General features: G+C 64.4%; 94 protein-coding genes, 1 tRNA gene and 2 pseudogenes (2 of these 97 running past the window's edge). 36 read left to right on the top strand and 61 right to left on the bottom strand.

The annotated features are described in order from the left end of the window. The 18 genes and pseudogenes from NP552_RS17860 to NP552_RS17775 all read right to left on the bottom strand — a co-directional run. On the bottom strand, positions 1-816 hold the 5' portion of the coding sequence (locus tag NP552_RS17860) for a hypothetical protein (protein WP_274096977.1). The gene continues 1,077 nt to the left of window position 1, outside the view; only the first 816 of its 1,893 coding nucleotides appear in the window; the start codon lies at positions 814-816; its stop codon lies beyond the left edge, outside the window. After that, complete coding sequence (locus NP552_RS17855) at positions 813-2,180, bottom strand: hypothetical protein (protein ID WP_274096976.1); 1,368 nt, start codon at positions 2,178-2,180, stop codon at positions 813-815. The genes NP552_RS17860 and NP552_RS17855 overlap by 4 nt, the downstream gene beginning before the upstream one ends. 365 nt (positions 2,181-2,545) lie before the next feature. Then, positions 2,546-2,644, bottom strand: a pseudogene (locus tag NP552_RS17850) (molybdenum ABC transporter ATP-binding protein); the annotation flags it as partial. Between the two features lie 102 nt (positions 2,645-2,746). Further along, on the bottom strand, positions 2,747-4,273 hold the full coding sequence (locus NP552_RS17845; RefSeq protein WP_274096975.1) for a sigma-54 interaction domain-containing protein: 1,527 nt from the start codon (positions 4,271-4,273) through the stop codon (positions 2,747-2,749). Next, positions 4,260-8,021: a DUF2357 domain-containing protein gene (locus tag NP552_RS17840; RefSeq protein ID WP_274096974.1), complete on the bottom strand. Its 3,762-nt coding sequence runs from the start codon at positions 8,019-8,021 to the stop codon at positions 4,260-4,262. Before NP552_RS17840 ends, NP552_RS17845 begins: the two co-directional genes overlap by 14 nt. Before the next feature lie 31 nt (positions 8,022-8,052). After that, complete coding sequence (locus tag NP552_RS17835) at positions 8,053-10,407, bottom strand: chromosome partitioning protein ParA (RefSeq protein WP_274096973.1); 2,355 nt, start codon at positions 10,405-10,407, stop codon at positions 8,053-8,055. A 1-nt stretch (position 10,408) separates the two neighbouring features. Beyond that, positions 10,409-12,511, bottom strand: a complete 2,103-nt coding sequence (locus NP552_RS17830; protein ID WP_274096972.1) for a hypothetical protein — start codon at positions 12,509-12,511, stop codon at positions 10,409-10,411. Continuing rightward, entirely contained in the window at positions 12,508-15,849 is a 3,342-nt protein-coding gene (locus tag NP552_RS17825; RefSeq protein WP_274096971.1) for a DEAD/DEAH box helicase, read from the bottom strand. The genes NP552_RS17830 and NP552_RS17825 overlap by 4 nt, the downstream gene beginning before the upstream one ends. Next, positions 15,846-17,312: a protein kinase domain-containing protein gene (locus tag NP552_RS17820; RefSeq protein ID WP_274096970.1), complete on the bottom strand. Its 1,467-nt coding sequence runs from the start codon at positions 17,310-17,312 to the stop codon at positions 15,846-15,848. Before NP552_RS17820 ends, NP552_RS17825 begins: the two co-directional genes overlap by 4 nt. A gap of 3 nt (positions 17,313-17,315) precedes the next feature. Then, complete coding sequence (locus tag NP552_RS17815) at positions 17,316-17,909, bottom strand: hypothetical protein (RefSeq protein ID WP_274096969.1); 594 nt, start codon at positions 17,907-17,909, stop codon at positions 17,316-17,318. Then, the gene (locus NP552_RS17810; protein WP_274096968.1) at positions 17,906-20,626 is read right to left on the bottom strand and encodes an FtsK/SpoIIIE domain-containing protein; all 2,721 of its coding nucleotides are present in this window, start codon (positions 20,624-20,626) and stop codon (positions 17,906-17,908) included. Before NP552_RS17810 ends, NP552_RS17815 begins: the two co-directional genes overlap by 4 nt. Positions 20,627-20,636: 10 nt before the next feature. Further along, positions 20,637-20,867: a hypothetical protein gene (locus NP552_RS17805; RefSeq protein WP_274096967.1), complete on the bottom strand. Its 231-nt coding sequence runs from the start codon at positions 20,865-20,867 to the stop codon at positions 20,637-20,639. Further along, positions 20,864-21,244 (bottom strand): hypothetical protein, encoded by a 381-nt coding sequence (locus NP552_RS17800; protein WP_274096966.1) that lies wholly within the window; start codon positions 21,242-21,244, stop codon positions 20,864-20,866. The genes NP552_RS17805 and NP552_RS17800 overlap by 4 nt, the downstream gene beginning before the upstream one ends. Next, positions 21,237-22,520 carry a hypothetical protein gene (locus tag NP552_RS17795; RefSeq protein ID WP_274096965.1) on the bottom strand — a complete coding sequence of 428 codons (1,284 nt, stop codon included), beginning with the start codon at positions 22,518-22,520 and terminating at the stop codon, positions 21,237-21,239. Before NP552_RS17795 ends, NP552_RS17800 begins: the two co-directional genes overlap by 8 nt. Positions 22,521-22,551: 31 nt before the next feature. Next, positions 22,552-22,821 carry a hypothetical protein gene (locus tag NP552_RS17790; RefSeq protein WP_274096964.1) on the bottom strand — a complete coding sequence of 90 codons (270 nt, stop codon included), beginning with the start codon at positions 22,819-22,821 and terminating at the stop codon, positions 22,552-22,554. A gap of 12 nt (positions 22,822-22,833) precedes the next feature. Beyond that, positions 22,834-23,514, bottom strand: coding sequence for a vWA domain-containing protein (locus NP552_RS17785; RefSeq protein WP_274096963.1), 681 nt, complete (start codon positions 23,512-23,514; stop codon positions 22,834-22,836). A 127-nt stretch (positions 23,515-23,641) separates the two neighbouring features. Further along, a complete protein-coding gene (locus NP552_RS17780; protein ID WP_274096962.1) occupies positions 23,642-23,953 on the bottom strand; it encodes a DUF4258 domain-containing protein in 312 nt (103 codons plus the stop codon). Between the two features lie 171 nt (positions 23,954-24,124). Beyond that, positions 24,125-25,027: a LysR substrate-binding domain-containing protein gene (locus NP552_RS17775; RefSeq protein WP_274096961.1), complete on the bottom strand. Its 903-nt coding sequence runs from the start codon at positions 25,025-25,027 to the stop codon at positions 24,125-24,127. A 663-nt stretch (positions 25,028-25,690) separates the two neighbouring features. Here NP552_RS17775 and NP552_RS17770 point away from each other — a divergent pair. From NP552_RS17770 to NP552_RS17740, 7 genes are all read left to right on the top strand, one after another. After that, positions 25,691-26,563, top strand: coding sequence for a helix-turn-helix transcriptional regulator (locus NP552_RS17770; RefSeq protein WP_043863996.1), 873 nt, complete (start codon positions 25,691-25,693; stop codon positions 26,561-26,563). Positions 26,564-26,580: 17 nt separating this feature from the next. Next, positions 26,581-28,161 (top strand): hypothetical protein, encoded by a 1,581-nt coding sequence (locus NP552_RS17765; protein WP_100632663.1) that lies wholly within the window; start codon positions 26,581-26,583, stop codon positions 28,159-28,161. Between the two features lie 5 nt (positions 28,162-28,166). Then, complete coding sequence (locus NP552_RS17760; protein WP_274096960.1) at positions 28,167-32,486, top strand: AAA family ATPase; 4,320 nt, start codon at positions 28,167-28,169, stop codon at positions 32,484-32,486. Between the two features lie 169 nt (positions 32,487-32,655). Next, positions 32,656-32,826, top strand: a complete 171-nt coding sequence (locus tag NP552_RS17755; RefSeq protein WP_157811395.1) for a hypothetical protein — start codon at positions 32,656-32,658, stop codon at positions 32,824-32,826. A gap of 20 nt (positions 32,827-32,846) precedes the next feature. Beyond that, a complete protein-coding gene (locus NP552_RS17750; protein WP_157811394.1) occupies positions 32,847-34,067 on the top strand; it encodes a hypothetical protein in 1,221 nt (406 codons plus the stop codon). 11 nt (positions 34,068-34,078) lie between these two features. Continuing rightward, positions 34,079-34,969, top strand: a complete 891-nt coding sequence (locus tag NP552_RS17745; protein WP_274096959.1) for a JmjC domain-containing protein — start codon at positions 34,079-34,081, stop codon at positions 34,967-34,969. Continuing rightward, positions 34,966-35,988, top strand: a complete 1,023-nt coding sequence (locus NP552_RS17740; protein ID WP_274096958.1) for a radical SAM/SPASM domain-containing protein — start codon at positions 34,966-34,968, stop codon at positions 35,986-35,988. The genes NP552_RS17745 and NP552_RS17740 overlap by 4 nt, the downstream gene beginning before the upstream one ends. Before the next feature lie 45 nt (positions 35,989-36,033). Here the strand turns inward: NP552_RS17740 and NP552_RS17735 are convergent, their stop codons facing one another. The 10 genes from NP552_RS17735 to NP552_RS17690 all read right to left on the bottom strand — a co-directional run bounded on the left by NP552_RS17735 (position 36,034) and on the right by NP552_RS17690 (position 48,119). After that, positions 36,034-37,494: an aldehyde dehydrogenase family protein gene (locus NP552_RS17735; protein ID WP_274096957.1), complete on the bottom strand. Its 1,461-nt coding sequence runs from the start codon at positions 37,492-37,494 to the stop codon at positions 36,034-36,036. A 21-nt stretch (positions 37,495-37,515) separates the two neighbouring features. Further along, on the bottom strand, positions 37,516-38,697 hold the full coding sequence (locus tag NP552_RS17730; protein WP_043864003.1) for a pyridoxal phosphate-dependent aminotransferase: 1,182 nt from the start codon (positions 38,695-38,697) through the stop codon (positions 37,516-37,518). 44 nt (positions 38,698-38,741) lie between these two features. Further along, on the bottom strand, positions 38,742-39,431 hold the full coding sequence (locus NP552_RS17725; protein WP_043864004.1) for an ABC transporter permease: 690 nt from the start codon (positions 39,429-39,431) through the stop codon (positions 38,742-38,744). Positions 39,432-39,441: 10 nt separating this feature from the next. Continuing rightward, positions 39,442-40,155: an ABC transporter permease gene (locus tag NP552_RS17720; protein ID WP_043864005.1), complete on the bottom strand. Its 714-nt coding sequence runs from the start codon at positions 40,153-40,155 to the stop codon at positions 39,442-39,444. A 36-nt stretch (positions 40,156-40,191) separates the two neighbouring features. Further along, entirely contained in the window at positions 40,192-40,968 is a 777-nt protein-coding gene (locus NP552_RS17715; protein WP_210014137.1) for a transporter substrate-binding domain-containing protein, read from the bottom strand. A gap of 80 nt (positions 40,969-41,048) precedes the next feature. Beyond that, positions 41,049-41,828, bottom strand: a complete 780-nt coding sequence (locus NP552_RS17710; protein ID WP_043864096.1) for an ABC transporter ATP-binding protein — start codon at positions 41,826-41,828, stop codon at positions 41,049-41,051. A 73-nt stretch (positions 41,829-41,901) separates the two neighbouring features. Then, on the bottom strand, positions 41,902-43,503 hold the full coding sequence (locus NP552_RS17705) for a 5-guanidino-2-oxopentanoate decarboxylase (protein WP_043864007.1): 1,602 nt from the start codon (positions 43,501-43,503) through the stop codon (positions 41,902-41,904). A 186-nt stretch (positions 43,504-43,689) separates the two neighbouring features. Next, positions 43,690-44,691, bottom strand: a complete 1,002-nt coding sequence (locus NP552_RS17700; protein ID WP_100632656.1) for a CobW family GTP-binding protein — start codon at positions 44,689-44,691, stop codon at positions 43,690-43,692. 14 nt (positions 44,692-44,705) lie between these two features. Further along, positions 44,706-46,442, bottom strand: a complete 1,737-nt coding sequence (locus NP552_RS17695; protein ID WP_254999878.1) for an amidohydrolase — start codon at positions 46,440-46,442, stop codon at positions 44,706-44,708. Between the two features lie 93 nt (positions 46,443-46,535). Beyond that, positions 46,536-48,119: an amidohydrolase gene (locus tag NP552_RS17690; protein ID WP_210014135.1), complete on the bottom strand. Its 1,584-nt coding sequence runs from the start codon at positions 48,117-48,119 to the stop codon at positions 46,536-46,538. Between the two features lie 148 nt (positions 48,120-48,267). On the opposite strand from NP552_RS17690, the gene NP552_RS17685 reads away from it, so the two are divergent. Then, the gene (locus tag NP552_RS17685) at positions 48,268-49,170 is read left to right on the top strand and encodes a LysR substrate-binding domain-containing protein (protein WP_058540305.1); all 903 of its coding nucleotides are present in this window, start codon (positions 48,268-48,270) and stop codon (positions 49,168-49,170) included. A 39-nt stretch (positions 49,171-49,209) separates the two neighbouring features. On the opposite strand, the gene NP552_RS17680 is transcribed toward NP552_RS17685, so the two are convergent. The 7 genes from NP552_RS17680 to NP552_RS17650 form a co-directional block, all read right to left on the bottom strand. Next, the gene (locus NP552_RS17680) at positions 49,210-49,539 is read right to left on the bottom strand and encodes a hypothetical protein (protein ID WP_078481115.1); all 330 of its coding nucleotides are present in this window, start codon (positions 49,537-49,539) and stop codon (positions 49,210-49,212) included. Positions 49,540-49,565: 26 nt separating this feature from the next. After that, positions 49,566-50,924 (bottom strand): dihydroorotase, encoded by a 1,359-nt coding sequence (locus tag NP552_RS17675; protein WP_210014134.1) that lies wholly within the window; start codon positions 50,922-50,924, stop codon positions 49,566-49,568. Continuing rightward, positions 50,921-52,177 (bottom strand): Zn-dependent hydrolase, encoded by a 1,257-nt coding sequence (locus NP552_RS17670; protein WP_210014133.1) that lies wholly within the window; start codon positions 52,175-52,177, stop codon positions 50,921-50,923. Before NP552_RS17670 ends, NP552_RS17675 begins: the two co-directional genes overlap by 4 nt. Then, positions 52,174-53,109, bottom strand: coding sequence for a dihydroorotate dehydrogenase (locus tag NP552_RS17665; RefSeq protein ID WP_043864015.1), 936 nt, complete (start codon positions 53,107-53,109; stop codon positions 52,174-52,176). Before NP552_RS17665 ends, NP552_RS17670 begins: the two co-directional genes overlap by 4 nt. Continuing rightward, a complete protein-coding gene (locus tag NP552_RS17660; protein WP_043864016.1) occupies positions 53,109-53,939 on the bottom strand; it encodes a dihydroorotate dehydrogenase electron transfer subunit in 831 nt (276 codons plus the stop codon). The genes NP552_RS17665 and NP552_RS17660 overlap by 1 nt, the downstream gene beginning before the upstream one ends. 186 nt (positions 53,940-54,125) lie before the next feature. Then, positions 54,126-55,361 carry an MFS transporter gene (locus tag NP552_RS17655; RefSeq protein ID WP_210014132.1) on the bottom strand — a complete coding sequence of 412 codons (1,236 nt, stop codon included), beginning with the start codon at positions 55,359-55,361 and terminating at the stop codon, positions 54,126-54,128. Between the two features lie 162 nt (positions 55,362-55,523). Continuing rightward, on the bottom strand, positions 55,524-56,378 hold the full coding sequence (locus tag NP552_RS17650) for a hypothetical protein (RefSeq protein ID WP_210014131.1): 855 nt from the start codon (positions 56,376-56,378) through the stop codon (positions 55,524-55,526). A gap of 220 nt (positions 56,379-56,598) precedes the next feature. On the opposite strand from NP552_RS17650, the gene NP552_RS17645 reads away from it, so the two are divergent. Continuing rightward, a complete protein-coding gene (locus tag NP552_RS17645; protein WP_052504313.1) occupies positions 56,599-57,474 on the top strand; it encodes a helix-turn-helix domain-containing protein in 876 nt (291 codons plus the stop codon). Positions 57,475-57,519: 45 nt separating this feature from the next. Here NP552_RS17645 and NP552_RS17640 read toward each other — a convergent pair whose 3' ends face one another. Both NP552_RS17640 and NP552_RS17635 read right to left on the bottom strand, forming a co-directional pair. Next, positions 57,520-57,738: a hypothetical protein gene (locus NP552_RS17640; protein ID WP_078481122.1), complete on the bottom strand. Its 219-nt coding sequence runs from the start codon at positions 57,736-57,738 to the stop codon at positions 57,520-57,522. Between the two features lie 81 nt (positions 57,739-57,819). Continuing rightward, positions 57,820-58,605, bottom strand: coding sequence for a PhzF family phenazine biosynthesis protein (locus NP552_RS17635; RefSeq protein ID WP_210014130.1), 786 nt, complete (start codon positions 58,603-58,605; stop codon positions 57,820-57,822). Between the two features lie 220 nt (positions 58,606-58,825). Here NP552_RS17635 and NP552_RS17630 point away from each other — a divergent pair, with 220 nt between their 5' ends. The 7 genes and pseudogenes from NP552_RS17630 (at position 58,826) to NP552_RS17600 (ending at position 66,596) form a co-directional block, all read left to right on the top strand. Continuing rightward, complete coding sequence (locus NP552_RS17630) at positions 58,826-60,685, top strand: ABC transporter ATP-binding protein (RefSeq protein WP_210014129.1); 1,860 nt, start codon at positions 58,826-58,828, stop codon at positions 60,683-60,685. Positions 60,686-60,831: 146 nt separating this feature from the next. Further along, positions 60,832-61,662 (top strand): alpha/beta fold hydrolase, encoded by an 831-nt coding sequence (locus NP552_RS17625; RefSeq protein ID WP_058540313.1) that lies wholly within the window; start codon positions 60,832-60,834, stop codon positions 61,660-61,662. Positions 61,663-61,754: 92 nt separating this feature from the next. Then, the gene (locus NP552_RS17620; RefSeq protein WP_274096956.1) at positions 61,755-62,285 is read left to right on the top strand and encodes a cupin; all 531 of its coding nucleotides are present in this window, start codon (positions 61,755-61,757) and stop codon (positions 62,283-62,285) included. Between the two features lie 147 nt (positions 62,286-62,432). Next, entirely contained in the window at positions 62,433-62,930 is a 498-nt protein-coding gene (locus tag NP552_RS17615) for an RNA polymerase sigma factor (protein ID WP_043864025.1), read from the top strand. 55 nt (positions 62,931-62,985) lie between these two features. Then, positions 62,986-63,966: a FecR family protein gene (locus tag NP552_RS17610; protein ID WP_213607372.1), complete on the top strand. Its 981-nt coding sequence runs from the start codon at positions 62,986-62,988 to the stop codon at positions 63,964-63,966. Positions 63,967-64,041: 75 nt separating this feature from the next. Further along, positions 64,042-64,893 (top strand): annotated as a pseudogene (locus NP552_RS25945) (TonB-dependent receptor plug domain-containing protein); the annotation flags it as partial. A 440-nt stretch (positions 64,894-65,333) separates the two neighbouring features. Next, positions 65,334-66,596 (top strand): TonB-dependent siderophore receptor, encoded by a 1,263-nt coding sequence (locus NP552_RS17600; RefSeq protein ID WP_274096955.1) that lies wholly within the window; start codon positions 65,334-65,336, stop codon positions 66,594-66,596. 18 nt (positions 66,597-66,614) lie between these two features. On the opposite strand, the gene NP552_RS17595 is transcribed toward NP552_RS17600, so the two are convergent. Next, the gene (locus NP552_RS17595) at positions 66,615-67,340 is read right to left on the bottom strand and encodes an SDR family oxidoreductase (protein ID WP_043864027.1); all 726 of its coding nucleotides are present in this window, start codon (positions 67,338-67,340) and stop codon (positions 66,615-66,617) included. A gap of 101 nt (positions 67,341-67,441) precedes the next feature. Here NP552_RS17595 and NP552_RS17590 point away from each other — a divergent pair, with 101 nt between their 5' ends. The 8 genes from NP552_RS17590 to NP552_RS17555 all read left to right on the top strand — a co-directional run bounded on the left by NP552_RS17590 (position 67,442) and on the right by NP552_RS17555 (position 74,671). Then, positions 67,442-68,260: a LysR family transcriptional regulator gene (locus NP552_RS17590; protein ID WP_054914362.1), complete on the top strand. Its 819-nt coding sequence runs from the start codon at positions 67,442-67,444 to the stop codon at positions 68,258-68,260. Positions 68,261-68,379: 119 nt separating this feature from the next. Next, the gene (locus tag NP552_RS17585) at positions 68,380-69,057 is read left to right on the top strand and encodes a thermostable hemolysin (RefSeq protein ID WP_100632645.1); all 678 of its coding nucleotides are present in this window, start codon (positions 68,380-68,382) and stop codon (positions 69,055-69,057) included. After that, positions 69,047-70,528 carry an AMP-binding protein gene (locus NP552_RS17580; RefSeq protein ID WP_058540319.1) on the top strand — a complete coding sequence of 494 codons (1,482 nt, stop codon included), beginning with the start codon at positions 69,047-69,049 and terminating at the stop codon, positions 70,526-70,528. Before NP552_RS17585 ends, NP552_RS17580 begins: the two co-directional genes overlap by 11 nt. Continuing rightward, entirely contained in the window at positions 70,525-71,196 is a 672-nt protein-coding gene (locus tag NP552_RS17575) for a TenA family transcriptional regulator (protein WP_210014125.1), read from the top strand. Before NP552_RS17580 ends, NP552_RS17575 begins: the two co-directional genes overlap by 4 nt. Then, complete coding sequence (locus NP552_RS17570; RefSeq protein WP_054914358.1) at positions 71,183-71,992, top strand: SDR family oxidoreductase; 810 nt, start codon at positions 71,183-71,185, stop codon at positions 71,990-71,992. The genes NP552_RS17575 and NP552_RS17570 overlap by 14 nt, the downstream gene beginning before the upstream one ends. After that, a complete protein-coding gene (locus NP552_RS17565; RefSeq protein ID WP_078481133.1) occupies positions 71,989-72,633 on the top strand; it encodes a tetratricopeptide repeat protein in 645 nt (214 codons plus the stop codon). The genes NP552_RS17570 and NP552_RS17565 overlap by 4 nt, the downstream gene beginning before the upstream one ends. An 11-nt stretch (positions 72,634-72,644) precedes the next feature. After that, positions 72,645-73,307, top strand: coding sequence for a response regulator (locus tag NP552_RS17560; protein ID WP_054914356.1), 663 nt, complete (start codon positions 72,645-72,647; stop codon positions 73,305-73,307). Next, positions 73,304-74,671, top strand: coding sequence for a sensor histidine kinase (locus NP552_RS17555; RefSeq protein ID WP_104572556.1), 1,368 nt, complete (start codon positions 73,304-73,306; stop codon positions 74,669-74,671). The genes NP552_RS17560 and NP552_RS17555 overlap by 4 nt, the downstream gene beginning before the upstream one ends. Before the next feature lie 34 nt (positions 74,672-74,705). Here NP552_RS17555 and mqo read toward each other — a convergent pair whose 3' ends face one another. Beyond that, positions 74,706-76,352 (bottom strand): malate dehydrogenase (quinone), encoded by a 1,647-nt coding sequence (gene mqo, locus NP552_RS17550; RefSeq protein ID WP_058540324.1) that lies wholly within the window; start codon positions 76,350-76,352, stop codon positions 74,706-74,708. A gap of 295 nt (positions 76,353-76,647) precedes the next feature. Between mqo and NP552_RS17545 the strand changes: the two genes are divergently transcribed. From NP552_RS17545 to NP552_RS17530, 4 genes are all read left to right on the top strand, one after another. Then, on the top strand, positions 76,648-78,903 hold the full coding sequence (locus tag NP552_RS17545) for an ATP-binding protein (protein WP_254999888.1): 2,256 nt from the start codon (positions 76,648-76,650) through the stop codon (positions 78,901-78,903). An 18-nt stretch (positions 78,904-78,921) separates the two neighbouring features. Continuing rightward, on the top strand, positions 78,922-79,383 hold the full coding sequence (locus NP552_RS17540; protein ID WP_043864031.1) for a response regulator: 462 nt from the start codon (positions 78,922-78,924) through the stop codon (positions 79,381-79,383). A 9-nt stretch (positions 79,384-79,392) separates the two neighbouring features. After that, the gene (locus tag NP552_RS17535; protein WP_043864032.1) at positions 79,393-81,792 is read left to right on the top strand and encodes a hybrid sensor histidine kinase/response regulator; all 2,400 of its coding nucleotides are present in this window, start codon (positions 79,393-79,395) and stop codon (positions 81,790-81,792) included. 89 nt (positions 81,793-81,881) lie between these two features. Then, on the top strand, positions 81,882-82,772 hold the full coding sequence (locus NP552_RS17530; protein ID WP_054914352.1) for a LysR family transcriptional regulator: 891 nt from the start codon (positions 81,882-81,884) through the stop codon (positions 82,770-82,772). A 39-nt stretch (positions 82,773-82,811) separates the two neighbouring features. On the opposite strand, the gene NP552_RS17525 is transcribed toward NP552_RS17530, so the two are convergent. The 4 genes from NP552_RS17525 to NP552_RS17510 form a co-directional block, all read right to left on the bottom strand. Beyond that, the gene (locus tag NP552_RS17525; RefSeq protein ID WP_054914351.1) at positions 82,812-83,786 is read right to left on the bottom strand and encodes a Bug family tripartite tricarboxylate transporter substrate binding protein; all 975 of its coding nucleotides are present in this window, start codon (positions 83,784-83,786) and stop codon (positions 82,812-82,814) included. 36 nt (positions 83,787-83,822) lie between these two features. Beyond that, complete coding sequence (locus tag NP552_RS17520; protein WP_043864035.1) at positions 83,823-85,325, bottom strand: tripartite tricarboxylate transporter permease; 1,503 nt, start codon at positions 85,323-85,325, stop codon at positions 83,823-83,825. Positions 85,326-85,335: 10 nt separating this feature from the next. After that, entirely contained in the window at positions 85,336-85,836 is a 501-nt protein-coding gene (locus tag NP552_RS17515) for a tripartite tricarboxylate transporter TctB family protein (RefSeq protein ID WP_235593657.1), read from the bottom strand. Between the two features lie 83 nt (positions 85,837-85,919). Further along, entirely contained in the window at positions 85,920-87,002 is a 1,083-nt protein-coding gene (locus NP552_RS17510) for an LLM class flavin-dependent oxidoreductase (protein ID WP_210014123.1), read from the bottom strand. A 253-nt stretch (positions 87,003-87,255) separates the two neighbouring features. On the opposite strand from NP552_RS17510, the gene NP552_RS17505 reads away from it, so the two are divergent. Together NP552_RS17505 and NP552_RS17500 are read left to right on the top strand one after the other, a co-directional pair. Then, the gene (locus NP552_RS17505) at positions 87,256-87,864 is read left to right on the top strand and encodes a cysteine dioxygenase (protein ID WP_088514431.1); all 609 of its coding nucleotides are present in this window, start codon (positions 87,256-87,258) and stop codon (positions 87,862-87,864) included. Beyond that, positions 87,861-89,444 (top strand): rhodanese-related sulfurtransferase, encoded by a 1,584-nt coding sequence (locus NP552_RS17500; protein ID WP_229590199.1) that lies wholly within the window; start codon positions 87,861-87,863, stop codon positions 89,442-89,444. Before NP552_RS17505 ends, NP552_RS17500 begins: the two co-directional genes overlap by 4 nt. A 191-nt stretch (positions 89,445-89,635) precedes the next feature. On the opposite strand, the gene NP552_RS17495 is transcribed toward NP552_RS17500, so the two are convergent. Both NP552_RS17495 and NP552_RS17490 read right to left on the bottom strand, forming a co-directional pair. Further along, the gene (locus NP552_RS17495; RefSeq protein ID WP_043864039.1) at positions 89,636-90,598 is read right to left on the bottom strand and encodes an aliphatic sulfonate ABC transporter substrate-binding protein; all 963 of its coding nucleotides are present in this window, start codon (positions 90,596-90,598) and stop codon (positions 89,636-89,638) included. A gap of 14 nt (positions 90,599-90,612) precedes the next feature. Then, positions 90,613-91,578, bottom strand: coding sequence for an ABC transporter substrate-binding protein (locus NP552_RS17490; protein WP_267498604.1), 966 nt, complete (start codon positions 91,576-91,578; stop codon positions 90,613-90,615). 246 nt (positions 91,579-91,824) lie between these two features. On the opposite strand from NP552_RS17490, the gene NP552_RS17485 reads away from it, so the two are divergent. Together NP552_RS17485 and NP552_RS17480 are read left to right on the top strand one after the other, a co-directional pair. Further along, on the top strand, positions 91,825-93,009 hold the full coding sequence (locus NP552_RS17485; RefSeq protein WP_054914345.1) for an acyl-CoA dehydrogenase family protein: 1,185 nt from the start codon (positions 91,825-91,827) through the stop codon (positions 93,007-93,009). Positions 93,010-93,101: 92 nt separating this feature from the next. Beyond that, complete coding sequence (locus NP552_RS17480) at positions 93,102-93,776, top strand: SOS response-associated peptidase (protein WP_078481144.1); 675 nt, start codon at positions 93,102-93,104, stop codon at positions 93,774-93,776. A 7-nt stretch (positions 93,777-93,783) separates the two neighbouring features. On the opposite strand, the gene NP552_RS17475 is transcribed toward NP552_RS17480, so the two are convergent. From NP552_RS17475 to NP552_RS17455, 5 genes are all read right to left on the bottom strand, one after another. Beyond that, positions 93,784-94,500 carry an ABC transporter ATP-binding protein gene (locus NP552_RS17475; protein ID WP_043864043.1) on the bottom strand — a complete coding sequence of 239 codons (717 nt, stop codon included), beginning with the start codon at positions 94,498-94,500 and terminating at the stop codon, positions 93,784-93,786. A gap of 2 nt (positions 94,501-94,502) precedes the next feature. Continuing rightward, complete coding sequence (locus NP552_RS17470) at positions 94,503-95,276, bottom strand: ABC transporter ATP-binding protein (protein ID WP_054914344.1); 774 nt, start codon at positions 95,274-95,276, stop codon at positions 94,503-94,505. Then, entirely contained in the window at positions 95,273-96,514 is a 1,242-nt protein-coding gene (locus NP552_RS17465; protein ID WP_043864045.1) for an ABC transporter permease subunit, read from the bottom strand. The genes NP552_RS17470 and NP552_RS17465 overlap by 4 nt, the downstream gene beginning before the upstream one ends. Positions 96,515-96,526: 12 nt before the next feature. Further along, positions 96,527-97,465, bottom strand: a complete 939-nt coding sequence (locus NP552_RS17460; protein ID WP_043864046.1) for a branched-chain amino acid ABC transporter permease — start codon at positions 97,463-97,465, stop codon at positions 96,527-96,529. Positions 97,466-97,608: 143 nt separating this feature from the next. Beyond that, a complete protein-coding gene (locus NP552_RS17455) occupies positions 97,609-98,757 on the bottom strand; it encodes a branched-chain amino acid ABC transporter substrate-binding protein (protein ID WP_052504315.1) in 1,149 nt (382 codons plus the stop codon). A gap of 363 nt (positions 98,758-99,120) precedes the next feature. Between NP552_RS17455 and NP552_RS17450 the strand changes: the two genes are divergently transcribed. Then, on the top strand, positions 99,121-99,846 hold the full coding sequence (locus NP552_RS17450; protein ID WP_043864047.1) for a FadR/GntR family transcriptional regulator: 726 nt from the start codon (positions 99,121-99,123) through the stop codon (positions 99,844-99,846). 27 nt (positions 99,847-99,873) lie between these two features. On the opposite strand, the gene NP552_RS17445 is transcribed toward NP552_RS17450, so the two are convergent. From NP552_RS17445 to NP552_RS17405, 9 genes are all read right to left on the bottom strand, one after another. Further along, on the bottom strand, positions 99,874-101,325 hold the full coding sequence (locus NP552_RS17445; RefSeq protein ID WP_043864048.1) for an NAD-dependent succinate-semialdehyde dehydrogenase: 1,452 nt from the start codon (positions 101,323-101,325) through the stop codon (positions 99,874-99,876). Between the two features lie 65 nt (positions 101,326-101,390). Then, on the bottom strand, positions 101,391-103,076 hold the full coding sequence (locus NP552_RS17440) for a thiamine pyrophosphate-binding protein (RefSeq protein WP_274096954.1): 1,686 nt from the start codon (positions 103,074-103,076) through the stop codon (positions 101,391-101,393). A 27-nt stretch (positions 103,077-103,103) separates the two neighbouring features. Next, positions 103,104-104,300 (bottom strand): NAD(P)/FAD-dependent oxidoreductase, encoded by a 1,197-nt coding sequence (locus NP552_RS17435; protein ID WP_116053703.1) that lies wholly within the window; start codon positions 104,298-104,300, stop codon positions 103,104-103,106. A 33-nt stretch (positions 104,301-104,333) separates the two neighbouring features. Then, positions 104,334-105,146 (bottom strand): NAD-dependent epimerase/dehydratase family protein, encoded by an 813-nt coding sequence (locus NP552_RS17430; protein ID WP_043864051.1) that lies wholly within the window; start codon positions 105,144-105,146, stop codon positions 104,334-104,336. A gap of 33 nt (positions 105,147-105,179) precedes the next feature. Then, complete coding sequence (locus tag NP552_RS17425) at positions 105,180-106,382, bottom strand: aminotransferase class I/II-fold pyridoxal phosphate-dependent enzyme (RefSeq protein WP_043864052.1); 1,203 nt, start codon at positions 106,380-106,382, stop codon at positions 105,180-105,182. 3 nt (positions 106,383-106,385) lie between these two features. After that, positions 106,386-108,038, bottom strand: a complete 1,653-nt coding sequence (locus NP552_RS17420; RefSeq protein WP_231390778.1) for a hydantoinase B/oxoprolinase family protein — start codon at positions 108,036-108,038, stop codon at positions 106,386-106,388. Positions 108,039-108,078: 40 nt separating this feature from the next. Then, the gene (locus tag NP552_RS17415) at positions 108,079-110,154 is read right to left on the bottom strand and encodes a hydantoinase/oxoprolinase family protein (protein ID WP_196932842.1); all 2,076 of its coding nucleotides are present in this window, start codon (positions 110,152-110,154) and stop codon (positions 108,079-108,081) included. 160 nt (positions 110,155-110,314) lie between these two features. After that, the gene (locus NP552_RS17410) at positions 110,315-111,073 is read right to left on the bottom strand and encodes an SDR family oxidoreductase (protein ID WP_078481155.1); all 759 of its coding nucleotides are present in this window, start codon (positions 111,071-111,073) and stop codon (positions 110,315-110,317) included. Beyond that, the gene (locus tag NP552_RS17405; protein WP_043864056.1) at positions 111,066-111,815 is read right to left on the bottom strand and encodes an SDR family NAD(P)-dependent oxidoreductase; all 750 of its coding nucleotides are present in this window, start codon (positions 111,813-111,815) and stop codon (positions 111,066-111,068) included. Before NP552_RS17405 ends, NP552_RS17410 begins: the two co-directional genes overlap by 8 nt. Positions 111,816-111,912: 97 nt before the next feature. On the opposite strand from NP552_RS17405, the gene NP552_RS17400 reads away from it, so the two are divergent. Both NP552_RS17400 and NP552_RS17395 read left to right on the top strand, forming a co-directional pair. Further along, positions 111,913-112,515 carry a TetR/AcrR family transcriptional regulator gene (locus NP552_RS17400; protein ID WP_054914335.1) on the top strand — a complete coding sequence of 201 codons (603 nt, stop codon included), beginning with the start codon at positions 111,913-111,915 and terminating at the stop codon, positions 112,513-112,515. A gap of 5 nt (positions 112,516-112,520) precedes the next feature. Then, positions 112,521-113,750, top strand: coding sequence for a DUF3422 domain-containing protein (locus NP552_RS17395; RefSeq protein ID WP_054914334.1), 1,230 nt, complete (start codon positions 112,521-112,523; stop codon positions 113,748-113,750). Between the two features lie 153 nt (positions 113,751-113,903). On the opposite strand, the gene NP552_RS17390 is transcribed toward NP552_RS17395, so the two are convergent. Together NP552_RS17390 and NP552_RS17385 are read right to left on the bottom strand one after the other, a co-directional pair. After that, positions 113,904-113,978 (bottom strand) — tRNA-Gln (locus NP552_RS17390). Between the two features lie 124 nt (positions 113,979-114,102). Then, complete coding sequence (locus NP552_RS17385; protein WP_229590272.1) at positions 114,103-115,143, bottom strand: GlxA family transcriptional regulator; 1,041 nt, start codon at positions 115,141-115,143, stop codon at positions 114,103-114,105. Positions 115,144-115,319: 176 nt separating this feature from the next. Between NP552_RS17385 and NP552_RS17380 the strand changes: the two genes are divergently transcribed. Continuing rightward, a protein-coding gene (locus NP552_RS17380) for a thiamine pyrophosphate-requiring protein (RefSeq protein WP_274096953.1) crosses the window boundary here: on the top strand, positions 115,320-115,343 show its 5' portion. Its footprint extends 1,767 nt past the window's final position; 24 of the gene's 1,791 nt are visible here — the first part of the coding sequence; it begins with the start codon at positions 115,320-115,322; its stop codon lies off the right edge, out of view.

The raw sequence follows: 115,343 nt of genomic DNA, 5'->3' as shown, positions 1-115,343 counted from the left end.
GTTCTCGTGGAACGCCAGCGCACCCGTCTCGATGCAGGCCGCCAAGGCCTTGCTCCAGGGCGTGCGGAAATACCGCCCCTCTAGCCGGTCCGCGACCAGTGCAACCTTCAACTCGGGGTTACGCGACTCCCTTTGGAGCTGCCCCAGCAAGTCGGGCACGTCGGCCGCCAGGTAGGGGGACCAGACCTGCAGCGAGGTGATGTGGACCTGCGTCATGAGCTGCTGTAGGAAGGTATATTTGTTGAAGCTGTGTACGAACTGCCAATCAGAGTCGTTGGCCTTGAAGCGCCTATCGGGCAAATCAAGCCCCAACTCGAGCGTTTCGGACAAAGCCAGGAAGAACGCCTTGACCTGCCGGTATTGCTCGTTATTGCAGACACGCTGGAAGGTAAACACCTCCTGATTGCGCCCCCAGCCGCCGATAGTCAGGTTCGCGCTGCCTGCACCCAATACCATCTCTCCCTCCTTGCTCTCCAGGAAGATGACCTTGGGGTGGAACAACGTCTGGTCGGTGAAGCCTTGTTGAACATCCAAGGTCCGTGCAGACAGACAATGAACGTTGATGGCCGTGCGCTTGTACTGGTCGGCACCCAGCATGCGCTTGTCGCAGAACACCCGGAAGTCGATGTCTTTCTCCACCAGGTGTGCCTGGAAGCCTTCGAAGTCCAGGCGGTTGCGCGGCGGGTCCGTGTTCAGCACGGCCGGAAGCAGGTGGGTCTCGACGAAACCGAGGTTGACGTTGAACGTGGTCAGCCAGACCCGTTTGAGCTCGCCCAGTTCTTTCAGTTGCTGCCTGAAGGCCTCGATCAGCTTCATGCGGCCACCCCATGCAAGCCCGCGAGCAAATGCCGGAACTGGGGAATATAGTACTGGTTTACCCAACTACCCGGCGGCCGGTCGGCCAGGGTCGGTTCACCGCGGGGCCGTACATGGGTCTTCAGTTGCTGGCGATCGGCCCGGGTCACCCAGGGTGACTGGCCACGGCTTTCCATGGTGAGCGCGTGATAGCTCAACAGCGCGTCCATCTGTGCGTCGGCGTTGTCCTCCATTGCCACGCTCAACAAACCCTTGAGCCGTGTTAGCCCTGTGCTGGAAAGCACGGTCATCATGGAGGTGTCGGCCTGGATGGCCGCGGCGCAGGCGGCCAGAGTCGAGGCATTACGCCCCAGGGCTTTCCAGCGCTGTCGGACCGTGTGGACGGGTTGGGACTTCTCGGCCAGCATCAGGTGGAACAGCAGGTCCAGTTCGCTTAGCAAAGGCTCCAGCAAGCGCACGTGCTCAAGCTTTTGCAGCGCGTCCTTGGGCAGCGGCTGCTTCATTGCCTTTTCGAAAACAACCGCAGCCGCCGCGCCTTCGTGTTCGGGCGAAGACAACACCTTGTAGAGGGCGCCTGAAGCGCCCTGATTCAGGCCGGTGGTGGACAACCAGAAGGTGCGTGTTCGGCCCCCCACTGCCGCCGATGACGGGAAGGCCTCGACCAGCGCCTTGGTAAGCGTTGCCGGTATGTCCTGGAAGCTAATTTTCGGCCGGACGCGACTGGCCAGCAGGCCTTCCAGGTGAGGGCGCAGGAGGTTGTAAAGGCGGGAAAGCGTCGGGGTGTTGCTGATCAACGTGTCTGCTTTTTGCCACAGTTCCGTCGCCGTAGGCAGGTTGTAGCGATAGTGGCGGTCGAAGTAACCCATTTCCAGCAGCGGCGTCTTGTAACGGCCGCTCACGCCCAGCAGGGTTTGCCGAACCAGTACTTGCGCTTCGACGCCATGGCTGAAGGTCAGCGAAGGGTTTGCGTTACTGTCGTACCACCTTCTTCGCGCCTTGCTGATCCCCAGCACGCCGGTGCTTTCCAGCCCTTCGGCATCTTCATGGGCGATGACGCTATAGACGTAGAGGTTTTCCAGGTACATCAGGCAGGCATGCTTGAAGCTGAGGTCGTGCTTGCCGTCGTAGACTTTCCTCAACCCGCTGCCTAGCGCGATCGAGTCGTCCTCGACCAAGCTCTTGATCAGGAAGTGGTTGAACAGGTTCATGGTGAAATTGCGGATATCGTTGGAAATGGAGCTGATCCGGTTCTGGAAGATCTGCTGGCCGAAGCCGGACCAGATCACCTGCAAGCCCAAGGGGTCGATATTCAGTTCGTTACCGAGATTTTCGTCGTACTCGGTCAGAAACGCATTCAACAACACGGCCGTACACCTCTAAAACGTACAATTCCCTTGTATCCGCCCTTGCAGCTGGTGGGATCCAACCCGGCCCCGGAAAATTGCATTTCGCCACTATCACTGTCAAGTCGGGGCCGTCGTCGAATTAGGTATTCTTCAAGCCAGGATGCCCTGCTCCGGGATAGTTAAAAAGGTGTGACATGTCTTAGGGTGAAGCGGCAATTTCAGGCCAACCATCCACGAAGTTCAATTAATGATGGCCACACTCACGCCGTTGAGGTCAAGCCAACATAGCGGCGCAGGGGTTGCCTGCTTACGCAATAATCGAGCACCACTCCATGGCGGCTCCGCGCTACCACGTTTTCTCTCTGTCAGCTCTGGGTATCTGCGCTTTGGGCGCCATCGGCAACGATGCGCCCATGATCGAGCAGCACCACACGAACGATCTCCGGGATGATTTCGTCGATGTGGTGGGTGGTGATCATTACCTGGTCGCGATGAAGCTGGTCAGGGTCAACTACTTGATCTCGCTTTACCCTGTAAGGATCGCCCCCATAAAGCTGCTCAACAGCTGATCTTGCAGACATCGCTTAACCATCCTCCAGGCCATCCTCAGGTACAGACTTCAACCCCAAGCGCCTGATCCAGTTTCCTAGCGTCTGATGACTAGCAAAGCCCAAAAGTCTCGCCGTTTCGCGTTTGCTTCCACGGGCGTGGTCAACCGCACGGTTTATGTAATGAGCCGACACCTCGTTCAGTATCGACTTCAATTCAATCCCATCATGCAGTGGACGACCCAAAACAGGCAGTTCCTCTGCCGTCGCCTCCATAAGGGCTTCGCGTATGTCTTCTTTGGTCACTGTAGTGCCCTTGCCCCATAAATATGCCCGGACAAGGGTATGGGACAACTCGCGAATATTACCGGGCCATGTGTACCCCAACAGCATTTGCCTGGCATCGTCCGTCAACGTGCGACGCACCTCATGACCAAGCGAACATTCCACATGTGCTTTATCCAGGAAGTGGTCAATCAACAGCTCCAGATCCGCCCCTCGCGCTCGTAATGGAGGCAGGTTCAATATGCCAACCGCAATCCGGTGATACAGGTCTTCACGAAAGCGTCCGGCCTGGACGTCTTTTGCAAGATTCCGGTGGGTGGCCGCAATAATACGTACATCGACCTTGACCGCCTTGGAAGACCCCAGCGGCGTGATCTCTTTCTCCTGTAGGACCCGCAGTAGACGAACCTGGGCGTCGAGGGGCAAATCGCCGACTTCATCTAGGAACAATGTGCCGCCGGCCGCCTCGCGAAAATGCCCGTCACGAGATTCGACCGCCCCCGTGAATGCACCTTTGACGTGGCCGAACAGCTCGGAGTTGGCCATTTCCACGGAAATGGCGCCACAGTTCACGGCAACGAACGGCTTGCCCTTGCGCGCGCTTTGCTCATGGATCGACTTGGCAAACAGCTCCTTTCCCGTCCCGGTTTCACCCAACACCAGCACCGGAACGTCGAAGGCAGCGACGCGTTGCGCGCGCTGCTTCTGGCGTTTCAACTCCTCGCATTCACCAATGATTCCCGTGTGACCGGTGAAGCGGTCGACTCCGGAACTCGTCTGTTGCATGAAGTCGATCAGAAACGCGCTGCTCAGCTCAATGGGAAAGTGGACAGCTGTCAGGCCTTGGTGCAGCGAAGTCTGGATCAGGCTCGCCGGAAACCGGGTCTTTGCGAGAATGATCCATATCGCCGTCATGGCCGGTGTACCGGGGCTCAAGTGATAAGTCAGGCTAACGTCCGGACGAGGTAGCCGTTGCGCTTCAAGCACCTGACACACGTGCTCGAAAATACCGGTGTAGTCGATCGGGCTTGCCAGTTCGACCGTACGCAACTCCACAGGCGGACAGCCCTCCAGCTTCTCCAGCCACGCCTGATAATCGCGTCCTTCCTGCTCCGTATAATCATTGAGCAACAGCACCCGGTCATAGCGTTCTGCCCCCTCGACGGCCATGGCGATCGGCCCGGTCGTGGCTTCATCCCGAACGCACTTGAGGTCAGTGTTGCCGATCCAGCACACCAGCCAGGACTGCTTGCTTGCAGACTGTTCAGTCTTCTTCATCACTTACCTCGGTTACGCAAATGCTGCCAGCGCCCGAGTCGCCAGTCAGGTACAGCCCCAGCGAATAGAGCAGGTCCGGTGTTTTGTGCAGGTTGTCGGGCTTGCGGGTTTGAAGTGTGATACGCGACTTCATGACAATGGCCGAACCCGCAATCAGCAGGGTCATTTCATCGATCAGAAAGGCAAACCGCCGGCACCGTTCAGCCCCTGGTGCCAGCAGGCTGGATAGGCGCATGTCGGCATGACTGCGTGTGCGCAGCAAGGCCAGCAGCAGTTCGCTGTCCCGCGTTACCGCACTCACCAGAGACTCACTGATGCCGCTCGCACCCGCAAGCGTCAGTCGACGAGACAACCCGAGCATCGAAGCATGCAGAAGATCGAGCAACGCCTCCAGGTCCTCGATAGCCAGGAGCTCCAGCAGCGTGGGTGAATACCACAACGCCACCCGGAACACTTCAATCAATTCCGTGCGGCTTTTTGCGTCATCGCCTACGACAGGCAACTCCGAGCGCCAGGTGTTCAGCAGCCCTTTCTGCCAAGGCTGGCGTGCATCACCCACCGCGTGAGCGAAAGCCTTGCCGAGCTTCTTCGCACCCTTTTTGCCCCAATCGAGATCGAACTGCCGGACAACTTCAGTGCTGAGAAAGTCGGGCAAATCACCCTGCAAAGTACACACCACCGACAGTACCTCACGGTACAGCCGTTGTGTTTCGTGCCCTGAATCAGCACGCCCCTGCCAAGCCAGCAGACACGCGTACAGTGCAGGCAAGCGCTGGGTCAGATCTGCTCGCAAAGCGGCATCGCAAGTTGACTCGTGCAAGGAGCGACCCTGCGCCCAGATCTTCGAAGCAAGGTAGCGTGCAGTGCGCACAGATCGACTGAGCTGCTTGATGTGCAACCCGCTCGCAGGTCCTGCAGCCAGCAACCGATCGAGTGCCTCCAGCAACCGCTGCACAACCGACGTCCCGCCAGGGCTATCGTTTTTCATCCAGTACGACCAGTCCCTGGGCGGTGGCACATCAGGGATGCCGAGTTGCTCTGCAGGCCTTGTCGGCTGCCAGCGTGTCTTGATCCTCTCGAATCCCGCTTTTTCACGGTCTTGCTCTATCGGCATGAAAACCAGTTCGTAGGGATCGTCGTTACCGTAAGTGAAGGTCATGGCCAGCTTCACCCGCACATCCATCGACAGGGGCAGCAACGGATGACTGAGTACAGCCTCTTGCTGCAAACGGCTGCTTTCCCCACCCTGATGGAGGGCAAAGCGGTACTGCGCAACACCGGCCGGCAAGGTAAAGCCTTCAGGGACCGGGATGGCGATCGGCACACCACGTTGGGGTGTGATTGCTTGACCTCTGACCAGATACAGCCGTTTCAGGTAGCCGCTTTCCACAACCCTGATCGACAGTTCGGGCAGGTAGTCGCGCCACCGGGTGAGCTCAGGCGCCTGCTGCTGGAGATCCGCCAGGACCTTGGCGCCCTCCAGCACAGCCGCGCAGTGTGAGAACACTTTGTTCTCCTGCCCTTTGAGCACCTGTCGCGCCGGCTCGAAAGCCGCGCCGATCACCAGATGGGTGTTCTTGCTGCTCCACCTGACCTTGTCAGGCAATGCATTGATCGCCATCTGCAGATTGCGCTGGAAGGCCGGGCTCCACCCATTGTCCGAATGTGCCGTCGATGCCGAAGTGAACCAACTGCCGTCCGCCAACTGCCAACTACGGGCCGGGTCAAGTGCTGCGCTGCCGAACAAACGGGCCAGCGAGGTCGACTGCGTGACGTTCAGCGTCTGCAGCCTGCTCACCACGCGCTGCACTTGCGAACCTTCATGGCCGACTAGCACCGGAGGGTGCCGCTCCCATACCAGGCCGCGACCACCCTCCCGCGGTACGGCGATCAACGGTGTGAGGCTAACGGTGTCTCCTGCGCAATCGAGCACCAGCACCGCATCTGCGGCGCGAAGCGTCTGTGAAGCGCCATCGCCAGACAACCAGGAAAACAACAGCGCAATGCTGCGCGGCAGCGGCTCGGGACGTTCGAAGCAGGCATTGAGCGCGCTACGCAATGCTTCGCTGGCGAAGTCGTCCACCGCATCATGCACCAGGTAGGTCAGCCGGGTCGGGCCCAGTTGCTGGCGCAAGCCCGATGCCAGTTGCCGGGCTGCACTGCGGTGCAAGGGTGACCCTGAATCATTGTCCATCAGGCCGAGCACGCTGACTGTACTGACCTGCGCCCCTAAAGTCAGTGCATGCATCGGCCCGGCGCCGAGGGCGATCCGTTCACCCTCCGCCTGCCAGAACTGCACCGCAAGCGTCTCGTTCAGTCTGCGCGTGCCCTGCTCATCCAGTATCTGCGGGCAGACCTCGCTCAGGTCGAGCAGGGTAAAACACGATGAACCGGGGTTGCGCTGCGCCGTCGGGACTGCAGGCGTCCGTGGGAACAGGTTGGAAATGATTCGCTCGGCAGCCGCCGCCGCTTCACCTGGCGTCAGTCGCAACGGGGTTTGAGTGCCGTCGAAACTCAACTGGCCTTGGCCACCCTGCGCCTGCAAGGTCAATTGCAAGGTCCGTGGGCCGACGTCCAGGCGCAAGCAGGTCGGCGACTCGAACACCAGCCCCAGCGTCCAGGGCAGCGGCTCCAGCGCCAAGCGCACCGCCTTGTCGCCCCTGGAGGACGCCTTGACCTCGTAGGCCAATCGGGTACCACTCTTGACCAAGGCAAACTCCTCGGCACGCACGAAATCCGAGGAGTGGAAAAACAGGTCGCGACCGTCATCTGTTCGCAGAAAACCGATGCTCTGGTCGTTGCGGTCCTTGCCAGTGGTCTTGACCCGTCCCACGCACACTGTCGGTACATGCAAGCCTTCGAGCCGACCGCCGAGCACCGAGAGTCCAAACGCGTAATAGTCAAAGTGACAAGGCTGCTGCGTAAATCGCACAAGCCCACGGGCATGCAAGCGCGCTACCAGCTCCCAGTGCAGGATGGTCATCCAGTGTCCGCCCAGGTTGGCGAGGTCTGCGCAGATGTCATCGTCAAGGCTTTGCAGGCGTCGCCAGCTATCCCACACAGGTCGATACAGCCGGTCCTGCAGCAGCGTATTGTTCGGCGGCACATGCCCCCAGGCCCCAATCGCCTGCACCTGCGGGCTAGCAAGCCAGTGCTGCAGATCGTTGTACAGGGCCTGGAGCCCCTCGTCATCACTGCCCCAAACCAGAAAACGCGCCTCAAGCCGCGCACACAGTTGCCTGGCGACGACGACCAGCAGGCGATTTTCAGCCGTATCGAGGCTGTGCGTGCGCTTGACCGCCAGTAGGCTGTTTCGCCCGGCGAGCTTTTCCCGCACGTTGCCGCCCGGTTGACGGCTGATCCAGTCGATACAGGTACTGTCGAGCTCCCGCGCACTGCCGATCGACACCATCTGGTGGTCACGCACGATCCGGCTGCGCGGCTGTGCGACAAGGTGCACCAGGGCATCACGCACGTGCTCGACAATCCGGGCAAACAAGTCGCATGGCCCGGCGTCGTTGTTGTCCGCAGGCTCCAGCAATACCTGGCAGACATCGCTCAGCCCACGCATCAGCGGCAACCCCGAGCGCGGGTCGAAACGGGCGAGACGGTCAAACCAGCCACGCTGCTCAATCAGGCACACAGCCTCCAAGGCATGTGGGCCATCCCCGGCGACTTCGGTATACAGCGAGAAACTGTCGAGCCTCAACGCCGCAGCGCTTTTTTCGGCGTCAGCACTCGATGTCATGGCGCAAACCCGACAAAACCCTGAAAGCACATCATGACGCGTCCCCTCCCGACTTCAGGTAATCGGCACTGCTCCAGATGAACTGGCCATAACCCACCGCACAGGCCCGACGGAAGTCGTCCACCAGCGCGAAGCCCTTGTCTTCCAGCAAGACCTGAATGACATCCAGGCACTCAGTGCGGCTTCTGCCGCGCGTTTCGATACCGCGCAATTTTGGCATCACCTTCAGTGCCAACTGGTCTTCGAACGCCATGTCCATCGACCGACGCAACGCATCCGGGTCGGCATTCACAGACGTGAGGGCCTGGCGTACATCCGGATAGTTGGCCATGTAGTACTCGATCGACTGCCAGACCCGATGGCCCATCGAGCGCCCCGCTACACTCAGGCACGCATTGATGCGCTCCAGCAACTCCAGGTACGGAGTGATCTGCAACTCATTGAAAGGACTGGCTTTGGCACACCACGTGCCCCAGGTCGCGCGCGGCAGAAGTGCAGCAGCCTCCGGCAGGGGTTTGAGTTCACTGCGCCGCTCGAAGCGTTCCGGGCTTGGGAAGTGGATCATAAAGCCACGGTCAATCACCTTGTCCGACAGCGACTTGGTGGTTTCATCCTGGTTCATGGTGCCCGCCCAGAGCACGTTACGTCCTAGCGGCACCTCGTAAGCCTTGACCTTCGCCCCCAGCGACACACTGATCGACGGCACTTCAACTGCGCTGATTCCGCGACGATCTTCCAGACGGGACAGGAACTCGGCAAAGTACAGCTCGACATGGGCCAGGTTCATCTCATCGAGCAACACCAGGCTCATGGCGTTTTTCATGGCCGGCTGACTCATCTGTACCAGCAGACGCAGCAGTGGCTGGGCATCAAAACTGTTGTCCAGGGTATTGAAGAACCCGAGCAACGATTGCGAACTGTCCCAGGTGGGCTGCACCGGCAGGCTCATGAAATGAATGCCACCAAAATGCGCATACAGCTTGGGCAACTGCGACTTGCCTGTGCCACTCGCCCCGGCCAGGACGGTCAGGGGTGACCACTCCGACGTTTTCAGGCACGTATGGAACGCATGCAGAATCCTTCGGGAGAAACGCAGGCCCTGTTGCTCGGTGGCCCTGGCAATTTCCTCCAGCCATTGCAGCTCATTGACGGGGCCCGTCCTGAGCGCCAGGTCCTTAAACACTGGCACCTTGATCACCTCGATCCGCTTGTCCCGGTCCTCACCGGACAGCAAACCACCCTTGAGGCGTATCAGCTCTTCATGCTGCTGCCGAGCCTCGGCCTCGCGATCCTCGATGCGTCGTTGCAAGGCGACATTCATGGCATCGAGGCTCTGTACCTGGAACAACAGATCACTGCGACTGCGCTCTCCAGTGCGCAAGGCATCGCGTTCCTGTACAAGTTGCTCGTTTTCCTTGAGCAGTGTCTCCTTGTGATCCTGCAGCGACCGCAGGCGCCCAAGCACCTCTTCACCTGGCCTGTCATTCAGGGCCTGTAGCAACCTGCGGTTCTCGTTGGTCAATTGCGCCAAGCGTCCCGACAGCAAACTTGGGTCGTCATCACAGGCGAGCTTGAGGTCTTCGAAGGCAGACAACTGTTCCAGCGTACTTTCAAGCGCCACCCGCAGTCGATCGCACTCTGCGTCCAGCTGCTTTTCGCGGGCTTCGAAACTTTTCCGGCGCTCACCGATACAGGCTTCGACTTCATCGTCCAGTTGTGAGCGCTCCTCTGCCAGGGCGTCGGCACGTGCCTCCTGTTCCAGGCCCTGACGCCGCGCCAGCTGCTGCTCGTTGCGCAGCCTGACTTCCCGCTCGTCCAGAGATCGTGCTTGCCCGGCCAGAAACTGCCGCTGCTCCTCGCACTGCGCCTCCCAGCGCTCTCGCGACGCATCCAGGCGCCGTTGCTCTTGCTCACGTAGTTGCGCCAGTTCCCTTTCAAGGGCCTGCAGCCGAACATCGCGCTCCTGCGCGAGCTTCGCTTCAAGTTGCGTGTAGGCCACCACGCGCTTGCCGCTCAGTTCGGCCTCCAGGCTGGCTTGACGTTCGTGCTGTTCGTCGAGCTGTTGTTGGCGCTCCTGCACAAAGCCACCGTCACGTGCGATCTGTGCCAGACGCAGTTGCTCCTGCAACGTCTGAAGGGCGGCTGCACGCAGGTCATGATCGCGACAGTCGCTCTCCAACTGTGCGCGCCGCGCTGACAGCAGCTGATCCTGCTCTCGGGTACGCGCTTGCAGGCGCGCTTCGCGCTCGTCAAGCTCGGCTTGCAATAGCGTCAGGCGTGCATCGCGCGCCTCCCATTCACGCTGTTGTGAAAGCTCGGCGGCGGACGGCTCGACCGCGGCTACGGAAGGATGGCTGGGTGTATCGAAATGTTCGGAATGGGTCACATCAAAACTCCATGAAATACCTGACGAGCGCATACATGCGATCCATCATTTGTTCTGATTGGGCAACGGTAAGCGGAACTTCATCGTTGCCATGGCGCCGCAACTCACAGAGTTCGGCGGTGAATACCAGCAGCCAAGGCAGCGTCAAGGCGCAGCGCTGCAACTGCGCAGGCGGAAGGCGCAGCAGGAACGAGAGCATTTGCGCACCCAATGTCGCTGCCCGCCCTGCGGCCGCATGCCGGTACTGACGCCAGGCAACGCTGGCCAATGCGCGAGGCAGGCCTGCAGCAGGCATCTCGAAGCCCGCCTGCTTGGCGTTTGCGCCAAGGCCAGGGCGTTTTTCGTCGGCCTCCTGCGGCTCGTACACCGGAGCGCCGACCTGGGCGTCCTGCAGCTGTATCTGAAACAAACTGGCCATATGGGTGACCATGGCGCTGCAATCCTGAACCTCTCCAGCATTTGTCGGGCCTTCGCTGACCGGCCGCTCGCGCTCTAGGCTGATCAGGATCTCCCGTGAGGCCAGTGACAAGGCGCCCAGCCGACTGGGCCCCAGGCGCCTGACAACGTCAACGTATGCCTGGGTACGGTCGTCGAGCCGATCCGCACGAGGGTTTTGGGCCTGTTTGCCCAGTGTCAGGTGAGGCAGCAGACAGGCCAGCGAGGTGCGTATCCGGCTGTCCATGTCCGGCAAAGCCGAACTGCTGAGGCTGTTGTCCAGGCTTGCACCATGCTGGGCACGATCACGTTGGCGTTTGAAGTCGGCAAGAAAATCGATCCAGCCCGGGTCACTCGCCGCCAGCCGTCGCAACGGATGGTTGGGGTCGGCATTGGTGCTCATCAGGCACAAGGCAAGCAATGGTTGCAGTTCGAGGGTGGCATCCAGGCGCCCAGCGTGGAATTTGCCGCCTGCGACCTCCAGCAAAATCTCGGCAGCCTTGCTGTTCAAACTGAACCCTAGCTTGCGTGCCACGCCCGCCAGCAAGAGGGCATTGCTACGGTAGTCACCTTCAATCAGCAGGTCGAGGAGCCCTTTTTGCGGTCTGAAGCCTTGCACGACCAGGTGCAAGCCATGCTCCACAGCGCCATACAGGGACGCGGCACACGTAGCCAGCGCACGCTGCAGCTTGCGTTCGTCCTCGGTGGAGCGCACCTCCAACTGAGTCTTGTGCAAAGCCCTGTGCGCAGCGTCCAGGTACCGGGCCAAGCGATCGTCGAGCGGCGGTGCGCACGGGCTCACCCGGCCTGCCATCTTGACGTTGGCATCCTTGAACCGCTCACCCAGCCAAGTATCGATATCAGGGTCCTGTCGGCAGAGCTGCTTGAAGCTTTCATCAAACAGGTTGGAAAATCCGTGACCGAAGGGATCGCTCAGCAAGGGTTCGAGGTTGCCGCGTTGCAGCACGCACTCAAGGCTCAGCCAGACCGACTGCGGTTCGCTGGAAAAGACCAGTCCGGCCGCCCTGGACGAGACACAAGCCGCCCCTGGCGCGCCCGCGCCAGCCTGGCGATAACGCTGGTGACGCAGGTGCACGCCGATCAGCGCCTGTAACTCCTGGGCGCCTGGAACCTGGCCCTGGTGCCCCGGTTGCAGAGGGCGCCCGATGTAGTTCCTGGCGGTGCCCGCTGAGCCGACGGAAAAGCCGACATTGAATCGATCGATTCGCCGCGGGTCCTGAGCGAACCTCGGCGCGCCCTGCAGGATGAACGGCAACAGCCGGCCAGTGATCAGTTCGACGAAAACGGTACACAACTCCTCTTCGACAACCTCATCTTCCTCCCACGACACCCCCTTGACCTGGCGGCGCGGCACCAGTGCCTCGTCCAGGTAATCCAGCTGCACCAACCGACTCTGGATGGCACTGACGATTTGCTCGGGCATGGCGGTCAACGCCGCCACTGCCGCACTGTCGCAATGTCCTGCCGCGGCCAGGCGCAGCACGGTGCGCTCGAACAGGTTCAAGCGGTCCTGGCGACTGACAGGTATCGACAGGGAAAACGCATTGCAGGGCCATAGCAAGGTTTTGCGGGCAGCCACCTCGAGCCCTTCCAGGTCTGGCCGATAGCGGATGATTTTCATGTCTGGCAACGGTTTATGGCCGCTCACAGTTCCACTCCTTCGTTACGACACAGATCACGCAGTGCAATCAGGTCCGGCAACGCCGTCCCGGCGAGCGGCCCCTCCAGCAATTGAGGGTCACCCACCATCACCAACAGGCGCTTCTGTCGGCTCAGTGCCACACAACGCAGGTTTTCCAGCACCAGTCGCCCGAAGCTGGCGGCATGGCGTTCTTCGAGGCTGGCCTCGGGCTTGATCTTGCGGGTGGACGGTGTGCGTACCATTGACAGGAACACGACATCGAACTCCATGCCCTGGAACGCGTCCACCGTCCCGACCCGCAAGCGCTCCTCGCGCTTGACCGGGTCATCCTCGTGCAGGTAGCGATACCCGTCGGCGATCCCCCATTCGCCACCAGGCCCTCGTTGACTGAGCCCCTGTGCGGCCAGAGCGTTATGCAACTCATTGACCTGCGCCTTGTAGAAACTAATGACGCCAAAACTCAATCCCTGGCCTGCGGTGCTGTCTATCCAGCGCTTCAGTTGGTAGGCAATCGCTTTCGCCTCGCTGGTGCGGTACAAGCTTTTCGAGCCGTCAGGGCACTCGCGGCCTTCACTTGTCGGCACCTGAAGCCAGGCCAGCGGCGCAGTCGGGCGCAAGGTACCGGCCAGCAACTCGTGCTTGAAGTCCGCCGCTGGCCGGGGCGAGCCGAACGATTCGCCATGAGGCTTGTAGAAGTGATCGCTGACGAACTCCCCCAGCAATGGATGCATCCGGTACTGGGCATCCAGTGTGATGGTGCGGTCAAAGCCATCGCTTTGCTTCAGCTTCTTCAAGCGGGCAAGCAGGTAGTCGAACAGGCTCCGGCGATAATCACCTGCATTGTCCGGCTCAGTCGCGACCAGACCTTGATCCAGCTTGCGCACCAGCTGCTCATCAATCAGATGGGGTAGCTGGCGCTGGTCGCCGACCAGAATGATTCGTCGCTGGGCTAGCACCATAGGGATGAGCAGGTCCCGAGGTGAGCAACGGGCTGCTTCGTCGATGATGACCGTGGAGTAGAGATTGTCGAGTTCACTGCCTGCGTTGCCTTTCTTTTTCCGGACAATATCCTTGCCCACTGCCCCCTGACAGGTCGCGGCATACACATAGCTGTAGTCCGCCAGGGCTTCGTCCAAGGCAGCCGGATTCCACTCCAGCTCGTGTACAAACCCGGCCAGCACGGTCAGGGTCGGGTCCTCGAAGCGGCGTTCGGCGCCAGCCACCTGACGTTGAACTGTGGCCAGCAGTTCGAGGATATCGCTGCGAGGTTTCTCAACCTGGAACACCGGGGCCGGGACGGCGCGGTCCAGCAGTTGAGCTTTGAGGGATCGCAAGCCCGGCAGGAACTCCAGCGGGTCAGGCTCCCGCCAACACATAGCGCGGTCCAGCAAGGGCAGATCCGCTTCGTCGATGTCGTCTTCGAAGGCCTGCAGCAACCTTGCCACGCTCGCCGGACCGTCATCACGAAAACCTGCCTCGCTCACCCGCAACGCGTACAGAACCCGCAAGCGCGCCGGCAGTTGAACCGACGCGCTCGCGTCCTGGGGCTCATCCAGGCTGGCCAACAGGCGCTGTGCCTGAGCAACCGATTCACTGCCCAGCAGGTGCGCTGGCAGTGCAGTGATATTGCGCAGCAACGCTCTGGCGGCGCTCCTGGACGGTTCGAGCAAATAGTTGCGGCCACGCTGACGAAGCGCCAGCAACTGCTCCGACTGACGCATCGCAGGCGTTTGCTTGCGAATACGGTCGATCATCGAAAGGCTCCAGTTGCGGCGGTTTTCGGCACTGGCATCGTTGTCCTGGCCGGCACGTCTGCCGAACTTCACCGCTGGCAAGGCATTGACACTCAAGCGCGAGACGATGTTTTCCACTGCATCATGCTGAAAGCCGGAGACCAGGATCGCACCACGAGCCGCCTCGCTGCGCTCCTGCTCTTCATTCAGGCGCTCGATGATGGCCGTGATCACTGTGGTCTTGCCAGTCCCCGGCGGCCCCTGGATAACAGCGATATCAGGGGTGTTCAAGGCAATGCGGATGGCTTCTTCCTGTACCTCGGTAGGAGGTTTGCGGAAAACCTTGTCACGTACGAAAGGCGTCAACGCTGCCAGTTTTTTGGGTTCCACGGGGCGGGGCGGGCGGCCGTTCTCTTCGATGATCATGCCCAGGTACGGCATGCCGCCCGTGCCTTGCAAAACTTTTTCCCGCGCCAGCTCGCGCCGGTCGATCTGGGCTTCATCGCCTCCCAGCGAAAGCACCACCAACAGGCCCGGCTGCTGGGTGGGGGCGTGCTGCAAGGTGATACCGTGTTCGGTCACTTCCAATACTTTCAAGGGGGCGCCCTGCTCGGTATGGGGGCCTCCTCGCTCGCGCTGGTGGTGCAGCCGGCTGGTGACATCTGCCCGGTACGCCTCCCAATCCATGTTCGGGTCCTCCAGGTACACCGGCAGTTGATCGACCAGGTGCACCAGGTCTCCTGCAACCAGCCCGGGTTTTGCAGCCGGCTCGTCGAAGTAGAAACGCATCCCGCCACTGACCGCTTCGCCACCCGGCTTCAGGCGCAACGCCCCCACCTCTCGAGCGTGCTCGAGCAGTTGCCGTCCCTCTTGGTGGCCATAACGGTCCCACATTCGCAGATAGCCACTGCCATCCTGCGCCAACTTTTGCATTGCCAGGGCTGCGCAGCGCTGGGCGACTGCTGCGTTACTGCGGTCAGTAAATCGCAACTGCCCGCTGGCAAGGCGAATCGCCCGGGGATTTCGCGTGCCCGGATCGACAAGAAAACGCCTGGCGCGCCAGATCTGCCCCTCCTCCGTGTGTTGAGCGACGATCATGATTTTCCGTCCAGGTGCCAGCAGGTAGAACCCACTTTCCCAGGTGTGCTGCTGACCACCTGCGCCTTCCAGGGCCATGAGCATAAAGCGCGGACCGTCCGCCTCCACGGTGCATGCCTTGCTCAGCATGCTTCCCAGCCCCTGGGGCGTGCCTACCACGCCCTGGCCTTTGGCCGCCTGGAGGCTGTCATCGTCGAGCACGATATCCAGCTCACCCATCTCCAGTTCCTCACCGAAGAAGAAATGCGCGCGGCCATGCATACGGTCCGGCTGGCTGGTCGTGCTGATGAACACCAGGCGCGCGCCACCCCTTTCCAGATGCCTGAGCAACTCGTGACAGGCCTTGCGGTTGGCGATCCGCGCACGCACCGAACGCCCCGCCTGTGCCAGGTACACCTCATCGGCCACACGGGAATGGAACATCTGCGCGGCCCCGGCGACCAGGCCATGATCGTCGGGCAACTGGGCGTAGAACTCGACGGAAAATGATGCGCATATCTCGAGCGGCTTCATGCCTGGGGCTCCTGGAGGGTACAGTGGACCAGCCTGGCCAACGGGCCCGGTACAAAGAGGAAGAAGCCTTCAGTCAGTTCGGCGCGGGTGAATCGGCAAGCGACGAAGGGCCGAAAAGCACCTTTGTGTCGATGCGGCAACGCGAGCTCGAGCGGGAACTCCAGCGCCTGCGCTGGCTCCAGCAGATAGTCCTCTCCTGTTCGGACAAGATTCAGCCAGGGCTCGGCGTGAGTGTCGAACGTAAAAGGCTGGAACAGTCGCGTCGGCATGCCCAGAACCTCTTCTCGCTCCGGCAATTCGTGGTGCAGGGTCCAGAGTGGTTGTTCGCCGGGCTCGCCCGGCCACTGCCAGGCGCGGCAACTGAACACCGTAGGCAGTGGTGCAGTGCAGTAAGGACACGTGGACCAGGCGCCCGCGAAATGATCCATCCCGCATGACCTGCAGTGCACACATGCGTCCTGCGCCCGGGTCAAGGCCTGCGCCCAGTGCAGGCTTGCCGGGCGCCGTCGCGGATCGATGCGACCGGCACCGAATGTTCCCTGGCACAGCCACTGCAGCACAGGTGTCAGCACCAACTGACGCGGCAAACCATTTCGCGTGGCGTTTCGCGAATCAAACAGGTCATCGATCCAGGGTAGCTCTCCAGCCAACGCCCTGGCCTCCACATCCTCTTCGCTGTCATCGACAGCCCAGTCGCAGCCCTCGACCAGCTCACCAATGAACGGGTGCTGCAGGCTCAACAGGTAGAACACCAGTGTCGCCAAGGCATGACTGTCGGTGCTGAAGTCACTGCCGGTGCGCCCCTGCACCACTTCCGGAGCGCCGTAGCGTGGCGTGTAGCAGGCATCGGTGGCATGACGGGAGACAAAGCGCAGGTTGTCGGCATCGATCAACCAGACATGCTCGTTATCCGGCTGAGTCGAGAGAAACACGTTACCAGGCGACAGGTCACCATAGACCAGCCCACTGGCATGCAAGCGGGCAAGCACTGCGGCGCACCGCCCCAACACGGCCAGCCGCCTGCGCAGGGCACCGCTTTGGCGGTAGTGCACCAGCCGGGCAGCCGCGACCGGGTCCTTGACATAGAGGTCCTGCAGCCAGGGCGGCACTTGGCTTTCACACATTCCGGCGCTTCGCGCGGCATCCGGCAACAGGCGTTGAAACGGCTGCATGTCTTCCAGCAGGTTCATGGCATAGCCCGCCACGCTGGTGAGCTGGGCGGCAGGCCCAGCCAGCGGCAAGCCCGCCGGAACAGGCAAGCTGCGCAACCGGCGGATCTTGCGGGCATAAACCTCGCGAAGCTGGGGGTCTGTTACCGGCTGCTCGCCCACGAGCAGCACCTTGATTGCCACATCCTTGTCGCGGGTACGCCATACCTGCCCCTGCGCCCCGCGGCCCAGTTCAATGGTCAGATGGTGAACATTGTGAAACTCGTCGTGTTGCTCGTCGTCCAGGGTCTTCATTCGTCAGTTCCACTCATCATCTGGACAAACCGCCGTCTCGGCGGATGCGCTGGCAGCCGTGACGAATGCCAGGGCTGCAGCAAAGGAGGATGGGGGGCTGATCACGCGCTCGCCTTGCGTTGGCCAGTAGCGCCAGGCCTGGTCAATCGCCTCGCCCTGGAAAACGCACGCCTTGCCAAACAGTTGCCGCAGCGGGCCCTCCTGCGCGTCGGCACCGATCATCACCACATGCACCGGTACCGGGCAGTCCCTCAACCAGCGGCGCCAGGGTTCGCTGGCGAAACCACCATCACTGAGCAACAGGATCGCAGCGCACCCTTGGGTGTCTATTTCCTGTTGCAGACGCTCGAACAGCGCGCAAGAAAATCCTTGGCCTTCGGGCGTAAACAGGGGAGCGAGCATCGAGGCCTGCCATTCACCAGGGATTTGCGGACGACTACCATCCAGCCAGCGCAAGCGTGCAAACGGCGGCGCAGGGTCGGCGAGCGCCATACTCTCGAACAGAAAGCCCAGCAGATACCCGGCAGTCTCGATCTTGCCCATCTCCATCATGCTGCCACTGGTGTCGAGCACCACGCAGACACTTTGTCTGTTCATCGCATGTCCTTATCCAGCTCGAAATCATCGTGAGAGCCACCGTAAGGGTTTAACCACGCCCTTTCACCGCGGCCCAGGTCGACATAGAGCGCACGATGAGCGGCGTCCAGCCCCTGAACACGTGGCGACCCGATACCCGGAGAGAGCAATGTGGTGGCGTCCTCATCGCTGAGGGTAAAGCCCAGGCGACGTTCGAAAGCGCTCAGCGCTTGGGATATGCCCCGGTGTTGGGCGGTAATGAGGATCAGGTGGATACCCTCACGCCCGCGGTCGGTGATCAGTGACTTCAACGAGTCGTGGGCAAAGCGGCTGCAATCAAGCGTGTCGATCAGCAACACCTTGCGTCGACCCTTGGCTGGCGTGGTGAAAAAGTCGCTGGTCTTCCAGTCCCAATCACCTTGCTCGACCCGCCATGATCGCCCTGCCGGGAATTCTCTGCACAAGGCGGGGCCGTACCCACGGTCCGCCGCATCAAAGTACAGCAGCGAGTCCAGGCTCGGGTTCGCAGCAAGACTGCGCAACACCGCGCGCAACAGTTGGGCACGCACCTGGTCATCGCGCCCGGCGAGCAACAGGTTGGCGCCGGCACGCGCGTACAGCCGGCAACGCCAGGGCGAGGCTTCAAAGGCTGCGTGCTCACCGAGCATCAGTTCCAGGTCACCTTCGTCGTTGAGCACCTGCACGTCCCGGGCGGCGGGCAATGGCGGTCGCTGCATGCCGTCGAACACCCGAGTAGTCAGGGCAAAGGCGCTGCCTGCGCTTTGTGCGGCGAACCTTGCCAACTGCTCGCGACGTACATCCGGGTCGGCCAGTGGTACCTGCACTTGGCAGTTGGCCGAACGCTCGCCCTGATTCGGGTTGAGAATGGCCAGCGGGGGGCCGCTCAACAGTGAACCGGCCAGGTTGGAGCTGCTGAGAATGATGCGCGAGTCGTCCTCGGTGCAGGCCAGGCAGACCCGCATGACAATCTGCGAGACGAACTCCTGCTTCTGCAGGGCATCGATCCCTTTGAGCGTCTGCGTCGCCAGGATCAGATGAATGCCGAAACTGCGCCCCTGGCGCAACAAACGGTTGAGGATCGGCTCCACTTCAGCGAGATGATGACGATCCCCGGCGAACAACCCCTGAAACTCGTCGACAATCATCACCAGGCGCGGCATGGGCGTCGCGCCTACCCGACGATAGCCTTCAAGGTCAGTGACACCCAGCGCCTTGAAGCCCTCACTGCGGCGGCTGATCTCATCGTTCAAGTGTCGCAACACACTCAAGCCATATTCAGCACTGGCCTGGGTCGCCACCAGTGCGGCGTGCGGCAAAGGCGGATCGGCGTAAATGCTGAACTCGATACCTTCCTTGTAATCGAGCAGGAACAGGCGCACCTCGTCCGGCGAATACCGGTGGCACAGCGAATGGATCAAGACATGGAGAAAGTTGCTCTTCCCTGACCCGGTGCGCCCGGCAATCAAGGCGTGGTAAGCATGGTTGGCGCTGCCCAGTGCGAACTCGGCAGGCTGACCATCGGCCGTCCAGCCGACCGGCACGGCGATACCCTTCTCGCTACTGGCATGCCAGCCATCATGGATAGCGAACAGATCGGCAAAGTCTCTGGCGCCAGACGCCCGGTAGCGCTCACCCAATGCCCTGATCGCCTGCTGCAGCGCCTGTGCCTGGGGCCAGGCTTCGACGGTCTCGACACGGCTCAACGCATGCACCGTTCCATCCGCTGGCGCAGCAGCGCCCATGAGCGGCACAGCCTCGCAAGACAGCACGTGCTGTAAACGATTGTGTGGCTCCTTGAGCTCTTCCTCACGCACGGAGATCAGTACGCAGACTCCACAGCGTGGGCCTTCGGCAAGTATCCGCTCCAGGTACCACAGGCTGGGGGCGGACAATTGTGCCGGTACGTCCTGAACGATGAGTACTGTATAGGGCAACGGCGCCTGCGGGTGACGGCGATTGTAGTCAGCCCAATTGTCGTGAGCGTCGCCAAGGCGATACTGGATGATGCTTTCCAGGCGCTCGAACTCACGAGACAGCGCGCTCTCGATATCGGCGGCCCGGCTGAGGATTCGGGCATCAGGGAAAAGCGTTGGATGCTCCAGCAACGGCAGAAAGTCAGACAGCGCGGCGCCGAGCCGAAGTGGGTCGCAGGCCACGATACGCAAACCGCCAGTCGGCAAGCTGATGAGCAGCCGCATCAGGAGCTGGCGCACGACGACCAATGATGCCTCCTCCCCGGCTACGAAGCTCAGGGCATGGCTGAACGGAAACACCACCAGCCGGGGCACCGTCCTGTGCCAGTTGCCATAGCCAAGGCGCAGCCCGCCAAAGGCCAGTGAAGACGGCACTTCCACTACCGGAGGCGGCAACACCGCGCTCAGGTCAGCCAATGCCGGCTGCTGAGCCGTCACCTGGAAGCACAGCCGGTCCAGCGCCTGGAGGGCCTCGTTCCAGTGTTCACGGAACAATGCCTCGCTGGCCTGCGCGCGGGCCTGGATCGATGCCTGCTCTTCGTCCAGGCGCTGGCGCAATGCCTGAGCCTGCGCACCGATGGTGGCCGAATGGTTGTAGCTGCGCACCCAGCGCTGCTCCTCGCTGCGAAGGTCTGCATGGCGCGCCACACGGGCGGCAATGGCGCTTTCCAGCGCTGCACAAGCCTGCAGCAACGTCTGCGGCGAAAGCATTGCCTGAGCGTGTGACAGGGACATCTGAGTCATGACCGGCGCCTCATTCTTTGATCCGGTAAATGTGTCGATCCACGATTTCTTCCAGGCTTCGCGCTGCCGCCTGCAGCTGTTGCTCTGCCGTCTCGCCCAACATCAGCAATCCCTGCGCCTCACTCAGGAACGGCGTCAGTAACTCAGCATGCAAGGTAGCCTGGAAGGTATCGCCTTCTGCTCCGGGGAACGACGCCAAAGCACGCAGAAGGTCCTGGTGGCTATCACGAAACGGCGTCATGGTCGTTGCACCTCTTCCTGCGGGTCTTGACCATCGAGCGGCAGTTGCAGCACCCACAGGTTTTGCGCCGCAGCACACGCTAGCAAAGCCGGCAATGCAGAAGGTATCCCTGCCGACATCAGGCACTCACGCAGCGTGCTGGCCACCGAAGGGGGAATCAGGTAGTTCGACATGTAGTCGACCCTGCACTGTTCAATCGCCTGCCAGTCCGCTTCATCCAGGCACGCCCGTGGCTGCCCCAGCAACAATGAACGCAAGTGATCAACCAGTTCGTCGCTACGCTCGAAACTGGCCTGGATCACGGCATCTTCCAATTCAGAAATCAGTGCACGAACGTTTTCCAGTGCAGGTTGCGCAACCAGCGTGAACTCAATCATCGTCTACTCCTTCTTGCGCCTGTGGGGCGCAGACACTGCTCCAGCACAGGTCATCGATCTCTTGCTTGTAGGGCAACATGCCGATCAGCGGTGATCCACTCTCACGCAGCGACTGTCGCAGCGCTCGCTGCTGATCGGCCGGTAAATGACGAATGTCCCGCGAGCAGACCGTCATCGAGGCCGAAGCTTGCTGATGGCCGCCTGCCTGGAACTGCATGTGCTCGCGCTGAGCCCTCAAGTACGCGGCCTTGCCGCACTTGACCTCTATGGCGATAGAGCCACCGGCGGGGGCGCCCATTCCCTGGCCACGCCCCAGGATCACCGGCACCGTCAACTCACTGAAGACCAGGTCGGTGCGGGTATGACGACCGCCCAGATCGGTACGTTGCTGAGTACGTACCACCCGGGCTATCGGCCGCAGCGCGTATTCCACGAACTTTTCTGCGTACAACCCACTCAGGTGCCTGCGCACTTTCAGTTGCAGTTTGTGCACTTCCATCGCACTGGCACAGCAACCATGCTCGGCCCGGTATCGCGTCAACAGCCGTTGTACGTCAGGGTCACGCTTGGCCAGATACTGCATGAAGGCCTTTTGCGCCTGCGGTGAGAGGTTCATCCGTTGTGCCAGTTGGTCCGGTGTCACCGGCTGACCGGCCGTTGGGGTCCAGCGCAGCCAGTCACGCAACTGCGCAGCACTAGGACTCATCGCCAGGTATTGGTCCAACGCCCGTACCGCATGGCCTACCCGCACCCGCACCTGCTCCAGTAGCTCTAGGCAACTGGCCAGGCGCACCCCCAACTCATACCCCACAGCCTCGGCCGCGCGCTCATGCAACGCCAACACTTGGCGGCTCTGCTCCAGGCGCGCCTGCATCGAGATGCTCTGGACCACCGCATCAGCCAGGCCCTGCTCTGCCCGCGCCAACTCCTGCGCTGCGTCCGCACATGCCCATTCGGCCTCGGCCTGTTCCTGCTCTTGCGCGCCACACCCACCGGTACAGCCATCATCGACAGGCTGACAGGCCTGGCAGGCATACAGCGCATTTGCAGCCTCGGCCAACCTCGACTGCTGATCGGCAAGGCCTCTACAAGCCTGGGTCTGTGCATGCTCGGCCACCGTTTCCTGTTGCCGGGCCTGCTCCAGAAAACCGGCGCTGGCATGCACTTCGCCCAACGCCTGCTCATGGAACGCCTGCAGGCGCTGCATCACGTGCGCAGCCTCCTGCGCCTGGTGTTCACAGACACGAGCGAGACCGCCTTGGAGCTGTTCGAGCATCTCTACGTCGGCAATGCAAACCTGGGCCATGTCAACTACCCAGGTATTCGCGAAGCCGCGATGCGAGCCCGGCCAGATAGGGCACGTGGTCGCGGGCACTGGCCTCGAAGCTGGCCAACTGGCTGCTCAGTGCCCGGTACTCATCTTCGAATTGCGCCTGTTTGCTGTCTTGCCACGACTCGCTGACATGGCCGAATGCCGAATCGAGCCCGCCCCGTGCCTCCTCGATATGGTCAAGAAACTGCGTCAACGCCGCGGCGAAGCGTTCAAGCTCATCTGGATCACCAATCACCTGGCTCATACCTTCCCTCCTTTACCAGATTCCGAGATCATCGGTGGCCGCTACCTGGCCCGCCGGAGGGTCTGGCAACCGGGACACTTCGTTGGGGTTGAGCGAATGCAGCCGTGCCACCACGCTCATCGTCACTTGCCGGAAGAAGCTATGGAGCTGCCTGGCGTCGGTGGCCGTAAACAGGGGGTGCCCGGTGCCCTCGGTAAAGCGCTTGAGGACAGTGGCTTGGTTATCCTTGCCGATGGCCATCGCCATCCGGTCACATTTGGCACTGCGCCCTTGACCAACAAACGCCGCCAACGGCTGCTCCCACGAGTCATTCGGCTCACCATCGGAGACCAGTATCACCGTGGGACGATAAGCATTGGATGGCGTGACCTGGCGGTCCTCCACCAACGACTTGATCAAACCAAGTGCATCCCCCATGGGTGTCATCCCGGCTGCCTGAAGTGGCTGGAAATTGAGAGCCCCGGCGCGGACCAGGCGGTGCACAAGCACCGCCTGCTTACCACCGAAAGTAATGATGCCGACCTCGATGATGGATTCAGCCAGCTCTTGCTCGGCGAAGCTGGCAAGCATCTGGCGAACGGCCTCGTTCAGGCTGTCGATCTTCGCACCCTGCATGCTGCCACTGGTATCAAGCAGCAGGTACACGGGAATGGGACGGGCTTTGGTAACACTGAATTGATTCGGGTCGAACATGCTTGCCTCCGTTCATGAGCGCGCTTGATCCAGTGCTTTGGCAGGGCGCTTCCAGCACCATAAGGTAAACGCGACAAACGATATCAAAATGACTTCACTTCGTAGATTTTATTAACAGCCGCCCCCATCAACGCCATGCCACAGGGCGTCGACGGGGGGCTCGATAACGGCACAGGGATTGGCTGCGAAAGGCGGTGATCACTGAACCGTCGTCTGCCAGCACGAGGTGAACGCCTTGCATCGCAGAAAGGTTGATTCCTTCGCGGCGGTAGTGGGCTACTTCGTTCCTCCCGATCACTTGGCGCACAACCCGCCCCTCCTGAATAGTGCGACCGTAGGCGAGCACCGCTTCGATCTGCAGCAACGAAATGCCTCGCTGCTGCATGCGTTGGATGGCGTGGTGAGTCAGTTGAAAGTTACTGCCGGTATGCTTGGACATCACTGATCTCCTGCTAGGTGTACCTAGGAATAGCGAAGATCGTGCCAATAAATAAATTTAAATTTTTTCTTTTATATTCAATTCCTTATGAAATTTTCATTTTCTACATGATCCAATTAATGGTAAATTTATTTACTAATACGTAAATTTATTTACCATTAACATCCAACCTCAGCAGACGACCGCAGGACTCCCAAGCTCCCGAATCAGCTTGAGCAAATGATGCGTCGACGGCGCACTGGCACTGGCATCGCTAGGGCTCACCATCAGCAATTCGCTCATGGGCAAATCACCGGACAGTGGCCGGGAGATCACATCCCTAGGCATGAAATTTTCGGCATAGGCCGGAAGCAAGGTGTAACCCAGGCCGGCCGCCACCAGGTTGATGCTCATCAGCGGGTTGGACGAAGGATAGATATGACCGACCGTCACGCCGTGGTGCGACAGGTAGTGCGCAAGCGCGTCGTGGATCGAGCGCCCATAGCCCGGGTCGATGTTGATGGCGGGCAAGCTGTCCAGGTCGGCCGGTGAGACGCAATCGACCAAGGCAAGTGGGTGCCCTAGCGGCAGGTAGATCCAGAACGGCTCCACCAGCACCACTTCGCTGCGAAAATTGGCTGCGCGCACAGGGCCGCGCATGGAGCCCAGTTCAATCTCACCGCGTGACAAGGCGACCTCCTGCTCCTCGGAGGTCAGGCTGCACAGGTCAATATCCACTTCGGGATAAGACGCACGAAACACCGGCAAAACGCTGGGGAAGATCCGCACCTCGGCAGCGGGTACGAAGCCGAGGGTGATGCTTTCCCGCGCCTGGGAGGCCGCCTTGGCAGCCCGCGTCATGGCGACTTCCACTTCTTTGAGGATCTGCTGTGCTTCCTCCAGAAACACCACACCGGCTGACGTCAGCTCGACCTTGCGCCGCGTGCGGATGAGCAAGGGAAAACCGATCTCCAGTTCAAGGTTGCGTATCTGCTCGCTTAAGGACGGCTGCGAGGTATAGAGCCGACCTGCCGTGCGGGAGAAATTCAGTTCTTGCGCCACCGCAACGAAGTAACGCAGATGCCGCAGTTCCATTGATATCTCCAGGAGCGCGCTTGCCCCGCGATAGCGACCTGTCTGTCACAATGTATCGCGGGCAATCCCGCTCCTACCAATCAAGTTGCTGTGCGACCACTTTGTCCGACGACATGACTTCGGCATACTCATCACCGAGTATTGCCAATGTCAGTTCATGAACGGTTGTGGCGTCCCAGGACTTTCCATGCGGTCCGACAACAGGCACGGCTGTCGTAGCGTCCGAGGGCAGGACGATGCTGTATCCCAGTGCTTTTCCTACACGTACCGTGGCGTCCACTTGTGCCGCCTGCTGTTCTTCCGGCCATGTTTACACAGCGCTACACTGAGGACCGGCAAGTACCACCGCAGGACCGTCAAAAATCGCGATTCTCGATCGCGTATCCATGTGAGGGTATCGAGGGTATTTTTACGGGTATATTTCTATAGATTCCTGCCAAAAACACCGCCCTAGAGCCATATCTAAATGTTCTTTGGCGACCCTGACAGCCTCTGACAGACCAGCCTCCCAGCAAACCCCGCAAAACATGGCCCCAAGCCACCATTCAGGTTATTGTCGACATTTTTCCCGGCAGAGGCGCTCTAATCGTGTCAGTGCCACTGACACAGCCTGTCAGTCGTCCTCGCTAGAGTCGCCGCCAAGCCCATCGACAAGGACCCGCCATGGCGGCCACCGATCACGACACCCTGGCCCTGCGCCTGGCCGATACCCTGCGGTTGCTGCAAAGCGGCGAGCGCCCTACCCGCCTGCAACTGGCCGAGCGCTTCGGGGTCAGCGAGCGCACCATCTACCGTGACCTCAACCGTCTGGGCGATGTGATCGAGCCCGGCGCCAACGGGGTCTACCAACTGGCCCGCCATCACCGCAGCAGCCTGTCCCCCGCCGACCTGCAGACCTTCGCCCGCATCAGCGGTGTCGAGCAACTGTTCCCGGCCAACGACCGACGCTCCTGGCTGGACCTGCTAAAACCCGGCCCCACCAGCTTCCTGGTACGCGACGGGCATTTCGCCGCCCAACGCCCGGACAGCTGCGACTTCCGCGAGCTGGGACGGGCGATCGAGCAACAGCGCCGCTGCCAGCTGAACTACACCGGCAAGCAACGCCGAATCGAGCCCTACAGGCTGATCCACAACAAGGGCATCTGGTACCTGGCCGCCACCGAAGACGGTCGCCTCAAGAGCTTCGCCTTCGCCCGTATCGATGCCTTGCAGGTGCTGGACGAATCCTTTGTTGCCGACCCGGCCACCCAGGCGCAGATCGAGAGCGACGATGACATCTGGTTCGGCGAAGACCGCCTCGAGGTCACCGTCCAGGTCGCCGCCAGCAACGCCTACTACTTTCTTCGGCGCAACGTGCTGCCGCACCAGCAACTGATCGAGCAGCAGGCCGACGGTCGCCTGCTGCTGCGCTGCCGGGTCAATCACCCGAACCAGCTGCTGCCGATCATCCGCTACTGGATCCCCCATGTACGCATTCTCGAGCCCGCCTGGTTGCAGCAGCAACTGCGCGACGAGCTCACCGACTACTTGCACTGAACAGCAGGACGACTGACATGACCGAAATGGAAAAGCCCCTGGGCGACGACTACAACCGGGACGACAGCATCGACTTCGAGCAGGTCAATCAGGATCAGGCCCGCTACCTCGAGGCCGAGCTGTTCGACGGCGACAGCAGCAACGGCGAGAAGACCACGGCGGTGGTCGCCTCCTTCGTCGACTCGTGCAACGCGCGGGGTGAAAAGCCGCTGGACCAATGGCTGAGCGACGAGTTTCGCAAGTACCCGCATCTGTGGAGCAACGAAGAGGAACTGCTGAGCACCAGCCAGCAGGTGATCGCCTCCACCGTGGCCTTCAACCAGTCCCGCGAATCGCTGCACGCGCACATGGACAAGGGCCGCAGCAAGGCCTCGTGGCTGGCCGGCGAAATCGAGAAGAACGCGGGCCTCTCCGGCTCGGTACACGTGGGTCAGTACGCCGGACACATCGACAAGGCGCTGGCCGATGCCACGACCAACGCACGGGACATGGTCACCACGCTCAAGGGTGACATCAACCGCAGCCCGCACCTCAACGGCCTGATTGCCGAGCAGCACCACGTCGACACGTTCAACATCGACGCCGTCAGCAAGGGCAGCCCTTACCGTGCCCGCGTGGTGGGCTCCCAGGAAGCGAACTCGGTGGACATCGAGATCGTCGACGGCAACGGCAATGTGGTCGGCAAGTACCAGGCCAAGTACGGCGCCGATGCCGACGCCACCAAAGAGCTGCTCAACCGCGGCGACTACGAAGGGCAGAAACCGCTGGTACCCGAAGGCCAAGGTGCGGACGTGCCCGACAGCGCGGAGGTGATCGAAGCCGATGGCGTGAAATCCCGCCCGCTGTCAAAGGAAGAAGCCCGCAAGCTGCAGGAAAAGGCCCAGCAGGAAGCCGAGTCGCGCCAGTACGACTGGAACGACACCAACCGCGCCACCATCGCCCGCCAGATCGGCAAGCAGGCAGTCATGGGCGCATGCATCGCAGTGGGCATGCAGGGCACGCGGATTCTGGCGCGGCGCTTCTGGAACCGGTTGAACGGCCGGGAAAACCCCAGCAGCCAGGACGACCTCAAGGAATTCTTCGAGAGCTCGCTGCGCGCCGGCACCAACACCGCTGCGCAAGTGGCGGTTTCCGGTGCCGTGGTGGTGGCAGTGAAGAACGGCTGGCTCGGCGCGGCGCTGCGCAACACCCCGGCCGGGCTGATCACCAACATCGCGTGCGTCGGTCTGCAGAACGCCAAGGTCCTCTACAAGTTCGGCAAGGGCGAGCTGACCGGCGAAGAGGCCATCGACGCCATCGGCAACACCACGGTAACCACCACCATGGCCATCGCTGGTGCAACCAAGGGCGCAGCGCTGGGTGCAGCGCTGGGTACGGTGTTCGGCCCGGCAGGTACGGCCATTGGGGGTTTTGTCGGTGGCGTGGCCGGTGGTATCGCCGGCGGGCAGATCGGCGAAGTGGTGTACGAAGCCGGCAAGTCGGTCGCCAGGACGGCCACCCGGGTCGCGGCCGTGGTGCTCGAAGGCACAGGCCGTGCACTCGAATCGGTGGGCAGCGGCCTGCGTAACCTCGCCTCCAGCCTCTTGTCCCTGTGGTGACTGCCATGAACCTGCTCGAACTCAAGGACAAGATCAAATCCCATCTGGTCGCCGGCTATCCCGGGCTGTACATCCACTCCGGCGAAGAAGCCAGGGTCGATACCATGCTGCAGGATGTCGCGAGCCAGTTGGGCCTGCACCCCAAGGAATGGAACCTGGGCTATGGCTGGGTGGACTTCGTCAACAAGCAGCCACGGGGCAGCCAGGGGCCTAGGACAGACCTGGCCGAAAGCCTGCCATCACTGCTGGACGACGATCTGGACCACAAGCTGTTCATCATCAAGGACGCCCGCAGTGCGCTGGAAAACCAGCCGCTGGCGGTGGCTCGGCTCAAGCAGTTGCTCAACCGTATCCAGCGCCATCATCGCGGCACGTCGGCGGTGGTACTGGTCTCGGAGACCCTGCACATTCCGTCGCAGATCGAAGCGCAGATCACCCTGCTGCCCCTGCCGCTGCCCCGGGGCGAGGAAATCACCAGCCAGCTTGAAGCGGTGTGCCAGCAGCTTGACCTGCTGGTACCCGAGGGCCTGCGTCAGCGCCTGCACGCAGCGTGCAGCGGCCTGAACCAGGAAGAGATCCGCTCGGCACTGGCGATGGTCCGCCAGCACCACGAGCAGATCAACGATGCCGCCCTGGTACTGATCCAGCATGAAAAAGAGCAGATCATCGCCAAAAGCGGCGTGCTGGAAATGCTGCGGGTCAACGAGAACGCCACCGACATCGGCGGCCTGGAAAACCTCAAGACCTGGCTGGGCCGCCGCGCACAGATCTTCCGGCGCCTCGGCGAAGCGCGTGACGCGCGGGTGCAGGCGCCCAAGGGCGTGCTTATCGCCGGCATGCCCGGCTGCGGCAAGTCGCTCACTGCCAAGGCCGCCGCCGGCCTGTTCCAGTTGCCGCTGCTGCGCCTGGACATCGGCTCGCTGCTGGGCAAGTACGTCGGGGAAAGTGAGCACAACATGCGCCGAGCCCTGAGCATGGCCGAGTCGGTCAGCCCGTGCATCCTGTGGATCGACGAGCTGGAGAAAGCCTTCGTCGGCCTGACCAGCGGCAGCGGCTCCGAAGTCTCGTCGCGGCTGTTCGGCTACTTCCTGACCTGGATGCAGGAGAAGACCGGCGCAGTGTTCGTCATCGCCACCGCCAACAACATCGCTACCCTGCCGCCGGAACTGTTGCGCAAGGGGCGCTTCGACGAAGTGTTCTATGTGGGCTTCCCGAATGCGGTCGAGCGCGGCGCGATTCTCGATATCCACCTCAAGGGTGAGACGGTGCAGCTCGAACCCGCGCAGCGCAGCAAGCTGGTGACCCAGTGCCGCGACTACGCCGGGGCGGACATCCAGAACGCCATCAACGAAGCACGCGAAACCGCCTTTCTGGACGGTCGCCCGCTGAAATTCGAAGACCTCGAAGCCGCCATCGACCTGACCGTGCCGCTGCGTGAAACCCTGCGCGATCAGGTGGCCAAGTACGAAGAGCTGTTCGAGAAGTTCAAGCTCAAGCCAGCTTCAGCCAGCGACGGCCTGAGCGTGGCGCAGATGATTCAGATGGCCGAAAACCACAATGCGCTGCGCCGCGAGGAAGTCGCCCGGCATGAAGACTGCCCTGACGACCTGCTGGAGAGGCTGGTCGGCGATACCGACGCCAAGGTTCGCACCGCGGCCTACGGCAACCCCAACTGCCCGGAAAAGCTGCTGACGCTGCGGATCAACATCGAAGAAGGCCAACCCGGCTTCGATCGCGCCCTGCTGCACCTCGCCTGCCTGCATGCCCACGCGCCGCATGACCTGATAGCGGCGCAGTTCGAACGCCTCGAGCTGGACGCCGAGCAACGCCGTCAGTTGGCGAAAAGAACCGACGACGAATCGTTGCAGCAACGTCTGCTGGCGGATCAGGAGCCGCTGGTACGCAGGGCACTGGCGACCAACAAGGCCGTGAGCAAGGTCGTGCAACAACAGTTGGCCAAGGACACAGCCGTTACCGTGCGCGATTACCTGATCGGCAACGACAACCTGCATCCCGAGGTACAGGAACAACTGGCCCGCGATCCTTCCTTCGAGGTACGCGAGCGCCTGGCTCGGCGTGACGAACTGAGCGAAACCGTGCAGTTGCTGCTGACCCGTGATGAAGACCAGGATGTACTCGAAGCGCTGGCCCGCCGCGCAGGCGCGACCGCCCTCCCCGACGCGGTACAACTGGAGCTGGTCAAATGCGACCCTGATGTGCGCGAGGCCCTGGCACGCAACGACAACCTGGGTGCCCCTGCCCAGTTGCTGCTGGCTCGGGACCCAAGCCTGCAGGTACGGCGCATTCTTGCCGACCACCCGAACCTCACCAGCGCCGCCCTGCAATGCCTGACCACAGACGTAGAAGAGGTACAGGCAAGCCTGGCTGGCAACACCAACCTGGGGTCCGCCTTGTTGCAGATGGGCCTGAGCCAGCATGAATCGGAGGACGTGCGTCGCGCTCTGGCAGGCAACAGCGCGCTCAATGTCGAGGTGCAGGCGCGGCTGCTGAAGGACCCCGAGCCCAACGTGCGCGAGGCGCTGGCAGGCAACGACCACCTGGCCGAGCAGATCCTCGAGGCACTGATGTACGATGAGCAGGACGATGTGCGCGAGCGTCTGGTGCGCTGGCGCGACACGGTACAGCCAAGCGTGCAGCGCCATCTGGCAGCAGACCCAAGCACCGACGTCCGCAGATGCCTGGCACGCGTAGCAGACCTGCTGGATGACGTGCAGCAGCAACTGGCCGGTGACCTGCCCGAGATCCAGCAGGAACTGGCGGAAAACGCCGCCCTCGGCACTGACATCCAGCAGCGCCTGCTGGAACGAGGCGATGCGCAGACCCTGTGTGCGCTGGCGGGCAATCAGGCCGTGACAGCACCGCTGCAAGCCCGGCTGGCCGATGACAGCAACATCGATGTACGAACCCGCCTGGCAAGCAACCCGGCGCTGGCCGGGCCGGTCGCCGACAAGCTGATCGGCGACGTGGAAGCGGTGCAACGCGCCCTGGCCGGCAACCGCCACCTGAGCGAGGCACAGTGTCTGCGTCTGTACAAGATCGGCAGCGAGCACGTCCGCCAAACCCTGGCAGCAAACACGGCCATCGGTGAAACCCTGATGACCCTGATCTGCCAGACGAAAACAGCAGCGCCAACCGAGGCCAGTGATTCGGTAGGAAGGGCCATCGGCATGATCTTCTCTGGTTACATGGGCGCGCAACAATCGCCCGTGAGCGGGCAGGAGCAGCCTCCAGGCAAGGAAAAGCTGGTGCTGGCTGCGCAAGGCAAGCTGCCTGCTCATCTGCAGGCCGACCTGTTGGCCGAAGGCGCACAGGCGCAACCCCTGCTCGAAGCGCTGGCCGACAACTCGACGCTGACCAGGCCCGTGCAAGAGGCCCTGGCGGCGCACAAGAGCGCCAAGGTCAGAGCTCGACTGGCCGCCAACAAGGCCGTCGACAGCGACATTCTGCGTCAGTTGCTGCGCGACCCCGAACCCGACGTGCGCATCGCACTGCTGCGCGACTGGTGGATGGATCGCGACATGGAACTGGAGCTGGCACAAGACAAGAATGTCAACGTGCGCTTCGCCGTGGCCGCCAATCAACACGTCGGCACAGCCGCACAACTGCTGCTGGCCAACGACCCGGACGAGTCCGTGCGTGCGCGCCTGATAGAACGTGACAGCCACTTCATGTTCACCCTGCATTCGCGGGCCCAGGAGATCCTGGCACAAGACGTCGAACAGGACATCCGCGAATCGCTGGCTACCTACCCCAAGCTCAAACCATCGGCGCAACTGGTGTTGGCCAAGGACGACGAGATCTGCGTGCGCATCGCACTGGCCAGGGGCAACAAGGACTGGAATGGAGGTGACCTGTGCGAGGAAGCACAACTGCAGCTGTTGCGCGACGAGGAAAGCAGCGTGCATCTGGCGCTGGCTGAAAACCGCCGGCTGTCTCCCGCAACCCAGGCGCTGCTGGCCCAGAACGCGCTGGCAAGCGTGAGGCTCAAACTGGTGGAGTCATCCAGCTACATGAATCAGCTCACCCCAGAGGCGCAGCGGATCCTGGCCAGGGACAAGGACAGCAAGGTCCGCCAGGAACTGGCAAACAGGCTGTTTGGCCTGCTGGCCATGCCCAGTGAAGAAGACGTGCAGTTGACCCTGGCCAGCGACCCGGACACAGAGGTCAGGCTGGCGATCCTGGTTTCCCTGCGCTACAACAGCACCCGCGTAAGCGATGCAGTCAGGGCGCGGTTGATCGAAGGGCTGGACCACGACACCCGCCAGACCGTGGAAGAGATGCTCGACAGCTGCGAGGAAGATTGAGCCCTCCCCGAGTGGCATCTTCCGAGCAACCTATTCGCGCAGGTTGCCGCTATGTTGCAACCTGCGCAAACGAACTTTCCGCTCGACAGGCCCCTCTGTTGCCAACGGAAAGTATTACCCCTAGCATCGTGCGGTTAAACCCCGCCCAATCCGATAAAGGACACTCGTGATGCAATCGAAAACAGTTGAACTTCAATCCCCGGCACTGGACTCGATGACCGAAATCAAGCGCCCGGCACTGAAATTGAGCGAGCTGGATCCTGGTACCCTCAGTGACTTCGAGGCCATGTTCGGCCTGTGGAAAGAAGCGGATCACTGCGACAAGGAACTGCGCGACTGACGCCAAGGGCGGTGGCGGCAATGACAATGTCAGTTGATTTGCAGATCGTTTCAGGCTTGTCGTCGGCCGCCGCTTTGCCCGGCGTCCTCGGGGCGCATCTTGAAGCCCTTGGACATCCTGTGCACCAGCGTATCGATACACTCGATACCGGCGCTGCTGGATGTGCAAGGCACCCGGACACACCCTCTACTGCAGCCATCGTGCTGGTGCTTCCCATCCTGGGCGATAACGACCTGTCGGACGAACACCTGCTGAGCCTGCGGCACTGGCGCGATACCCGGAGCCTGGCGGGCCGACGCATTTTTGTCACCCTCAAGGGCGATCGTCATGTATCGGATGAATTCGTATCCCCACACCACCCCATCCACATCAAGTTGCGCAAGCTGTTCTATTTTCTCGGTGGGTTGAAGATTCTGCCCATCAAGCTGGACAGCGACACGCCGGCACGCATTGCATCGCTCATCGCCGCAGAACTGCAAGCAGGCAGCACAGCCCCCTGCAAAGCGTGGGACCATCTGGCGCAGCTCACCGGCAGGCCCCCCATGTGGGCCCCCGACCGCAAGCTGCTCGACTTCGATGACGAAGAGAATGGGTCGAGCCTGCTACTCGAGACTCCCCGAGCGCGGTTGAACGATATCTTTCACGCCATCCGGGCATTGACCCCCCGCACACTCAAGCTCAATCGGGCACGGTTGTGCGACAGCGATATGACCCGGCTGCCTGCCATCCCCAGCGTGCTGGCGGCAGAGCTGGGCAGCAACTGCATGAGCCTGCAGAGCGCGTCCACGGTGTTTCCCGGCTGCAAATGGCTCGGCCTGGGGGCGAACAGCTTGCAGACTCTGGACCTCACCGCTGCACCCCCCGGGCTCGATACCCTGCTGGTGTACAAGAACAGTCTGCGGGAGCTGCGATGGCCCGCCACTGCTGGGTGTCGCCTCAAGCACCTGAGCCTCTATCGCAACAGGTTTCGACATATCGACTGGCCGGTCGATCAGCTGGACATCGAGCGGCTCAACTTGGGAGCCAACCCTGTCGAGGCACTGCCCGAGCAGTTGGCCCAGGCCCGTCATCTGCGCTGTCTGGGCATTGCCCGGACTCACATACGCCGCCTGCCGGACTGGCTGTTCGAGCTGCCCGCGCTGGTGGAAATCGATATCAGTCATATCGAAGACCAATTGCCGCCCGCGCAACTTGGCAAGTTGATCGATTCAGGTATCACGCTCATAAACAAGCCCAGGTAGAGCCCTGCCCCATGACCCTATTCAACTTCATCTTCGAACACATCAGCCAGCAGCAGTTTCTGGATGAATACTTCGATCGCGCTGCGTTGCACATCAAGGGCAGCCCGCAGAAATTTGCCAGCCTGTTGGACATGCAGGCCTTCAACCAGATTCTCAACAGCAATACCTTGCTGTACCCGAAGGTGCGCATCACCAACCACAACAACACCATTCACAAATACGATCTGATCGATGATGTGGATCGCTATGCAAACAACCAGAACAACACGCTGAACAAGAAAAAGATGCTGCACGCGATTGCCCGCGGCGGCACGCTGGTTTTCGACAACATCCAGCAACACAGTGCGCGCCTGGAAAATTTCACCGATACGCTCGCCTCGGAACTCAATACGCGCATCGGCATGAACGGCTACTACACCGCCGCCAACCAGCGAGGCGTCAATCCTCACTTCGACAGGCACGATGTACTGGTGCTGCAGATCCACGGCAGCAAACGCTGGTACTACCGCGACGAACAGCATGTGTTGTCAAAGGCCATCCGTCATCAGCGCGTTCCTGCAATCGATGCGGCTGCCACCGGCTGGTCTTCGGTGCTGCTCGAACAGGGCGATGTCTTCTATTGCCCTCGCGGCCTCTGGCACTTCACTCGTACCGAAGCCCGGCACTCGGCGCACCTGGCTGTGGGGCTGTACCCACTGACCTTGAGGGAGTGGCTGGTGCGCCAGGAGCAGGATGAGAACTTCGCCACACTGCTGGAAACCTACGTGCGCCAACCGTTCCAATCTTCGACCTCGCCCATCCAACAGGCGCCGGTGCAGGCCCTGGTCGATCACCTGAGCGCCACCTCGCAGGCAGACTTCGACCTCGACCTGCACGCACGGCCCTATCTCGAGCTTGAATGATGGAACAGTTCTATTTCGTACTGACCGAACGCTGCAACCTGGCCTGCAGCCACTGTATCCGCGACTCTTCGCCCTATCGCGACGAAACCGCCGAGAAGGCGATGATCCTCGACGCGCTGTCGCAGATCCGCCAGGACCATGCGCATAGCCTGGTGCTGCTCACGGGCGGAGAGCCCACGCTGCATCGCCATTTCGACAGCATTCTGCGGCACAGCCTTGCGCTCGGACTGCAGACCAAGATCAACAGCAACGGCGTGACGTCGTTCTACAAGCAGAACATCCTGGAGCAATGGGCCGGGCAGCCGTCACTCTCGGTACAGATATCCCTGGATGGCACAGAAGCCGAACATGACCTGGTGCGTGGGGCCGGCACCTACAGGCGCGCGCTGCGCACACTCGCCAGGCTGCGGGCACAAGGCATTTCGTGCAGTGTGTCGGCGACCGTCATCGACCTCGATTTTTTCGCGCGCATCGAACAGTTCATTCAGCCGCTGGATGACCTTGAACTGACCCATATCGCAATCAAGCGGGCAACTTACGCAGGGCGCGCCTCATCAGGCATGGAGGTCTGCAGCCAGGCCTGGAACCAGCATGTCTATGCGCTGCGCAAGCAGCCCTACAAAACGCGCATCCTGGCGTTTCCAATGTACGACTTCAGTCGGCTGCAAGCGCTGGGTGACGACGCCATCGCCGAACTTGGCCGAACCATCACCACAAAAAACTGCGGTGCTGCGACGGCGAAGGTCTATATCTACCCCAATGGCGACGTGTGCTCCTGCACCTGCTTCAAGGCCCACCCCATGGGCAACCTGTACCAACAACCGCTATCGGCCATTCTTGCCCAGCCACTGCAGATCAAGGTGGAGCATCCCACCTGCCAGGGCTGCCGCTACTTTGCCGTATGCAACGGTGGCTGCCTGGGTAGCGGCTACCAGCATACCGGCGAGCTGGGAGAGCCCGACCCCCGGTGTCCGCAGATCCATGCAGCACGTGGTGCAATACCGGCATTCAACATCTGATGCCAGAGGTGATGCTTGCGCTGGGTGTGTTGCGGCCAGCGCCAATCAAGCAGCACTCACCACATGCTTCAACTCCTGAAACGCTGCCAGCCCCCAGGGGCCGAGCTCGCGCCCGATGCTGCTCTGCTTGTACCCACCCCAGGCGGTCTGCGGGAAGATCACCTGAGGCGCATTGATCCAGACCATGCCGGCCTGCAAGGCATCCGCTACCCGGTTGGCCGCAACGCGGTCGCGGCCGACCACCGTGGCCACCAGGCCAAAATCACCCTGGTTGGCCAGCGCAATGGCCTCGGCTTCGGTGCCGAAACGGCGGATGCAGATCACCGGGCCGAAGATCTCCTCGTTCCACAAGCTGCTGTCCAGCGCCACGTCGGTGAACACCGTCGGCGCAACGTAGAACCCCTGCGCCAAGCCCTGCGGGCGCCCACCGCCGCACTCGAGCCGGGCGCCCGAAGCCAGCCCGCGCGCGATGTGCGCCAGCACACGCTCGTACTGGGCACGGTTGACCAGCGCACCCATCTGCACCCCGTCGACAAAGGGGTCGCCAACGGTGATCGCCTGGGCGCGGGCCCTGACCTTTGCCACGAAGGCGTCCGCCAGGTGCTCGGCGACCAGCACCCGGCTGGTGGCCGAGCACATCTGGCCGGCGTTGTAGAAGCCGCCGCCACAGGTCAGCTCGACCGCCAGCTCCAGGTCGGCATCCTCCAGCACGATCAACGCAGACTTGCCGCCCAGCTCCAGGCTGACACCCTTCACTGTCTCTGCCGCGCGCTGCATTACCTGAACCCCCACCGCGTTGCTGCCGGTGAAAGAGATCTTGGCCACCTGCGGGTGCGCCGACAAGGGTGCGCCCACGGCCAGGCCGGTACCACACACGATGTTCAACACGCCCGCCGGCAGGCCCGCCTCGAGAATGATCCGCGCCAGTGCAAGCTCCGGCAACGGCGTGACCTCCGATGGCTTGAGCACCACCGTGCACCCCGCCGCCAGGGCCGGCGCCAGTTTCCAGGCCGTGGTGACCATGGGGAAGTTCCACGGCACGATCAGCGCAACCACGCCACACGGCTCGCGCCGCAAGCGCGCGGCATAGTCGCTGGCAGGCAGCTCCACGCCACGGTCCTGTGCAGCGTCAAGGCCCTGGGCCAGGTCGGCGTAATAGTCAAAGGTGGCTATCACGTCGTCCACGTCCAGCCCCGCTTCGGCCAATGGCTTGCCGTTGTTGCGCGATTGCAGCGCCATCAGGGTTTGGCGGTTCTGCTGTATGCCCCGGGCAATGCGGCGCAACACCTGGGCACGCAACGCGCCAGTGCTGGTTGACCACTGCGCAAACGCTGCAGCGGCGCTTTGCACGGCAAGCTCGACGGTTTCAGCGTTGCCCCCGCCCACCGTGGCGATTAGCGCCTCGGTGGAGGGGTTGATGACCTCGAGCGGCGGGCCGTCGGCGAGCCATTGCTCGCCGATCAGCACGCCGGCGAGCACTTCGGATGAACATTCAGGAGGGAGCATCGTCATTCCTTCGCAAGCGGCTCAGAGGCCGGCCTGCAGCTTCTCGATGAACTGGCGGATCCGCTGGCAGGCGTCCAGCAGGTCCTTGTCGGCGACGGTGAACGACACCCGCACGAAGCCCGCGCAACTGGCGCCAAAGGCCTGGGCATCGAGTACCGAGACGCCGGTCTCGCGGAACAGCGCCCAGGCAAAATCGACGCCCGACAGGCCCGTGGCACGAATGTCCAGCAGCATGAACATGCCCGCCTCGGGCACCTTGCCCTTGATCAGCGGCACCCCGTCCAGCTCCCGGGCGATCAGGTCACGGCGGCGGGTGTAGAGTTCGCGGGCCGAGGCGACGATCTCATCGTCCAGCTCGATGGCCTTGAGCGCGGCTTCCTGAACAAAGCCCGGCAGACCGTAGAGCATGCACAGCAGCAGGTTGTCCAGGTGCTGGACAAGGCTCGTGGGCGCCACCACCCAGCCGACCCGCCAGCCGGTCATGGCGTGGGATTTGGACAGGCTGTTGAGCACCACCGTGCGCTCGGCCATGCCCTCCAGGCTGGCGATGCTGATGTGCGGCGCGTCGTAGGTCAGCTGGCAGTAGACCTCGTCCGAGATCACCCACAGGTCGTGACGCCGGGCCACCTGCGCCACCGCCTCCAGCTCCTCGCGGGTGTAGACGTTGCCGGTGGGGTTGTTCGGCGTGGCCAGGGCGATGCCACGGGTGTTGGGGGTCAGTGCGGCTTCAAGCGCCTGGGCCGTGAGGCGAAAGTCCTTCTCGGCAGGCTGCTCGATGCACACCAGCCGCGCACCGGATGCCTGCACGCTGGCAGCGTAGGTCAGGTACATCGGCTCGGGCACCAGCACGTCATCACCGCTTTCGAACAGGCACATGGCTGCGGCGTACAGGCCGTTCTGCGCACCGGCCACCAGCGCGACGTTCTCGGCGGCCACCGGTATGCCCAGCAGCTTGCGCTGCTTGGCCGCGATGGCTTCGCGCAGCTTTTCCCGGCCCACTACCGGGGTGTAGTGGGTATCGCCGGCCTTCAGGGCCTGGATCGCGGCCTCGCAGATCGCATCGTCCGTCGCGAAATCGGGGTCGCCGATGCTGAGGATGATCGCGTTCTCGCCCCGCTCCTGCGCCTGGCAGGCAGCATAGTGAATGTCCCATGCGGCTACGCTCTCGCCGCTGATGCGTTGAACCAGAGATGAATACTTCATTTGAATTCCTTGTGGCGTGCAGACCGACGCCAATACGTTAGCCACTAGACTCGACGCTGCGAGGTGGTGCCCATCAACTTGAAGCTCTTTTCGATGATCAGGGCCAGGACGATGTAGGTGATCGCCACCAACAGCAGCGGCTCATAGACCCGCAGGGTCTGCGAACGCACGATGTTGGCGGCGCCGAGCAGGTCGGTAACCGCGACGGTGGAGGCCAGCGCCGTGGATTTGAGCAGCATCACGCTCTCCCCCGCCAGGGTCGGCCTGACCATCTGCAATGCCCGCGGCAACCAGACCCTGCGCAGGATCTGCCCGCGGCGCATGCCATAGGCGCGTGCCGCTTCAAGCTCGCCCCTGGGTACGGCGCGCAGGCCACTGCGCAGCACTTCGCCCACATACGCCCCCACGCTCAAGGTCAGTGCAAGGGCCACATACCAGAACCCTTCGCGCAGGTAGGGCCACAACACCCCGCCCCTGATCAGCGGGTAGCTGGCCAGCACGCTGCCGACGCCGTAATACAGGATGTAGATCTGCACCAGCAGCGGCGTGCCGCGAATCACGCTGCTGACAAACCGGCAGGCGTTGGCCAGCACGACGCTGTTGGACAGGCGCCCCAGGGCCATCGCGATGGCCAGTACAAACCCGAAGCCTGCCGAGATGAGCAGCAACTGCACGGTCAGGCCGGCACCGCGCAGCAGTTCACTGGAAAAATCATTCAGCCAAGTCAAATCCATGATCGTCCCCTTATACGTTCCTGGGCATCCAGCGTTCGAAGCCGGCCTCGAACTTGCGGAACACCATGCTGGAAACCAGGGTGATGACGTAATAGAACGCCGCGACCACCAGGTAGAACAGCAGGTAGTGCTTGGTGCTGGCCGCCGCCTGACGCCCGGCGGTCAGCAGTTCGCTGTAGCCCACCACGCTGATCAGCGCACTTTCCTTGACCAGCACCAGCCACAGGTTCGACAGGCCCGCGATGGCGAACGGCAACATGCACGGCAGGATGATCCGGCTCAACAGCTTTGCCCGCGACATGCCGTAGGCCCTGCCGGCCTCCACCAGCCCCGCAGGAATGGCCTCGACGGCGCCGCGAATCACCTCACCCGAGTAGGCGCCCTGGACAATCCCCAGCACCACCACCGCAGCCAGAAACCCGTTGATCTCGACACTGGGCCGGCCCATCGCGGCCATCGCCAGGTTCAGCAGGTCGGTGCCTGCGTAGTACAGCAGCAGGATCAGCAGCAGTTCCGGCACGGCGCGGTACAGCGTGGTGTAGCAGTTGGCACAGGCGACCATCCAGCGTGGCCCCCTGAGCTTGATCAACGCGACGAGCAGGCCGATGCACAGGCCCAGCGCGAAGGCCCCCAGGGAGATACCCAGGGTTTTCACCGCGCCCTGGGCCAGGGTTTGAATCCAGCCCTCGGCGAACAGCAGATTGGACATTTCAGAAATGGTCATACAGGCACCCGATCACCCGCGCAGGTTTCAACCGCCTCATTGGGCGGCTGTGACACTGGATTTGAAGTAGCGCGCACCGATGTCGTCGTAAGTGCCGTCTTCACGCACGGCCTTGAGCGCCTGGTTCAGCTTCTCGCGCAGGGCATCGTCGCCCTTGCGCACCGCCGCGCCGATGCCCTTGCCGAACAGCGGGTCGGCCGGCGCGATGCCCTTGCCGGCCAGCATCGCGTTGTCGGGCAGTGCCAGCATCGGCTCCACCGAGACCTTGTCGGCCAGCATGATGTCGATGCGGCCGCTGCGCAGGTCGGCCAGCAGGTCGTCCTGGTCGTTGTAGTAGCGGATGGTCGAGCCTTTGCCGAAGTACTCCTTGACGTAGGCCGAATGGCTGGTCGAGCCCTGCACGCCGATGATCTTGCCCTTGAGCCCTTCCGGGGTGGGCGTCAGTTCCAGGGCGGCATCCCCGACCCACAGTGCGGGCGTCTCGATGTACGGGTCGCTGAAGTCCACCACCTGCTCGCGTTCGGGGGTGATGGACATCGAGTTCATGATGACGTCCACCTGCTTGGAGCGCAGCGCCGGAATCAGGCCGTCCCAGGCCATTCCCTTGAGCGAGCACTCGGCCTGCATGCGCTTGCACACTTCGCTGATCAGGTCAGGCTCGAAACCGCTCCACGCACCATTGCTGTTTCTGAAGGAAAACGGCGGGTAGGGTTCCTGGGAAATCGCGAACACCACCTTGTCCTGGGCGTGAGCGACATTGATCGCCCCGGCCAGCAGGAGCGAGTGCACGACAGCAACGAGTGTCTTTTTCATTTAACAGTCCTTATGCAGCTATTGTTTGGTTTTTGGCAGCGGACAATGCAGGGGCACGCCCCCGCGGATGAATAGTGTTGTTATGAGCGATTGTTCTGCGCCATCACGAACTGGCGGCACCGCTCGCTGTGCGGGTCGAGCATTACCTGTTGCGGTGGGCCCTGCTCTTCGATCTGGCCCTGGTGCAGGTACACGACCTGGGTGGAGACATCCCGCGCGAACGCCATCTCGTGGGTCACCAGGATCATCGTGCGGCCCTCCTGCGCGATGTCGCGGATCACCTTCAACACGTCGCCCACCAGCTCCGGGTCCAGCGCCGAGGTAGGTTCGTCGAACAGCATCACCTTGGGCCGTACCGCCAGTGCCCGCGCAATGGCGACCCGTTGCTGCTGGCCACCGGACAGAAACGAGGGATAGTCGTGGCGCTTGTGGGCCAGCCCGACCTTCTCCAGCAACTGCTCGGCATGCGCGATCGCGTCCTGGCGCTTCTCACCCAGTACATGCACCGGGGCCTCGATCACGTTCTCCAGCACGGTGCGATGCGGCCACAGGTTGAAGTTCTGGAACACCATGCTCAGGGTCGCACGCAGCCGCTCGACCTGGCGCAGGTCGGCGATCTCGCGCACCCCGCCACGCCCCTGCCTGAACCTGACTTCCTCGTCGTTCACGCGCAGGCTGCCGGCGTTGGGAATCTCCAGCAGGTTGATGCAGCGCAGCAAGGTGCTCTTGCCCGAGCCGCTGGAACCGATCAGGGACACCACGTCCCCCTCATGGGCACGCAGGGAGATCCCTTTGAGGACGTGATGGTCGCCGTAGCTCTTGTGCAGGTCATCGATGGCGACGACGGGGGTCGACTGCATGCTTGGCAGCCCTTTTTCGTGGATCATGCTTCGATGTCCCATTGTTGTTGATCAACCCGACCGGACAGCCCCGTCAGGCAGGCAGAAAGTCCGAGGCGTTCAGTTCGATGACATGCGGCTCGCCGCTCTCCAGGCCTTGCAGCAGATCGCGCAACCCGTCCAGGCTGCCGGCGGTGTGGTACTGCACATGACAGGAGCGTGCGAAGGCCGCGAAGTCCGGCGTGAGGATGTCCACGCCCAGGGGCGCAATGTCGCGCGCCGTCATGTAGTCGCGAATTTCGCCGTAGCACTGGTTGTTCCACAGCACCAGGATGACCCCGATGCCGTGCTCGCGCGCCGCTATCAGTTCGGCGCTCGAGAACTGCAAACCACCATCGCCCACCAGCGCCACCACGGCACGTTCAGGCAGGGCAACCTTGGCACCGATGGCCGCCGGCAGGCCGTAGCCCAGCGTTCCGTACCCGGTACCGGCGTTGAACCAGGTGCACGGGGCCGGTGCGCGATAGCCCAGCGCGCCCTGGTACACCGGCTGCGTCGAATCGCCAACCAGGATCGGCGCCGGCAGGCTGTCGCGCAGCGTATCCAGCAGCGCCTGCATGGCCTGCTGCCTGCCGGTCCAGCTGCCGCGCTCGGCGGCATTGACCCGCGGCACGTTCAACGCGGCCCAGTCACTGTCTGCGGCCGCCCCGGGCAGCGCTGCGATCAGGGCCTGCAGCCCCAACCGTGCGTCGCCAAGCAGCCCGACGGCTGCGCGTTGCACGCCCAGGATCTGCATCGGGTCGATGTCCAGGCGAATCACCGGCACCTGCAGGGCCAGTGGCCCGAGGCCGAAGAAGTCGTAGTCGGTTTCGCCCAGCTCGGTGCCCACCGCCAGCACCACATCCGCCTGGGCAAAGAGTGCACGGCCATGGGCGGACGATTGCACGCCATCGAGCAGCAGCGGGTGCGCAGGCGGCAGGATGCCGCGTGCATTGGTGGTCAGCGCAACGGGGGCCTGGAGACGCTCGGCCAGTGCCCGCAGTGCATCACTGGCACCGCGCGCGCCGCCGCCGGCGAGAATCAGCGGCCGCCGTGCCGCGCCCAGCAGGGCGGCGGCCTGCTGTACGGCCGCCTCGGCAGGCGCGCTGGCCAGCGGCAATGCGCGAGGGCTCAGGTCCAGGCCATCGGCCGGCATTTCCAGCACATCCAGCGGGATCTCGATATGAACCGGGCGCGGCCGGGCGCAACCGAACAGCGCGAAGGCCCGGGCAATCACCTCCGGCAGTTCCTGCGGGCGCTGCAGGGTATGGCTGAAGGCGCACACGCCGGCCACCATCGCGCGCTGGTCAGGCAGTTCGTGCAGGTAACCGTGCCCCAGCCGCTGGTGCTCGCGACGGCTGGTGGTGGAAATCACCAGCATCGGCACCGAGTCGGCGTAGGCCTGGCCCATGGCGGTCAGAATGTTGGTCATGCCGGGGCCTGTGATGATGAAGCACACCCCCGGCTTGCCACTGGCTCGGGCATAGCCGTCCGCCATGAACCCTGCGCCCTGCTCGTGGCGAGGGCTGACATGGCGAAGCCGGCTACCGTGCAATCCGCGATACAACTCAACAGTGTGCACGCCCGGAATACCGAACACGGTGTCCACACCATAACCTTCAAGCAGTTTGACGAGCGCCTGAGCACAACTAGTCATTGGGTCTTCTCCTGTTATTTTTACCAGACCGCCGAGGCATTTTTCAGTAGATGCTGGGCAACCACAATCGAATTAAATTTGGCTGATTGTTGATATCTGCTCACCACTCCTGCCCACTCCGCACAGGCCAGAAGGCCACTACCACCCACATTGCTGAACCTGCCGGAGGCCGTCGCCAATTCCGCTTCACCCATGATGTGAATAAAGCTTGTCATTTGTGTGGACAACGCACGCCTGGAAGCCGGCCTCGAGCGCCTCGGGGGCCAGGGTGCCGCGCTTGCCGATGCACACGAGCCGGGTGTGGGGCGTTTCATCGCCCCAGGCGCGGTCGGGCAGGATCTCGCAGCGGCTGCCGACCAGGTGCATGATGAACCGCTTGCCCGGCACTTCGGCGATGTGCAGCGTGCCCTTGGCCCGATAGATCGACGCCGGCAGCTGCGCCAGCGTCGCGCGCAGCGTGTCGAGTGCCATCGGTCTGTCGCTGGCGAAACTCCAGGACTCGAACACGCTGGCGTGATCTGCCGCGTGCCCGCCCAGGCTCGGCGCTGAGGCCGCCTTGACCGGCGTGAACGACGCCAGCGGGTTGCCGCGCCCCACGCCCAGCACCAGCTCCAGCGGCACATCGCCATACTGGCATTCGAGCATTCGCGCCCGGGGGTACAGCCAGCGGCTCTTGAGCGCCTCGATCTGGCTGCGTTCGACCCGGTCCACCTTGTTCAGCACGATGATGTCCGCCACGTCCAGCTGGTCCATGGCCAACTGCGCCATCTCGCCCTCGAGCTGCCCGAACTGCTCGGTGTCCACCACCGTGATGATGCTGTCGATCGACAGCGCATCGCGAAACTGCGGGTACTTCAGCGTGCGGGCGATCTTGCCCGGGCTCGACACCCCGCTCGCCTCGATCAGAATGTACTCCGGGCGGTTCTGCCGGTCGCCGAGCAGGCGCCCCAGTTGCTCGATCAGGTCGCTTTCAACCGTGCAGCAGATGCAGCCGTTGGCCAGGCTGAGGGTGGTCTGGGTCTGGCTGACGATCAGCTCGCTGTCGATGTTGATCGCGCCAAAGTCATTGACCATCACCGCCATGCGCAAGCCGTGATCGCTGCCCAGGATCTTGTTGAGCAGGGTGGTCTTGCCGGAGCCGAGAAACCCCGACACCAGCGTCACCGGAATGGGAGACTGCTTGTTCATCAAAACGGCCCGCCTCAGAAGTTGGGGAGTTCACGGCGCCAGGTGGCCGCGTGGGTGCCGGCATCGAACTCGCCGTTGCGGTCCCAGGTGATTTCACCTTCGAGCACGGTGATCTGCACCTGGGTGTTGTGGATGTTGCCCTTGGGCTCCACCTCGAACAGGTTGCGATCGAGCACGATCAGGTCGGCGGACTTGCCCGTCTCGATGGAGCCGGCCTTGTCCTCGATACCCATGCACCACGCCCCGTTGATGGTCATCACGCGCATGGCCTGCTCCAGGCTGATGGGCGAGCCGTAGAAACTGCCCTGCTCCTCGCCGAACGGGTTCTGCCGGGTGACCATCGCCTCGAAGCCGACCCAGGGGTTGATGCTGGACACCGGCCAGTCGGTGCCCATCACCGCGACGCCGCCATGCTCGAACACGCCCTTGAAGTTGTAGGCGCGCTGCATGCGGTCCTCGCCGAACACGGCGCGGGCGTTGGCGAACGATGAAGGGAACCAGCCCACCGGGGAGAACTCGGCGGTGACGTTGAGCGCGGCAAAACGCGGCAGGTTGGCATCCAGCAAGGTGGTGCTGTGGGCGCACTGGTGGCGCACGCCGTCGGGCCCGTTCTTGGCCCGCGCCATGGCCACGGCATCGAGGAACAGGTCGGAGGCGCCGTCACCGGTGCAATGGGCGATGACCCGGATACCCCGGCGGTCCATGTCCACCACCATGTCGGTGATGTGCTCGGGGGTCAGGTTGAGGTGGCCGCGCCAGCGCTCCTCCCCCGGCCATGCGCTGGACAGGTACGACGAGCGCGATTCGTGGGTGCCGTCGAAGTGGAACTTGACCGCATTGGCGTTGAGCCGTGCGCTGCGATAGAAGTGACGCTCACCCGCCAGCAGCTCCCAGCGCCGCTTGACCGGGAAGATGTCGTCCTGCCAGCTGATCGCGGCCTCCACGCGCACCGACAGCTCGCCCGCCTGGTCGATGGCCTTGAGCGCATTGAGACGGTGCTCGCACACGTGCACATACTTGGTGCCCACCACCCCATGACCGCTCTGGAACCACACCCCTTCGCGGTAGGCACGCTTCAGGGCGTGTTGCGGCGTGGGCGGCATGGCGGCGTGCATCAGTGCATAGGCACCGTCCACCAGGATGCCGGTCGGCTCGCCGGTGACGCTGTCGCGCTCGATGTAGCCGTGGCGCGGGTCGATGGTGTCGGCGTCGATCCCGGCGATCTCGAGCGCCCTGGAGTTGACCATCATGCAGCCCCAGGAGCGATCCAGGATCGCCACCGGGCGGTCCGGCAGCACGCTGTCCAGCCATTGCCGCGACGGCACCAGCCCGGCCTGCTTGAAGGTGTAGCGCACGAAGTACTGCCCATACACCCAGCCGTCGCCCGGGTGCTCGGCCGCATAGTCGAGAATGGCCTGGCGCACCTGCTCCGGGGTCGGATCGCTGACGCCGACTTCGAGGTAGCCGGAGTACCCGGGCGCAAGCTTGAGGTCCGGGTGGGTGTGCATGTCGTAGATACCCGGCATCACGAAACGGCCGTCCAGGTCCACCACCTGGGTGCGCGGGCCGACGAACGCCTTCGCCTCGTCGTTGCTGCCCACCGCGACGAAGCTGCCATTGCGAATGGCCACGGCTTCGGCCCAGGGGGCAGACTCATCGACCGTATAGATGCGGCCATTCAGAAACACCAGGTCGGCGGCGCCTTGGGGGCCGGGCACATGGCTGGAGCGGTAATCGGTCATCGCACTCATCGCAGGGAACACCTTTGCATGGCACCGCCGCGCGGCACCAGTCCAAGAAAACCAGGTTGGGTAAAAGGCGCCGCAGGCGCCGTCGCCGGTCGGCTATTCGTCGTCCCGGGCCGGAATCCACCACTCCTCGCCACGGGCGGTGCGGATGTATTCGGGCCAGCGGAAGTCATGCGGGACCTTGAAGTCCCGGGGTAGCAGCGGCGCCTGCCAGCGTGTGCCGCCAATGCCGCCGCCGGTACGCTCGGTGAATTCCTGGCGGGCGGCGGCCAGCAGCTCGGGCCGCGTGAGCAGGTCGATCAGGGTGGCACCGATGGTCTTGGCCGCCACCTGGATCATCGGGTCGATGGTCTGGCGGATGCCGCCCAGGGCATTGGGCACCCAGTCCGGGTAGGTGTAGCCAGGCGGTGCCGAGAGCATCGGGCGGGCCACCAGCAGGCGCACGGTCGGGCAATGCCAGGTGTATTCGGGGTAGTCGTCCGAGGTCAGGTGCTTTTGCCAGGCGGGCATCTGCTGGCGCAGCAGGCGCTCGCACTCCTGTGGGTCGATCAGGGTTTCGGTTTCGGGCAGAAACGGCCGGGCCATGGGTTCGAGCCCCAGGTTGCCCTGGATCTGCTGCGCGATGGCGATGGCCTCGTCGTCCCAGGTGGGGGCGCCGATGGCCTGCAGGTTGTCGTAGGTGGCCTGCGCCAGCACATGGTTGGGCAGCCCGCCACGGGACTTGCACACCCAGGTCTTGTTCCACTGGCAGCCGGTGGCCAGGGCGGCGGCGGCAGCGTTGTTGTCCATCACCTGGGAGATGGCCTCGGCCTGCTCGAGCGAGTCGCAGCGCGACAGGTACTGGATCTGCGCGATGTGCGGCGGCAGGTTGTCGGCCGTGGCCTGGCCGGCGGTGAGGATCGCCTCGTTGTAGCTCCACAGCCCGGTGAACGGCAACGTGGAGCGGCGCATGCTCTCGTTCAGGGTATAGAAGTGCACCAGCGCGTCGTTGGCCCCAGGCGCCCTGGCGGCCAGGTGGTTCTGCGGGATCGGGCTGTACTTGTCCGCTGCGATCCAGTCCTGGGGCGAATCGCAGGTGAAGGTATAGATGTAGGCGTAGGCGATGCCGCAGTGCGTATCCCAGGTAGTGGTGTTGTTCAGCGGCAGCATGTACGTGGGGTGGAAGCTGATGGCCGCGTCCAGGTCATCGTAATAGCCCTTGGCCGCGTGCACCGGCTTGGAGGCGCGCAGCTTTTCCGCCGGCTCGCCGAAGAATTTCAGCGTGCCCGCGAGGCCATGTTCGAGCATGGCGGCCTTGGCGGCCAGCAGGCCCCCCAGGGCACTGATGCCCAGCGCCGAATGAGGGTCGGTATGCCCCGGGGCGAAACGCGACAGCCCTTCGCGCGGCTGGCGCCGGGTGGTCGCTGCCTGGTTGTTGCCCGGCACCGCGTCGTACTCCGCGTAGGTCGCCAGCACAGGGCCGTCGCCGTTGCGAAACGTGGCGCAGAAGGCGGTAGGCATGCCGCCGCTGCCCTCCTCCACCTCGAACCCTTGCCTGCGCAGCAGCTCGACGTACCAGGCGCAGGACTTGTACTCACGAAAGGCTGGCTCGGCATAGTGCCAGATCACCTGATGCCAGTCGGACAGGGTCGTTTGCTGTTGGTCCACCCAGTTCTGGGCAAAGGCCTTGGGCTCGATCATGCAGGGCATTCCTTATTGGTATGTGACCCCGCTGAGCGGCTCGGACCCGCAGGGCCTGCCTAGTATTGTTGAACCAGAAAATACGACAATCGATTTATTTCGCCATTAATGTTTATATTTGCTCAACAATAAGTCAGTGGAGCGCCCCATGCGTCTACCCTCGATGCCCGCGTTACGTGCCCTGGAAGCGGTTGCCCGGTTGGGCAGCGTGACTGCCGCGGCGCTTGAGCTCAACCTCACCCGCAGCGCCATCAGCCATCAGATCACGGGCATGGAGGACACCCTCGGCTTTGCCCTGACCGAGCGCCAGGGCCGGGGTATCTCGCTGACGTTTCGCGGCGAACGCTACGCCCGGGAGATCCAGCGCCTGCTGGCCAACCTGGAGGATGCAGGCCGGCGGGTCGATGACCAGGAGGTGTATGGCAAGTTGACCATCAGTTGCAGCTCGGGGTTTTCCACCTACTGGCTGTGCCATCACATCGGCGGCTTCGTGAAGGAATACCCCCAGGTCCAGTTGCACATGGTCACACCGACCACGGCGGATGATGTGAGCAACCACAACGCCGACCTGTTCATCTCCTACGGTATCGGCGACTGGCCTGGCATGCAGGTGGAACAGATAGCGGCGCTGAACTACTTTCCGGTCTGCAGCCCGCGGCTGATCAACGCCCTGGGCGGGCTCAAGACCCCGCAGGACCTGGCCGCGTTCCCATTGCTGCACATGAGCGACTACAGCGACTGGCGGGTGTGGCAGGCGGCGGCGAACACCCCGGAGCTGAACGTGGCCACTGGCATCCTGTTTTCCGATGCACATTGCGCACAAGCGGCGTGCATCGCGGCCCAGGGCGTTGCCATGGGCGACAACCTGCTGTGTGGCGACTCCATGGCCAAGGGGCTGCTGGTGCGCCCCTTCGATATCGTCATCCACTCGCACCGCGGCTACTACCTGGTCACCGACCTGCAGAAGTGCGAGCGGCCCGCCGTGCGGGCCTTTACCAACTGGATCAAGAACCAGCTGCAGGCTTCGAGGCAGTCCTGGACGGCGCTCTAGGCCGTTGGCTCCGGCCTGCTGGCGCCGCCAGCCGCCACCCTAGAAAATCCGCTCGCTCCTGGCGTAATGGGTTACCACCTCGATCAGCGCCTGGTGCGCAATCGCGTGATCGCACGTCGCCAGGGCCGCCTGCAGGCTGTTCATGTACTCGAGCAGCTGGCGCTGGTTGCGCAGGGCGAAGTCGTGCTCCAGCCCCTGATCCTCGTAGATGAGCACGTAGCTGCGGCAAAAGCCCGCGACCAGAAAGGCCGCGCCGGCCTGGAACGGCTCGTCACGGATGATGGCCTCACAGTCGGCGTTGGCCTGCTTGAACGAGTCGGTGCCCGGCAGCGCGGCGGCGAAGCGTTGCACCATTTCATGAAAATTCATCGTTGTTCATACCTCTTGTTGCGCCACTAGGCAGGCGTGGCGCGGTTGAAGGAAAGTCGTTGCCCACGGACTGCACTGTTCACCGTGGCGCCGTCCCACACCCGTTCGCCATTGACGAACGTGGCGACGATGCTCGATGAGAACTCGGTACCGGCAAACGGCGTCCAGCCGCATTTGGACAGCACCTGGTCATTGCTCACCCGGTGCGGGCGCTGCGGGTCGACGAGCACCAGGTCGGCGGCGTAGCCCTCGCGCAGGTAGCCCCGGCCACTGACCTGGAACAGCTGCGCCGGTGCGTGGCTGACCACCTCGACCAGGCGCTCCAGGCTCAGCTCCCCGCAGAAGACGCGCTCCAGGGCGGCCTGCAGCGCGTACTGCACCAGCGGAATGCCTGACGGCGCCTTGGCGTAGGTGCTGCGCTTTTCTTCGAGCAGGTGCGGGGCATGGTCGGTCGCCAGCACGTCGAGCCGACCTTCGGCCAGCGCCTTGACGATGGCGTCGCGGTCGCTGGCCGACTTGATCGCCGGGTTGCACTTGATCAGAAAGCCCAGCCGCTCGTAGTCGTGATCGGTGAAGTGCAGAAAGTGCACGCAGGTTTCGGCGGTGATGCGCTTGCCGCTGAGGGGGCCGGGCTCGAACAGCTGCAGCTCTTCTGCCGTGGAGATGTGCAGCACATGCAGGCGCGTGCCGTGCTTGCGCGCCAGCTCGATGGCCAGCCGAGTGGACCTGATGCACGCCTGGCGCGAACGAATCAGCGGGTGCTCGCGGGCCGGAATGTCCTCGCCAAAGCGCGCCCTGGCCTTTTCCAGCTCGGCATTGATCATGGGCGTGTCTTCGCAATGGGTGATGATCGGCACCGGCGAAACCCGGAATATCTCGTTCAATACCTCGGGGTCGTCCACCAGCATGTTGCCGGTCGAGGCCCCCATGAACACCTTCAGCCCTGGCGTGCTGGCCGGGTCGATGGCGCGAATGGCAGCCAGGTTGTCGTTGCTTGCCCCCATGTAGAAGGCGTAGTTGACCGCGCTCGATGCGGCGGCGATGGCGTACTTGGCTTCAAGGCTGGCCCGATCGAGCGCGGGCGGGTTGGTGTTGGGCATCTCCATGAAACTGGTGATGCCGCCCGCGGCACAGGCCCGCGACTCGCTGGCGATGTCCGCCTTGTGGGTCAGGCCGGGCTCCCTGAAGTGCACCTGATCGTCGATCATTCCCGGCAGCAACCACAGGCCGTGTGCCTCGATCACGCCCTCCCCGGCAAGCGGCTGCAGGACCTGCCCGATACAGTCGATGCGGCCCTCGCGCAGCCGCACATCGGCCGCCCAGGTGCGGCCTTCGTTGACCAGGGTCGCGTTGCGGATCAGCCAGGCATTGCTGGGTACGCTCATGGTGTCAGCTCCAGTGTCGTGTGGTAGAGCACCTCGGTGGCCACCAGAAAGTCGTCCAGGGCCATGGCCTCGTGGGGGTTGTGCGAGCCGTGCTGGTTGCGGATGAACAGCATGGCGCTGGGGATGCCGACGTTGGCGAAAACCGCAGCGTCATGGCCGGCCCCGCTGGGGGTGAGCACGCCCTGCCAGCCTTGTTGGCGGGCCTGGCGCACCAGCGCCTCGACCCAGGGGGCGTGCATGGCCGCCGGGGCCGTGTCGATACGCAGGTCGAACTCGAAGCGAACCTGGCGGGCCTGCTCGATGGCCTTTGCCTCGTGCAGCGCAACCGCGTGAAAGGCCTCGAGCGTGGCCATGTCGAGGCTGCGCATCTCGAGGCTGAACCTGACCTCGCCGGGAATACGCGAGACGGCATGGTGCGCCGCGTTGGTCCCCAGTGTGCCGACGGTAACCACCAGGTCTCGCCCGGCGGCGAGGTACTCGCGCCAGCATTGGTCGATGCGGGCCACCAGCTCGCTCACGGCAAACACGGCGTCGTGGCGGTCCTCCCGAGCCACGGCGCCCGAATGGCCATCTTCGCCCAGGCAGCGAACCTGGTTATGGCGCAGGTTGCCGCGGATGCCGGGCACGATCCCCACGGCCTGCCCCATGCGCTCCAGCGACTGCGCCTGCTCGATATGCACTTCCAGATAGCCGGCAAACTGGGTGCGATCGACCAGCCACTGCCGACGGCCAATCGCTGCCAGGTCGGCGCCCACGGCCTGCATGGCCTGGCCCAGGGTGCGCTGGCTGAAGCGGTTGGTCAGCTGCAGGTCGTGCTCGCTCAACCCGCCGACCAGCGCACGCGAACCGATGTACGACTTGCCGTACCAGGCGCTCTCCTCGCCACGCAGCCCGATGACCCGCACCGGCTGCGCCGTGGCCACGCCCTCGCGGTCGAGCCGGCACAGGCACAGCAGGCCCGCCACAACGCCGGCCAGGCCGTCGTAGTTGCCGCCCTGGGGCACCGAGTCCAGGTGCGAGCCGTACCACAGTGCGGGCTGGCCATTGTCGCTCTTGCGCGTGAAGATCACGTTGCCCGCACGGTCGGTTGCCACCTCCAGCCCCTGGGTCAAGGCGAAGTCGCTCAGGCAGGCGATGGCGTCACTCTCGCCGGGGCCGTAGCTTTCGCGGGTGATCCCCTCCTGGGCATCGCGTGACAAGGCGGCGATGGTGTCGAACAGTCTGGCGGCCTGTTCAGGCCATTGCGCGATCATGGCAAGGCTCCAAACGGCTCGGCGGGCAAATCGTCGAGGGCGCCGATCAGGGTGCTGATCGAGGCAACGCCCTTGCGCCGGCAGTAGGCCTCCAGTTCAGACACCATGGTGTTCATGGTTTTCGGGTGCAGGAAGGTGGCCGTACCCACTTGCACCGCCGAGGCACCGGCATAGATGAACTCCAGCGCATCGTCGGCCGTGGCAATGCCACCGCAGCCAATCACCGGAATTTCCAGCGCCTGGGCGCATTGATAGGTCAGGCGCACCATCAGCGGGCGGATGGCGGCGCCGGATATGCCGCCCATGAAGTTGCCCAGCCGCGCGCGGCCTCGCTCGATGTCCACCGACAACCCGAGCAGCGTGTTGCCCACCACGACGGCATCGGCCCCGGCCTCCTGCGCAGCCAGGGCAACCGGCACCACCTCGCCGGCATTGGGGGTCAGCTTGACCCACAGCGGCAACGAGGTGACCTGGCGCATCAGCTCCACCACGTCGCGGGTACTTTCAGCCTGCATGCCGAACGACTGGCCATGCGCTTCCAGGTTGGGGCACGAGATATTGGCCTCGATGCCGGCCACACCAGGCACATCACTCAGCCGCGCCGCCAGGTCGGCAAAGCCCTGGGCCGTGGGCGCCGAAATGCTCACGATCAACGGCGCGTCGTAGTCGCGGTAGAACGGCACCACCTTGTCGATGAACAGCTGCGCGCCTTTGCTGGGAATGCCGATGGCATTCATCATCCCGTCGTTCAGCTCGCAGACCCGCGGCATCGGGTTGCCGCTGCGCTTTTCGGTGGTGATGGTCTTGGTCACCAGTGCACCCAGCTGGTTGAAGTCCAGCAGGTGGGCAAGCTCTTCGGCAAAGGTGCCCGATGCCGGCATCACCGGGTTCTTCAGGCGCAACCCGCCGACCTGTACGCTCAGATTGATCATCACACCACCTCCGCCAGGTCGAATACAGGGCCTTCGAGGCATACCCGCTTGCCCACCCTGAGCCCGTCTACCTCGAACACCTCGACGCAGCACTGGCACATGCCCAGGCCGCACACCATCTGTTGCTCCAGCGCTACCTGGCCCACCAGGCCGAGCTCGGCGCTCAGCTTCTTCAGCAACTGGGTCAGCCGCCTGGAGCCACACGTGAACAGCGCATCGGTGCCTTCACGGGCGATGATCTGGCGCAGCAGCGGTTCGAGCCGTTCGGGCGAGCTGCTGCCATCCTCATCCAGCACCACCCGCACGTCGGCCCCCAGCGAGGCGAAGCGCTCGCGCGAAAGCAGGCTCTTCTCGCTGCGGGCACTCAGCACTGCGGTCAGGCGGATGCCCAGCCGATGCGCCGCTTCGGCCAGCGGCGCCAGGGTGGCCAGCCCCACGCCCCGGGCCACGATGATCATGTGCTGCCACCCCGGCTGCAGGTCGAAGCCCTTGCCCAGCGGGCCTAGGATCTCCACGGTCTGCGCCTGGCCAAGCGTCTCCAGGCCATAGGTGCCCTTGCCGGTCACCTTGTACAGAAACTCCACCTGGCCCGTGGCCGGGTCGGCCTTGTAGGTGCTCATGGGGCGACGGAAGTACGGCTTGTGCTCGCCTTCACTCGGGCACAGCAGGTTGAAGAACTGCCCCGGCAACGACTGGCTGGCGGCGCCGTCGGCCTGTAGCACCAGGCGCTTGTATTCATCGTTGACCCATTGGTTGGAAATCACGACCGCCAAGGTGTCGTCTGGGGGAGTCAGGGCACTCGCCTGGCAGCAGCCGGAAATCACGTTCATTGAGGTGGCCTCGCATTTGTCTAAATTTTTATACAGCACGGTCAAAAGTAAATGCCGCCTCAGTGATGAAGCGGCAGATGAAGCGGTGTTTCAGCGATTGCTTAAGCTGACTGTACTGCAGCTCGGTGTTTCTGTCTAATTTTTGATACGAATAAGCCAGAGCAAATTCATAACCATCCCGCCGGGCTAGGCCGGCTGCGGCTTCGGCACGTCATGGGCCTGGCAGGCGGGAAGCAGCAACACCGTCGCGAGCATCGCCACCCCATACAACGAGGCAAGCAGCATGATGGCCGCCGAGAACGAGTAGTGCAGCGCTACGGCGCCCACCACCAGCGGCCCGAAGCCACCGGCGGCCCTGCCCACGTTGAACAGCACGTTCTGCGCCGTGGCACGGATCTGCGCGGGGTACAGATCGGAGATCAATGCGCCGTAGCCACCGATCATGCCGTTGACGAAGATGCCCATGATCGCGCCGGCAAACAGCATGACCGTGGGGTTGTCGAGGTTGGCATAGGCGATGACCATGAACCCTGCGCCGGCCTGATACAGCAGGAACATGCGCTTGCGTCCGAAACGGTCGGCCAGGTGCCCGAACAGCCAGATACCGAACGCCATGCCCAGCACCGTCACTGCGGTCCAGGTTCCGGAGGCCATCAGCGAGAAGCCGAACTTGTTCGACAGGTAGCTGGGCATCCAGATCATCAGCCCGTAGTAGCCGAAGTTCTGCACCGAGGTGAGCACCATCACCCCCAGGCTCGCCTTGCTGGTCGGCCGGTCCTTGAACAGGTCGGTGAAGCGCCGCGCGAAAGGCACCGGGTCGGCTGCGGCCTTCACGAATTCTGCCGGCTCGCTCATGGTATGGCGAACCACGAGCGAGACGAACGCCGGCAGCAACCCGACCAGGAACATGCCGCGCCAGCCGATGTAGGGCAGCAGCAATGGCGTGAGCAATGCAGCGGCGAGCACGCCGGCCTGCCACCCCATGCCCACATAGGAAGAAGCACGATTGCGCCGGTTGGCCGGCCAGGTTTCGGCGATCAGCGCCATGCCGATGCCGAACTCCCCGCCCAGGCCGAACCCGGCCAGGGTTCGATAGATCAGCAGGTCCCAGTAGCCCTGGGCGAATGCGCACAGCCCGGTGAATATCGAGAAGGTGAGGATGCACAGGGTCAGCATGCGTACCCGGCCATAGCGGTCGCTCAGTTGGCCGAAGATCAGCCCCCCGGCCACGGCGCCCAGCAACGTCCATGTCACCAGCGAGCCAGCCTCCGAGGAACTCAGACCGAGACCGATGGTGATCGCCGGCAGCATGAACCCGAGAATCAGCAGGTCGAAGCCGTCCATCGCATAGCCGGTCACGCTGGCTATCAGGGCCTTCTTGGGTGACGCGTCCTTCTTCGGACGCTTTTCGGAAGAAGCCATCTTGGTTTACCTCTTGTTTTTGTATGGTTTTTTAGACAGCTGACGCCTGAACCTGCCCAGGATCGCCGCCGGTCCGCCCGTGCAAGGCTTCACAAAGCGTACTGCCAGCCTGCGCGATTGTCTAAATATTTAGATTGTGGGCTCGCAAAAAAAACGCCGCGCTCAGAAATGCCACTCCAGGTTGATCGACAAGGCGTCCACGTCGATCCCGTCGCCACGGCGGTTGCCGAACTTGTTGCGCCAGTACTCATATCCGGGCCCGACCCATAGCGTGTTTCTTGCGCCGCCCAGCACAGCCCCTGCATCCAGCATCAGCGAGGTGCGCATCAGCTGTTCATCCGCCGTCGGGTTGCGCCGGTAGTCATCGCCCTTCTCGCCGCTGTAGCTGTAGAAGCCCTGGAATTTCATCGGCAGGCTGCCCAGCGCGAACGGTATGCCCCAGGTCAGGTTCAGCTGGTAGAACGGGTCGAACGCCATGCGCGAATGGTTGCCCGGCTGCCGGCAGCTGTCGAGCCCGCAGTGGTTCCATTCCCTGGCGTAGAACAGGCTGAGGTCGAGAAACCCTGCCGGCAGCGCGAACTTGAGGGTCGGGCCTATCAGGATCATGCGCTTTCGCGACTGGAACGCGTTGTTCTTGGTGTTCCAGTCCAGGCCCAGGGTCAGCGCGACGTCCTTCACCGGCCCGAAGGCCAGCGGCCGATCGAACACCCGTGCATGCTGCAGCTGATTGCGGTAGGTCAGGTAGACCTCGGTGGCGCCGCTGCTGCTGTCCTTGCGCGGGTCATCGCGGTCGGACCTGAACACATCCACGTTGGCGAACTGCTGGCCCAGGGCGTAGCTGCTCACATGGGCAAGCTGGACGATGTGCTTGGCTATGTCCTGGCGCTTGCCCGGGTCCGAGAAATGGCTGCTGTAGCGATAGCCGATAAAGGTATCGCTGAAGGCTGGCGGCGGGCCAGCCATCACCATCGGGGTCATCAAAAGCGCGAACGCGGGCGCGCCGATGCGAGTCTTCATCAGGGAAGCTCCTATCAGGTGGGGTGGGTGGGGTTGTGGTATCAGGTGGCAGCGCAGGCGATGCCGCAGCAGGTGCAGGGTGGTGTGGACATGTGTCGGCCTTTTTTATATTTTTTGGACAAGCAACAGTTCATGTCTAAATATTGATACACTCGCGCCATGGCCTCGTCAAGCCGATCTGGTAGAACATGCCACCACGAAAAACGACAAGGATCCCCCAGTGAACCAGATTGATTACCAGGCAATCGGCGAGCGCCTCCGGGCCTTTCGCATCGGCCGCCAGCTCAACGCCGACCAGGTGGCCGACAAGCTCGGCATCTCGCGGGCTGCGGTGTACCGCCTGGAACTGGGCAAGATCGTCAAACTCGACACACTGGAGCGCCTGGCCGACCTGCTGAAGGTGTCGCTGACCAGCCTGCTGGGTTCCGATACGGAGTACTTCGACAACGCCCTCGGCTACTTCGAGCGCATGCGCCAGCTGGAGGCCCGTTCCAGCAGCGTCATCTCCTACTTCGACCCGTTTTCCTACCTGCTGACCACGCCCGAATACTCGGCGCTGTTTCAGACCATGCTCCACGAGGCTCGACCACAGGGTTTCAGCCCGGCACAGGAAGCGATGGAGAGCCAGATTCTGAGCATTCTGGACGAGCGCAAATCCACCTTCTTTCGCGAAAAATTCCAGGTCAGGTCGATTGTCAGCCTGCGTCAGATCGAGCGTTACCTGCACATCGGCCTGGTAGGCCGCCTGGACCTGCCCCCCAGCGTGCGAATGGAGCGCGCGCTGCTGGCACGCAAGGAAATCGAGAACCTGATCTCCATCGTCGAGACCAACAGCGATCACCCGGGTATCTACCTGATCGACGAGGCACTGCCCAGCGCCACCTTCCAGATCTTCGAGCAGAAGACCACCAGCTACGTGGCGGTGAGCCCTTACCGGCTAGGGGAGCTGCCCAACCTGCATGTGGGCATTGCCAGCGTCACCTCCTCTGCCCAGGCCGTGGACATGTACAAGAACATGTCCAGCGACCTGCTCAGCCGCGCCTGTTCCGGGCGCGAAGCCACGAAAAAACTGCAGCACCTGCTCGCCAAGCTGTGACTGGCGCTGGCACGCCAAGGTACGCAGGGCCCGGCAGGGCCGCTTTCAGCCCTTCCCTTGCGCCTCGGCCAGGCGCCGCTGGATTTCGCGGGTCTTTTCTTCCTGCTCCTTGATGGACGTCGGCGTGATCACCTTGTCCACTGCCTCGGTATCCGGGTCCGGTTGTTCCAGCACCGGGTCGGGGGATGGCGTGCCCTTCTGCGCCTGGTCCGACGAGAGTGGCCGCGGGACCTTGTCGCCCTGCTTGGTATCGGTGGGTTTCATCGGGTTCTCCTTCGAGTGCGGGGTGTTACTAAGCAGAACCCGTGAGGTAGGAAAAGTTTGAAGTGATTTGGCCGGCCGGTCTCAGATGAAGATGGTGCCGCGCAGGTAGAGCGCCGCGTGACCGCTGATGATGACCCGGTCGTTGTCCAGGACTTCGCAGTGCAGTTGGCCCTTGCGCGCCCCGCCCTGCTCGGCACTCAGGCTGCGCTTGCCCAGGCGTTGGGCCCAGTAGGTCGCCAGCGAAGTGTGGGCCGAGCCGGTGACAGGGTCTTCGTTGACCCCCACTCGCGGCCCGAACCAGCGCGAGACGAAGTCCATGTGACGACCCGGCGCGGTCACGGCAACCCCGCGCACCTCGAATGCGGCCAGGGCGGCAAAGTCGGGGTCGAGCCCGGCGACGATGCTTTCATCCTCGACCACTACCAGGTAATCGTCCGTGCGATACAGCGCCTCGGCCTGCTCCAGCCCCAGGGCCTGCAGCAGGCCAGGCGGCAGGGCTACGGCTTCAGGCTGCTTGGCCGGAAAGTCCATGGCCAGGCGACCGCCTTCGCGGCGCACTCGCAATTCACCGCTGCGGGTGGAAAAACGCAGCGTGTCGCGGCGTTCACCAAGCTGTTCGAACAGCACCCAGGCGGCTGCCAACGTGGCGTGCCCGCACAGATCGACCTCCACTGCGGGGGTAAACCAGCGCAGCTCGAACACCTCACCGTTGCGTACCCAATAGGCCGTCTCGGACACATTGTTCTCTGCTGCGATCCGTTGCAGCGTCGCATCAGGCAGCCAGGCGTCCAGCGGGCACACCGCCGCCGGGTTGCCGCCGAACGTCTCGGAAGAAAAAGCGTCCACCTGGAAAATATCGAGTTGCATCGGGCACCCAAATAATGATCGTCTGGCCCAGAAAATATCAACCAGGCGTTGAATTATCAATTTATTGTTGAAATCCTGAAGCGGGAACCCGCGTTGGGTCGATTGCGGCCTTTCTCTCAACCAGCGCAGCAAACCACCACCGCCTCTTCACTCCCCACAAATCCCGCAAGCCCGCCGTTCGATGTCAGAATTGCCCCATTCGATCGTTTTGGAGACCACCATGCTTCGTGCATTTGAACGAAGGCTCGACCCTTTCCCTCCTGACGAGGTGCCCCCGCCGCCCGTGGGCCTGGCACGCTTTCTGTGGGCGTGCACGCGGGGTGCGCGCGGCTACATCCTGGCGTTCGCACTGCTCAGCGCTGCGGTGTCCATCTATGAAGCCTGGCTGTTTTCGTTCCTGGGCCAGGTCGTGGACCTGCTCTCCACCTGGCAGGCCGGGGGCGATGCGGCAGCGCAGGAACGCCGCGTGCTGTGGGGCATCGGCATCGTGATGCTGTGCAGCGTCGGGCTGGTGGCCCTGCGCACCATGGTTCAGCACCAGATACTGGCAATCAACCTGCCCTTGCGCCTGCGCTGGGACTTCCACCGCCTGATGCTGCGCCAGAGCCTCTCGTTCTTTTCCGACGAATTCTCCGGGCGCGTCACCACCAAGGTCATGCAGACCGCACTGGCGGTGCGCGACCTGCTGTTCACCCTGATCGAGATCGCCCCCGGCATCGGGGTGTACTTCATCGCGATCATCGCGCTGGCCGGCGGCTTCGCGCTCAAGCTCATGCTGCCCTTCGTTGCCTGGGTGGTGCTGTTCGGCCTGGCCATGCTGTACTTCGTGCCGCGCCTGGGCAAGGTCGGACAGGAGCAGGCCAACGCCCGCTCGATGATGACCGGGCGCATTTCCGACGCCTACACCAACATCACCACGGTGAAGCTGTTCTCCCACTCCAACCGCGAGGCGCACTTCGCCCGTGCGGCGATGGAAGACTTCAAGCAGACCGGCTTTCGCCAGATGCGCCTGGTCAGCCAGTTCGAGATCGTCAACCAGGCACTGGTGGTGGCCCTGATCATGGCCGCCGGCGGCTATGCCCTGTGGCTGTGGCACCAGGGCGAGGTCGGCGCAGGTGCCGTGGCGGCGATCACCGCCATGGCGCTGCGCATCAATGGCATGTCGCACTGGATCATGTGGCAGATGACCTCGCTGTTCGAGAACATCGGCACCGTGCAGGACGGCATGGCCACCCTGACCCGCGGCCCCAAGGTCAAGGATGCCCCGGACGCCAAGGTGCTGCAGTCCCGCGGCGGCGCGGTCACCTTCGACAAGGTGAGCTTCAACTACAACGGCGAGCGCCAGGTGCTCGACGGCCTGAGCCTGAGCATTCGCCCGGGTGAAAAGATCGGCCTGGTGGGGCGCTCCGGCGCGGGCAAGTCCACGCTCATCAACCTGCTGCTGCGCTTCTATGACGTCGACAGCGGCCAGATCCGCATCGACGGGCAGGACATCGCCCATGTGACTCAAGACAGCCTGCGCAGCGCCATCGGCATGGTCACCCAGGACACCTCGCTGCTGCACCGTTCCATTCGCGACAACATCGCCTATGGCCGGCCCGACGCCACCGACGAACAGGTCCGCAGCGCAGCCGCCAGTGCCCAGGCCGACGGTTTCATCAGCCAGTTGAGCGACCAGCAAGGCCATAGCGGCTACGACACCCTGGTGGGCGAACGCGGCATCAAGCTGTCGGGAGGCCAGCGCCAGCGCGTCGCGATCGCCCGAGTGATGCTCAAGAACGCCCCGATCCTGCTGCTGGACGAAGCCACCAGCGCACTGGACTCCGAGGTCGAAGTGGCCATCCAGGAGAGCCTCGACGAGATGATGCAGGGCAAGACCGTGATCGCCATCGCCCACCGTCTGTCCACCATTGCGGCCATGGACCGGCTGGTGGTGATGGATGACGGGCGCATCATCGAGCAGGGTACCCACGCCGAGTTGCTTGCCAGAAATGGCACCTATGCGCAGCTGTGGCATCACCAGAGTGGCGGGTTCCTGGGTGAGGATCAGGGGGTAGCACAGGCCATGCATCAGGACTGAGCCGTACAAGCCTGCGATGGTCCGTGGTCAACGGCTATCGCAGCGTCTGTGCAGGCCGTTCATCCGCTGATCTGCACTTTGTTCACCTGGTCATGATCACAACACGATACTGACCACGCCCTCCACTTCACTCGGGAGCCACGAACATGGGGTATGTCACTACGCGGGACGGTGTCGAGATCTTCTACAAGGACTGGGGCCCACGCGATGCCCCGGTGATCGTCTTTCACCACGGGTGGCCGCTCAGTGCCGACGACTGGGATGCGCAGATGCTGTTCTTCCTTGATCACGGCTACCGGGTCGTCGCACACGACCGCCGCGGCCACGGGCGCTCCAGCCAGGTGTGGGACGGGCACGACATGGATCACTATGCGGACGACGTTGCGGCCGTGGTCGACCATCTTGGCGTGCAGGGTGCAGCCCACGTGGGGCACTCCACCGGCGGCGGCGAGGTGATCCGCTACATCGTTCGCCATGGCCAGGAGCGTGTGTCGAAGGCTGTCCTCATCAGTGCCGTGCCACCGCTGATGGTCCAGACCCCGAACAATCCGGACGGCTTGCCCAGGTCGGTATTTGATGACTTGCAGGCGCAGCTCAAGGCCAACCGCGCACAGTTCTACCATGACCTGCCGTCGGGCCCGTTCTATGGCTACAACCGCCCAGGCGCAAACGCCAGCGAGGGCACCATCCTGAACTGGTGGCGCCAGGGCATGATGGGCTGCGCCAAGGCACACCTTGACGGGATCGTGGCCTTCTCCCAGACCGACTTCACCGACGACCTCAAGCGCATCACGATTCCCGTCCTGGTGATGCACGGGGACGATGACCAGATCGTGCCCTATGCAAACTCAGGGCCGCGGTCAGCGAAGCTGTTGCAGAACGGCACCCTGAAAACCTATGCGGGCTTGCCGCATGGCATGCCGACCACCGACGCCGACACGATCAACGCCGATCTGCTCGCGTTCCTGCGAAGCTAGATGACCGGGGCAGGCATCCACCTGCCCCTTCCCTGTCACCACGCCGGGCTGGCAACCCGATGCCGCCCCGGCTTCATCGCCGAGGGTCGACCATGAACACTCGACACACACCTTCAACAGCCTCGCAGGTACTGAGGCTGCAACCCGACGACTGGGTGCCCAACAACACCCGGCTGCCGGTGCTGATCTACCCCCACGCGATTGCGCTGCATGGCAGTGATCCGGCGGCGCAAATCGAACGCACTTTCGAGGCCAATGGCTGGCCGGCGCAATGGCGCGATGGCATCTACGCCTACCACCACTACCACACCGAGGGCCACGAAGCGCTCGGCGTGGTGTGTGGCCAGGCAAGGCTGATGCTGGGCGGCCCGCGGGGCCGCGAAGTACAGGTGAGTGCAGGCGATGTGCTATTGCTGCCCGCCGGCACGGGCCACTGCAAACTCGATTGCAGCCCGGGCTTTCTGGTGGTGGGGGCCTACCCGCCCGGGCAGCACGCAGACATCCGACGCGAAGCGCCAACCCAGGCCCAGCTTTCGTGCATCGCCAACCTGCCCTTTCCCGATCACGGCCCGGTGCAGGACCCGCAAGGGGCCTACCAGCAGCATTGGCTCAACCAGCGTTGAAGGGCAGCGTCTGGCTCCAGCGGGCCCAGACCCGATTGCTCCCGAACCGCTAGAGACGCTACCCCAGCGCCTCGGCCGCGTTGTTTTAAATGATATTAATTCCTGTTATCTTCCTGCGCTCCCTGACCCCCAGCTCGCAGGTGTTTCGTGTCAAGCGCAGACCTCAAGGCGTTGTACCTTGCCCACCGTGAAGAAATTCAGGACTACCTGAATCGTCAGGTGCGCTGCAAGGACACCGCCGCAGACCTGACTCAGGAAACCTTCATTCGCCTGTCCGAACAGCTGGGGCGCACGCCCATCGACAACTTTCGCGCGTACCTGTTTCTGTGCGCGCGCAACCTGTTCATCGACTACCTGCGTCGCGAGCGCCACCGCAAGGGCGAGGTGGTCGAGCCCACCGAGCTGCAGGCGCTGGAGCAGAAGACCCCGAGCCTGGAACGCACGGTGATCGCCCAGGACCAGCTGGCCACGCTCAACCGCGTGATGCAGCGCATGCCCGAGCCTTGCCGCGAGGTGTTTCTGCTAGCGCGCGGCGAAGGCCTGACCTACGTGGAGATCGGTGAACGTCTGGGCATTTCGCCCAAGACCGCCTACAGCCGCATGGTGCGGGCACTGGAATTGCTCAAGCTGGGCATGTCCGAGTGAGAGTGGACTATCATGCGCCCCTGTACACCTCACCGCCCGCACAGTGACCCGACCCATGGCTGAACCGCCCTTCCCCACGCCGGCCCCGGCCTCGCCCGACGAGCCCCAGGCCGACCCCATCTCGCAGCAGGCCTGCGCCTGGTTCGCGCTGATCTTCGAAGGCTCGGCCAGCCAGGCCGAGCACGAGCAATGGCTTGAGTGGATGCTGGCCGACCCGCGCCATGCCAAGGCCTACCTGGAACTCGAAGCGCTGTGGGCCCTGGCCGCCGAGCTGCCTGCCGTGCAGGCGCCGCCTGCCCCCAAGGCCCGCGGCATCTCGCGGCGGCGCTTCATGCAACTGGCCATGGCGGCGTGCACCGCCGCAGTGGCCACCGGCTCGGCCACACTGTGGCTCAAGGGCGACGGCCTGTCGTTTGCCGACCTGCACACGCGCGTGGGTGAAACCCGCACCGAGCGCCTGCCCGATGGCAGCGTGATCGAACTGGCCGGCAACACCGCCCTGGACCTCGACTTTTCCGGCACCACGCGGCGCCTGCGCATGCTGCGTGGTCAGGCCTATTTCAAGGTGGCCGCCGATACCCGCCCGCTGCGCATCGACACCGAGGCCGGCACCGTGATCAGCCACCAGGGTGCGTTCTGCCTGTCCTGCGATGCCGGCAGCGCCGACCTGGCCGTCAGTGAGCACAATGCCGGGGTGCAAATCCCCGGCCAGCAGGCACAACTGGGCCAGGGCGAGGCCGTGACCTTCGGCGCCGCCGGGCTCGGCCCGGTGCAGCGCGCCGAACTCGACCAGGTGCTGGCCTGGCGCAACGGCAGCCTGGTGTTCTTCGACACGCCCCTGGCCAAGGTGGTCAATCACCTGCAGCGCTGGCGCGAGGGCCGCATCTTCATCGCCGACGAGCGCCTGGCGGCACGCCCGGTGAGCCTGATCCTCAATCGCCAGCACCCCGAGCAGATGCTCGATGTGCTGGCGCGCACCCTGCCGATCCGCCTGAGCCGCTACACCGACCTGGTGACCATCATCCGCCCTGCCTGACCCGCCGATGGCTGATTGAAAATTATTTGCAGTACCCATCAGACATTTGCACTCCTCGTGCGTCATCACCAGCAGATGAAACCCATTCGCAAACAGGCGAAGTCGTTCTGCCGAGGAGTCAAGGAAATGGCAACACCCCAGACGTTGTTCCCCCAGGGTTCGTGCTGGCGCATGTCGGCGCTGGGCGCCGCGATCAGTTGCGCGCTGCTGGCCCAACCGGCCCAGGCCCAGGTGCCCGCGCCCGGTACAGGGGCGGTCAGCGTGCACACGGCATTCGATATCCCCGCCCAGCAACTGCGCCAGGCATTGCTGGTTTTCAGCCAGCAGACCGGGCAGAACGTGATGCTCGACGGCAACCTGGACGCCGGCCTGCGCAGCGCACCGGTCAAGGGCAGCTACTCCGCCGATCAGGCCCTGGCCCAACTGCTGGCCGGCAGCGGCTTCACCTTCGGGCGCAGTGACGCCTCGACCCTGTACCTGGTACCGCTGCCAGACAGCGCCGGCAACAACATCGAACTGGGCGCCACCACCATCAACAGCGCCTGGAGCCTGGGCAGCACCACCGAGGGCAGCGGCTCCTACACCACCGGGCAGACCAGCACCGCCACGCGCCTGGACATGTCGCTGCGCAAGACCCCGCAGTCGATCAGCGTGATCACCCGCCAGCAGATGGACGACCAGGGCCTGAACAACCTGTCCGAGGTGATGCAGCAAACCCCGGGCATCACCGTCAACCGCGAGAACTCCGAAGGCTTCACCTTCTACTCGCGCGGCTTAGAGATCCAGAACTTCCAGTACGACGGCGTGCCCAGCCTGAGCACCGACGCCGGCAACCTGCGCGACAACTACAGCATCACCAACTCGGTGATCTACGACCGCGTCGAGGTGCTCAAGGGCGCCACCGGGCTGGTCAACGGCATCGGCTACCCGTCGGGGGTGATCAACCTGGTGCGCAAGCGGCCCACTGCCCAGTTTCAGGGCCATGTGTCCGCCGGCGCAGGCTCGTGGGATCACTACCGCACCGAGCTGGACGTGTCCGGACCGCTGCTCGACAGCGGCGCCCTGCGCGGGCGTTTCGTCGCGGCCCGTGAACAGCAGCACACCTTCATCGACTACCAGAAGCAGCAACAGGACATCTTCTACGGCGTGCTCGACGGCGACCTGTCTGACGCCACCGTGCTGAGCGTGGGCTACGAGTACCAGCAGAACGACAACGACGCGTCCTCCACCACCCACCTGCCGGCCTTCTACAAGAACGGCACGCCGGTGCGCTTCTCGCGCTCCACCAACCCGGCGGACAACTGGGCCTACCGCAACCATCGCACCCAGCGCGCATTCGCCAGCATCGATCACCAGTTCGACAACGAGTGGTCGCTCAAGGCCACCGCCAGCTACCGCAACTATGCCTCGCGCGAGATCATCGCAGGCCTGGCCACCGCCCATGTCGACCCGAACGACAACAGCGTCGCCCACGGCTACTACCCGGGCGGTGCGGCCAGTTCAACACCGATACCGACGAGAAGTCCTTCGATATCTACGCCAAGGGCCCGTTCTCGCTGCTGGGCAGAAGCCACGACCTGGTGGTGGGCTACACCTATGCCCACACCACCGCGCAATCGGACCGTACCGACGGCAGCACCGACGCCGTGGCACCCGATGCCTTCGACTGGAACAACAACGCCGCCTACCCCACCGACTGGGCCTGGTGGTCGACCTTCGATATCAAGACCACGCAGAAGGTCGGCTACGCTGCGGTCGTGCTCAAGCCCACCGACGCACTCAACCTGGTGCTGGGGGCGCGGGTCACCGACTACGCGTGGAGCCTGGACAGCATCAACGCGCTGCCGCGCAGCAGCCGCACCGCCACCCGCGACACCGGTGAAGTGATCCCCTATGCCGGCATCACCTACGACCTCGACGACCAGCACACCGTGTACGCCAGCTACACCGACATCTTCAAGCCGCAGCCCTACAACCGGGGTGCCGACAACAAGCCGCTGGACCCGCTCACCGGGCAAAGCTACGAAGTGGGAATCAAGGGCGAGTATTTCGACCGTCGCCTGAATGCCAGCCTGGCGCTGTTCGAGCTCAAGCAGGACAACCTGGCGCAGTCGACCGGCACCACCGGGGAGTTCGGCAATGAAGTGATGCGCGCCGTGCAGGGCGCCACCACCCGCGGTGTGGAGCTGGAAATGTCCGGCGAGATCCTGCCCGACTGGAACATCAACGCCGGCTACGTCTATCAGGCCTCCTACGACGCCGATCACCGGCGCGTGGCGACCAACCAGCCCCAGCACCTGCTCAAGGTCGCCACCAGCTACCGCCTGCCGACCGAGCTGAACAAGCTCACCGTGGGCGGCAACTGGCAGTGGCAGAGCCGCACCTACTTCGTCGACGACACCTTCTACGACGACGTCAACGACGTGGCGCTGCCCAGCCACAAGTTCTTCCAGGACGCCTACGGCGTGGTCGGCCTGATGGCCGCGTATGACGTGAGCAAGCAACTGAAGGTGTCGGCCAACCTCAACAACCTGTTCGACAAGACGTACTACAGCGGCATCGGCAACTACTACTCGGTCTACTACGGCGACCCGCGCAACGTGATGTTCAACGTCAGGTACAGCTTCTGACGCGCAACGCGCACGCCATCAGGCCTGCTGGCGGGTCGCCGCCAGCACGATCTCGCGGATGCACACGCCCTGAGGCTGTTCGTAGGCGTAGCGGATCGCATTGGCCACATCGTCCGCCGACAGCACCACGCCGCCCATGCCGGCCTTCCAGTCCTGGTAGCCGGACTTGATCGCCTCATCGGTGGTGTGGCCGAGCAGCTCGGTTTCCACCGCACCCGGCGCGATGGTGATGACCCGCACGTTGTGCGCCGCCACTTCTTCGCGCAGGTTTTCCGAGATCGCGTGCACGGCAAACTTGGTGCCCACGTAGGCCACATGGTTGGGGAAGGTCTTGCGCCCGGCCACCGAGCCGACGTTGATCACCGTGCCGTGGTTGCGTTCGATCATGCCGCCCAGTACCGCATGGATGCCGTTGAGCAGGCCCTTGACGTTCACATCCAGCATGCGCTCCCACTGCTCGGGGGCCTGGGTGGCGGTATCACCCAGCAGCATCACCCCCGCATTGTTGACGATCGCATCGGCCGGGCCGTACTGCGCCTCGGCCTCCTTCACCGCAGCCAGCAGCGCCTCGCGGTCGGTGACGTCGACACCCTTGCATAGAGTGGCGGGCAAGCCCAGTGCGAGCAGGCGCTCCACGCGCCGGGCCAGCAGCAGCAGGGGGTGGCCCTGGGCAGAGAACAGGCGCGCGACGGCCTCGCCGATGCCCGAGCTGGCGCCGGTCACGATGATCAGGGGTTTGTTCATGAAAGTGCTTCCGTCATTGGTTTATCAGATGACGCAAAGCGTATAGTGCCGGCCACAGCAGATAAAATGCTTAATTCCTCTTGCAGACATCGGCCTTACCTATGGATATCCGGCACCTCAAAGCCTTTGTGGCGGTGTTCGAAGAACGCAACATCACCAGCGCCGCCCAGCGCCTGTGCATCAGCCAGCCGACCTTGTCGGTGACCATCCGCCAGCTCGAAGAAGCCCTGGGCGCCACCCTGTTCAACCGCCAGTCGCGAGGGGTGGAGGTGAGCGAGGCGGCGCGTTCGCTGTACCCGCAGGCCTGCGCGCTGGTCAGCGAGGCCGAGGCCCTGCGCCAGCGCTTTCGCACCAGCGATGCGCGCCAGCACCTGAGCCTGGGCATCGAGCCGGACCTGAGCCCCGCGCAGGTCGCTGCGTTTCTGCGCTTTGCCCACCAGGTGGTGGCGCACCTGTATATCACGCTGCACGAGGGCTGTGCCGGCGATGCGCGCCTGGCGGTGGAAGAACAGTGCTGCGAAGACGAGCTGTTCCTGCCGGTGTGGGACGACCCGTTCGTGCTGGTGAGCGCAGCCGGCAGGCAGCCGGGCACGGTCACCAGCCTGTACCCCTGGGTCATCTGCCCCGAACACCCCTCCCACCAGCGCCTGATGGCGCTGTATGGCAACTCCACCGCGTCGGCGGTGGCCAGCAGCGGCTCGCTGCAGCAGTCGCTGCTGCTGGTGGCGGCCGGGGTCGGCGTGGCGGCGCTGCCGCACTCGCTGGTGAGCGCGGCACAAGGGGTGCAGGTGCATGCGCTCAACAGCCCGCTGCCCAGTCGCCGGGTGGGCCTGTGCTACAGCGGCACTGCGCTGGAGCACCCGGTGCTGCGCCTGCTGCACGCCGCGCTGCGCGACGCCCCGGCCGGTACCTGGCAATGATGCGACAGGCATCGAAAGCCGCGGTCTGAACAGACCGCTGGCTGTTTTCGCGATCTTCAGACTCCGTTAAGAATTGCCTCGGATACTCCTCCCGACACACACCCCGGGAGGCGTGATCGATGCCCGATTCTGACTGGAACATCCCCCTGCCCCTGCACTTCGCAGCCGCAGGCGGTTCGGTGATGAGCCTTGCCAGGGCCTTGCCCGGCGATAGCCTGCGCCCGGCCTACGAGGCCTTCATCCAGCAGCGCTTTCGCAAGGCCCATGGTGCGCATATCGCACAGTTCATGCCGCAGCTGTTCGGCATCAGCGATGCCTCCGGCGCGCTGTGCGCCGTGGCCGGTGTGCGGCTGGCCAGCAGTGAGGCGCTGTTTCTGGAGCGCTACCTGGACGAGCCGATCGCCCCCTTGATCAGCGCCACCGAGAACAACCCTGTCGATCGCAGCGCCATCGTCGAGGTCGGCAACCTGGCGGCCGCCGATACCGGCAGCGCGCGCCTGAGCATCATTGCCGTTACCTACCTGCTGGCCATGGGCGGTCTGGAGTGGGTAGCGTTCACCGGCAGCATCGGCCTGGTAAACAGCTTCCACCGCCTTGGGCTCAAGCCAGTGAGGCTGTGCACGGCCGACCCCCTGCGCCTGGGCGAAGAACGCCATAACTGGGGCAGCTACTACCAGAGCCAGCCCCAGGTGCATGTTGGCAACATCCGTGCAGGCTTCATCCATTTGCGCAACATGGGCGTGTTCACACGCCTGGGCCTGCCTACCGCCGTCGGGGAGGCCTGTCATGTCGCCTGAACTGCAGCATTTCGAACAGGTGCTGCGCAGGCACGCCGAACACACGCCCAACGCCATTGCGTTGTGGGGCGACCAGTTGAAGCTGGACTACGCCACGCTGCAGGCCGAGGTGCAGTACCGCCAGCAACGCCTGCGCGATGAGTCGGCCAGGGTCGTGGCACTGGCCCTGGATAACGGTGTGGAAGCCATGCTGTGGGATCTGGCATTGCTGTTTGCAGGCGTGACCTGCGTGCTGCTGCCGCCCTTTTTCAGCCCCGCACAGCGCAGCCATTGCCTGGCGCAGAGCCAGGCCAGCCTGGTGATTGCCGAGCCGGCCCTGGCCCCCGAACTGCTGGCGTGCGGCTATGTCGAAGACGGCGCGTTCTGGCGCAGGCAATGGTCGGGGCCCGACCTGATGCCCGAGGGCACCGCCAAGCTGACCTTCACCTCCGGCACCACCGGAACCCCCAAGGGCGTATGCCTGGGCGCCGAGAGCATGCTGCGCGTTGCCCGGGCGCTGGAGCAGGCCAGCCGAATCACCGCGCCACAGCACCACCTGACCCTGCTGCCGCTGGCGATCCTGCTGGAGAACCTGGGTGGCTACGCCGCGCTGATGGCCGGGGCCACGGTGAGTGTCCCCAGCCTGGCGGCTCTGGGCATCCAGGGCGCAAGTGGCGTCGATGCTGCGCGCCTGCTCGGCACCCTCGCCGACCGTGCGCCCCACAGCCTGATCCTGGTGCCGCAACTGCTGCTGGTGCTGGTCAGCGCCGCTGAACAGCGCGCCTTCGACCCGCGCACGTTGCGCTTTGCCGCGGTGGGCGGGGCCAGGGTCGCCACCGAACTGCTGATCCGCGCGCAGCGCATCGGCCTGCCGGTGTATGAAGGCTACGGCCTGTCGGAATGCGCCTCGGTGGTGTGCCTGAACCGGCCACAGGCCCATCGCCCCGGCAGCGTGGGTCAGCCACTGCCCCACCTGCAGGTCAGGCTGGCCGAAGACGGCGAGGTGCTGATCAAGGGCTCGGCCCTGCTCGGCTACCTGGGCCAACCGCCGCACACCGACGCCTGGTGGCCCAGCGGTGACCTGGGCGAGCTGGACGCCGAAGGGTTCCTGTACATCAAGGGGCGCAAGAAACACCAGTTCGTCACCAGCTTCGGCCGCAACATCAACCCCGAATGGGTCGAAGCCGAACTGACCCAGCGAGGGGTGTTCGCCCAGGCCTTCGTCTATGGCGAAGCCATGGCTCACAACCACGCATTGCTGTGGCCACATCAACCGGGCTGCACCGACACCGAACTGGCAGCGGCCGTGGCCCAGGCCAATCAGGCCCTGCCCGATTACGCCCAGGTGCATCGCTGGACGCGCCTGGAACAACCGTTCACGACCGCCAATGGCCTGCTCACGGCCAATGGCCGCCCGCGCCGCGATGCCATCGTCGAGCGCTACCGCTCCCAACTCACCGACCCCCTTGCCTGCGAGGCTACCCGACCATGAGCTTTTTCGACACGCTGCAAGAAGCAACCCATCAGCAACGCCATGCGCTGTTCAGCCTGCCGGTGATTCGCGATGCCCTCGAAGGCAAGGTCAGCCTGGATAGCTACCAGGCCTTCCTGGCCCAGGCCTACTACCATGTGCGTCACACCGTACCCTTGATGATGGCATGCGGCGCCCGCCTGCCCTCGCGGCTGGAGTGGCTGCGCAAAGCCGTGTGCGAGTACATCGAAGAGGAGTATGGCCACGAGCAATGGATACTCAACGACATTGCTGCCTGCGGCGGTGACAGCGATGCCGTGCGCGAAGGTCGGCCTTCACTGCCGATCGAGCTGATGGTCGCCTACCTCTACGACCTGATCGCGCGGGGCAACCCGGTAGGGCTGTTCGGCATGGTCAATGTGCTGGAAGGTACCAGTATCGCCCTGGCCACCCATGCCGCGCACAGCATCCGCGCGCGCCTGGCGCTGCCGGAGGCCGCCTTCAGCTACCTCAGTTCCCATGGCTCGCTGGACCTCGAGCACATGCAGACCTATCGCCGTTTGATGAACACCCTGCAGGCCCCTGATGACCAGGCCGCGGTGATCGATGCGTCGCGCGTGGTCTACCGCCTGTATGCCGACATGTTTCGCGGCCTGCCGCACGATGGAGCACAGCATGCGCCTGTCTGACGCCCGCGTGGTCCTGACCGGTGCCAGTGGCGGGATCGGCCTGGCCATAGCCGCCGCCCTTTGCGCCAACGGCGCCCGCGTGCTGGCGGTGGCCAGGCATGCCGAACCCCTGCAAACGCTGCTGCAGGAGTACCCCGCGCAACTGACCTGGATGGGCGCCGACCTGACCTTTCTCGTGGACAGGCGCAAGGTGCTCAACGCGGCCCAGGCCCTGGGCGGCGCGAACCTGCTGATCAATGCTGCGGGCGTGAACCATTTCGCCATGTTCGAGCAACTGGACGACAGTGACATCAATGCCATGCTGGCAGTAAATATCAGTGCCCCCATGTGCCTGACTAGGCTGTTGTTGCCGCTGCTCAAACAGGCCGACAGCGCCATGGTGGTCAATGTCGGGTCTACCTACGGTTCGATCGGCTACCCCGGCTACGCGGCCTACTGCGCGAGCAAGTTCGCCCTGCGCGGGTTTTCCGAAGCGCTGCGCCGGGAACTGGCCGACACCCGGGTCAACGTCCTGTACGTCGCCCCGCGGGCCACCCGCACCCCCATGAACAGCCCGGCGGCGCAGGCCCTGAACGTTGCCCTCAAGGCCAATGTCGATGATCCGAAAACCGTGGCCAGCGCCGTGATTCACGCCATTGCCGGTGATCGGCGCGACCTTTACCTGGGTTGGCAGGAGCGTTTTTTCGTGCGCCTGAACAACCTGCTGCCGCACCTGGTGGACCGCGGTCTGCGCAAGCAGTTGCCACTGATCCGCCGCCTCAGCCACAAGACCGACCGCGAGCCGCCCAAACCATGAAAAAGATTGCCACCTGCCTGCTGGTCTGGGGCCTGAGCCAAGGCGCCTGGGCCCTGGACAATGCCGACCAGCAACGCCTGAACATGCTTCAGCAAAGCTGGGCACACATCCAATACCAATTGCCGCCAGACCAACGCGCGACAGCCTTCGAGCAATTGTCCAGCCAGGCCTCGGCGTTTACCCGGGAACGTCCGACCACGGCTGAAGCCTGGATCTGGTCGGGCATCGTCACCAGCAGTTGGGCCGGTGCGCAGGGCGGGCTGGGCGCGCTGGGCAAGGCCAAGACGGCCAAGGCCGACCTTGAAAAGGCGCTGACGCTGGACCCCAGGGCGCTGCAGGGCTCCGCCTACACCAGCCTTGCAGCCCTGTATGATCGCGTACCAGGCTGGCCAATCGGCTTTGGTGACGCCGACAAGGCCGAACAGCTGCTCAAGCAGGCCTTGCTGATCAATCCCGATGGAATCGACAGCCTGTACTTCTGGGGCGATCACCTCTACCGTCAAAAGCGTTACCCCGAGGCCAGGGCAGCCTTGCTCAAGGCACTGCAAGCCACCCCGAGGCCAGGGCGTGAAATCGCCGATAGCGGACGTCGCCATGAAATCAACGCGCTGCTGGCGGACATCGACAAGAAACTCGACTGACAGGAGTCACCGTGCGCTTGCTGCTGATAGAAGATGACGTGGCCCTGGGTGAAGGCATTCATCAGGCCCTGGGGCGCGAGGGCTACACCGTCGACTGGCTCCGGGACGGCAGCAGCGCCCTGCATGCGCTGCTCAGTGAAACCTTCGACCTGGCGGTGCTCGACCTGGGGCTGCCGCGTATGGACGGCCTCCAGGTGCTGCGTCGCCTGCGTCATAGCGGCTCCACCCTGCCGGTGCTGATACTCACCGCGCGCGATGCCACCGAAGACCGCATTGCCGGGCTGGATGCAGGTGCCGACGACTACCTGATCAAACCCTTCGACCTGGCGGAGCTCAAGGCGCGCCTGCGGGCCCTGCTGCGCCGCAGCGCCGGGCGGGCCAAGGCAAGAATCGAGCATGCAGGCATCAGCCTGGACCCCGGCACTCAGCAGGTGTCCTTCCATGGGCAGAACGTGCCCCTGACGCCCAAGGAATATCAGCTGCTGCATGAGCTGCTTTCACCGCCGGGGCGTGTCATGACCCGCGAGCGGCTGACCCAGTTGCTTTACGGCTGGAACGAAGAAGCAGAAAGCAACACCCTGGAGGTGCACATCCATCACCTGCGCAGAAAATTCTCCGCCGACCTGATCCGAACCGTACGCGGCGTGGGTTATCTGGTGGAGGAGCGCCGATGATGTCGATCCGACGCCGTACCCTGACCCTGATCATCGGCCTGATGCTTACCGGCCTGATGATTCTCAGCGCCTTCAACCTGCATGACAGCAACCATGAAATAGCCGAGGTGTATGACGCACAACTGGCCCAGAACGCGCGGCTTCTGCAGGGCGTCATGCGCATGCCGCTGGCTGGCGACCAACACACCGAACTGTACCAGGCGTTCAACCAGGCCCTGAGCGAAGCCACACCCAGGCTTGACGGCCACCCTTATGAAAGCAAGATCGCGTTTCAGGTGTGGGATGCGCAGGGCCAGGTGCTGGTACATACCAACAGCGCCCCCGCCTTCACCTCGCCACCGTCGGCACCGGGCTTCAGTGACGTGCATGACCTGCATGGCCGGCAGTGGCGCGCCTTCCTGCTCGAAGACAAAATCAACCAGGTGCGGATCTGGGTGGGCGAGCGCGACGACGTACGCACTGACCTGGTCGACCGCATCGTACGCCACACCCTGTGGCCCAATATGCTCGGCAGCCTGATCCTGGCAGCAATGGTCTGGCTGGCCATTGGCTGGGGGCTCAAACCCCTGGCCAACATGGCAGCCACCCTGCGTGCCCGTCATTCAGGGTCGCTTGAACCTCTGCAACTGATGCCATTGCCTGCAGAACTCGAACCGATGCAGGCCGCGCTGAACCGCATGCTGGCGCAGATCCAGGAAGTGCTGGAACGCGAGCGACGCTTCATTGCCGACGCGGCTCATGAAATGCGCACGCCCCTGGCGGTCCTGCGGGTGCACGCGCAAAACCTGCAGGAGGCCGGGACCGAACAGGAGCACCGTGAATCGCTGGCGCACCTGATACACGGGGTGGACCGCGCCAGCCGTCTGGTCAACCAGCTGCTCACCATGGCACGCCTGGAACCGCAGCCGGGTCATGCCCATGCCCCGCGAATCGACCTTGAACACACTGTGCGCGACAGCCTGGTGCAGATGACCCCATGGCTACTGGACCAGGGCCTTGAACTGGTGTTCGAGGCCGCCCCGGGCAACTACCTTGCCCGAGTGGATGGCGGGGCGATCGATATCGCACTCAACAACCTGGTGACCAATGCCGCGAACTTCTCCCCCGAGGGAGGGATCATCAGCGTTCGCCTGAGCCGCCAGCCGACGCATTTCGTGCTGTCGATACAGGACGAGGGGCCTGGTATCGACGAAGCTGAACGCGAGCGCCTGTTCGAACGCTTCTACAGTCGTGGCAATGCACAGGGCGCCGGCCTTGGCCTGGCCATCGTCCAAGCGGTCGCCATGCGGCTGGGCGGTCAGGTCCGGCTGGAGAACATGGCCACCGGCGGGCTGTGCGCAACCCTGGAGATTGCGCTGGACTGAACCCGCCCCCCCGCTGACAGGTAGCCATCGACGGTCATGGCGCCAGGTCAGGGTCCGAGTCGCTGTGCTTCTGGCCGATCGGGTCGGTGGCCGGCGACTGCTGCGGCGCCTGGGTATCGATGCCCGGTGGCGGCGCAAGCTGCAGTATCTCGCTGGTGTAGGCCCACTCCTGCTGCACCCGGGCCGGGTCGTCGTTCAGGTGGGTGCCGTAGCTGGGCACGATCTGGTGCAGCTTCTGCTGCCAGGCCGGGCTGGCGACCTTGTCCTTGAACACCTTCTGCAGCACTTCGAGCATGATCGGCGCCGCGGTGGATGCGCCGGGCGATGCGCCCAGCAGCCCGGCAATGCTGCCATCGGCCGCGCTCACCACCTCGGTGCCCAGCTTGAGCACCCCGCCCTTTTCCTTGTCGCGCTTGATGATCTGCACCCGCTGCCCGGCCTGCCACAGGCGCCAGTCTTCCTTCTTGGCCTGGGGGAAGTAGGTCTGCAGCGCCTCGAAGCGGTCGTCGTCCGATTGCATCAGCTGGCCTGCCAGGTACTGCACCAGGTCGAACTGGTCGATCCCCACCTTGGTCATGGGCCACAGGTTATGGGTGGTCATGCTGGAGAACAGGTCCAGGTACGAGCCTTCCTTGAGAAACTTGGTGGAGAAGGTCGCGAACGGCCCGAACAGGATCACCCGCTTGCCATCGAGTACCCGGGTATCCAGGTGCGGCACCGACATCGGCGGCGCGCCCGTGGCGGCGATGCCGTAGGCCTTGGCCATGTGCTGCTGGGCGATGGTGGGGTTGTCGGTGACCAGGAACGAGCCGCCCACCGGGAAGCCCGCGTAGTCCTGGGCCTCGGGAATGCCGGACTTCTGCAGCAGCGGCAGCGCCGCGCCGCCGGCACCGATGAACAGGAACTTGGCATCGGCGGTCGACTTCTCGCCGCTCTTGAGGTTCTTGTACTCCACATGCCAGGAGCCGTCGTCATTGCGACGGATGTCCTCGACCTCGCTGGACAGCTTGAGCGAGAAATTCTCCTGCTGCTGCAGGTGCGCCACGAACTGGCGGGTGATCTCGCCGAAGTTCACGTCGGTGCCGATCGGCGTCCAGGTGGCGGCGATCTTCTGGTTGGGGTCGCGGCCCTCCATCATCAGCGGCACCCACTTGCGGATCTGTGCCGGGTCTTCGGAGTACTGCATCGGCCGGAACAGGGGGCTGGCCTGCAGCGCCTCGTAGCGGCGCTTGAGGAAACTGATGTTGTCGTCACCCCACACGAAGCTCATGTGCGGCGTGGAATTGATGAACGAGCGCGGGTTCTTCAGCACCCCGTTCTTGACCTGCCAGGCCAGGAACTGGCGCGTCACCTGGAACGCCTCGTTGATCTCGACCGCCTTGGTGATGTTGATCTTGCCGTCCTTGTCCTCGGGCGTGTAGTTCAGCTCGGCCAGCGCCGAGTGCCCGGTGCCGGCGTTGTTCCAGCCGTTGGAGCTTTCCTCGGCCACCCCGTCCAGGCGCTCGACCATCTCCATCGACCAGCCCGGCTCCAGCTCGTTGAGCCAGATTGCCAGCGTGGCGCTCATGATGCCGCCCCCCACCAGCAGTACATCGACCTTCTTCGATTCCGCCCCCTGCGCCTGGCCGGCCGCCAGTGACACGGCCAGGCCCAATGTGGCCACGTTCCTTGCGAACTTCATGGCATATCCCCCCAATTGCATTACGAGACGATCCAGTGAGTGTGGCTCATGGATCGCGCATGACAAGCCGTACAAGCGACCCGATGTGGTCAGTGGGGTTCCCTTGGATCGGGCCGCGGCGGCGCCAGGGCACGGGCAAAACGCTATCAAACTGAACCAATTCATCAGCTAAGGATCAGTTTTAGCATCGTGAAACCACAGGATTTGATACCTTGTCCGCGCTTTCTACACTTGGCCGGGATCGCTTGTGCCCTTCCCCTGCACGGCCTGCCAACACGCCTTCAGGAGGGATCTTGTGACCACCACCCACCCCAGCGACGCTTTCCAGATCGCCCTGGCCAACTGCGCCCGTGAACAGATCCGTACCCCCGGCAGCATTCAGCCCCAGGGGTTCATGGTCGTGGTGCAGGAGCCGGCCATGTTGATCCGCCAGGTCAGCGAGAACCTGCCGGACTGGCTGGGGGTGGAGATCGACGCCTTGCTGGGCGTGCATTTCGATGCGGTGGTGCAGGACGGTTGCAGTTTCGTCGAGCAGCTGGGCGAACTCGACGAAGACCAGTCCCAGCCCTATCACGTGGCCGACGTACAGTTTCTGATCGGCCAGCAGGCGCAGCGCCTGCCGATGATGCTGCACCGCCACGACCAGGTGCTGATCGCCGAATTCCAGCGTCCGGCCGCTGTGCCGGCGCCGAGCTCGCGCCTGTACCCGCTGGTGCGCTCCTTCGTTGGCGGCGCACCGGACAGCGAGAGTATCGACGAGCTGTGCGAGCGGGCGGTGCGCGTGATCAAGCGCCTGACCGGGTTCGGCCGGGTCAAGTCCTACCGCTTCGACACCGAGGGCAACGGGCTGGTCAACGCCGAGCTGGTCGACGACGACTACCCCAGCTACAAGGGCCTGTGCTTCCCTGCTTCGGACATCCCGGCGCAGGCCCGGGCGCTGTACTGTGCCAACCGCATCCGCGTGATCGAGGATGCCGACTACCAGCCGGCGCGCCTGCTGCCGGCCGCCAACCTGCTCACCGGCCAACCCCTGGACCTGAGCTTCTCGACCCTGCGCAGCGTCTCGCCCGTGCACCTGCAATACATGCGCAACATGCAGACCTGGGCCTCGATGTCGGTTTCCATCGTGGTCGAGGGCCGGTTATGGGGGCTGGTGTCGTGTCATCACCGCACCCCGCGCAGCGTGAGCTTTCAGGTGCGTACCGCCTGCGAACTGCTGGGCCGGGTGCTGTCGCTGCAGATCGAGACCCGCGAAGCCCACCTGCGCCACGCGCGCATGCTCGAGATCCGCCAGCGCATCGTGCAACTGCTGGGCGCCATCGCCGACCAGGACAGCGTGCGCCTGGGCCTGCGCGCCCTGCCCGACATCTTCACCGACTTCGTCGGCGCCGCCGGTGCCGCAGTGGTGTCCAGCACCGGCTGCGACACCTACGGGCACACCCCGCCCCAGGCGCGGATCATGGCCCTGGTGGGCTGGCTGACCGCCCGCGGCGACGCCGAGGTGTTCCATACCGACAACGCCGGGCGCGATATCCCGCACCTGACGGGGCTGGCCGACATGGCCAGCGGCATCCTTGCCGTGTCCATTTCCGAATTGCACCCGCATTACCTGATCTGGTTCAAACCCCAGCAGTCCCAGGTGGTGCACTGGGCCGGCCGCCCGGAAAAAAGCATCGCCCAGAGCGGCTCGCTGAACCCGCGCGAAAGCTTCGAGCAGTGGCAGCAGATCGTCGAAGGCTTCTCGACCCCCTGGGACCCCAGCGAAATCGAGGGCGTGCAGGAGCTGCGCCAGGCCATCCTCGGCATCGTGCTGCGCAAGGCCGAAGAACTGGCGCAACTGTCCGAATCCCTGGAAAAGACCAACAAGGAACTGGAAGCCTTCTCCTACAGCGTTTCCCACGACCTGCGCGCGCCGCTGCGTCATATCGCCGGCTACGCCGAGCTACTCAGCGATGCCGAAGGCGCCAACATGTCCGAGCGCAGCCTGCGCTTTCTGGGCACCATCGAGAACTCCGCCAAGTTCGCCGGCACACTGGTGGACAACCTGCTGAGCTTCTCGCAGATGGGCCGGTGCGCCATGCACCTGTCCGACGTCAACCTGTCGGCGATGGTCGCCTCCATCAAGCTGGAGATGCTGCCCGACTACGAGGGCCGCGACATCCGCTGGACCTTCAACGCCCTGCCGATCGTGGTGGCCGACCCGGCCTTCCTGCACCTGGCCCTGCGCAACCTCATCGCCAACGCCATCAAGTACACCCGCGGCCGGCCGGTGGCGCTGATCGAGGTCGACGTGCAGGAACGCGACGACGCCCACGTGATCAGCGTGCGCGACAACGGCGTCGGCTTCGACATGCAGTACGCCAACAAGCTGTTCGGCGTGTTCCAGCGCCTGCACCGCATGGAAGAGTTCGAAGGCACCGGCATCGGCCTGGCCAATGTGCGGCGCATCATCGAGCGCCATGGCGGCACGGTATGGGCCCACGGTGTCCCGGACCAGGGCGCGACGTTCTATTTTTCACTTCCAAAGAAAACCCTCATGCCCACTGCATGACCCACACGAGGGCGCTCCATGCTCAAACCGATACTCCTGGTAGAAGACAACCCCAACGACCTCGAACTGACCCTGCTCGCGCTCGAGCGCAGCCAGCTGGCCAACGAGGTGATCGTGGTACGCGACGGCGCCGAGGCGCTGGACTACCTGTTCCGCAGGAACAGCCATGCCGACCGCCCGCAAGGCAACCCGGCAGTGCTGCTGCTCGACCTCAAGCTGCCCAAGGTCGATGGCCTGGAGGTGCTCGAACAGGTGCGCGACTCGGCCGACCTGCGCAGCATTCCGGTGGTGATGCTGACCTCGTCCCGCGAAGAGCCGGACCTGGACCGCGCCTATCAGCTGGGCGTGAATGCCTACGTGGTCAAACCCGTGGAGTTCAAGGAGTTCGTCGGCGCCATCTCCGACCTGGGGATTTTCTGGGCCGTGCTCAACGAGCCACCGCCCGGTTCCACCCGGGTCGTGCGTCGCCCCAAGTCATGATGACAAGACATGCCTAGACGAGAGCCCGGAGCGCCGACGCCGCTCCCCAGAATAAAGCTGCTGCTGATCGAAGACAGCACCCACGACGTCGAGCTCACGCTGTTGACGCTGGAGCGCTATGGCCTGCAGGTCGACCCGGTGGTGGTACACGATCACATCGGCGCCTGCGAGGCCATGCAGCAGCACACCTTCGACGTGATTGTGTGCGACTACCTGCTGCCCTCCTCGTCGGGCATCCAGGTGCTCGAGGTGGCCCAGCGGGCGGCCCCGGAAACGCCGTTCATCTTCCTGTCCGGCATCTTCGGCGAACAGCAGGCGGTGGAGACCATGCGCCTGGGCGCGGTCGACTACGTGCTCAAGCAGAACCTCAAGGTGCTGCCCAAGGCCATCCGCCGCGCCGTGCTCGAAGTGCGCGAACGCGAGAAGCGCCGCGCTGCGGAAAACGCCCTCGAAGAGGTCGAGACCCGCGCCCGCCTGGCCATCCAGGCTGCGGAGATGGGCGTGTGGGAACTGAGCGTGCCCAGCGGCTCGGTGCTGTGGGACGAGCGCTGCCGCGCCCTGTACGAAGTCACGCCCAGCTGCAACCTGCACCTTGACCAGGTGCTGGAGCACTGCCACCCCGACGACCGGGCTATGCTGCGGGCCAAGGTCGAGCAGGCCCTGAGCTGCGAATCGGTGTTCCATGCCGAGTACCGCGTGCAGTTGTCGGGCGGTCGCCTGCGCTGGATCAACTCCAACGGCCGTTCGCTGTTCAAGGATGGCCGCTGCGTGCGTTTCAGCGGGGTGATGCAGGACATCAGCGAGCGCAAGGTCGCCACCCAGGCCCTGGTGCAGTTGACCGAAACCCTGGGCGAGCGCGTAGAGCAACGCACCCGCGAGCGCGACCGCACCTGGGAGCTGTCGCGTGAACTGCTGGGGGTGCTGCGCTTCGACATGACCCCGATCAACTTCAACCCGGCCTGGGAGGCGGCGCTGGGCTGGTCGCGGGACCAGATCGGCAGCCTGCGCCTGTGGGAGCTGATCCACCCCCTCGATCTGGACGCCACCATCAAGGAAACCCGCAGCATCGCCAGCGGCAACGTATCGACCCGCTTCGTCAACCGCATGCGCCACGCCAACGGCGACTACCGGTGGCTGTCCTGGACCATCGTGCCGGAGAACGGCCTGATGTACGCCGCCGTGCGCGACATCACCGATGAGCGTGCGGTGGTCGAGGAACTGGCCGCCACCAACAAGCGCCTGCGCGAACAGATCGACGAGAAGGAACGCGTGGAAGCCACGCTGCAGCAGATGCAGCGCCTGGAAGTGGTCGGCCAGCTGACGGCTGGAGTGGCCCACGACTTCAACAACCTGCTCACGGTGATCCTCACCAGCGCGACCTTTGCCACGCGCGACATTGCCCGCGGCAACCTGGACAAGGCCCGCACCCGGCTGGAACACATCACCGATGCCGGTGAACGTGGCGCCCGGCTCACGGCCCAGCTGCTGTCGTTCTCGCGCCGCCAGCGCCTGCAACCGCGCCCGGTGGACCTGAACGCCACCGTGCGCGGCATGCAGAGCCTGCTGAACAAGGCGCTGGGGGCCAATATCTGGGTAGAGATGTCGCTGGCCCCGGACCTGTGGACCGCCTCGGCGGACCTGACCCAGACCGAGATGATCATCCTCAACCTCATCATCAACGCCCGCGACGCCATGGCCAACGGGCCCGGCTCGGTGCTGCTGCGTACCCACAACGTCACCGTGGAGGCCGCGCCCCTGCGGCCCGAAGACCCGGAACCCGGCCACTACGTGGTGTTCTCCATCGTCGACTCGGGCAGCGGCATGAACGAGGACACCCTGCTCAGGGCCTTCGAGCCGTTCTTCACCACCAAGCCGGTGGGGCATGGATCGGGGCTGGGGCTGGCCCAGGTATTCGGTTTCGCCAAGCAGTCCGGTGGTGGGGTGCGCATCGAAACCACCCTGGATGTCGGCACCACGGTCAGCGTGTACCTGCCGCGGATCCAGGGCGACGCCGTGGCCGTGCTGCCCAGCCCTGCGCCGGTGAGTGAACCGCATCAGCCGCTGGGCTCGACCATCCTGCTGGTGGACGATGACAGCACCGTGCGTACCCTCACGGCCACCTTGCTGGAATCGTTTGGCCTGAAGGTGGTGCAGGCGCGCAACGGCCCGGATGCACTGAACATGCTGAGCCCCGAGATCGACCTGCTGCTGACCGACTACGCCATGCCGGGCATGACCGGCGGCGAGCTGGCAGCCCTGGTCAAGCGCTCCTACCCGCAGTTGCCGGTGGTGTTCGTGACTGGCTATGCCAATACCGACGTGCTGGGGCTGAGCCATTCGACGGTGATCCAGAAGCCGTTCAGCGAGCGCGACTTGCGCAGCAAGATCTGGGCAGCGCTGGCGCGTTGAAAAAACCTGTACACGCTTTCTACCTGGCCGAGCAAAAAAGATTATTCTTGAATGACATTTTTCAACGCCAGACTATGTGAGAGCCGAATATGAAGATCGATGACATGGACGCCTTCGTCGCCGTCATCCGCTGCCAGTCGACCAACCTTGCGGCGCAGTCGCTGCAGTTGACGCAGCCGGCCATCACACGACGCGTGCAGAACTTCGAGGAAGACCTGGGCACCAACCTGCTCGACCGCAACACCAAGCCGCTCAAGCCCACGCCCATGGGCTGGCGCGTGTACGAACAGTGCAAGGCCATCCTGCGCGAGATCGACACCCTGCGCGAGCTGGTGGCCAGCCACGGCTCGCCCAGCGGCACCCTGCGCCTGGGCGTGCCGCAGACCATCGGCGATGTGGTGCTGCTCGATGCCCTGGCGCAGATTCGCCAGGCCTACCCCGAGCTGCGGACCCAGGTCGCCAGCGGCTGGGGCAGCGCGCTGATCGCCAGGATGGAAAACGGCGAGCTGGATGCGGCCGCCGCGCTGTTCCCCTCCGGCAAGATCTTCCCCGAAGGCATCGCCAGCCGTTCCATCGGCCGCATGCACCTGCGGGTGGTGGCCGCCAAGGGCAGCGCCAGCAAGCGCAGCTACAAGCTCAAGGACTGCTACAGCCAGGGCTGGGTGCTCAACCCCGACGGCTGCGGGTTTCGCGCCGGCCTGCAGCGCGCCTTGAGCGAGCAGGGGCTGTCGCTGCAGATCAACCTGGAAACCTTCGGCACCGAACTGCAACTGGGCCTGGTCGCCAACGGCCAGGGCCTGGGGCTGGTGCCCGAGCCGCTGCTGGCCGCCAGCCGTCATCGCGACCTGCTTGAAGTGGTCAACGTCAGCGACTTCAAGCCCCAGGTCGACCTGTGGCTGTTTCACCCCAGCTACCTGGGCAACCTGCAGGAGCCGGTGGAGCTGTTCGGCAGCGTCACGGCGCAGCGGCTGGCGCTGTAGCAGCCCCGCCCTGCCCCGCATCAGCCAAGGCAGCGGGCCTCACTCCAGCGTGATGTTGCCCGCCCGGATCACCTCGCCCCACCGTGCGCCGTCATCGGCGATCAGCTTGGCAAACCCCGCCGGGGTACTGTGCTCGACGCTGATCCCGTTCTGCGCGAACCGCTCGGCGGTCTGCGGCGCCTGGGCAATCGCGGCAATCGCCGCGCTCAACTGCTCGACCAGCTGCGGCGAAGCGCCCTTGGGCAGCACCAGGCCGAACCAGCCCGATGCCTCGAACCCCGGCAGGCCTGCCTCGCTGGCACTCGGCACCCCTGGCAGCAACGGCGAGCGCTGCGCGCTGCTGAGCACCAGCCCCTTGAGCTTGCCGGCCTGGATCTGCGGGGCCAGCACGGTGAGGGTATCCACCGCCACATCCACCTCGCCGCCCAGCACCGCCGTGACCGCCGGCGCACTGCCCTTGTACGGCACGTGCAGCAGGTCGATGCCCGCCAGGTTCTTCAGCAACTCCCCGGACAGGTGGCACAGGGTGCCGTTGCCGCACGACGAATAGCTCAACGCGCCCGGGCGCGCCTTGGCCTGGTCGATCAGCGCCTGCAGCGTGTCGACCTTGCTGGCAGCCGGTACGGCCACCACGTTGGGCACCGAGGCCAGCACCGCCACGGGCGTGAAGTCCTGCAGCGGGTCGTAGCGCAGGCCCTTCTGCAGGTTGGGCAGTATGGTCAGCTGCCCGGCGGTGGCCAGCGACAGCGTGTAGCCATCGGGTTTGGCCTTGGCCACCGCCTCGGCGGCGATTGCGGTGCCGGCACCGGGCTTGTTGTCGACCACCACCGGCTGGCCCAGCGAGGCCGACAACTGCTCGGCGTAGTAGCGCCCCACGGTATCGGCAGCGCCGCCCGGCGGGAACGGCACCACCAGGGTCACGGCGCGGCTCGGGTAGGCATCGGCCTGGGCCAGTGCGGCAACGCCCAGGGCCAGTGCGGCCAGGGCAAACTTGAGCGGTAGGATGATTTTCATGCAAAGGTCCTGGAACAGTCAGGGTTGAAGCAGCCCTCAGTCTTCACTGAAGGCCACATGGCGCGTGGCGCGCACCCGCGGGATGAGCATCAGCCCCACCGCCAGCACGCACAGAATCAACAGGGTCAGGCTCAATGGCCGGGTGACGAACACCGTGGGGTCGCCCCGCGACAGCAGCATCGCCCGGCGCAGGTTCTCCTCCATCAACGGGCCGAGCAGATAACCCAGAAGCAGTGGCGCCGGCTCGCAGCGCAGCTTGATGAACAGGTAGCCCAGCAACCCGAACGCCACCGTGAGCAGCACGTCGAACAGGCTGTTGTTGACGCTGTACACGCCAATGCAGCAGAACAGCAGGATCGACGGGTACAGCAGGCGGTACGGCACCGACAGCAGCCGCACCCAGATCCCCACCAGCGGCAGGTTGAGCACCAGCAGCAACAGGTTGCCGATCCACATGCTCACGATCAGCCCCCAGAACAGCTCGGGGCGCTCGTCGATCACCTGCGGGCCCGGCACGATGCCGTGGATCATCATGGCCCCGGCCATCAGCGCCATCACCGCGTTGGAAGGCAGGCCCAGCACCAGCATCGGGATGAACGAGGTCTGCGCCCCGGCGTTGTTGGCAGACTCCGGCCCGGCCACGCCCTCGATGGCGCCCTGGCCGAAGCGCTCGGGGTGCCTGGCGATACGCTTTTCGACCATGTACGAGGCAAACGCGCCCAGCATCGCCCCGCCCCCCGGCAGCACGCCCAGCACCGCGCCCAGGCCGGTGCCGCGCAGCATCGGCTTCCAGCTGCGCCGGTAGTCTTCGCGGGTCGGCATCAGGCTGCCAACCCGCGCCACCTGGGGCGGCTGGCCGCGGCTGCGCTCCAGGTTGGCGATGATTTCGGCGATGCCGAAGATGCCCATCGAGATCACCACGAAACTGATGCCGTCGCTCAACTGGGGCAGGCCGAAGGTAAAGCGCTCCACCCCGGAATTCACGTCGGTGCCCACCAGGCCCAGCAGCAGGCCCAGCAGGGTCATGGCCACGGCCTTGAGCACGTCGCCCTGGGCCAGCACCACGGCGGCCACCAGGCCCAGCAGCATCAGCGAGAAGTACTCGGCCGGGCCGAACTTCAGCGCCACCTCGGCCAGCGGTGCGGCAGCAGCGGCCAGCAGCAGGATCGACAGGCTGCCGGCAATGAACGAACCGATCGCGGCAATGGCCAGGGCCGCCCCGGCCCGGCCCTTGCGTGCCATGGCATGGCCGTCCAGGCAGGTCACCACCGAGGACGACTCGCCCGGCAGGTTGACCAGGATCGCCGTGGTCGAGCCGCCGTACTGGGCGCCGTAATAGATGCCCGACAGCATGATCAATGCCGCCGCCGGGCTCAGGCCGTAGGTGATCGGCAGCAGCATGGCGATGGTGGCCACCGGCCCCAGGCCGGGCAGCACCCCCACCAGCGTGCCCAGGGTCACACCGATCAGGCAGTACAGCAGGTTGTTCAGGGTGAAGGCGGCTTCAAGGCCGATACCCAGGTGTGCCAACAGCTCCATGGGTCGCTCCTCAGACAGGCCAGGCCGGCAGGTTCAGGCCCAGCCCGTAGCCGAACACCAGCACGCTGAACAGCCCCAGCGCGCTGCCCACCGCCAGCAGTTCGCCCAGGTGCGCCTTGTGCCGGCCCAGGCCGCTGAGCAGCGTCATGCACAGGGTCGCCAGCGCCAGGCCAAGGCTGGGCAGCAGCAGCGCGAACGCCACCACGCTGGCACTGATGGCCAGCGCCGGGCGGACGATGAACAGCCCGCCCAGCGTGACCTTCTCGCGGCCCAGCCACAGGCCGCGCACCAGCAAGGCCACGCCCAGCCCGCACAGGGCCAGGCTCACCAGCCAGGGAAAGTAGCCTGCGCCCATGCGCATCGCCGTGCCGCTGGCATAGGCGCTGCCCACCAGCAGCCCGGTCAGGCCGAAGCCCAGGAACAGGCAGCCGGCCAGCACTTCGCGGGCATCGAGGTTCAGGGTCAGGGAATGCGGGCGCGCAGTGGCGGCCCGTTGCAGAGCATCTCGCACGCAGGTCTCCAGGTGCCGGTACGGCACAAGGCAAGGCGATCCGCGCGTGCGGTCTCGGGGTGGGGTTGGGGTTGCTGCGCCGTTCAGGCGCTGCGTTGTGCCTGGCGCGCCGCGACCTTGGCGTGGGTCAGCGGGATCAGCTCGCGGCCGTAGTCGGCGGCGTCGTTGATCGGGTCGAACCCGCGAATCAGAAAGGTGGTCACGCCCAGCTCGTAGTACGCCAGCAAGGCATCGGCCACCTGCTCGGGGGTTCCCACCAGCGCGGTGGAGTTGTGCCCACCGCCAACCAGTGCAGCCATACCGGTCCACAGGCGCTCATCCACGCGCTCGCCTTGCGCCACGGTGTCCAGCAGGCGCTGCGCACCGACGCTCTGCGGCTTGTTGGCCACCACCGGGCCGGCGCGCTCCAGGCGCTGGCGAGCGGTATCGAGAATGGCATCGGCCTTGGCCCAGGCCGCAGCTTCGGTATCGGCGATGATGGGCCGGAACGACACGCTGAACTGCACCTGGCGCCCGTGCAAGGCCGCCTGGGCACGTACTGCCTGAATGGTTTCGCGGGTCTGCTCCAGCGACTCGCCCCACAGCGCGAACACATCGGCATGCTTGCCGGCCACTTCCAGGGCCGCCGCCGAAGAACCACCGAAGAACACCGGCAGGTGCGGCTTTTGCAAAGGCTTGATGGCGGAGAAGGCGTTCTGCGCCTGGTAGAAGGTGCCGTGATGATCGAAGGGGGTGTCTTGGGTCCAGACCTTGCGCACCACCTCCAGAAACTCGTCGCTACGCGCATAGCGCTGGTCGTGGTCGAGGTAGTCGCCGTCCTTGCGTTGCTCGCCGTCATTGCCGCCACTGATCACGTGCAGCGCCAGGCGTCCGTCGAGCAGGTGATCGAGGGTCGCCAGCTTGCGCGCGGCCAGGGTAGGCGCCACGAAGCCGGGGCGATGCGCCAGCAGAAAGCCGATACGCGGCGCCGCCAGCCCGGCCAGGGCCGTGACCAGAAAGCCGTCGGGCTGATCCGACCAGTACCCCACCAGAATCCGGTCGAAGCCTGCCTGCTCGTGCACCTGGGCAAAACGGGTGATGTACGCCTTGTCGAAGATCGGGCCAGCCGGATCGAGGGTCTCCGAAGACAGGCGGTGGCCGATCATGCCGATGAATTGAACGCTCATGGGGGGCTCCTTGAAGAGGGCGAAGAAAGCTTATTGGTTATAGAAGGTTCTTTCTTCAAAACGAACGCTTATAAGCTACCGAGCCCGCCACCCCTGGTGAAATTCATTTTAGGCATAACCTAATATAAAAAATGATTTATAACGAAATGACTTTAAAATTCACTTTACGCATATTAGCTTATGCTCAATTTGAATTTTGAGAATCATCAGGCGGTTGCTAGGGTGATTCGAAACCGTAGCCAGAGCCCCGACCATGACCGACCCCCTTCGCCTGGACCGCTTGCGTCAGTTCATCGACGAACTGGCCAGCCTGCTCGACCGAGAAACCGATGAAGCGGCCCTTCTCGATGATGGCCAGCGCCTGTTGCAGCAACTGGTGGCCCATGACGACTGGCTGCCGCCAGAGCTGGCCCAGCCCAGCCCCGAACGCTATCAGCAGTACCTGCTGCACTGCGATTCGCGCCAGCGCTTCTCCATCGTCAGCTTCGTGTGGGGGCCGGGGCAGACCACGCCGGTCCACGACCACCGGGTATGGGGCCTGATCGGCATGCTGCGCGGCGCCGAATACGCCCAGGGTTTTGCCCGCAGCGAGCACGGCGCGCTGCTGCCGTCCGGCAGCCCGGTGCGCCTCGAGCGCGGCCAGGTCGAGGCGGTGTCGCCGCGCATCGGCGACATCCATCAGGTCAGCAATGCCTTCGACGACCAGGTGTCGATCAGCATCCACGTGTACGGCGCCAACATCGGCGCGGTCAGGCGTGCCGTGTACCTGGCCGACGGCAGCGAGAAACCCTTCATTTCCGGTTATTCCAACACCCAATTGCCCAATCTGTGGGACCTGTCAAAAGAGAACCTTGCGCCATGAGCACCCCGACCATCCGCACCTACGCCCACCTGCGCCAGCACTTGCTGGCCAGGCATGAACTGGCCCTGATCGATGTGCGCGAAGAAGCGCCCTTCGCCGTGGAACATCCGCTGTTCGCGGCCAACATCCCGCTGTCCAGGCTTGAAATCGAAATCTACGCGCGAGTGCCCCGGCGCGATACACCGATCACCGTGTATGACGATGGCGAGGGCCTGGCGCAGATTGCGCTCCAGCGCCTGGGTCAACTTGGCTACAGCGACGTGGCCCTGCTCGAAGGCGGCCTGGCCGGCTGGCGCGAGGCCGGCGGCGAGCTGTTCCAGGATGTGAACGTACCGAGCAAGGCGTTTGGCGAACTGGTGGAAAGCCAGCGCCACACCCCTTCGCTGGCGGCCGAAGAAGTGCACGCACTGCTGAACGAAAAGGCCGACGTGGTGGTGCTGGATGCGCGTCGCTTCGACGAATACCAGACCATGAGCATTCCGGGCGGCATCAGCGTGCCGGGTGCCGAACTGGTGCTGCGGGTGGCCGAGCTGGCACCGAACCCGGCCACCCGCGTGATCGTCAATTGCGCCGGGCGCACCCGCAGCATCATCGGCACCCAGTCGCTGGTCAACGCCGGCATTCCCAACCCGGTATCGGCTTTGCGCAACGGCACCATTGGCTGGACATTGGCGGGGCAGACCCTGGCCCATGGCCAATCGCGGCGCTTTGGCGACGTGAGCCCGGCCAACCGGCAGCGCGCCGCCGAACAGGCCCGCGCCGTGGCCGACAAGGCCGGCGTCGTGCGTGCGGACAGCCAGACGCTGGCGGCGTGGCGCGCCCAGGCCGATCGCAGTACTTATGTGTTCGATGTGCGCACCCCCGAGGAATTTGCCCGGGGCCACCTGCCAGGCAGCCGCTCGACGCCGGGTGGTCAGCTGGTGCAGGAAACCGACCATGTGGCCAGTGTGCGCGGGGCGCGCATCGTGCTGATCGATGACGATGGCGTGCGTGCCAACATGAGTGCGTCGTGGTTGGCGCAGATGGGTTGGGAGGTGGCGGTGCTCGATGGCTTGGGCGCAGGCGACTTCAGCGAAACGGGTGATTGGCAGCCGCCGTTGCCGGCGTTGCCGCAGCCTTCGACCATCGACCCCGAGCAGTTGGTGCAGTGGCAGGCCGACGCCGACACGGTGCTGCTCGACTTCACCACCAGTGCCAATTACGTGCAGCGGCACATACCGGGTGCGCACTGGGCGATCAGGGCACAGCTGGAGCAGGCACTGGAGCGCTTGCCGGTGGCGGGACGTTACGTGCTGACCTGCGGCAGCAGCTTGCTGGCGCGGTTCGCGGCGCAGGACCTGCAACGCCTGACCCGAGTGCCGGTGTTCGTGCTGGAGGGTGGTACGGGCCGCTGGATTGCCGAGGGGCGGCCGCTGGAGTCGGGCGAGACGCACCTGGCGGTGCCGCGCAGCGACCGTTACCGCCGGCCGTATGAAGGCACCGACAACCCGCGTGAGGCGATGCAGGGGTACCTGGATTGGGAGTTCGGGTTGGTGGCGCAGCTGGGGCGTGATGGCACCCATGGGTTCCGGGTGATCTGAACCTCTTGAGCAGACCGTATGAGGTCTGCCCCTGGCCGACAGGCCGCATACGCAGGAGCGGGCAAGGCCCGCTCCTGCTTGCTTCGGGCACAAGCACAGTAGGCGCCGGCCTTGCCGGCGAATCGAGCGCGAAGCGCTCGTACAACCTGAACCCACCGTGGATCAGGCAGCCCTCACCCGCCGAGCCGCAATCAGCGCCCTGCCACCGGCTCGAACAACGACACCGCCGCCGCATCCACCTTGCGCGGCAACAGGCCCTGGGCAAAGAACACATCGGCAATCTGCTGCTGTTCGGCCAGATGCTCCGGCTTCACCAACTGCACGTCGTAACTGCGCCGCGCATTGGCCTGCTCCACCGTGGCCACATCCAGGTTGCCCCACAACGGCCCCAGCACCTGCGCCGCCTGCGTGGGGTTGGCCTTGGTCCACTGCCCTGCCTTCTGCAACGCACCGAACACGGTTTCAAGCACCTGCGGATGCGCCTTGGCGTAATCGCTGCCCGCCAGGTAGTAACGCTGGTAGCTGGCCAGCCCCTGCCCGTCGCTCAGCACCCGCGCATGCTGCTGGCGCTGGGCGCTGGCCACGAACGGGTCCCAGGTGACCCAGGCATCGACCTTGCGGTTCTCGAACGCCGCACGGCCATCGGCCGGGATCAGGTAGGCCGGCTGGATATCGCTGAAGGTCAACCCGGCCCTGGCCAGGGCCTGTATCAACAGGTAATGGCTCCCCGCGGCCTTGGTCACCGCCACCTTCTTGCCCTTGAGGTCCGCCAGGCTGTGCAGCGGCGAATCCGCCGGCACCAGAATGGCCTGGGCCAGTGGCGATGGCGTCTCGCGGGCAAAATAGGTCAGCCGCGCCCCCGCCGCCTGGGCGAACACCGGCACGGTGTCGGCCACATCCGCCGACACATCGACATTGCCCAGGTTCAGGGCCTCCAGCAGCGGCAGGCCGCTGGCGAACTCATGCCAGCTGACCTGTATGCCCTGCTGCGCCAGCTGCTGCTCCAACGTACCCTGGGCCTTGAGCAGAATCAGCAGCGTCGAGGATTTCTGGTAACCGATGCGCAGGGTTTGCCCCGCGCTGGCGCTACCGACCAGGCTGGCGCCAAGCAGCGCGCCGATGGCCAGTTGTCGCAGACGTTTGAACGGTTGCATGGGGTCAGCTCCTGTCAGTGGGCCTGGGTCACGGCGACGCTGGCGGGCAGCACGAAGCCGCCGGCAAAGGTCGGCGCCACGTCCAGACGTTGGGCAATCAGGCCGTGGGCCTGGTAGAAGTCGGCGGTTTCCTGCTGTTCGGCGATGGTGCCGGCGTCCACGACCTGCCAGCGCAACTGGCGACGCTCGAACTGCAGCCGGGCCGCGTCCTGCGGGAAGCCGATGATCTGCGCCAGGGTCTTGGAGTAGCTGTCCAGGTTCTGGTTGGCCCACACCTGGGCCTTGGCCAGGCGCGCCAGGTAGTCCTGCAGCGCCGCGCGTCGGGCCGGGTCGGCCAACGCCTTGTCGGTCGCCGCCAGAAAGCTGTTGCCACTGGACAAGCCGCGACCATTGACCAGCACCCGGCCCTGGCCGGTGGTTTCGGCCAGCGCGGTGTAGGGCTCCCACGTCGCCCAGGCATCCACCGAACCGTTGGCCAGGGCCATCCTGGCATCCACCGGGCCAAGGAAGCGGAACTCGACGTCCTTCTCGCTCAGCCCCGCGCTGGCCAGCGCCTTGAGCGCCACGTAATGGCCAATCGAGCCGCGCCCGGTGGCGATGCGCTTGCCCTTGAGGTCGGCCGCCGCGTGCAGCGCCGACCCGGTGTCCACCAGCACCGCCGTGCCATAGGCGTCGGACTTGTCCACGGCAATCGCCTTGACCTGCGCGCCGGACGCCAGGGCGAACAGCAGCGGCGCATCACCGATGATGCCGGCGTCCACCGCGCCGGCATTGAGCGCCTCGGCCAGCGGCGCGGCAGCCGGAAACTCCGCCCACTTGATGTCATACGGCAGGTCGCGCAGCCCGTCGGCGGCCTCCAGCTGGGCACGCATGTTGCCCTTCTGGTCGCCGATACGCAGTTCGATACGCGGTTCGGCCAGCACCTGCCCGGCCAGCAGCAAGGCGCCAGCGAGGGCGAGAAGTCGTGAAATGGGTGGCATGCAGTGCACTCCTGAAGGCGATTGTAGAGCGACTCTACCGGCTCGCCATAAATCAGTGAAGTGCATTTTATGAATATCCTAATATGCAAATATCGTTTAATTATCGCCATTAGCTTATAACCATAAAGAATTTTACAGCAGAAAATTTAACGCATACGGTCATAAGCCCGCCGATCTGCACACACAACTCGGGGCGGGACGACGGCACCCCCGGGTGCTCCCTGGATTTTCTGCGATGAGTGCCTGATGAGCCTGTCTTCTATTGCCGCGCCGTACCGTTCGATCGAATCGGCCCCTGCCCTCGCCGACCTGGACCCACTGCTGTTTACCCTGACCCGCGAGCTGGCCGCCAGCGCCGCCGAGGTGGACCGCAGCGGTGCCTTCCCCGCCGCCAACTTTGCCCTGCTGCAACGCCATGGCCTGCTCGCGCTCACCGTGCCGCGCGAGCTGGGGGGTGCCGGTGCCGACCTCGCCACCGCGCGCAAGGTGGTGGCCGCCGTGGCCAAGGGCGAGCCCTCCACCGCACTGATTCTGGTCATGCAGTACCTGCAGCACGTGCGCCTGCAGGACGACCAGCGCTGGCCGGTGTCGCTGCGCCAGCGCCTGGCCCGCGAAGCGGTGGAGCACGGCGCGCTGATCAATGCCTTCAGGGTCGAACCCGAGCTGGGCACCCCGGCCCGTGGCGGCCTACCCGCGACCCTCGCGCGGCGTACCGCCGAAGGCTGGCGCCTGTCCGGCACCAAGCTCTACTCCACCGGCAGCCACGGCCTGAGCTGGTACCTGGTGTGGGCGCGCAGCGACGATGCCGACCCGCTGGTGGGCGGCTTTCTGGTGCACAAGGACAGCCCCGGCATCCGCATCGTCGATGAGTGGGATCACCTGGGCATGCGTGCCACCTGCAGCCACCGCGTCGAGTTCGACGATGTGCTGCTGCCGCTGGAGCATGCCGTGGCCGTCAGCCCGGCCAGCGCACCGCGCGCCGAGCTCGATGGCGAAGCTCAGCTGTGGATGGCGGTGCTGCTGGCCAGCCTCTACGACGGCGTGGCCCAGGCCGCACGCGACTGGCTGGTGAGCTTCCTGCGCGAGCGGGTGCCGTCCAACCTCGGCCAGCCGCTGGCCAGCCTGCCGCGCTTTCAGGAGCGGGTCGGGCGCATCGATACCCTGCTGTTCGCCAACCGCAACCTGCTCGACTCCGCGGCCAGCGGCCAGGTCACCGCGCAGCACGCCGGGCAGCTCAAGCAACTGGTCACGCACAACGCCATCCAGGCCGTGGAGCTGGCCATCGAGGCCAGCGGCAACCCAGGGCTTTCGCGGCACAACCCGCTGGAGCGGCACTACCGCAACGTGCTGTGCAGCCGCATCCACACCCCGCAGGATGACGTGGTGTTCCACAGTGCCGGGCGCTCGGCGCTGAGCCAGGAAGCGCCGTGACCCTCGCCCCCGGCTGACAGCGGCCGACCGGCCACGCACCGCCGCCCACCAAATCGGCCTATGCTCAAACAGGCCTGCCGGCGGAGGTGCACATGTGCGGACGACTGAGCCAGTACCACGGCATCCACGAGTTCGTGGACGCCCTGAGCATGCCCAACCCACTGGTCAACCGCGTGGGCGATGCGCCGCTTGGGCACTACAACGTGGCCCCCACCACCCAGCTGGCGGTACTCGGCGTGCAGCATGACACCCTGCACGCCGACCTGCTGCGCTGGGGCTGGCGGCCACACTGGGCGCAGGACAAGCCGGCACCGATCAATGCCCGCGTCGAGAAGGTGGCCCACGGCCCGTTCTTTCGCGCCATCTGGCCGCACCGGCTGATCGTGCCGGTCGACAACTGGTTCGAATGGGTCGATGAAGGCGGGCCTAAGAAGCAGCCCTACCTGATCCGCCGCCGCGATGGACGCCCTGCCCTGTGCGCGGCCATCGGCCAGCTGGGCGACCCACCCGGCGAACAGGACGGCTGCGTGATCATCACGGCCGACAGCCAGGGCGGCCTGCTGGATGTGCATGACCGGCGCCCGGTGGTGCTGGCTGCAGATGCGGCACGCCACTGGCTGGACCCCGCCACCTCCAAGGCATACGCCGAACAGCTGCTGCTGGACCTCGCCGAGCCCGCCCAGGTGTTCGAGTGGTACCCCGTGGACAGCGCCGTGGGCAACAGTCGCAACCAGGGCCCGGCCCTGGTGCAGCGCCGGCACCCCTGAACGGCGCCTACTCGCCCAGGTACGCCTTCTGCACCTGCTCGTTGTGCAGCAGGTCGCTGGCCTGGCCTTCCAGCGCGATGCGCCCGCCATCGATCACATAGGCGCGCTGGCAGGTCTGCAAGGCAAGCCTGGCGTTCTGCTCCACCAGCAGCAGGGTCACGCCGCCCTTGACCACCTCGACGATGGTTTCGAAGATCTTCTGCACGATGATCGGCGCCAGGCCCATCGACGGCTCGTCGAGCAACAGCAGCTTGGGCCTGCCCATCAATGCCCGGGAAATCGCCAGCATCTGCTGCTCGCCGCCCGACATGGTGCCGGCCAGCTGAAAGGCGCGCTCCTTGAGCCGCGGGAAGATGCCGAACATCCGTTCGATATCGGCCTGGATCGCGTCCTTGCCGTCGGTTCGCGAGAACGCGCCCATCTCCAGGTTTTCGTACACCGTCAGCTTGGGGAAGATCCCGCGGCCTTCCGGCACCAGCGCCAGGCCCTGGCGGATCAGGTCATAGCTCTTGATCGCCGCATGCGCCTTGCCATCGAAGGTGATCTGCCCGGCCACCGGGCTGAGCAGGCCGGCCAGGGTCTTGAGGGTGGTGGTCTTGCCGGCGCCGTTGGCGCCGATCAACGCGACCATTTCGCCCTCGCGGATGTGCAGGTCGATGCCCTTGATCGCCTGGATGGCCCCGTAGGCCACCTGCAGGTCGCGTACTTCAAGAATGTTCTTCATGTTCAGGCCACCGCCTCCGAACCCAGATAGGCCTCGATTACCCGAGGATCCCTTTGCACATCGGCCGGCAGGCCATCGGCGATCTTCCTGCCGAATTCCAGCACGGTGACGTGATCGCACAAGCCCATCACCAGCTTCACGTCATGCTCGATCAGCAGCACCGTCTTGCCGTCGGCCTTCATCTTGCACATCAGCTGGCGCAGGCCTTCGGTCTCGGAGGCGTTCATGCCGGCCGCCGGTTCGTCCAAGGCAATCAGCAAGGGTTCGGTGGCCAGCGAGCGGGCAATTTCCAGACGCCGCTGATCGCCGTAGGAGAGGTTCTTGGCCAGCTCCCCGGCCAGGTGCCCGATGCCCACATAGGCCAGCCAGTGCCGCGCAGCCTGGCGAATCTCGCGCTCTTCGCGCACGCAGGCCGGGGTACGGAACACGGCCCCGAACACCCCGCAGCGGGTGCGTACATGGCGACCGATCATCACGTTTTCCAGCGCGGTCATGTTGTGGAACAGCCGGATGTTCTGGAAGGTGCGCGAGATACCCGCCTCCACCACCTTGTGCGGCTTGCTGATGTTCAGCGGCTTGCCGTCGAATTCGACCTTGCCCTCTTCGGCCCGGTACAGCCCGGTAAGCACGTTGAACAGGGTGGTCTTGCCCGCGCCGTTGGGGCCCAGCAGGCCGCGGATCTCGCCGCGCCGGATCGACAGGTCGATGCCGTGCAGGGCCTGCAGGCCGCCAAAGAACTTGCTGACCGAACGCAGCTCCAGTAATACGTCGCTCATACCTTGTCCGCCTGTTGGGCCGGGTGATCGAAGGCCGGCGTGCTCGCGGGCACCGTGGTGCTCAGCGCGGTCGCCGCCGGGGTGGGCTCGGGGTCGCCGTCATGCAGCTCGGCGCGGCGCCGGTTGGACGGCCACAGGCCCTCGGGCCGGTAGCGCATCACCAGAATCAGCGCCAGGCCGAACACCAGCATGCGCAGGGTCGAGGCATCCAGCACGTTGCGCAGCACCTCGCGGCTGACGAAGGTCACGTTGTCCATCACGAACGGCTGTATCCAGTTGACCAGGTCGCGGAACACCTCGGGCATCACCGACAGGATCAACGCCCCAAGCACCACGCCGCGAATCGAGCCCATGCCGCCGAGCACCACCATCGCCAGCACCATGATCGACTCCATCAGGGTGAACGACTCGGGGCTGACGAAGCCCTGGTAGCTGGAGAACAGCACCCCGGACACCCCGCCAAAGGTCGCGCCCATGGCAAATGCCAGCAGCTTGAGGTTGCGCTTGTTCAGGCCCATGGCCTCGGCCGCCACCTCGTCCTCGCGCAGGGCCATCCAGGCCCGCCCGATGCGCGAGACTTCGAGGCGCTTGGACAGCACGATGGCGAAGATCACCACCACCAGGAAGAACAGGTAGTAGCTGATCACCGGGGTGACCTTGAGCCCGAACAGGCTCCATGAGGTCTGCAGCGACAGCAGCGCCTCGGGCGCCTGCCCTGCGGCATGCGACCAGGCCCCACCGTCGATGTGCAAGGGTGCGATGTTGCTGATGCCCTGCGGCCCGTTGGTGATGTTCACCGGCTGGTCGAGGTTGTTCATGAAGATGCGGATGATCTCGCCAAAGCCCAGGGTCACGATGGCCAGGTAGTCGCCGCGCAGCTTGAGCACCGGGGCGCCGATCAGCACCCCGCAGATGGCCGCGGCAATCGCTGCCAGCGGGATGATCACCCACAGCGGCCAGTTCAGCACGCCGTCCACCAGCCCGGCCATGTTCAGGTGCGGCGAGGCCAGCAAGGCGTACAGGTAGGCGCCGATGGCGTAGAAGCCGATGTAGCCCATGTCGAGCAGGCCGGCGTAGCCGATCACGATGTTCAGGCCCAGTGCCAGCAGCACGTAGAGCATGGCAAAGCCGAGGATGCGTACCCAGGTAGGCCCCAGGAACGGAATGCTGTCGACGACGAAGGGCAAGGCCACGAACGCCAGGATCAGCAGCAGGTACTGTGCGGTTTGGTTTTTCATGTGCGTTGCCTCCTAGGCCCGGTCGGCCTGGCGTTCGCCCATCAGGCCGTTGGGCCGGAACAGCAGCACCAGAATGAGCACGGCGAACGCGAAGATGTCCTGGTAGTTGGCGCCCAGGAAGCCCCCGGTGAGGTGGCCGGTGTAGCCGGCGGCCAGCGACTCGATCAGGCCCAGCAGCAGCCCGCCGGCCATGGCCCCGAACAGGTTGCCGATGCCGCCCAGCACCGCCGCCGAGAAGGCCTTGAGCCCCAGCAGCAGGCCCATGTAAGCGTCGGCCTGGCCGTAGTTGACCGCGCGCATCACCCCGGCGATGGCGCCAAGCCCGGCACCGATCAGGAAGGTCGCGGAAATCACCCGGTTGATGTTGATACCCATCAGCCCGGCCACTTCCTGGTTCTGCGCGGTGGCGCGCATGGCCTTGCCCAGGCGCGTCTTGTCGACCAGCAGCCACAGCCCCAGCATGATCACCACCGAGATGATCATGATGCTCATCTGCACGTTGGTGACGGTGGCGCCGAACACCTCGATCGGGCGGGTTTCGACCACTTCGGGGAAGGTCTTGTAGCCACGCCCCCAGATCATCATCGCCAGGTTCTGCAAGGCGATCGAGATGCCGATCGCGAGGATCAGCGGGGTCAGGCGCGGGGCCTTGCGCAAGGGCCGGTAGGCGAACTTCTCCATGCCCTGGGCCATCAGCATGCACACCGCCGCCGCCACCATGATCGCCAGCAGCAGGGTCAGGATGCCGGGCGCAAAGCCCATGCCCGCGAGCATGCTCAGCACCGAGATGGTCACCATGGCGCCCACCATCACCACCTCGCCGTGGGCGAAGTTGATCAGGCCGATGATGCCGTAGACCATGGTGTAGCCCAGGGCTACCAGGGCATAGATGCTGCCCAGCACCAGGCCGTTGAGGACCTGCTGCAACAAGATATCGAAATTGCCTTCCACGAGCTGAATCCTCAAAACTGCGTTGTCGCTCACCGCGTGCGCTGGCAACAGCGACGCGGCGGCATGCCTGGCAGGTCAGAAATGAACGCTTCTTATTGTTGCGAGCCGGGCGGCCCGCTTGTTATTCGAGGTAGAGCAACGGCTCAGTCGCGCTCGACCGAGAGGGTTTTCCAGCCGCCGTCGGCAAACTGGAACACCGTGGCGGCCGGGCTTTTCAGGTTGCCGAATTCATCGAATGCGATGGTGCCGGTGACGCCCTCGTAGCTTTCGCTCTTGAGTACCGGCAGGTACACGGCAGGGTCGGCCGACTGCGCCTTGACCATGGCGGTGATCGCCGCCCAGGTGGCGTCGTACGCCGCCGGCGAGGACTGCACCACGCCCGTGCCGAACTTGGCCTTGAGCTTCTGCTCGAACGCCGCGCCCTTGGGCATCTCCAGCAACGGGGTGCCGTAGTTCCAGGCGTACACGCCCTCGGCGGCGCTGCCGGCCATCTTCTTGAACTCGTCGTTGGGCAGGTTGCCGATGTTCATGAACCTGGCCTTCAGGCCCAGGTTCTTCATCTGCTTGGCCATGGGGGCGGCCTGGTAGTCGAGGGCGGCGAAGAACACCGCATCGACCTTCTGCGACTTGGCGGTGGTGAGGATGGCATTGAAGTCGGTGGACTTGTCGTTGGTGTATTCGCGTACCACCACGTTGCCACCGGCGGCCTTGACCGCCTTGGTCACTTCGTCGGCCAGGCCCTGGCCGTAGGCGGTGCGGTCGTCGAAGATCGCGATGCGCTGGGCCTGCAGGGTCTTGACCAGGTAGTTGCCGGCATAGCGGCCGAGGGTGGCGTCGTCGTTGACCACGCGAAACACGGTCTTGATGCCCTGGCGGGTCAGCGCCGGGTTGGTCGCCGACGGCGAGATCTGCGGGATGCCGGCATCGGCGTAGATCTTCGAGGCCGGGATGCTGGTGCCCGAGTTGTAATGCCCGATCACCACCGCCACCTTCGAATCCACCAGGCGTTGCGCCACGGCGGTACCGGTACGCGGGTCGGCCACATCGTCCTCGGACACCAGCTTGAACTGGGCCACCTTGTCGCCCAGCTTCAACTGCTGCTGGTTGGCCTCTTCGATGGCGATGCTCACGCCATGTTCCACATCCAGCCCTTGGTGTGCAGAGGGCCCGGTCAGCGGGCCGGCAAAGCCGATCCGTACCAGCTGGGTGTCAGCCGCGTTCGCCGTGCCAGCCCCTATCAGTGTTGCCATCAGTGCAGCAAGGGCGGTCAAACCCCGGTTGTTCTTATTCATTCTCAGCTCCCAGTAATCATTGGACGAACTGCACACGCCTGGCCAACCTCGCCGGCGCACTTGTAAGATAACAGTCAGCAGGCAACTGTCAATGGGTGTATGCTTGAGGAAAATGAAAATGCTGACAAAAGCCACGCACGCCTTGATCCATGCACCTTAACGAGGCATGAGATTGCAGTAGAATCAGGCGCTTGCACCATAACAAGTCAGTTGTTTGATAACATATGGCTACATTTTCGCCGCTACTTCGGGTTTTTAGCGGGTCGGGTGAAATCGACGCAGATCGCGTTTGACGGATGCGCCAACCTGTTCAACCATTCAATCCATCGTGATGAGCACATCAGTTTCAGGAGCTACACAACTATGAATGCGTCGTTTGGAACGCGCAGGGCCAATCTGGCGGAGACAGTGATCCACGAGCTGTCCAACCGGATCGACAATGGCACATACGGGCCGGGGCAGAAGCTTCCGTCCGAACAGGAGCTGTGCAAGGAATTCGGCGTCAGCCGCCCTGTGATTCGCGAGGCCGTGGCCTCGTTGCGTCTGGGCGGTCGGCTGATCGCCCGCCAGGGTGTAGGCGTATTCGTGGTCGAGCAGGACGTCAAGCGCCTGGGCTTTGCCCTGAGCACCGCAGTCGATGACGTGCGCGCCGCCGCCCACGTGCTGGAACTGCGCCTGGGCATCGAGACCGAGTCGGTCGCGCGTGCCGCCGAGCGCCGCAGCCCCACCAGCGTGGCGCAGATCACCGAGGCCTTCGACCGCTTCAACGCGCTGGACGGCTCCAACCTCGAGGAAGAGGCCCGTGCCGACTTCGAGTTCCACCTGGCGATTGCCCGCGCCACCAACAACCCGCACTTCCCGCAGCTGCTCGAAGCCCTGGGCCCGGACATCATCTTCGACCTCAACCTCAAGCACGGCCAGTCCACCGGCAAGAACCGCCTGGCGCACATCAAGAAGATCGGCCGCGAACACGGCGCGATTCTCTCGGCCATCAGCATGGGCGACGTCAACGCCGCCCGTTCGGCGGTGCGCAAGCACCTGGAAGAAAGCCTGTCGCGTTACCAGCGCCTGGTCGACAGCGGCGACTGAGCGGCGCTGTCGCCCTGCCCTGGCGGGTCAGCCCAGGCCCAGGCACACGTACTTGATCTCGAGGTAATCCTCGATCCCGTAGCGCGAGCCTTCGCGCCCCAGCCCCGATGACTTCACACCGCCAAACGGTGCGACCTCGGTGGCCAGCACGCCGACATTGACGCCGACCATGCCGTACTCCAGGGCCTCCGAGACCCGCCAGATCCGCCCCACATCCCGTGCATACAGGTAGCAGGCCAGGCCGAACTCGGTGGCATTGGCCTGGGCGATGACCTGTTCTTCGCTGTGAAAGCGAAACAGTGGCGCCACCGGCCCGAAAATCTCCTCGCGGGCCACGCGCATGTCCGGTGTCACCTCGGCCAGCACGGTGGGCTGGTAGAACGCCTCGCCAAGGGGGTGGCGCCGGCCACCGGCGACCAGTCGCGCACCGCCTTCCAGTGCGTCGCTCACCATCGCCTCGACCCCGGCCACGGCCTTGGCATCGATCAGCGGGCCGACGGTGGTGCCGGCCTGGCTGCCCTCGCCCACCACCAGCTCGCCGACCCGCTGGGCAAAACGCTCGACAAAGCGCTCGTAGATGCCGTCCTGGATGTAGAAGCGATTGGCGCACACGCAGGTCTGCCCGCTGTTGCGGAACTTGGCCACCAGTGCGCCCTCCACCGCCGCCTCAAGGTCCGCGTCGTCGAACACGATGAAGGGCGCGTTGCCGCCCAGCTCCAGGGTCACCTTCTTCACCGTGGCCGCGCTTTGCTGCAGCAACTGGATGCCGATGGGCGTGGAGCCGGTGAACGACAGCTTGCGCACCACCGGGTTGGCGGTCAGTTCGCCACCGATGGCGGCCGAGTCGCCGGTCACCACGTTGAGCACGCCACGCGGTATGCCGGCGCGTTCGGCCAGCACGCACAGCGCCAGGGCGCTGAACGGGGTCTGTGAAGCGGGCTTGAGCACCAGCGTGCAGCCGGCCGCCAGGGCCGGGGCGGCCTTGCGCGTGATCATCGCCGCCGGGAAGTTCCACGGCGTGATCGCCGCGCACACGCCAATCGGCTCCTTGGTCACCAGCAGGCGCCGGTCGGCCTGCGGCGAGGGGATCACGTCGCCATACAGGCGCTTGCCCTCCTCGGCATAGAACTCCACATAGGCTGCGGCGAAGGCGATCTCGCCACGGGCCTCGGCCAGGGGCTTGCCCTGCTCGGCGGTCATGATGCGCGCCAGGTCTTCCTGGTGCAGGAGAATTTCGCGAAACCACGCCTGCAAGCGGCTGGCGCGTTCCTTGGCGGTGAGGGCGCGCCAGGCCGGCAGCGCCGCCTGGGCGGCGAGCACGGCGCGGCGGGTTTCGTCGGCGCCCATGCGCGGCACGCCACCCAGGCGTTGGCCGGTGGCCGGGTTGGTCACGTCAATGCTGCGGGCGCTGTCGGCGCCCACCCAGGTTCCATCGATATAGCAACGTTCACGCAGCAGATCAGGATCGGCAAGGTTCATGCTGATGGGCTCGCAGGGGAATAAGGGGAAACGGCGGGAGGCAGACCCTGCCCCCGCCTGGAGGGTCAACGCGACGCCAGGGCCTTTTCGCGGATCTGGCTGAGGGTCATGCGCGGGGTCAGCGCCTCGGGGTCGATCTGCACCTCGATCAGCGCCGGCTTGCCCGACGCCTCGCAACGCTCGAACGCACCCGCGAACTGGTCGGTGGCGCTCACCGTTTCGGCATGCAAGCCATAGGCCCGTGCCAGCGCGGCGAAGTCGGGGTTGTGCAGGTCGGTACCCGACACCCGCCCCGGGTAGCTCCGCTCCTGGTGCATGCGGATGGTGCCGTACATGCCGTTGTTCACCACCACCACGATGACCCGGGCGTCATAGTGCGCGGCAGTGGCCAGCTCCTGGCCGTTCATCAGAAAGCAGCCATCACCGGCGAACGCCACCACGCTGCGCTGCGGCGCGGTGAGCTTGGCCGCAATCGCCGCCGGCACGCCATATCCCATCGAGCCGTTGGTGGGCCCCAGCAAGGTGCGAAACGCCTGGTGCTGGTAGCCGCGGTGCACCCAGCCGGTGTAGTTGCCGGCACCGCAGGTGATGATGCTGTCGGCGGCCAGGTGCTGGTTGAGCCAGGCGATCACCTCGCTCATCTGCACCGCACCGGGCGAACGCGGGCATTCGAAGTTGGCCCGGTAGCCGCTGTTCAGGCGCTGTACCCACTCGGCGAACGCCTGCGGCTTGGCCGGCGCCAGCGCCGCCAGTTGCGCGGCGATGGTCGGCATGCCGGCGTTGATCGCCAGGGTCGGCTGGTACACCCGGCCCAGTTCCTCGATGCCGGGGTGAATGTGCACCAGCGCCTGCCTGGGCACCGGAATGTCCACCAGGGCATAGCCGCCGGTGCTCATCTCGCCCAGGCGTGCACCGATCACCAGCAGCAGGTCACTGCTTTTCACCGCCTCCACCAGCTCGGGGCCGGCGGCAAGGCCCAGGTCGCCGGCGTACTGGGGCAAGGTGTTGTCGAACAGGTCCTGGCAGCGGAACGAAGCCGCCACAGGCAGGTTCTGGGCCTGGATGAAGCGCCGCGCATCGGCCACCGCCGCGGCGGTCCAGCCGCCACCGCCCAGCACCACCAACGGGCGCTGTGCCTCGCCCAGCAGAGCCTGCAGGCGCTGCAGGTCGGCAGATGCCGCCGCCGCTTCGATCCGCCGGGCCGGGCCGGCATCGGCCACTGCCACCCGATCCGTCAGCATGTCTTCGGGCAGGGCCACCACCACCGGGCCGGGGCGGCCGTTGGTGGCGCGGTGGAACGCCTGGCTGAGCAGCTCGGGCAGGCGCGCGGCATCGTCGACCTCCACCACCCACTTGGCCATCTGGCCGAACATGCGGCGGTAGTCGATCTCCTGGAAGGCTTCGCGCTCCACCTGGTCGCGGGCCACCTGGCCGATGAACAGGATCATCGGCGTGGAGTCCTGGAAGGCGGTGTGCACGCCGACCGAGGCATTGGTCGCCCCCGGCCCGCGGGTGACGAAGCAGATACCCGGCTTGCCGGTGAGCTTGCCGTAGGCTTCGGCCATGTAGGCGGCGCCGCCCTCCTGGCGGCACACGATCAGCTCGATGTCGTCCCTGGCATCGTGCAAGGCATCGAGCACCGCCAGGTAGCTCTCGCCGGGCACGCAGAACGCGCGTTCCACGCCATTGATGCGCAAGGCATCGACCAGCACCTGCCCGCCCGTGCGCAGCCCGTTGTTGTCAGTGTTCATCTTGTTGTTCTCCATCAGGCGGCGCGGTCAGATGACCGAGTCTTCCAGGAAAGGACGGTTCTCGATCACCCGTTGATAACTCAGGGCACTCAGGTCCAGGGTGCGGTAGCCCCCGTAGATGATCAGCTCGCTCAGGCCGCGGCCGATGGCCGGTGCCTGCTGCAGGCCGTGGCCACTGAAACCGTTGCAGAACAGGAAGTTGCGCACCTGGTCATGGGGGCCGACGATGGCGTTGTGGTCGAGCACGCAGAAGTCGTAGTGCCCGGCCCAGGAGTTGACCACCTTGATCGCCTCGAACGCCGGCACACGCTCGGCCAGCACCGGCCACACCTCTTCCTCGAACTCGTCGTGCATCACGTCGAAGTCGCTGAAATCCACCTCCGGGTCGTGGCGTGGGTAGGTGCCGCCCAGGTACAGGTGGCCTTCGGGGCGGAAGAACACCCCGGTGGGGTCGATGGTCAGCGGCACGGTGCCGGGCAGCGGCGTATGGCAGTCGAACACGAACAGCGAACGGCGCCGCGCCTCCACCGGAATGTCCAGCCCGGCCAGGCGCGCCACCTGGCGTCCACGGGTGCCGGCGGTGTTGACCAGTTGGCCACAGCCGATCAACTGGCCATCGCCCAGGCGCACACCGGTGATCACATCACCCTCGCGCAGCACCTGGACCACTTCGTTCTCGACATACTCCACGCCCAGGCTGCGGGCCTTTCTGCGAAAGCCGTTCATGATCCCGTAGTTGTCGAACCAGCCCTCGTCCTTCTCGCCATAGGTGCCGCCGGCCAGGCTGTCGGGGTTGACCCACGGGAAGCGGCGGATCAGCGCCTCGGTGTCCAGCAACGTGACGTCGGCACCGTTGTCCAGCTGGGTCTGGTGCAGACGCCTGAGCACGTCGAAGCCTTTCTGGTCGGCCAGGAACAGGTAGCCGTTCTCCTTGAAGGCCAGGTCGGGCCTGTCGCCATTGACCGCCATCAGTTCGGGGAAGTCGCGGATGAACTGCGCGCCAAAGCGCGAGATCTGGATGTTGATCGGGTTGGAGAACTGCACCCGGATCGAGCTGCTGGACAACGCCGTGGCCGATTGGGCATAGGTCCAGTCGCGCTCCACCACCAGCACCGAGCCGGTGAAGTCCGGGTTGCTGGCCAGAAAATACGCGGTGGCGCTGCCATTCACCGCACCGCCGACGATCACCACATCGTAATGCTGCTTTGTTGCTGTCGAAGCCATGGCTGGGGTCTCTTCAAAAGTGCTCGGAAAAGGTCATTTCGGGTCTTCGAAGTGGCCGGCGCCGGCGAAGTTGCCGCCGTGGTAGCGCGCTGCCGGCTCGTTCGGGTCCAGCGGCGGGTGCTCGGCCAGGACCTTCTCGCGGTAGTCGTCGGCGCTGTCCCTGGGCACGTAGCCGAGGGAGGACGCCAGGCGGTTGTCCCACAGGGTTTCGCGGTTGTCGGACATGCCGTACACGATCATGTGGCCGACCCGTGGCGCCAGCAGCGAGCGCTCGCACAGCTGCGCGAAGTCGGCGAACGACAGCCAGGTGGCGAGCATGCGCCGGTCCAGCGGCTCGGGGAACGAGGAGCCGATGCGCAGGTTCACCGACTCGATGGCGAACTTGTCCCAGTAGTAGCGGCCCAGGTCCTCGGCAAAGCACTTGCTCACCCCGTACAGGCTGTCGGGGCGGTGCGCTGCGCTGGCGTCGATGGTTTCGGTGCGGTCATAGAAGCCGATGGCGTGGTTGGAACTGGTGTAGATCACGCGCTTGACGCCATGCTGGCGCGCCGCTTCATAGATGTTGTAGGTGCCCACGATGTTGCCGTTGAGGATCGCCGCGAAGGTGTCCTCCACCGGCACGCCGCCGGCATGGATGATGGCATCCACGCCCTCGGCCAGCGGCAGCACATCGGCCAGGTTGCCCAGGTCGCAGCGCACCAGTTCTTCGTGCGGCGCGGCGCTGCCCATGTCGGCGATATCGGTCAGGCGCAGCTCGTCGGCAAAGGCCTGCATGTGCTTGCGCAACACGCTGCCCAGGCGGCCGGCTGCACCGGTGATCAACAAACGTTTGAACGGCTTGCTCATGCTTGAAACCTCGTGAAAGTCGGTTTGTCGTTACTAGGCCAGCGCCGCGAACGCATCGCGCAGCTGCCCCAGGGCCTGCTCCAGCTCCTGGCGCGAGGTGGCGAACGACAGGCGAATGTAGGGTTCGAGGCCAAAGGCCGAGCCCGGCACCGTGGCCACCTTGCCCACCCGCAGCAGGTAGCTGGCAAGGTCGGCGTCGGTTTCGATCACCTGCCCGTCCGGCGTGCGCCTGCCGATGAACGCGGCGCATTGCGGGAAGGCATAGAACGCGCCCTCGGGCATCTGCAGGCTCAGCCCCTCGATGGCCGCCAGGCCCTCGACCACCAGCGCCCCTCGGGCCTGGTACTCGCGATTGGCCTGGCGCACGAAATCCTGCGGGCCATTGAGCGCCGCAGCAGCCGCCAGTTGCGAAATGGTCGACGGGCAGGTGGTGGTCTGCGACTGGGTCTTGTTCATTGCCACGATCAGCTCGCGTGGCCCGGCCGCATAGCCCAGGCGGTAGCCGGTCATGGCGTAGGCCTTGGACACGCCGTTGATCAGCAGGGTGCGCTCGCGCAGGTGCGGGCAGGCGCTGACGAACGACACGAACGGCTGCCTGCCCAGCACGATGTGCTCGTAGATCTCGTCGGAGATCACCAGCACCCGGGGGTGGCGCTCCAGCACGGCGCCCAGGGCCGCGAACTCTTCACGGCTGTAGATGGCCCCGCAGGGGTTGTTCGGCGAGTTCAGCATCAGCCAGCGGGTACGCGGGGTGATGGCGGCCTCAAGGCGCGCGGCATCCAGCTTGAAGCCGTGTTCGGCGCCGCACGGCACCACCTTCGGCACGCCGCCGTTGAGCATCGCCATGTCGGTGTACGACACCCAGTACGGCGCTGGCGTGAGCACTTCATCGCCCTGCTCCAGGGTGGCGAGAAACGCATTGAACAGCAGCTGCTTGGCGCCATTGCCCACGCAGATTTCGTCCAGTGCGTAACGCAGGCCGTTTTCCCGCTCGAACTTGTCGACGATGGCCTGGCGCAGCACCTCCAGGCCATTGGGCGCGGTGTAGTGGTTGTTGCCCTCGAGCATCGCCTGGTGCGCGGCCTCGATCACGTGGGCCGGGGTGTTGAAGTCCGGTTCGCCCAGGCTCAGGTTGATCACCGGCTCGCCCTTGGCCAGCATCTGCTTGGCCAGCACCGATACCGCCATGCTCGGCGAGCTTTTCACCGCCCGCACACGGGCACTCTGAAAGTCCATGGGTCAGCCCTCCTGGCCGGGTTCGAAGGCGTAGTCGTCGCGTGCCTGGCTGGCACTGATGTAGCCAAAGCGCAGGTCGCGCGCCACCTCGTGGCGTGGCCGCTGGCGCGGGTCGCCGTAACCGCCGCCACCCGGCAGGCGCAGCACCAGGCGCCGATCGGCCGGCACGAACTGCTGGCCCTTGCCGCGCAGCAGGGTGCCGTCGTCCAGGCCCACGTAGCCCTGGGCCCCCTCCTTGCCCCCCTCGAGCCCACGCGCCGGGTAATGGATGCGGTCGAACATGGCACTGAAGCGGAAGCTGTAGCCTTCGGCGGCCGACACCTCGATTTCCTGGCCCAGGCCGCCGCGCAGCAGGCCGGCACCGCCAGAGCCTTCGCGCAGTTCCTTGCGCCACACCACCACCGGGCCGGCCTGTTCGGTGGCTTCCACCGGCATGGTGTGCACGCCGCTGGGGAACGCGGTGGCGCTCAGGCCGTCCATGCCGGAGCGCGCGCCCATGCCGCCGCTGTTGAACATCAGCATCTCGGCGTTGCGCCCGGTCGGGTTGCTGTCCAGCGGGCGCACGCTCAGGTGCAGGTTCCACAGTGCGCTGGCGCCCTCGGCCGGCACCTGGCCGGGCAGGCACTTGTGCAGCGCACCCAGCACCAGGTCGGGCACGAAGTGGCCCAGTACATGGCGTACCGATACCGGCGCCGGGTGCTTGGCATTGAGAATGCAGCCTTCGGGCGCAGTGACCGCAAAGGGCTCCAGCGAGGCGCTGTTGTTGGGGATCTCCGGCGCCACGATGCACTTGAGCCCGTAGCAGGCATAGGCCTTGGCGTAGCCCAGCGGCACGTTGATGCCGAACTGGCTCATGCCCGAGGTGCCGCTGAAGTCGGTGAGAATGCCGTCCGGGCCCACCGTCAGGGTCACCGCCAGCGTCACCGGCACGTCGTAGCCGTCCAGGGTCATGCTGTTGTGGTAGGTGCCATGGGGCAGCGACTTGAAGCATTCCAGGGTGGCGCGGCGGCTGTGCTCCAGGATGAACCCGCCGATGTGCTCCAGGTCGTCCAGGGCAAACTCGTCGAGCATGCTCAGCAGGCGTTTGTGCCCGGTCTCGTTGCAGGCCGACAGTGCGTAGAAGTCGCCGACCACGCGGTCGTTCTCGCGCACGTTGTTGCGCAGGATGTTGATCAGGTCGCGGTTCACCTGGCCGCGCTCGAACAGCTTCATGATCGGGATGAACAGGCCTTCCTCGTACACCTCGCGGGCATCCGGGCCGAAACCGCGCCCGCCGATGTCCACCACGTGGGCGGTACTGGCGAAGTAGCCGATCAGCCGGCCCTTGTAGAACGAGGGCGAGACGATGGTGATGTCGTGCAGGTGCCCGGTGCCCTTCCACGGGTCGTTGGTGACGTACACGTCGCCTTCGAAGATGTTGTCCGGGCCGATGTCGTTGATGAAGTGCACCACCGCCTCGGCCATGGTGTTGACGTGGCCGGGGGTGCCGGTAACGGCCTGGGCCAGCATGTTGCCGGCGCGATCGAACACCCCGGCCGAGAGGTCGCCGGCTTCGCGTACGCTGGTGGAGAACGCGGTGCGGATCAGGGTCAGGGCCTGTTCTTCGACCACCGACACCAGGCGGTTCCACATCACCTGCATTTGAATATCGATCATTGTTTCGCTCATGGGTTATCGCCTTCCAAACGAATGCGGCTTAGCGCCGGACGACCAGCAGGCAGCCGTCGGGCTGGACCGTGGCGGTGAACGAGGACGACACGAAGGTCGAGGTTTCGCGCTCGGCGATGATCGCCGGGCCATCGATGCGCGCACCGGCCTGCAGCGCTTCGCGCTGGTAGATGCCGGCATCGACGAAACCGCCGGCGACCACGTCGAACACCTGGCGACGCGCCACTTCGTGGGCGCGGTGCGAGGCCTTGACCTGGCTGGCCAGCGCCACGGGCGGCAAGGGCGAACTGGCCTTGACCGACCAGCTGACGATCTCCACGTCCGGGCCTTCGATCGGGCGGCCGAAGAACACGGTGTAGGCCGCCTCGAACAGCGTCTTGAACTGCGCCGTGTCGCTGTTGCTGAAAGCCTTGAACGGCAGGCTCACGGGGATCTCCCAGCCCTGGCCGACGTAGCGCATGAACGCGGTGCACTCCATCTCCGGCTCGCCCTCGGGCATGCCCTGGCGCAGGAAGCCCAGGGCCTCGGCCTTCATGTCGTCGATCAGTGCATTGACCTGCCCCGCCTCGAACTCGGCCAGGCGCACGAAGGCGCTGCGTACCGCTTCATAGCCGAACGGCGCACGCAGAAAACCGATGGCCGACCCTACCCCGGCACCGGCCGGCACCAGAAAGCGCGACACACCCATCTTTTCGCACAGACGCGCAGCGTGCAGCGGGCCACCGCCACCAAAGGTGATCATGGTGTAGTCGGCAATGTCCTTGCCGCTCTCCACCGCGTGCACCCGGCCGGCGTTGGCCATGTTCTCGTCGACCACTTCGCAGATGCCGAAGGCGGCGGTGCGCGGGTCCATGCCCAGCGGCTGGCCGATCACCCGGTCCACCGCGCCGGCGGCGTTGTCGACCGACAGGCGCAGCGCGCCGCCGGCAAAATTGTCGGCATCCAGGCGGCCCAGCAGCAGGTTGGCATCGGTGATGGTCGGCTCAAGGCCACCGCGGTCATAGCAGGCCGGGCCCGGCTCGGACGCCGCGCTGTGCGGGCCCACACGAATCTGGCGCATGCTGTCGATGCTGGCGATGGAACCGCCGCCGGCGCCGATCTCGACCATCTCCACCACCGGGATGGAAATCGGCATGCCGCTGCCCTTCTTGAAGCGGTAGGTGCGCGCCACTTCGAAGGTCTTGGCGGTCTTGGGCACCTGGTTCTCGATCAGGCAGATCTTGGCCGTGGTGCCGCCCATGTCGAACGACACCACCGCGTCGAGCGCGTATTTGCGCGCAATGTCGGCGGCGAAGATCGCCCCGCCCGCCGGGCCCGACTCCACCAGGCGCACCGGAAACTCGGCGGCGCTCTGCACCGAGATGATGCCGCCGCCGGAATGGATCATGAACACCGGGCAATCGGCGCCGGCGGCCTTGAGGGTGACCACCAGGCGGTCCAGGTACGACTTGATCAGGGGTTTGACGTAGGCGTTGGCGCACACGGTGTTGAAGCGTTCGAACTCGCGCATCTGCGGCGAGACTTCGCTGGAGATCGAAATCGACAGGTGTGGCAGGCGCGCCTGCAGGGCGTCGCGCAACAGGCGCTCGTGGGCACCATTGATGTAGCTGTGGATCAGGCCGATGGCCACGCTCTGGTAGTCGCCCTCGCCGATGCGCTGCACCAGCGCGTCGATATCGGCCTGTTGCGGGGCGATCAGCACGTTGCCGCGTACGTCCAGGCGCTCGCGCAGGGTGTAGCGGTGCTCGCGCTCGATCAGCGGCGGTGGCAGGGCAATGTTGATGTCGTACTGCTCGAAGCGGTTTTCGGTGCGCATCTCCAGCGTGTCGCGAAAACCTTCGGTGGTGATGAACGCAGTGCGGGCGCCGCGGCGCTCGATCAGGGCGTTGGTGGCCAGGGTGGTGCCGTGGATCAGCTGCTCGATATCCGACAGCTTCAGGCCTGCCGCGTCGACGACCGCCTGCACACCCGTGAGGATCGCACGCTCGGGCAATGCGTAGTCCGTCAGAATCTTGGTCGAGTGCAACACCCCGCCGACATCCAGCGCGATATCCGTAAAGGTCCCACCTATGTCCACGCCGACTCGGCATGCTGTAGCAGTCATCGTCGTTCCCCTGAATTCTTGTGCTTGTCACACCCGACTGGTTGGCGGGTTTAATGTAAGTTATATGTTGTCTTACAGGTGGTCAAGCACTAACACCACGCTTTTCCACCCTCGCCCGGGCTGGCGTGCCGATGCGCCGTGCGCACCGGCACCGCCTGCCTCAGCCGAGCGTCTTGACCATCCGCGCGCCGCCCACGGCCTGGGCCGTGGGGAACACCTCCAGACGCGAAACGTCCACCTGCTCGGGCAGGCGCAAGGCCGCCAGCAGCAGCTGGGCGATGTCCTCGGGCATGATCGAGGCGTAGCCGTCATACAGCTCGCTGCCCGCGGCCTGCATGCCCATGGCGGTGCGGTACAGCTGGGTCTGCACGCGACCCGGGGCGATTTCGGTCACCCGCACCCCGCTGCCCAGCAGGTCGCAGCGCAGCGCGTCGCAGAACAGGCTGATGCCGGCCTTCGACGAACCATACACCGCCGCCCCGGGGTGCGGCGCACGCCCGGCACTCGAGCCGATGAAAAACAGGTGGCCATGGCCGCGCTGCACCATGCCCGGCAGCACCTGACGGGTCAGGTGCAGGGGCGCCTTGAGGTTGATGTCGAGCATGGTGTCGATCTCGGCCGGGTCCATGTCCTGGAACGCGGCGCGGCTCGACAGCACCCCGGCATTGTTGACCAACACGTCCACCGGGTACTGGCTCAGCACCTGGGCAAAGGCGTCGGCCTGGCGCACGTCGGCCTCCACCGTCACCACGCCCTGCTCCTGGCCCAACGCCTGCAGCGCCTCACGGCTGCGGCCCACGGCAATCACCTGCAGGCCGGCATCGCGCAGGGCCAGCACGATGGCCTTGCCGATGCCGCTGGTGGCACCGGTCACCAGTGCACAGCGGTAGGACGCCGGTAATGCGGCTGCTTCAGGCATAGATATAACCCCCGCTGACAATCACGTTCTCACCCGTGGCATAGCTGTTGCGGCTGCTGCCCATCATCACGATCCATTCGGCGATCTCTGCAGGTTCCGCCGCGCGGCCCAGCGGGTTGGCGGCGGCCAGCTCGCCGAGAAAACCCAGCTGGCGAGCGCGCTCGGTGGCAAAGCCGGCCGGCGCCACCGAGTTGACCAGGATCTGGTCCTTGGCACAGGCCTGGGCGAAGGATTTGGTCAGGCTCACCACCGCCGCCTTGGTGGCGGCATAGTGGGCGTTCTGCGGGTGCGCCTTGAAGGCGTCCACCGAGGTCACGTTGACGATGCGCCCGGTCACCTGCGGCGCCGCGACGAAGCCCTGCATGTGGCGCACGGCGGCGACCATCATGTGGTAGGTGCCCTTGATGTTGACCGCGTTTTCCAGGTCCCACTCTTCGTCGGTGATCTCGAAGATGTCCTGGCGCGGGTAGATCGCCGCGCTGTTGACCAGGCAGTGCACCCGCCCCAGTGCCTCAACGACCTGCCCGAAGGCTGCATGGGCGCTGGCCTGGCGCGAAATGTCCGCCGCCGCCGTGGCCACCTCGCAATCCAGGGCGCGCAAGGTGCTTGCCGCCTCGGCCATCAACTGCTCATTGCGATCGATCAAGCCGATTTTCCGTGCCCCACGCTTGACCATCAACCTTGCGGTCTCCAGGCCCAAACCCGAAGCCCCGCCAACGATTACGACCGTCTGACCTTCCATAACCACCTCCGCGCATTAGTCTTTACGTAAGATGCCTGTTGTCTTACATTTGGTCAAACCGAATTTGCCCCGCTCGATGCCCTTACAGGACTGCGCCATGCCCGCTGCCGCTACTGCCTGCTCGCCCCGGGACCGCCTGCTCGACGCGGCCACCGAACTGTTCGCCACCCGCGGCTACCAGGCCATCGGCCTGCGCGACCTGGCCAGCCATCTGGGCCTGCGTGCCGGCTCGCTGTACCACCACATCGAGAACAAGCAGTGCCTGTTGTTCGAGCTGATCGAGTCGACCCTGGCCGACCTGGTGTTCGACACAAAACGCTGCATGAAAGGCGCCAGAACCCCCGAAGAACGCCTGCAGCGCTTCGTCCAGGCGTTTGTGCGGTTCAACCTGGCGCACGCCCATCGCGTGCAATTGGTGACTCGCGAGTACGTCAACCTGTCCCACGAACAGCAGTTGCAGATCGACGCGCTCAACCGCAGCCATGCGTCGATCCTGAGCGGCATCATTGCTAGCGAGTGTGCACGCGACGGGCGCCAGGGAGGCGCGATCGGCCTCGTCACCCATGCCGTCATCGGCATGCTGTACGGGCACGCGCAGTGGCGCGGGGTGCAGGTCAGCGAACAGGGCCTGACCCAGGCCCTGATCACCTTCGTCACGGGCATCATCGAAAGCGCCAAGAACAATTCCAACATGGCCTGATCTACATGCACCCACAGCGCAAGACCTTGCACAACGAGCTGCACGCCCGCCCCTCGCTGTACTTCGACGAGCCCGCCCACGTCTACCACCTGGCCTTTCTCAGCGACGACGCACGTTGCGAGGCGCTGCTGCAGCAGTGCTGCCCGGAGCCGGTGAGCCCCGGCGCCGTGCAGGGCATCACCCGACTGCAAGGCCACGCCCTGAAATGGGAACGGCACGCCGAGTTCGTCACCCTCACCCTGGTGGTCACCACCACCGAGCAGACGCCGGCCTGGCAGCCCCTGCCCGCGCTGCTGATGGACAGGGTCGATGCCTTTTTGCCCTACCTGATCAATGCCGTGCAGATCATGGTGCACAACGACGCGGCATTTGCAGGCGAGCTGTCGCGCTACGGTTTCAAGGACCCGTGCGGCTCGTGCATTGGCGGGGGCGATGCGCGGGTATGGAGCGATTTTCGCCTGGGCGAGGACGGCACCAACCGCTTCCTGTTCGTCAACAGGCGCCTCAATGCCTACCGCCAGGGCCGCATGATCCGGCGCCTGCTGGAGATCGAGACCTACCGCATGATGGCCTCGCTGTCGCTGGACACCGCCAAGGCCCTGAGCGTGGAGCTCAATGCCTACGACAGAACCCTGGTGAGCCTGTCCGAGCGCAACGCCGACCCGCAGCCGGGCAACGCCAAGGCACTGCTGGGCGACATTGCCGGGCTGTCGGCGCAGATGGTGCGCAGCGCCGCGAAGACCCGCCACCGCTTCAGCGCCACCCAGGCCTATGCGCAACTGGTGTTCGAGCGCCTGGGCGAGCTGCGCGAAAGCCACCTGGGCGATTGCCAGCGGTTGGGTATCTTCATCGAACGGCGCTTCAAGCCCACGGTGCGCTACTGCGCCGTGACCGAACAGCGCCTGGACCAGCTGGCCAAGAGCGTGGCCAACCTGGGCGACCTGCTGCAGGCACGGGTGCAGGTGGAAATGGAGGAGCAGAACGCGGAGATCCTCAAGAGCCTGAGCACCCGCGCCGATACCCAGATCAAGATCCAGCGTGCAGTGGAAGGGTTGTCGATCATCGCCATCACCTACTACCTGCTCAACCTGTTCAAGCTGATCTATTCAGGCCTGACGGTGATGGGGCTGCAGGTCAGCGCACGGGACGCACTGCTGGGCATGGCGCCGCTGGCCATCGGCGTGCTGGGGTTGATTCTGGTGCGGGTGCGCAAGGTCAAGCACAACGATCACTAGCCCTGCGGCCAGCGTTTGAACCTGCGTTGCTTAAACCGAGCGCCATGGCCTGCAGCCTTGGCGCCGCTGGCCCGGCAGCGAAACGCAGCACGAACGGAAGCCGATCGCAATCAAGCAGCTTTTGATAGTTGGGGAAGGTTGATACGAGAAAAATGGCAGGGGCGGCTGGATTCGAACCAACGCATGGCAGGATCAAAACCTGCTGCCTTACCGCTTGGCGACGCCCCTGTGATGCAACTGGAAGCCCATGAAAGGCCTCGGCAGGAATGAGCGGAAATGTACCAACTTTCGCTTCGCCAGGGAAGCCCCCAACGATAAAAAATAACGAAAAAACAGGTGGTTACCGCATGGCTTACGGCATGTCCGGCTTTTGCGGCCCGTTCACGCAGCCAAATCGCGTCTCCTTCGACGGGCCGTACCCATAAAAAGAGGTGTAGCACTTGCTGAAATGGCTGGGCGAAACAAAGCCGCACGCCAGGGCCACATCGATCAACGCCAGGTCCGAGTGCTGCAACAACCGGCGACTCTCGGTAATGCGCAACTCCAGGTAGTAACGGACCGGCGTAGTCCCCAGCTGCGACTGGAACAGCCGCTCGATCTGACGCCGGGACAACCCCACATACTGCGCCAACTGCACCTGGCTCAGCGGCTCTTCGAGGTTGGCCCCCATCAGCTTGATCGCCTCGCGCAGCGGCGCACTCATGTTCTGGTGCACGGTCGGCTGCACCCGGCGAAAGCGCGAGGCCTCGTAGGCCAGGATATCGACCACGGCATCCACCAGGCCACGCCCATGACGCTGGCCGATCCATTCCAGCACCATGTTGAACGCCCCCGCCGGGCTGCCCGCCGTCAGGCGGTCTCGGTCCACCGTGTAGCTCTCCCCTGTCACCTGGCTATGCCTGGCCAGCTCGGCCAGCGCCGCACGGTTCTCCGGGTGCACCGCACACTGGTAGCCATCGAGCAGGCCGGCCTGGGCCAGAAACCAGGCACCATTCCACAGCCCCGCCAACGCCACCCCCGCCTGCGCAGCCCGTTGCAGCAACAGCGCCAGCTCCGGCAGCGGGCGCAGCACGGTGCGCAGGCCACCGCACACCACCAGCAGGTCCAGGCCTTCGAGCGTCTTCAAACCCAGCGGGGCATCCGGGCAGATCACCAGCCCCAGGTCGCTGACCACCGAGGCACCGTCAAGGCTGAAGGTGGTGGTGGCGAAGGCATCGGCCTGGATAAGGTTGGCGGTGACCAGGGTATCGAGCGCCTGGGTGAAGGCCGGCAACGAAAAATGTTCGAGCAGCACAAAGCCCACCCGCGCCCGGGGCCCGCTGCCGTGACCCTGCCCGCCTACAAAACGCAGGTTCGAGCCCTGCAGGGCACCGCTGAACTGCCGCCGTTGCACCACGTTCTGCCTCTTCTGGTTGTTCTGGTAAAGCGTGCAGAGCACGCCGGGTGGCACGGCAATATGCCTTCAAATGCCCCCGCCGCGATAGTCGTCGCCACGCTCGACAGTTGAAACTTTCTGCGCGCGCGCCCGGTCCAGACCTCTGACTATCACTTGTAAACGTGAGGGATCGAATGACGACGACAGTGGGCGACTTC

The organism is Pseudomonas sp. 8209, from assembly GCF_028682105.1.
Classification (GTDB): Bacteria; Pseudomonadota; Gammaproteobacteria; order Pseudomonadales; family Pseudomonadaceae; genus Aquipseudomonas; species Aquipseudomonas palmensis.
Note: the sequence above shows the minus strand (reverse complement) of the source record. Positions and strands in the feature narration are given on the sequence as shown.

Coding starts and splice junctions, on each gene's coding strand:
- NP552_RS17745 (WP_274096959.1), top strand. CDS start 34,079: ATGACCCTATTCAACTTCATCTTCGAACACATCAGCCAGCAGCAGTTT.
- NP552_RS17785 (WP_274096963.1), bottom strand. CDS start 23,514: ATGTTCGACCCGAATCAATTCAGTGTTACCAAAGCCCGTCCCATTCCC.
- NP552_RS17730 (WP_043864003.1), bottom strand. CDS start 38,697: ATGAAGTATTCATCTCTGGTTCAACGCATCAGCGGCGAGAGCGTAGCC.
- NP552_RS17655 (WP_210014132.1), bottom strand. CDS start 55,361: ATGGCTTCTTCCGAAAAGCGTCCGAAGAAGGACGCGTCACCCAAGAAG.
- NP552_RS17750 (WP_157811394.1), top strand. CDS start 32,847: ATGACAATGTCAGTTGATTTGCAGATCGTTTCAGGCTTGTCGTCGGCC.
- NP552_RS17825 (WP_274096971.1), bottom strand. CDS start 15,849: ATGAAGCCGCTCGAGATATGCGCATCATTTTCCGTCGAGTTCTACGCC.
- NP552_RS17430 (WP_043864051.1), bottom strand. CDS start 105,146: ATGAGCAAGCCGTTCAAACGTTTGTTGATCACCGGTGCAGCCGGCCGC.
- NP552_RS17720 (WP_043864005.1), bottom strand. CDS start 40,155: ATGACCATTTCTGAAATGTCCAATCTGCTGTTCGCCGAGGGCTGGATT.
- NP552_RS17770 (WP_043863996.1), top strand. CDS start 25,691: ATGGCGGCCACCGATCACGACACCCTGGCCCTGCGCCTGGCCGATACC.
- NP552_RS17780 (WP_274096962.1), bottom strand. CDS start 23,953: ATGTCCAAGCATACCGGCAGTAACTTTCAACTGACTCACCACGCCATC.
- NP552_RS17490 (WP_267498604.1), bottom strand. CDS start 91,578: ATGCCACCCATTTCACGACTTCTCGCCCTCGCTGGCGCCTTGCTGCTG.
- NP552_RS17510 (WP_210014123.1), bottom strand. CDS start 87,002: ATGAGCGTTCAATTCATCGGCATGATCGGCCACCGCCTGTCTTCGGAG.
- NP552_RS17630 (WP_210014129.1), top strand. CDS start 58,826: ATGCTTCGTGCATTTGAACGAAGGCTCGACCCTTTCCCTCCTGACGAG.
- NP552_RS17495 (WP_043864039.1), bottom strand. CDS start 90,598: ATGCAACCGTTCAAACGTCTGCGACAACTGGCCATCGGCGCGCTGCTT.
- NP552_RS17715 (WP_210014137.1), bottom strand. CDS start 40,968: ATGAAAAAGACACTCGTTGCTGTCGTGCACTCGCTCCTGCTGGCCGGG.
- NP552_RS17800 (WP_274096966.1), bottom strand. CDS start 21,244: ATGATTGAGTTCACGCTGGTTGCGCAACCTGCACTGGAAAACGTTCGT.
- NP552_RS17740 (WP_274096958.1), top strand. CDS start 34,966: ATGATGGAACAGTTCTATTTCGTACTGACCGAACGCTGCAACCTGGCC.
- NP552_RS17650 (WP_210014131.1), bottom strand. CDS start 56,378: ATGAAGACTCGCATCGGCGCGCCCGCGTTCGCGCTTTTGATGACCCCG.
- NP552_RS17445 (WP_043864048.1), bottom strand. CDS start 101,325: ATGAACCTTGCCGATCCTGATCTGCTGCGTGAACGTTGCTATATCGAT.
- NP552_RS17775 (WP_274096961.1), bottom strand. CDS start 25,027: ATGGAACTGCGGCATCTGCGTTACTTCGTTGCGGTGGCGCAAGAACTG.
- NP552_RS17620 (WP_274096956.1), top strand. CDS start 61,755: ATGAACACTCGACACACACCTTCAACAGCCTCGCAGGTACTGAGGCTG.
- NP552_RS17760 (WP_274096960.1), top strand. CDS start 28,167: ATGAACCTGCTCGAACTCAAGGACAAGATCAAATCCCATCTGGTCGCC.
- NP552_RS17440 (WP_274096954.1), bottom strand. CDS start 103,076: ATGAACACTGACAACAACGGGCTGCGCACGGGCGGGCAGGTGCTGGTC.
- NP552_RS17610 (WP_213607372.1), top strand. CDS start 62,986: ATGGCTGAACCGCCCTTCCCCACGCCGGCCCCGGCCTCGCCCGACGAG.
- mqo (WP_058540324.1), bottom strand. CDS start 76,352: ATGAAGTTCGCAAGGAACGTGGCCACATTGGGCCTGGCCGTGTCACTG.
- NP552_RS17625 (WP_058540313.1), top strand. CDS start 60,832: ATGGGGTATGTCACTACGCGGGACGGTGTCGAGATCTTCTACAAGGAC.
- NP552_RS17840 (WP_274096974.1), bottom strand. CDS start 8,021: ATGACATCGAGTGCTGACGCCGAAAAAAGCGCTGCGGCGTTGAGGCTC.
- NP552_RS17815 (WP_274096969.1), bottom strand. CDS start 17,909: ATGAACAGACAAAGTGTCTGCGTGGTGCTCGACACCAGTGGCAGCATG.
- NP552_RS17735 (WP_274096957.1), bottom strand. CDS start 37,494: ATGCTCCCTCCTGAATGTTCATCCGAAGTGCTCGCCGGCGTGCTGATC.
- NP552_RS17725 (WP_043864004.1), bottom strand. CDS start 39,431: ATGGATTTGACTTGGCTGAATGATTTTTCCAGTGAACTGCTGCGCGGT.
- NP552_RS17435 (WP_116053703.1), bottom strand. CDS start 104,300: ATGGCTTCGACAGCAACAAAGCAGCATTACGATGTGGTGATCGTCGGC.
- NP552_RS17580 (WP_058540319.1), top strand. CDS start 69,047: ATGTCGCCTGAACTGCAGCATTTCGAACAGGTGCTGCGCAGGCACGCC.
- NP552_RS17585 (WP_100632645.1), top strand. CDS start 68,380: ATGCCCGATTCTGACTGGAACATCCCCCTGCCCCTGCACTTCGCAGCC.
- NP552_RS17450 (WP_043864047.1), top strand. CDS start 99,121: ATGAATGCGTCGTTTGGAACGCGCAGGGCCAATCTGGCGGAGACAGTG.
- NP552_RS17690 (WP_210014135.1), bottom strand. CDS start 48,119: ATGATCGAGCCCAAGGCCTTTGCCCAGAACTGGGTGGACCAACAGCAA.
- NP552_RS17480 (WP_078481144.1), top strand. CDS start 93,102: ATGTGCGGACGACTGAGCCAGTACCACGGCATCCACGAGTTCGTGGAC.
- NP552_RS17795 (WP_274096965.1), bottom strand. CDS start 22,520: ATGCTCGAACAGCTCCAAGGCGGTCTCGCTCGTGTCTGTGAACACCAG.
- NP552_RS17565 (WP_078481133.1), top strand. CDS start 71,989: ATGAAAAAGATTGCCACCTGCCTGCTGGTCTGGGGCCTGAGCCAAGGC.
- NP552_RS17640 (WP_078481122.1), bottom strand. CDS start 57,738: ATGAAACCCACCGATACCAAGCAGGGCGACAAGGTCCCGCGGCCACTC.
- NP552_RS17405 (WP_043864056.1), bottom strand. CDS start 111,815: ATGGAAGGTCAGACGGTCGTAATCGTTGGCGGGGCTTCGGGTTTGGGC.
- NP552_RS17685 (WP_058540305.1), top strand. CDS start 48,268: ATGCGTCTACCCTCGATGCCCGCGTTACGTGCCCTGGAAGCGGTTGCC.
- NP552_RS17575 (WP_210014125.1), top strand. CDS start 70,525: ATGAGCTTTTTCGACACGCTGCAAGAAGCAACCCATCAGCAACGCCAT.
- NP552_RS17665 (WP_043864015.1), bottom strand. CDS start 53,109: ATGATCAATCTGAGCGTACAGGTCGGCGGGTTGCGCCTGAAGAACCCG.
- NP552_RS17420 (WP_231390778.1), bottom strand. CDS start 108,038: ATGATCGATATTCAAATGCAGGTGATGTGGAACCGCCTGGTGTCGGTG.
- NP552_RS17475 (WP_043864043.1), bottom strand. CDS start 94,500: ATGAAGAACATTCTTGAAGTACGCGACCTGCAGGTGGCCTACGGGGCC.
- NP552_RS17485 (WP_054914345.1), top strand. CDS start 91,825: ATGAGCCTGTCTTCTATTGCCGCGCCGTACCGTTCGATCGAATCGGCC.
- NP552_RS17695 (WP_254999878.1), bottom strand. CDS start 46,442: ATGAGTGCGATGACCGATTACCGCTCCAGCCATGTGCCCGGCCCCCAA.
- NP552_RS17845 (WP_274096975.1), bottom strand. CDS start 4,273: ATGAAGAAGACTGAACAGTCTGCAAGCAAGCAGTCCTGGCTGGTGTGC.
- NP552_RS17555 (WP_104572556.1), top strand. CDS start 73,304: ATGATGTCGATCCGACGCCGTACCCTGACCCTGATCATCGGCCTGATG.
- NP552_RS17425 (WP_043864052.1), bottom strand. CDS start 106,382: ATGGACTTTCAGAGTGCCCGTGTGCGGGCGGTGAAAAGCTCGCCGAGC.
- NP552_RS17700 (WP_100632656.1), bottom strand. CDS start 44,691: ATGAACAAGCAGTCTCCCATTCCGGTGACGCTGGTGTCGGGGTTTCTC.
- NP552_RS17525 (WP_054914351.1), bottom strand. CDS start 83,786: ATGAAAATCATCCTACCGCTCAAGTTTGCCCTGGCCGCACTGGCCCTG.
- NP552_RS17535 (WP_043864032.1), top strand. CDS start 79,393: ATGCCTAGACGAGAGCCCGGAGCGCCGACGCCGCTCCCCAGAATAAAG.
- NP552_RS17400 (WP_054914335.1), top strand. CDS start 111,913: ATGCCCGCTGCCGCTACTGCCTGCTCGCCCCGGGACCGCCTGCTCGAC.
- NP552_RS17635 (WP_210014130.1), bottom strand. CDS start 58,605: ATGCAACTCGATATTTTCCAGGTGGACGCTTTTTCTTCCGAGACGTTC.
- NP552_RS17820 (WP_274096970.1), bottom strand. CDS start 17,312: ATGAAGACCCTGGACGACGAGCAACACGACGAGTTTCACAATGTTCAC.
- NP552_RS17540 (WP_043864031.1), top strand. CDS start 78,922: ATGCTCAAACCGATACTCCTGGTAGAAGACAACCCCAACGACCTCGAA.
- NP552_RS17755 (WP_157811395.1), top strand. CDS start 32,656: ATGCAATCGAAAACAGTTGAACTTCAATCCCCGGCACTGGACTCGATG.
- NP552_RS17790 (WP_274096964.1), bottom strand. CDS start 22,821: ATGAGCCAGGTGATTGGTGATCCAGATGAGCTTGAACGCTTCGCCGCG.
- NP552_RS17500 (WP_229590199.1), top strand. CDS start 87,861: ATGAGCACCCCGACCATCCGCACCTACGCCCACCTGCGCCAGCACTTG.
- NP552_RS17530 (WP_054914352.1), top strand. CDS start 81,882: ATGAAGATCGATGACATGGACGCCTTCGTCGCCGTCATCCGCTGCCAG.
- NP552_RS17675 (WP_210014134.1), bottom strand. CDS start 50,924: ATGAGCGTACCCAGCAATGCCTGGCTGATCCGCAACGCGACCCTGGTC.
- NP552_RS17505 (WP_088514431.1), top strand. CDS start 87,256: ATGACCGACCCCCTTCGCCTGGACCGCTTGCGTCAGTTCATCGACGAA.
- NP552_RS17465 (WP_043864045.1), bottom strand. CDS start 96,514: ATGAAAAACCAAACCGCACAGTACCTGCTGCTGATCCTGGCGTTCGTG.
- NP552_RS17710 (WP_043864096.1), bottom strand. CDS start 41,828: ATGCAGTCGACCCCCGTCGTCGCCATCGATGACCTGCACAAGAGCTAC.
- NP552_RS17660 (WP_043864016.1), bottom strand. CDS start 53,939: ATGAACGTGATTTCCGGCTGCTGCCAGGCGAGTGCCCTGACTCCCCCA.
- NP552_RS17395 (WP_054914334.1), top strand. CDS start 112,521: ATGCACCCACAGCGCAAGACCTTGCACAACGAGCTGCACGCCCGCCCC.
- NP552_RS17590 (WP_054914362.1), top strand. CDS start 67,442: ATGGATATCCGGCACCTCAAAGCCTTTGTGGCGGTGTTCGAAGAACGC.
- NP552_RS17670 (WP_210014133.1), bottom strand. CDS start 52,177: ATGATCGCGCAATGGCCTGAACAGGCCGCCAGACTGTTCGACACCATC.
- NP552_RS17765 (WP_100632663.1), top strand. CDS start 26,581: ATGACCGAAATGGAAAAGCCCCTGGGCGACGACTACAACCGGGACGAC.
- NP552_RS17810 (WP_274096968.1), bottom strand. CDS start 20,626: ATGACTCAGATGTCCCTGTCACACGCTCAGGCAATGCTTTCGCCGCAG.
- NP552_RS17520 (WP_043864035.1), bottom strand. CDS start 85,325: ATGGAGCTGTTGGCACACCTGGGTATCGGCCTTGAAGCCGCCTTCACC.
- NP552_RS17415 (WP_196932842.1), bottom strand. CDS start 110,154: ATGACTGCTACAGCATGCCGAGTCGGCGTGGACATAGGTGGGACCTTT.
- NP552_RS17455 (WP_052504315.1), bottom strand. CDS start 98,757: ATGAATAAGAACAACCGGGGTTTGACCGCCCTTGCTGCACTGATGGCA.
- NP552_RS17470 (WP_054914344.1), bottom strand. CDS start 95,276: ATGAGCGACGTATTACTGGAGCTGCGTTCGGTCAGCAAGTTCTTTGGC.
- NP552_RS17805 (WP_274096967.1), bottom strand. CDS start 20,867: ATGACGCCGTTTCGTGATAGCCACCAGGACCTTCTGCGTGCTTTGGCG.
- NP552_RS17570 (WP_054914358.1), top strand. CDS start 71,183: ATGCGCCTGTCTGACGCCCGCGTGGTCCTGACCGGTGCCAGTGGCGGG.
- NP552_RS17410 (WP_078481155.1), bottom strand. CDS start 111,073: ATGCCTGAAGCAGCCGCATTACCGGCGTCCTACCGCTGTGCACTGGTG.
- NP552_RS17680 (WP_078481115.1), bottom strand. CDS start 49,539: ATGAATTTTCATGAAATGGTGCAACGCTTCGCCGCCGCGCTGCCGGGC.
- NP552_RS17705 (WP_043864007.1), bottom strand. CDS start 43,503: ATGACTAGTTGTGCTCAGGCGCTCGTCAAACTGCTTGAAGGTTATGGT.
- NP552_RS17595 (WP_043864027.1), bottom strand. CDS start 67,340: ATGAACAAACCCCTGATCATCGTGACCGGCGCCAGCTCGGGCATCGGC.